The organism is Lentzea sp. NPDC004789, assembly GCF_053601075.1.
The window spans coordinates 1-112,895 of sequence record NZ_JBSGBE010000014.1; the positions used below are offsets into that span (position 1 = coordinate 1).

108 protein-coding genes, 1 pseudogene and 1 riboswitch (1 of these 110 running past the window's edge) are annotated in these 112,895 nt (G+C 70.0%); of the genes and pseudogenes, 64 read left to right on the forward strand and 45 right to left on the reverse strand.

Going from position 1 to position 112,895, the window contains the following annotated elements; genetic code table 11:
- The 5 genes and pseudogenes from ACWEIJ_RS28555 to ACWEIJ_RS28575 form a co-directional block, all read left to right on the forward strand.
- Positions 1-477 (forward strand): TCP-1/cpn60 chaperonin family protein (locus tag ACWEIJ_RS28555; protein WP_449840321.1); only part of this gene is annotated, 477 nt, incomplete at its 5' end.
- 409 nt (positions 478-886) lie between these two features.
- Positions 887-2,092: a DUF222 domain-containing protein gene (locus ACWEIJ_RS28560; protein ID WP_449840322.1), complete on the forward strand. Its 1,206-nt coding sequence runs from the start codon at positions 887-889 to the stop codon at positions 2,090-2,092.
- A 53-nt stretch (positions 2,093-2,145) separates the two neighbouring features.
- Positions 2,146-2,233: pseudogene (locus ACWEIJ_RS28565) on the forward strand (IS5/IS1182 family transposase); the annotation flags it as partial.
- Between the two features lie 75 nt (positions 2,234-2,308).
- Positions 2,309-3,289, forward strand: a complete 981-nt coding sequence (locus tag ACWEIJ_RS28570) for an AraC-like ligand-binding domain-containing protein (RefSeq protein WP_449840323.1) — start codon at positions 2,309-2,311, stop codon at positions 3,287-3,289.
- The gene (locus ACWEIJ_RS28575; protein ID WP_449840324.1) at positions 3,277-3,738 is read left to right on the forward strand and encodes a cupin domain-containing protein; all 462 of its coding nucleotides are present in this window, start codon (positions 3,277-3,279) and stop codon (positions 3,736-3,738) included. Before ACWEIJ_RS28570 ends, ACWEIJ_RS28575 begins: the two co-directional genes overlap by 13 nt.
- Positions 3,739-3,820: 82 nt before the next feature.
- Here ACWEIJ_RS28575 and ACWEIJ_RS28580 read toward each other — a convergent pair whose 3' ends face one another.
- From ACWEIJ_RS28580 to ACWEIJ_RS28605, 6 genes are all read right to left on the reverse strand, one after another.
- A complete protein-coding gene (locus ACWEIJ_RS28580; protein WP_449840325.1) occupies positions 3,821-4,378 on the reverse strand; it encodes a LysM peptidoglycan-binding domain-containing protein in 558 nt (185 codons plus the stop codon).
- Positions 4,379-4,548: 170 nt separating this feature from the next.
- Entirely contained in the window at positions 4,549-5,493 is a 945-nt protein-coding gene (locus tag ACWEIJ_RS28585; RefSeq protein ID WP_449840326.1) for an NlpC/P60 family protein, read from the reverse strand.
- A 265-nt stretch (positions 5,494-5,758) separates the two neighbouring features.
- Complete coding sequence (locus ACWEIJ_RS28590; protein WP_449840327.1) at positions 5,759-6,688, reverse strand: C40 family peptidase; 930 nt, start codon at positions 6,686-6,688, stop codon at positions 5,759-5,761.
- 117 nt (positions 6,689-6,805) lie between these two features.
- Positions 6,806-7,975: an MFS transporter gene (locus ACWEIJ_RS28595; protein WP_449840328.1), complete on the reverse strand. Its 1,170-nt coding sequence runs from the start codon at positions 7,973-7,975 to the stop codon at positions 6,806-6,808.
- A complete protein-coding gene (locus ACWEIJ_RS28600; protein ID WP_449840329.1) occupies positions 7,972-9,039 on the reverse strand; it encodes a PLP-dependent cysteine synthase family protein in 1,068 nt (355 codons plus the stop codon). The genes ACWEIJ_RS28595 and ACWEIJ_RS28600 overlap by 4 nt, the downstream gene beginning before the upstream one ends.
- Before the next feature lie 103 nt (positions 9,040-9,142).
- A complete protein-coding gene (locus tag ACWEIJ_RS28605; RefSeq protein WP_449840330.1) occupies positions 9,143-9,493 on the reverse strand; it encodes a hypothetical protein in 351 nt (116 codons plus the stop codon).
- A 79-nt stretch (positions 9,494-9,572) separates the two neighbouring features.
- Here ACWEIJ_RS28605 and ACWEIJ_RS28610 point away from each other — a divergent pair, with 79 nt between their 5' ends.
- The 5 genes from ACWEIJ_RS28610 to ACWEIJ_RS28630 all read left to right on the forward strand — a co-directional run bounded on the left by ACWEIJ_RS28610 (position 9,573) and on the right by ACWEIJ_RS28630 (position 14,113).
- Positions 9,573-10,562 (forward strand): ABC transporter substrate-binding protein, encoded by a 990-nt coding sequence (locus ACWEIJ_RS28610; protein ID WP_449840331.1) that lies wholly within the window; start codon positions 9,573-9,575, stop codon positions 10,560-10,562.
- Positions 10,563-10,566: 4 nt separating this feature from the next.
- On the forward strand, positions 10,567-11,766 hold the full coding sequence (locus tag ACWEIJ_RS28615; RefSeq protein ID WP_449840332.1) for an MFS transporter: 1,200 nt from the start codon (positions 10,567-10,569) through the stop codon (positions 11,764-11,766).
- Positions 11,767-11,886: 120 nt separating this feature from the next.
- On the forward strand, positions 11,887-12,783 hold the full coding sequence (locus ACWEIJ_RS28620; RefSeq protein ID WP_449840333.1) for a hypothetical protein: 897 nt from the start codon (positions 11,887-11,889) through the stop codon (positions 12,781-12,783).
- A gap of 14 nt (positions 12,784-12,797) precedes the next feature.
- Positions 12,798-13,709, forward strand: coding sequence for a prolyl aminopeptidase (gene pip, locus ACWEIJ_RS28625; protein ID WP_449840334.1), 912 nt, complete (start codon positions 12,798-12,800; stop codon positions 13,707-13,709).
- Complete coding sequence (locus ACWEIJ_RS28630) at positions 13,706-14,113, forward strand: DnaJ family domain-containing protein (protein ID WP_449840335.1); 408 nt, start codon at positions 13,706-13,708, stop codon at positions 14,111-14,113. The genes pip and ACWEIJ_RS28630 overlap by 4 nt, the downstream gene beginning before the upstream one ends.
- Position 14,114: 1 nt before the next feature.
- Here ACWEIJ_RS28630 and ACWEIJ_RS28635 read toward each other — a convergent pair whose 3' ends face one another.
- Positions 14,115-14,633 (reverse strand): lytic polysaccharide monooxygenase auxiliary activity family 9 protein, encoded by a 519-nt coding sequence (locus ACWEIJ_RS28635; protein ID WP_449840336.1) that lies wholly within the window; start codon positions 14,631-14,633, stop codon positions 14,115-14,117.
- A gap of 190 nt (positions 14,634-14,823) precedes the next feature.
- Between ACWEIJ_RS28635 and ACWEIJ_RS28640 the strand changes: the two genes are divergently transcribed.
- Positions 14,824-15,393 (forward strand): TetR/AcrR family transcriptional regulator, encoded by a 570-nt coding sequence (locus tag ACWEIJ_RS28640; protein ID WP_449840337.1) that lies wholly within the window; start codon positions 14,824-14,826, stop codon positions 15,391-15,393.
- Here the strand turns inward: ACWEIJ_RS28640 and ACWEIJ_RS28645 are convergent.
- A complete protein-coding gene (locus ACWEIJ_RS28645; protein ID WP_449840338.1) occupies positions 15,390-16,028 on the reverse strand; it encodes a DedA family protein in 639 nt (212 codons plus the stop codon). The two genes, ACWEIJ_RS28640 and ACWEIJ_RS28645, sit on opposite strands and share 4 nt — an antisense overlap.
- Before the next feature lie 23 nt (positions 16,029-16,051).
- On the opposite strand from ACWEIJ_RS28645, the gene ACWEIJ_RS28650 reads away from it, so the two are divergent.
- From ACWEIJ_RS28650 to ACWEIJ_RS28660, 3 genes are all read left to right on the forward strand, one after another.
- Complete coding sequence (locus tag ACWEIJ_RS28650) at positions 16,052-16,843, forward strand: cytochrome c biogenesis CcdA family protein (protein WP_449840339.1); 792 nt, start codon at positions 16,052-16,054, stop codon at positions 16,841-16,843.
- 8 nt (positions 16,844-16,851) lie between these two features.
- Positions 16,852-17,322 carry a redoxin domain-containing protein gene (locus ACWEIJ_RS28655; protein WP_449840340.1) on the forward strand — a complete coding sequence of 157 codons (471 nt, stop codon included), beginning with the start codon at positions 16,852-16,854 and terminating at the stop codon, positions 17,320-17,322.
- 144 nt (positions 17,323-17,466) lie between these two features.
- Positions 17,467-17,760, forward strand: a complete 294-nt coding sequence (locus ACWEIJ_RS28660) for an HPF/RaiA family ribosome-associated protein (protein WP_449840341.1) — start codon at positions 17,467-17,469, stop codon at positions 17,758-17,760.
- A 48-nt stretch (positions 17,761-17,808) separates the two neighbouring features.
- On the opposite strand, the gene ACWEIJ_RS28665 is transcribed toward ACWEIJ_RS28660, so the two are convergent.
- The gene (locus tag ACWEIJ_RS28665; protein ID WP_449840342.1) at positions 17,809-20,037 is read right to left on the reverse strand and encodes a PEP/pyruvate-binding domain-containing protein; all 2,229 of its coding nucleotides are present in this window, start codon (positions 20,035-20,037) and stop codon (positions 17,809-17,811) included.
- Between the two features lie 60 nt (positions 20,038-20,097).
- Here ACWEIJ_RS28665 and ACWEIJ_RS28670 point away from each other — a divergent pair, with 60 nt between their 5' ends.
- Entirely contained in the window at positions 20,098-20,448 is a 351-nt protein-coding gene (locus tag ACWEIJ_RS28670) for a YciI family protein (protein WP_449840343.1), read from the forward strand.
- The gene (locus tag ACWEIJ_RS28675) at positions 20,445-21,671 is read left to right on the forward strand and encodes an RNA polymerase sigma factor (RefSeq protein WP_449840344.1); all 1,227 of its coding nucleotides are present in this window, start codon (positions 20,445-20,447) and stop codon (positions 21,669-21,671) included. Before ACWEIJ_RS28670 ends, ACWEIJ_RS28675 begins: the two co-directional genes overlap by 4 nt.
- On the opposite strand, the gene ACWEIJ_RS28680 is transcribed toward ACWEIJ_RS28675, so the two are convergent.
- On the reverse strand, positions 21,579-22,130 hold the full coding sequence (locus ACWEIJ_RS28680; protein ID WP_449840345.1) for a copper resistance CopC family protein: 552 nt from the start codon (positions 22,128-22,130) through the stop codon (positions 21,579-21,581). The genes ACWEIJ_RS28675 and ACWEIJ_RS28680 overlap by 93 nt on opposite strands.
- 16 nt (positions 22,131-22,146) lie before the next feature.
- Complete coding sequence (locus ACWEIJ_RS28685; RefSeq protein ID WP_449840346.1) at positions 22,147-22,638, reverse strand: 2'-5' RNA ligase family protein; 492 nt, start codon at positions 22,636-22,638, stop codon at positions 22,147-22,149.
- 83 nt (positions 22,639-22,721) lie between these two features.
- Here ACWEIJ_RS28685 and ACWEIJ_RS28690 point away from each other — a divergent pair, with 83 nt between their 5' ends.
- Positions 22,722-23,117, forward strand: coding sequence for an ATP-binding protein (locus ACWEIJ_RS28690; protein WP_449840347.1), 396 nt, complete (start codon positions 22,722-22,724; stop codon positions 23,115-23,117).
- 82 nt (positions 23,118-23,199) lie between these two features.
- Positions 23,200-23,601, forward strand: coding sequence for an ATP-binding protein (locus ACWEIJ_RS28695; protein WP_449840348.1), 402 nt, complete (start codon positions 23,200-23,202; stop codon positions 23,599-23,601).
- A 67-nt stretch (positions 23,602-23,668) separates the two neighbouring features.
- Here ACWEIJ_RS28695 and ACWEIJ_RS28700 read toward each other — a convergent pair whose 3' ends face one another.
- Genes ACWEIJ_RS28700 through ACWEIJ_RS28710 form a run of 3 tightly spaced genes read right to left on the reverse strand, consistent with a single transcriptional unit; the run spans position 23,669 to position 29,054 of the window.
- The gene (locus ACWEIJ_RS28700) at positions 23,669-24,349 is read right to left on the reverse strand and encodes a GntR family transcriptional regulator (protein WP_449840349.1); all 681 of its coding nucleotides are present in this window, start codon (positions 24,347-24,349) and stop codon (positions 23,669-23,671) included.
- A gap of 34 nt (positions 24,350-24,383) precedes the next feature.
- Positions 24,384-27,893: a BTAD domain-containing putative transcriptional regulator gene (locus tag ACWEIJ_RS28705; protein ID WP_449840350.1), complete on the reverse strand. Its 3,510-nt coding sequence runs from the start codon at positions 27,891-27,893 to the stop codon at positions 24,384-24,386.
- 42 nt (positions 27,894-27,935) lie between these two features.
- Positions 27,936-29,054: an alpha/beta hydrolase family protein gene (locus ACWEIJ_RS28710; protein ID WP_449840351.1), complete on the reverse strand. Its 1,119-nt coding sequence runs from the start codon at positions 29,052-29,054 to the stop codon at positions 27,936-27,938.
- Positions 29,055-29,186: 132 nt separating this feature from the next.
- Here ACWEIJ_RS28710 and ACWEIJ_RS28715 point away from each other — a divergent pair, with 132 nt between their 5' ends.
- From ACWEIJ_RS28715 to ACWEIJ_RS28760, 10 genes are all read left to right on the forward strand, one after another.
- Positions 29,187-30,566 (forward strand): extracellular solute-binding protein, encoded by a 1,380-nt coding sequence (locus ACWEIJ_RS28715; protein WP_449840352.1) that lies wholly within the window; start codon positions 29,187-29,189, stop codon positions 30,564-30,566.
- Positions 30,547-31,425, forward strand: coding sequence for a carbohydrate ABC transporter permease (locus ACWEIJ_RS28720; RefSeq protein WP_449840353.1), 879 nt, complete (start codon positions 30,547-30,549; stop codon positions 31,423-31,425). Before ACWEIJ_RS28715 ends, ACWEIJ_RS28720 begins: the two co-directional genes overlap by 20 nt.
- Entirely contained in the window at positions 31,422-32,243 is an 822-nt protein-coding gene (locus ACWEIJ_RS28725; protein ID WP_449840354.1) for a carbohydrate ABC transporter permease, read from the forward strand. The genes ACWEIJ_RS28720 and ACWEIJ_RS28725 overlap by 4 nt, the downstream gene beginning before the upstream one ends.
- Positions 32,243-33,226 (forward strand): ABC transporter ATP-binding protein, encoded by a 984-nt coding sequence (locus ACWEIJ_RS28730; protein ID WP_449840355.1) that lies wholly within the window; start codon positions 32,243-32,245, stop codon positions 33,224-33,226. The genes ACWEIJ_RS28725 and ACWEIJ_RS28730 overlap by 1 nt, the downstream gene beginning before the upstream one ends.
- A gap of 4 nt (positions 33,227-33,230) precedes the next feature.
- On the forward strand, positions 33,231-33,932 hold the full coding sequence (locus ACWEIJ_RS28735; RefSeq protein ID WP_449840356.1) for a phytanoyl-CoA dioxygenase family protein: 702 nt from the start codon (positions 33,231-33,233) through the stop codon (positions 33,930-33,932).
- 74 nt (positions 33,933-34,006) lie between these two features.
- Entirely contained in the window at positions 34,007-34,828 is an 822-nt protein-coding gene (locus tag ACWEIJ_RS28740; protein WP_449840357.1) for an ABC transporter permease, read from the forward strand.
- Positions 34,825-35,823 carry an ABC transporter substrate-binding protein gene (locus ACWEIJ_RS28745; RefSeq protein WP_449840358.1) on the forward strand — a complete coding sequence of 333 codons (999 nt, stop codon included), beginning with the start codon at positions 34,825-34,827 and terminating at the stop codon, positions 35,821-35,823. Before ACWEIJ_RS28740 ends, ACWEIJ_RS28745 begins: the two co-directional genes overlap by 4 nt.
- Positions 35,820-36,599: an ABC transporter ATP-binding protein gene (locus ACWEIJ_RS28750; protein WP_449840359.1), complete on the forward strand. Its 780-nt coding sequence runs from the start codon at positions 35,820-35,822 to the stop codon at positions 36,597-36,599. The genes ACWEIJ_RS28745 and ACWEIJ_RS28750 overlap by 4 nt, the downstream gene beginning before the upstream one ends.
- A gap of 139 nt (positions 36,600-36,738) precedes the next feature.
- A complete protein-coding gene (locus ACWEIJ_RS28755; RefSeq protein WP_449840360.1) occupies positions 36,739-38,778 on the forward strand; it encodes a PQQ-dependent sugar dehydrogenase in 2,040 nt (679 codons plus the stop codon).
- Positions 38,778-39,707 (forward strand): LamG-like jellyroll fold domain-containing protein, encoded by a 930-nt coding sequence (locus tag ACWEIJ_RS28760; protein ID WP_449840361.1) that lies wholly within the window; start codon positions 38,778-38,780, stop codon positions 39,705-39,707. The genes ACWEIJ_RS28755 and ACWEIJ_RS28760 overlap by 1 nt, the downstream gene beginning before the upstream one ends.
- A 5-nt stretch (positions 39,708-39,712) precedes the next feature.
- Here ACWEIJ_RS28760 and ACWEIJ_RS28765 read toward each other — a convergent pair whose 3' ends face one another.
- Positions 39,713-40,888 (reverse strand): SGNH/GDSL hydrolase family protein, encoded by a 1,176-nt coding sequence (locus ACWEIJ_RS28765; RefSeq protein WP_449840362.1) that lies wholly within the window; start codon positions 40,886-40,888, stop codon positions 39,713-39,715.
- 89 nt (positions 40,889-40,977) lie between these two features.
- Between ACWEIJ_RS28765 and ACWEIJ_RS28770 the strand changes: the two genes are divergently transcribed.
- The gene (locus ACWEIJ_RS28770; protein WP_449840363.1) at positions 40,978-41,508 is read left to right on the forward strand and encodes a class I SAM-dependent methyltransferase; all 531 of its coding nucleotides are present in this window, start codon (positions 40,978-40,980) and stop codon (positions 41,506-41,508) included.
- A 7-nt stretch (positions 41,509-41,515) separates the two neighbouring features.
- Here the strand turns inward: ACWEIJ_RS28770 and ACWEIJ_RS28775 are convergent, their stop codons facing one another.
- Positions 41,516-42,880, reverse strand: coding sequence for an alpha-amylase (locus ACWEIJ_RS28775; protein WP_449840364.1), 1,365 nt, complete (start codon positions 42,878-42,880; stop codon positions 41,516-41,518).
- Positions 42,881-43,042: 162 nt separating this feature from the next.
- Between ACWEIJ_RS28775 and ACWEIJ_RS28780 the strand changes: the two genes are divergently transcribed.
- A complete protein-coding gene (locus tag ACWEIJ_RS28780) occupies positions 43,043-43,435 on the forward strand; it encodes a hypothetical protein (protein ID WP_449840365.1) in 393 nt (130 codons plus the stop codon).
- 15 nt (positions 43,436-43,450) lie between these two features.
- On the opposite strand, the gene ACWEIJ_RS28785 is transcribed toward ACWEIJ_RS28780, so the two are convergent.
- The 3 genes from ACWEIJ_RS28785 to ACWEIJ_RS28795 form a co-directional block, all read right to left on the reverse strand.
- Entirely contained in the window at positions 43,451-44,008 is a 558-nt protein-coding gene (locus ACWEIJ_RS28785) for a TetR family transcriptional regulator (RefSeq protein ID WP_449840366.1), read from the reverse strand.
- Entirely contained in the window at positions 44,005-45,402 is a 1,398-nt protein-coding gene (locus ACWEIJ_RS28790; RefSeq protein WP_449840367.1) for a fatty acid desaturase, read from the reverse strand. Before ACWEIJ_RS28790 ends, ACWEIJ_RS28785 begins: the two co-directional genes overlap by 4 nt.
- A gap of 64 nt (positions 45,403-45,466) precedes the next feature.
- Positions 45,467-46,291, reverse strand: a complete 825-nt coding sequence (locus ACWEIJ_RS28795) for a LysR family transcriptional regulator (RefSeq protein ID WP_449840368.1) — start codon at positions 46,289-46,291, stop codon at positions 45,467-45,469.
- Between the two features lie 82 nt (positions 46,292-46,373).
- Here ACWEIJ_RS28795 and ACWEIJ_RS28800 point away from each other — a divergent pair, with 82 nt between their 5' ends.
- Positions 46,374-47,240 carry an MBL fold metallo-hydrolase gene (locus ACWEIJ_RS28800; protein WP_449840369.1) on the forward strand — a complete coding sequence of 289 codons (867 nt, stop codon included), beginning with the start codon at positions 46,374-46,376 and terminating at the stop codon, positions 47,238-47,240.
- On the opposite strand, the gene ACWEIJ_RS28805 is transcribed toward ACWEIJ_RS28800, so the two are convergent.
- The gene (locus ACWEIJ_RS28805; RefSeq protein ID WP_449840370.1) at positions 47,237-47,587 is read right to left on the reverse strand and encodes an MmcQ/YjbR family DNA-binding protein; all 351 of its coding nucleotides are present in this window, start codon (positions 47,585-47,587) and stop codon (positions 47,237-47,239) included. The two genes, ACWEIJ_RS28800 and ACWEIJ_RS28805, sit on opposite strands and share 4 nt — an antisense overlap.
- Before the next feature lie 100 nt (positions 47,588-47,687).
- Positions 47,688-48,965, reverse strand: coding sequence for a serine hydrolase domain-containing protein (locus tag ACWEIJ_RS28810; RefSeq protein ID WP_449840371.1), 1,278 nt, complete (start codon positions 48,963-48,965; stop codon positions 47,688-47,690).
- A gap of 154 nt (positions 48,966-49,119) precedes the next feature.
- Here ACWEIJ_RS28810 and ACWEIJ_RS28815 point away from each other — a divergent pair, with 154 nt between their 5' ends.
- Together ACWEIJ_RS28815 and ACWEIJ_RS28820 are read left to right on the forward strand one after the other, a co-directional pair.
- A complete protein-coding gene (locus tag ACWEIJ_RS28815; protein ID WP_449840372.1) occupies positions 49,120-49,818 on the forward strand; it encodes a carbonic anhydrase family protein in 699 nt (232 codons plus the stop codon).
- Positions 49,819-49,962: 144 nt separating this feature from the next.
- Positions 49,963-51,189 carry an MFS transporter gene (locus ACWEIJ_RS28820; RefSeq protein WP_449840373.1) on the forward strand — a complete coding sequence of 409 codons (1,227 nt, stop codon included), beginning with the start codon at positions 49,963-49,965 and terminating at the stop codon, positions 51,187-51,189.
- Here the strand turns inward: ACWEIJ_RS28820 and ACWEIJ_RS28825 are convergent.
- The gene (locus ACWEIJ_RS28825) at positions 51,096-51,689 is read right to left on the reverse strand and encodes a DedA family protein (protein ID WP_449840374.1); all 594 of its coding nucleotides are present in this window, start codon (positions 51,687-51,689) and stop codon (positions 51,096-51,098) included. The two genes, ACWEIJ_RS28820 and ACWEIJ_RS28825, sit on opposite strands and share 94 nt — an antisense overlap.
- A gap of 116 nt (positions 51,690-51,805) precedes the next feature.
- Between ACWEIJ_RS28825 and ACWEIJ_RS28830 the strand changes: the two genes are divergently transcribed.
- The 8 genes from ACWEIJ_RS28830 to ACWEIJ_RS28865 all read left to right on the forward strand — a co-directional run bounded on the left by ACWEIJ_RS28830 (position 51,806) and on the right by ACWEIJ_RS28865 (position 59,452).
- Complete coding sequence (locus tag ACWEIJ_RS28830; protein ID WP_449840375.1) at positions 51,806-52,366, forward strand: DUF1453 domain-containing protein; 561 nt, start codon at positions 51,806-51,808, stop codon at positions 52,364-52,366.
- Positions 52,363-53,424, forward strand: coding sequence for a sensor histidine kinase (locus ACWEIJ_RS28835; protein ID WP_449840376.1), 1,062 nt, complete (start codon positions 52,363-52,365; stop codon positions 53,422-53,424). Before ACWEIJ_RS28830 ends, ACWEIJ_RS28835 begins: the two co-directional genes overlap by 4 nt.
- Positions 53,421-54,047 carry a response regulator gene (locus ACWEIJ_RS28840; RefSeq protein ID WP_449840377.1) on the forward strand — a complete coding sequence of 209 codons (627 nt, stop codon included), beginning with the start codon at positions 53,421-53,423 and terminating at the stop codon, positions 54,045-54,047. Before ACWEIJ_RS28835 ends, ACWEIJ_RS28840 begins: the two co-directional genes overlap by 4 nt.
- 186 nt (positions 54,048-54,233) lie before the next feature.
- Positions 54,234-55,016 (forward strand): hypothetical protein, encoded by a 783-nt coding sequence (locus tag ACWEIJ_RS28845; RefSeq protein WP_449840378.1) that lies wholly within the window; start codon positions 54,234-54,236, stop codon positions 55,014-55,016.
- Between the two features lie 72 nt (positions 55,017-55,088).
- A complete protein-coding gene (locus tag ACWEIJ_RS28850) occupies positions 55,089-56,441 on the forward strand; it encodes a gamma-glutamyltransferase (protein WP_449840379.1) in 1,353 nt (450 codons plus the stop codon).
- A 63-nt stretch (positions 56,442-56,504) separates the two neighbouring features.
- A complete protein-coding gene (locus ACWEIJ_RS28855; RefSeq protein WP_449840380.1) occupies positions 56,505-57,695 on the forward strand; it encodes a sugar efflux transporter in 1,191 nt (396 codons plus the stop codon).
- Between the two features lie 288 nt (positions 57,696-57,983).
- Entirely contained in the window at positions 57,984-58,910 is a 927-nt protein-coding gene (locus ACWEIJ_RS28860; RefSeq protein WP_449840381.1) for a hypothetical protein, read from the forward strand.
- Entirely contained in the window at positions 58,907-59,452 is a 546-nt protein-coding gene (locus ACWEIJ_RS28865; protein ID WP_449840382.1) for a histidine phosphatase family protein, read from the forward strand. Before ACWEIJ_RS28860 ends, ACWEIJ_RS28865 begins: the two co-directional genes overlap by 4 nt.
- Here ACWEIJ_RS28865 and ACWEIJ_RS28870 read toward each other — a convergent pair.
- On the reverse strand, positions 59,439-60,593 hold the full coding sequence (locus ACWEIJ_RS28870; protein WP_449840383.1) for a metallophosphoesterase: 1,155 nt from the start codon (positions 60,591-60,593) through the stop codon (positions 59,439-59,441). The genes ACWEIJ_RS28865 and ACWEIJ_RS28870 overlap by 14 nt on opposite strands.
- A gap of 30 nt (positions 60,594-60,623) precedes the next feature.
- A complete protein-coding gene (locus ACWEIJ_RS28875) occupies positions 60,624-63,467 on the reverse strand; it encodes a S8 family peptidase (RefSeq protein WP_449840384.1) in 2,844 nt (947 codons plus the stop codon).
- 217 nt (positions 63,468-63,684) lie between these two features.
- Between ACWEIJ_RS28875 and ACWEIJ_RS28880 the strand changes: the two genes are divergently transcribed.
- The 5 genes from ACWEIJ_RS28880 (at position 63,685) to ACWEIJ_RS28900 (ending at position 68,733) form a co-directional block, all read left to right on the forward strand.
- Positions 63,685-64,074, forward strand: a complete 390-nt coding sequence (locus tag ACWEIJ_RS28880; RefSeq protein WP_449840385.1) for a hypothetical protein — start codon at positions 63,685-63,687, stop codon at positions 64,072-64,074.
- A gap of 154 nt (positions 64,075-64,228) precedes the next feature.
- A complete protein-coding gene (locus tag ACWEIJ_RS28885; RefSeq protein WP_449840386.1) occupies positions 64,229-64,666 on the forward strand; it encodes an SRPBCC family protein in 438 nt (145 codons plus the stop codon).
- A 92-nt stretch (positions 64,667-64,758) separates the two neighbouring features.
- Complete coding sequence (locus tag ACWEIJ_RS28890) at positions 64,759-67,782, forward strand: amidohydrolase family protein (RefSeq protein ID WP_449840387.1); 3,024 nt, start codon at positions 64,759-64,761, stop codon at positions 67,780-67,782.
- Between the two features lie 101 nt (positions 67,783-67,883).
- On the forward strand, positions 67,884-68,225 hold the full coding sequence (locus ACWEIJ_RS28895; RefSeq protein WP_449840388.1) for a hypothetical protein: 342 nt from the start codon (positions 67,884-67,886) through the stop codon (positions 68,223-68,225).
- A 22-nt stretch (positions 68,226-68,247) separates the two neighbouring features.
- Complete coding sequence (locus ACWEIJ_RS28900; RefSeq protein ID WP_449840389.1) at positions 68,248-68,733, forward strand: hypothetical protein; 486 nt, start codon at positions 68,248-68,250, stop codon at positions 68,731-68,733.
- Here ACWEIJ_RS28900 and ACWEIJ_RS28905 read toward each other — a convergent pair.
- The 3 genes from ACWEIJ_RS28905 to ACWEIJ_RS28915 all read right to left on the reverse strand — a co-directional run bounded on the left by ACWEIJ_RS28905 (position 68,720) and on the right by ACWEIJ_RS28915 (position 73,305).
- The gene (locus ACWEIJ_RS28905; protein WP_449840390.1) at positions 68,720-71,170 is read right to left on the reverse strand and encodes a rhomboid family intramembrane serine protease; all 2,451 of its coding nucleotides are present in this window, start codon (positions 71,168-71,170) and stop codon (positions 68,720-68,722) included. The genes ACWEIJ_RS28900 and ACWEIJ_RS28905 overlap by 14 nt on opposite strands.
- Before the next feature lie 40 nt (positions 71,171-71,210).
- Positions 71,211-72,509 (reverse strand): alpha/beta hydrolase, encoded by a 1,299-nt coding sequence (locus tag ACWEIJ_RS28910; protein ID WP_449840391.1) that lies wholly within the window; start codon positions 72,507-72,509, stop codon positions 71,211-71,213.
- 208 nt (positions 72,510-72,717) lie between these two features.
- Complete coding sequence (locus ACWEIJ_RS28915) at positions 72,718-73,305, reverse strand: TetR/AcrR family transcriptional regulator (RefSeq protein ID WP_449840392.1); 588 nt, start codon at positions 73,303-73,305, stop codon at positions 72,718-72,720.
- 95 nt (positions 73,306-73,400) lie between these two features.
- Here ACWEIJ_RS28915 and ACWEIJ_RS28920 point away from each other — a divergent pair, with 95 nt between their 5' ends.
- Complete coding sequence (locus ACWEIJ_RS28920) at positions 73,401-74,159, forward strand: dienelactone hydrolase family protein (RefSeq protein WP_449840393.1); 759 nt, start codon at positions 73,401-73,403, stop codon at positions 74,157-74,159.
- On the opposite strand, the gene ACWEIJ_RS28925 is transcribed toward ACWEIJ_RS28920, so the two are convergent.
- Together ACWEIJ_RS28925 and mrf are read right to left on the reverse strand one after the other, a co-directional pair.
- A complete protein-coding gene (locus ACWEIJ_RS28925) occupies positions 74,117-75,286 on the reverse strand; it encodes a GTP-binding protein (protein ID WP_449840394.1) in 1,170 nt (389 codons plus the stop codon). The two genes, ACWEIJ_RS28920 and ACWEIJ_RS28925, sit on opposite strands and share 43 nt — an antisense overlap.
- On the reverse strand, positions 75,286-76,374 hold the full coding sequence (gene mrf, locus ACWEIJ_RS28930) for a ribosome hibernation factor-recruiting GTPase MRF (protein ID WP_449840395.1): 1,089 nt from the start codon (positions 76,372-76,374) through the stop codon (positions 75,286-75,288). The genes ACWEIJ_RS28925 and mrf overlap by 1 nt, the downstream gene beginning before the upstream one ends.
- Before the next feature lie 60 nt (positions 76,375-76,434).
- Here mrf and ACWEIJ_RS28935 point away from each other — a divergent pair, with 60 nt between their 5' ends.
- Genes ACWEIJ_RS28935 through ACWEIJ_RS28945 form a run of 3 tightly spaced genes read left to right on the forward strand, consistent with a single transcriptional unit; the run spans position 76,435 to position 78,304 of the window.
- On the forward strand, positions 76,435-77,049 hold the full coding sequence (locus ACWEIJ_RS28935; protein ID WP_449840396.1) for a DsbA family oxidoreductase: 615 nt from the start codon (positions 76,435-76,437) through the stop codon (positions 77,047-77,049).
- Position 77,050: 1 nt separating this feature from the next.
- Positions 77,051-77,395, forward strand: coding sequence for an STAS domain-containing protein (locus tag ACWEIJ_RS28940; protein ID WP_449840397.1), 345 nt, complete (start codon positions 77,051-77,053; stop codon positions 77,393-77,395).
- Positions 77,396-78,304, forward strand: a complete 909-nt coding sequence (locus ACWEIJ_RS28945; RefSeq protein WP_449840398.1) for an aminoglycoside phosphotransferase family protein — start codon at positions 77,396-77,398, stop codon at positions 78,302-78,304. It begins immediately after the preceding gene.
- On the opposite strand, the gene ACWEIJ_RS28950 is transcribed toward ACWEIJ_RS28945, so the two are convergent.
- The 3 genes from ACWEIJ_RS28950 to metH form a co-directional block, all read right to left on the reverse strand.
- Positions 78,295-80,217: a putative bifunctional diguanylate cyclase/phosphodiesterase gene (locus ACWEIJ_RS28950; RefSeq protein ID WP_449840399.1), complete on the reverse strand. Its 1,923-nt coding sequence runs from the start codon at positions 80,215-80,217 to the stop codon at positions 78,295-78,297. The genes ACWEIJ_RS28945 and ACWEIJ_RS28950 overlap by 10 nt on opposite strands.
- Complete coding sequence (locus tag ACWEIJ_RS28955; protein WP_449840400.1) at positions 80,214-81,248, reverse strand: sugar ABC transporter substrate-binding protein; 1,035 nt, start codon at positions 81,246-81,248, stop codon at positions 80,214-80,216. The genes ACWEIJ_RS28950 and ACWEIJ_RS28955 overlap by 4 nt, the downstream gene beginning before the upstream one ends.
- A gap of 126 nt (positions 81,249-81,374) precedes the next feature.
- Positions 81,375-84,938: a methionine synthase gene (metH, locus tag ACWEIJ_RS28960; protein ID WP_449840550.1), complete on the reverse strand. Its 3,564-nt coding sequence runs from the start codon at positions 84,936-84,938 to the stop codon at positions 81,375-81,377.
- 25 nt (positions 84,939-84,963) lie between these two features.
- Positions 84,964-85,047: riboswitch (S-adenosyl-L-homocysteine riboswitch) on the reverse strand.
- Positions 85,048-85,111: 64 nt separating this feature from the next.
- Between metH and ACWEIJ_RS28965 the strand changes: the two genes are divergently transcribed.
- Complete coding sequence (locus ACWEIJ_RS28965) at positions 85,112-85,942, forward strand: patatin-like phospholipase family protein (protein WP_449840401.1); 831 nt, start codon at positions 85,112-85,114, stop codon at positions 85,940-85,942.
- Between the two features lie 115 nt (positions 85,943-86,057).
- Positions 86,058-87,740: a glycosyl hydrolase family 8 gene (locus ACWEIJ_RS28970; RefSeq protein WP_449840402.1), complete on the forward strand. Its 1,683-nt coding sequence runs from the start codon at positions 86,058-86,060 to the stop codon at positions 87,738-87,740.
- A 73-nt stretch (positions 87,741-87,813) separates the two neighbouring features.
- Here ACWEIJ_RS28970 and ACWEIJ_RS28975 read toward each other — a convergent pair whose 3' ends face one another.
- On the reverse strand, positions 87,814-89,028 hold the full coding sequence (locus ACWEIJ_RS28975; RefSeq protein WP_449840403.1) for an FAD-dependent monooxygenase: 1,215 nt from the start codon (positions 89,026-89,028) through the stop codon (positions 87,814-87,816).
- A gap of 206 nt (positions 89,029-89,234) precedes the next feature.
- Here ACWEIJ_RS28975 and ACWEIJ_RS28980 point away from each other — a divergent pair, with 206 nt between their 5' ends.
- Genes ACWEIJ_RS28980 through ACWEIJ_RS28990 form a run of 3 tightly spaced genes read left to right on the forward strand, consistent with a single transcriptional unit; the run spans position 89,235 to position 93,621 of the window.
- Positions 89,235-90,119 carry a DUF5829 family protein gene (locus tag ACWEIJ_RS28980; RefSeq protein WP_449840404.1) on the forward strand — a complete coding sequence of 295 codons (885 nt, stop codon included), beginning with the start codon at positions 89,235-89,237 and terminating at the stop codon, positions 90,117-90,119.
- A gap of 12 nt (positions 90,120-90,131) precedes the next feature.
- Positions 90,132-92,612 (forward strand): LuxR C-terminal-related transcriptional regulator, encoded by a 2,481-nt coding sequence (locus ACWEIJ_RS28985; RefSeq protein ID WP_449840405.1) that lies wholly within the window; start codon positions 90,132-90,134, stop codon positions 92,610-92,612.
- Between the two features lie 40 nt (positions 92,613-92,652).
- Positions 92,653-93,621, forward strand: a complete 969-nt coding sequence (locus tag ACWEIJ_RS28990) for an alpha/beta fold hydrolase (RefSeq protein WP_449840406.1) — start codon at positions 92,653-92,655, stop codon at positions 93,619-93,621.
- Positions 93,622-93,624: 3 nt separating this feature from the next.
- Here the strand turns inward: ACWEIJ_RS28990 and ACWEIJ_RS28995 are convergent, their stop codons facing one another.
- The 3 genes from ACWEIJ_RS28995 to ACWEIJ_RS29005 form a co-directional block, all read right to left on the reverse strand.
- Positions 93,625-94,605 (reverse strand): hypothetical protein, encoded by a 981-nt coding sequence (locus ACWEIJ_RS28995; RefSeq protein WP_449840407.1) that lies wholly within the window; start codon positions 94,603-94,605, stop codon positions 93,625-93,627.
- 102 nt (positions 94,606-94,707) lie between these two features.
- Entirely contained in the window at positions 94,708-96,009 is a 1,302-nt protein-coding gene (locus ACWEIJ_RS29000; protein WP_449840408.1) for a PepSY-associated TM helix domain-containing protein, read from the reverse strand.
- 65 nt (positions 96,010-96,074) lie between these two features.
- Positions 96,075-96,587, reverse strand: coding sequence for a hypothetical protein (locus ACWEIJ_RS29005; protein WP_449840409.1), 513 nt, complete (start codon positions 96,585-96,587; stop codon positions 96,075-96,077).
- Positions 96,588-96,660: 73 nt separating this feature from the next.
- On the opposite strand from ACWEIJ_RS29005, the gene ACWEIJ_RS29010 reads away from it, so the two are divergent.
- Positions 96,661-97,095, forward strand: coding sequence for a GNAT family N-acetyltransferase (locus ACWEIJ_RS29010; protein ID WP_449840410.1), 435 nt, complete (start codon positions 96,661-96,663; stop codon positions 97,093-97,095).
- Here the strand turns inward: ACWEIJ_RS29010 and ACWEIJ_RS29015 are convergent.
- Both ACWEIJ_RS29015 and ACWEIJ_RS29020 read right to left on the reverse strand, forming a co-directional pair.
- Positions 97,049-97,357, reverse strand: coding sequence for a hypothetical protein (locus ACWEIJ_RS29015; RefSeq protein ID WP_045313487.1), 309 nt, complete (start codon positions 97,355-97,357; stop codon positions 97,049-97,051). The genes ACWEIJ_RS29010 and ACWEIJ_RS29015 overlap by 47 nt on opposite strands.
- A 15-nt stretch (positions 97,358-97,372) precedes the next feature.
- Positions 97,373-97,945 (reverse strand): PadR family transcriptional regulator, encoded by a 573-nt coding sequence (locus tag ACWEIJ_RS29020; protein WP_449840411.1) that lies wholly within the window; start codon positions 97,943-97,945, stop codon positions 97,373-97,375.
- Positions 97,946-98,003: 58 nt separating this feature from the next.
- Between ACWEIJ_RS29020 and ACWEIJ_RS29025 the strand changes: the two genes are divergently transcribed.
- Positions 98,004-98,390 carry a nuclear transport factor 2 family protein gene (locus ACWEIJ_RS29025; RefSeq protein WP_449840412.1) on the forward strand — a complete coding sequence of 129 codons (387 nt, stop codon included), beginning with the start codon at positions 98,004-98,006 and terminating at the stop codon, positions 98,388-98,390.
- On the opposite strand, the gene ACWEIJ_RS29030 is transcribed toward ACWEIJ_RS29025, so the two are convergent.
- The 5 genes from ACWEIJ_RS29030 to ACWEIJ_RS29050 form a co-directional block, all read right to left on the reverse strand.
- Positions 98,377-99,252 (reverse strand): class I SAM-dependent methyltransferase, encoded by an 876-nt coding sequence (locus ACWEIJ_RS29030; RefSeq protein WP_449840551.1) that lies wholly within the window; start codon positions 99,250-99,252, stop codon positions 98,377-98,379. The genes ACWEIJ_RS29025 and ACWEIJ_RS29030 overlap by 14 nt on opposite strands.
- Positions 99,253-99,273: 21 nt before the next feature.
- Positions 99,274-100,008 carry a class I SAM-dependent DNA methyltransferase gene (locus tag ACWEIJ_RS29035; RefSeq protein WP_449840413.1) on the reverse strand — a complete coding sequence of 245 codons (735 nt, stop codon included), beginning with the start codon at positions 100,006-100,008 and terminating at the stop codon, positions 99,274-99,276.
- A gap of 42 nt (positions 100,009-100,050) precedes the next feature.
- Positions 100,051-101,298 carry a cytochrome P450 gene (locus ACWEIJ_RS29040; protein WP_449840414.1) on the reverse strand — a complete coding sequence of 416 codons (1,248 nt, stop codon included), beginning with the start codon at positions 101,296-101,298 and terminating at the stop codon, positions 100,051-100,053.
- 317 nt (positions 101,299-101,615) lie between these two features.
- Complete coding sequence (locus ACWEIJ_RS29045) at positions 101,616-102,089, reverse strand: nucleotidyltransferase domain-containing protein (RefSeq protein WP_449840415.1); 474 nt, start codon at positions 102,087-102,089, stop codon at positions 101,616-101,618.
- 125 nt (positions 102,090-102,214) lie between these two features.
- Positions 102,215-104,545, reverse strand: coding sequence for a hypothetical protein (locus ACWEIJ_RS29050; protein WP_449840416.1), 2,331 nt, complete (start codon positions 104,543-104,545; stop codon positions 102,215-102,217).
- Positions 104,546-104,781: 236 nt separating this feature from the next.
- Here ACWEIJ_RS29050 and ACWEIJ_RS29055 point away from each other — a divergent pair, with 236 nt between their 5' ends.
- The 4 genes from ACWEIJ_RS29055 to ACWEIJ_RS29070 all read left to right on the forward strand — a co-directional run bounded on the left by ACWEIJ_RS29055 (position 104,782) and on the right by ACWEIJ_RS29070 (position 107,949).
- Positions 104,782-105,690 (forward strand): helix-turn-helix transcriptional regulator, encoded by a 909-nt coding sequence (locus ACWEIJ_RS29055; RefSeq protein WP_449840417.1) that lies wholly within the window; start codon positions 104,782-104,784, stop codon positions 105,688-105,690.
- 98 nt (positions 105,691-105,788) lie between these two features.
- Positions 105,789-106,163, forward strand: a complete 375-nt coding sequence (locus tag ACWEIJ_RS29060) for an STAS domain-containing protein (protein ID WP_449840418.1) — start codon at positions 105,789-105,791, stop codon at positions 106,161-106,163.
- Between the two features lie 6 nt (positions 106,164-106,169).
- The gene (locus tag ACWEIJ_RS29065; RefSeq protein ID WP_449840419.1) at positions 106,170-107,438 is read left to right on the forward strand and encodes a tannase/feruloyl esterase family alpha/beta hydrolase; all 1,269 of its coding nucleotides are present in this window, start codon (positions 106,170-106,172) and stop codon (positions 107,436-107,438) included.
- A gap of 13 nt (positions 107,439-107,451) precedes the next feature.
- Positions 107,452-107,949, forward strand: coding sequence for an O-acetyl-ADP-ribose deacetylase (locus tag ACWEIJ_RS29070; RefSeq protein ID WP_449840420.1), 498 nt, complete (start codon positions 107,452-107,454; stop codon positions 107,947-107,949).
- Here the strand turns inward: ACWEIJ_RS29070 and ACWEIJ_RS29075 are convergent.
- Both ACWEIJ_RS29075 and ACWEIJ_RS29080 read right to left on the reverse strand, forming a co-directional pair.
- On the reverse strand, positions 107,934-108,476 hold the full coding sequence (locus tag ACWEIJ_RS29075; protein ID WP_449840421.1) for a hypothetical protein: 543 nt from the start codon (positions 108,474-108,476) through the stop codon (positions 107,934-107,936). The two genes, ACWEIJ_RS29070 and ACWEIJ_RS29075, sit on opposite strands and share 16 nt — an antisense overlap.
- Positions 108,473-109,462, reverse strand: a complete 990-nt coding sequence (locus tag ACWEIJ_RS29080; RefSeq protein ID WP_449840422.1) for a LacI family DNA-binding transcriptional regulator — start codon at positions 109,460-109,462, stop codon at positions 108,473-108,475. The genes ACWEIJ_RS29075 and ACWEIJ_RS29080 overlap by 4 nt, the downstream gene beginning before the upstream one ends.
- 133 nt (positions 109,463-109,595) lie before the next feature.
- Here ACWEIJ_RS29080 and ACWEIJ_RS29085 point away from each other — a divergent pair, with 133 nt between their 5' ends.
- The 3 genes in view from ACWEIJ_RS29085 to ACWEIJ_RS29095 are tightly spaced (each overlapping or abutting the next) and all read left to right on the forward strand, a layout consistent with a single transcriptional unit that may run on beyond the window.
- Positions 109,596-110,633, forward strand: a complete 1,038-nt coding sequence (locus tag ACWEIJ_RS29085) for an ABC transporter substrate-binding protein (protein WP_449840423.1) — start codon at positions 109,596-109,598, stop codon at positions 110,631-110,633.
- Positions 110,623-112,113, forward strand: a complete 1,491-nt coding sequence (locus tag ACWEIJ_RS29090) for a sugar ABC transporter ATP-binding protein (protein ID WP_449840424.1) — start codon at positions 110,623-110,625, stop codon at positions 112,111-112,113. Before ACWEIJ_RS29085 ends, ACWEIJ_RS29090 begins: the two co-directional genes overlap by 11 nt.
- Positions 112,094-112,895, forward strand: partial view of an ABC transporter permease gene (locus ACWEIJ_RS29095; protein WP_449840425.1) — the 5' portion only. Its footprint extends 131 nt past the window's final position; 802 of the gene's 933 nt are visible here — the first part of the coding sequence; its start codon is at positions 112,094-112,096; its stop codon lies off the right edge, out of view. The genes ACWEIJ_RS29090 and ACWEIJ_RS29095 overlap by 20 nt, the downstream gene beginning before the upstream one ends.

The following is a 112,895-nucleotide window of genomic DNA, read 5'->3' on the forward strand; positions in this document are numbered from 1 at the left end:
GCCACCGAGGTCGAGCTCAAGGAGCGCAAGCACCGCATCGAGGACGCGGTCCGCAACGCCAAGGCCGCCGTCGAGGAGGGCATCGTCGCCGGTGGTGGCGTCGCGCTGCTCCAGGCCGCCGAGGCCGCCTTCGCGGGCCTGCGCCTGACCGGCGACGAGGCCACTGGCGCCAACATCGTCAAGGTCGCCGTCGAGGCTCCGCTGAAGCAGATCGCCGTCAACGCCGGCCTCGAAGGCGGCGTCGTGGTCGAGCGCGTCAAGTCCCTGCCCGCGGGCGAGGGCCTGGACGCCGCGACCGGCGAGTACAAGGACCTGGTCGCCGCGGGCATCATCGACCCGGCCAAGGTGACCCGTTCCGCGCTGCAGAACGCCGCCTCGATCGCCGCGCTGTTCCTGACGACCGAGGCCGTCGTCGCGGACAAGCCGGAGAAGAACGCCGCTCCGGCCGCGCCGGACGCCGGTGGCATGGACTTCTGAGTCCCGCCGCTTGATCGACTGAACGGCCCGGTTCGCTTCGGCGAGCCGGGCCTTTTGGTTTCTCGGATGGGTCGATGACGAGACGGGTCATTTCATCGCCGCTTCGCGACGATTGCGATTGGGGCTTGACTTCGGGGCCCTTGCGAGGTGCTGGTCGGCCTTCAAAAGCCGGGCTGAAAAGAGCCCGGCCGATCCGAGCACGGTAGCACCTCGCACCCAAAGTCAAGCCCCAATCGCAGTCGTGCGTGGTTGCGTTGGGCGGGTACGTCACGTCATACCGCTTACTGGGTCGGTATTAGGCCTTTTCGGGCTCGGCTTCGCCGTCGCTTCAGGGGTCGGCCGGTGGTTCACGCTTTTGTGTACGGATTTATCCGTTATTGTCTCGTGATCTTGCGGTAGAGTAGAGCACGTGAGCGAATCCGACCTTCCTCTTCTTTCCACTGGCGAGCTGCTGAGCAGTCTCGTCGGTGAGGTGGCGGAGATTCGGGTTCGTGAGCACGCGGTGATGCGCAAGATTGCCGAGTTGGGTCGGCGTGGTGCCGCGAGTGAACTCGGTTACAAGGATTTGCCGGGCGTGTTGCAGCATGCGGTGCGCTGGAGTCGGAATACCGCCAAGCAGTGGGTGGCCAATGCCGCGCTGCTGGGGTCGGGGATCACGCCGACCGGCAGTGAGATCGCGCCCGAGTTGCCGGTGACCGCGTCGGCGGCGGCCGAGGGTGCGTTGTCGGTCGAGCATGTCGCGGTGGTCGGCGAGGTGATGAAGGAGCTGCCCGCCGAGTACGAGGAGACCGTGGTCGGTCTCGCTCGCGAGCACGATCCGGTGGCGTTGCGGGGGTTGGGCCGGAAGCTGGTCTACGCGCTCTTGCAGAACGATCCGGAACCACGTGACGCCGAACCGTCGCGGCAGGTCAATCAGCATGTGATGCGCTGGAAGGGCGACCAGCTGGAGATCTGGGCCAAGCTGGACAAGGTCACCGGTGCCAAGTACGAGGCGCTGCTGGACCCGCTGGCCAAACCACGCCCCACCACGGCCGAGGAAGGCCCTGACCCGCGCTCGCGTGCCGAGCGCGAGGGCGATGCGCTGGCCGAGCTGGTCGATCTCATGCTGCGTGCGGATCAGTTGCCCGAGCACGGTGGTGAGCCGGTGACGCTGACGGTGACGGTGCGCTATGAGGACCTGGTGGGCAAGCTCGGTCAGGGCATGCTGGACAACGGTGAGCGCGTCCCGGCCGCGGAGGTGCGTCGGCTGGCGTGCAGTGCGGGGATCATTCCGCTGGTGCTGGGGGAGAAGTCGCAGCCGATGGACATCGGCCGCAAGACCCGCAGTTTCCCCGCCGGAATCCGCCGGGTCCTGGTCGCCCGCGACAAGGGCTGTGCTTTCCCCGGTTGTGGCAGACCGCCGAAACAGTGCGACGCGCACCATATCCAGCACTGGGCGAACGGCGGCGATACGTCGGTCAAGAATGCCGTGCTGCTGTGCCGCCACCATCACACGCTCATTCATCAGAGTGAGTGGGAAGTGAAAATGGTGCACGGCATCCCGACGTTCTACCCGCCCGCCTGGCTCGACCCGCAGCAAAGACCGAGACGCAACCTGATCAGCACGGTCGCGTGACCGCCCCTCGTAACCCGATGGCAGGCGCGACGCCGTGATCGCTGACAGGCGTGTTACTGGTCGCCGCGTGCTGGCGCACCAACCTCACGATGCGCCGGATCGGATCGCTGTTCGGCGTCTTGTACTCCGCCGCCCATCGCGTGCACGAGATCCTGGTGGAGCAGGTGCCCGCCGAACACCGCGTCCGAGCGGAAGTGCCGCCGTTATCGTTGATCGGTGATCGGCAACCTTGAGACGTTCCAGGACGAGCTGGCCGCCAGCGGGTTTCCGCCGCTGGTCAACAAGCTGGCCGGGGCCGGCTTCCGGGGCCGGATCGCCACCTGCGACCTCGGGCCGCTGCGGCTGGTCTCCCTCGGCACGCCGGAGAGCGCCTGCATCGGGCGCGAGCGCGACGCCTCCGACGGCGAGAACCTGGCGGTCAAGGTGATGATCTCGGGGCGGACGCGGATCGAGCAAGGGTGCGGTGACGCCGAACTCGGGCCGGCCGACCTGGTGCTGCTCGATCCCACGCGTGCGCTCCGGTTCGAGAGCACCGCCGCGGCGCACGTCACCATCCTGATTCCGCGTCGGGAGCTGCGGATCCGGCCCGCGCAGATCGACCGGCTCATCGGCGTGCGCATCGACGGCAGTCACGGCCCAGGTGCTCTCGTCTCCGTGCTGGCCCGGGAGTCGGCGCGGTCGGCGAGCGCGTTCCGGGAGGCGGAGGCGCTGCGGTCGGCGGCGGCCGTCGTCGAGCTGATCGCGGTCGCGCTGGAGGCCCGGCTCGGCGACGAACGACCGGCCGCGGACGAGTGGCTGCGGGACCGGATCACCGGCTACATCGAGGCACGGCTGGCCGATCCCGATCTGTCCCCGCCCGGCATCGCCGCCGCCCACCACATCTCGGTACGGCGGCTGCACAAGCTGTTCGAGGACCAGCCGCTCACCGTCGCGGCCCTGATCCGCCGTCGCCGCCTGGAGCGCTGCCGAGCCGAGCTGACCGGAAGCGGTCGCACCGTCACCGCCGTGGCCGCCCGGTGGGGATTCTCCGATCCCACTCATTTCAGCAAGCTCTTCAAGGCGACGTACGGCTACAACGCCCGCGCACTGGTGACCAGCAACCGTGCACAGACGACCAAGACGCGCACTGCCGGCCGGGGAAAGGATGGTGGTGACCAAGGCACGCAACAGCAACAGGAGAAGTCATGGCGAAGGTGAACATCGTCCGCCCCGGTGAGGGCGAGATCCTCGGCAGCGGGGCGCAGCAGATCCGCATCCTGGAGAACGGCGAGCACACCGACCACCGGCTGGGGTTCGCCGAGGTCACCATTCCGCCAGGCACCCCGAGCCCGTTGCAGCATCGCCACGCCCAGCACGACGAGGGCTTCTACGTGCTGGCGGGAACTTTCCGGTTCACCGTCGGCGAGGACCACTACGACGCCGGGCCGGGCACCTGGGTCATCGTGCCGACCGGGGCGCCGCACACGTTCGCCAACGTCGGCGACGAGAACGCGGTCATGCTGAACACCTTCACGCCGGACCTGTACGTGCAGTACTTCCGCGACTTCAAGGCCATGATCGATTCCGGGCAGCCGGTCAGCGCCGAGACCATGACACCGCTCTGGCAGAACTACGCGACCGAGATCTCGGACGAATACGCCTCGTGAAGCGCTGCCGCGCGCGAAACGGCCCGGGCTTCTCCGGGGAGAGGTCCGGGCCGTTTCCCAATCAGATGACCAGCGCCGCGGGTCAGGGGATCGTCAGCACCTGACCGGGGTGGATGAGGTCCGGGTTCGAGATGCCGCTCGCCGACGCGATCTCGCCGTACCGGTTGCCGTCGCCGTAGTAGCGCTCGGCGATGGCCCACAGCGTGTCGCCGCCCTGCACGGTGTAGGTCTGCACGGCCGGCGCGGGTGGCGCCTCCGGAGCCGGCTCGGGGGCGGGGGCTGCGGCTTCCGGGGTCGGCTGCGGGCTGTCGGTGTTGGTGCCGGTCGCCCACTTCGGGCTGCCGTCGCCGCCGATCACGACCAGGTTGCGGTCGTTCTGCAGGACCAGGCGCGAGCCCGAGTTGCCCGCGGTGTTGGTGGCCCAGACCGCGTTGTTGTCGCTCGAGTAGAGCACGAAGTTGCCGTCGTCCTGCAGCGCGGCCCGGACGGCGCCCTTGCCGTCGGTGCCGCTCGCCCAGACCGTGCCGGTGTTCTCCGAGAGAACGAGGTTGCCGTCGGACTGAAGGGTCAGCATGTAGCCGTTGGCGCTGGTGAGCTGCTGGCCGCGGGTGAGTTCCTGTCCGGCTTCCAAGGTGTCCAATGAACGCTCCACTTCGGACGTTGACCGCCTGAACCGGCGGTGCCGAACCGGAACCTAGTCAACGGTGGCGCACTTCGCCCGGCCACGACGGCACGTGCACCCACTGGAGTGAAAGCGAAAGCGCCCCCTCCCCGGCAACGGCGGGAAGGGGGCGCTGACGAAAAGCGATGTCAGCCCTCGATGCGGCGGATGGTGCTGATCGGACCGATCGAGTCGATGTCGGCGATCTTCACCGGCACGCCCTCGGTCGACGCGTGCACGGCACGGATGCCGTCCACCGCCATCGCCACGTGGGACTGGCTGGAGTAGTACACGATGATGTCGCCGGCCTTGACCTCGCTGCGGCTGACCGGGCGACCGGCGGCCGCCTGCGCGTAGCTGGTGCGGCCGATGGTCACGCCCGCGTAGCGGTACGAGGCCTGGATCAGCGACGAGCAGTCCCAGGTGTCCGGGCCGTTGGAGCCGTAGACGTACATCTTGCCGCGCTGCTGCAGGGCGTACTCGAGCGCCTTGCCCGCGGTGCCCGGCGGCACCGAGATGTTCGACATGTCGCCGGAGTTCGCGAGCTGGTTGCGCACGGACTGGCTGAGCGACCGGTACTGGTTCTGCGCCTCGGCGAGCTGCTTGTCGAGTTCGGCCTTCTTCTGCTCGATCTCGCCGAGCAGCTTCTTCGAGGTCTCGGTGGCCTCGTTGGCCGTCTTCGTGGCGTTGTCCGCCGCGTTGACCGCGTCCGTCAGCTTCTTCATCGCCTCCGCGTTGTCGGCCGCGAGGATGTTGATGGCCGACATGCGGTTGAGGAAGTCCTGCTGCGAGTCGCTCACCAGCAGCGCGGAGATCTGGTTGAAGCGCGCGCCTTCGAACGTCGACTCGGTGATGACGTCGACCTGGCCGCGGAGGGCTTCCTCGGCCTTCTGGGCGGTCGCGAGGTCGCCCTTGGCCTTCTCCAGTTCACGCTGCTTGGCCTCGAGGTCGCTCTGGGCCTGCAGGTGGTCCTGGTTGAGCTTGGAGGCCTGCTCGGAGAGCTCGTTGTACTTCTTGAGCGCGTCGGCGGCCGAAGGCTGTGCGGTGGCCGGAGCCGTGGGGAGAGCCGCGGCCACGACAGCTGCGGTCGCCACGAGCGCTCCACGCGCGGTACGGCGTGAGGGTTGCGACACCACGTCGCGGGTCCTCCTTTGTCCTGGCAGCCGCCCCCGCGAGAACTACTGCGCGTAAGGCGGCAACCTTGGCGTCTGCCCCGAGTGGGTTAACTGCTGGGCCGAAGGTCTCGGACAGGTTACGGAACGGCCTTCTGTTCGTCTACCACCGGGTCCCCAACAGTTCACCGGCCAGCACGCTCTCACAGTCGTCTACGTCGGTTTATCGCGGGGTGGGAGAGAAGCGTCACCCGACGACCCGGCGAATCACCGAAATGGGGCCGATCGAGTCGATGTTCGCAACTTTCACCGGGATGCCCTCGGTGGAGGCGTGCACCGCGCGGACGCCGTCCACGGCCATCGCCACGTGCGACTGACCCGAGTAGTAGATGATCAGGTCGCCTGGCGCGACCTCGGCGCGGCTCACCGCCCGGCCGATCTTCGCCTGGTCGTAGGTGACGCGGGGGATGCTCACGCCCGCGGACCGGTAGGCGGCCTGCACCAGCGACGAGCAGTCCCACGAGTCGGGTCCGTTCGAACCGAACACGTAAGGCTTGCCCTGCTGGTTGAGCGCGAAGGTCAGCGCGGCCCCCGCGGCGCCCGCGGGGGCGTTCACGGTGACCTTGGGGCCGGGGGCCGCCAGCGTCTGCTTCTGCGGCAGCGACAACGACTGGTACTTGGTGCGCGCGGCCGTCACCTGCTCATCCATCGCCGCCTTGCGGGCCGTCACGTCCTTGACCAGCTTCTCCGCCGCGTTGGCCGCGGCGGTGGCGTCGGCCCGCGCCTTCTTGGCGGCGTTCAACGTGGCGTTCATGCGCGTGACGGCGGCGTTCTGGTCGGCGGCGATGATGTTCATCGCCTGCATCCGCTCCAGGAAGTCCCGCTGGGACGTCGAGGTCAGGAACGCCGACAGGTTGTTGAGCCGAGCGCCCTCGAACGACGCCGTGGTCAGCACGTCGACCTGGCCGCGGTACTGCTCCGACTCGGCCAGCGCCTTCTTCTCCGCCTCCGTCGCGATGCCCACGATCGCGTTGGCCTTCGCGAGGTCACCGGTGGCCTTGAGGTGGTCCTGGGTGAGCTTCTCGGCCTGCTGCGTCAGGTCGTTGTACGTCTTGAGCGCGTCCTCGGCCGGTTGCGCGTGCGCCGACGGCAGCGACACCACTGTCGCGGCGATCACGGCGGCCAGAGCGGTGGTCCTTGCAGCACGTCGGCCGGGCACACGGCCTCCTCAGCAGTCGTAGTCGGACTTCTGAGGAGGCCTACGGCCGGACGGCCGACCGGGTTCAGTTCCCGGTCAAGTGGTCGCCGGCACGCCGGTCGCCAGCTTCTTCAACGCCCACGCGCACCCGAGCCCCACTGACGTGAGAGCGAGCCATGGCATCCATGGCACTCCCGCGCGCGCAGCGGCGTCGAACGCGATTCCGGTGAGCAGGTTGCCGAGCAGGATTCCGACGCCCACCACGGTGTTGTAGAGGCCGTAATGCGTGGCCACGAGCCGGTCACCGGACAACGAGACGATCTTGTCCATCTCGAACGGGAACACCACCATCGTCCCCAGCGCGAGCAACGCCGCGCACAGGATCAACCCGGTCCAGCCGCCGAGGACGGCGGGCAGGAACGCCAGGCCGAGCACCAGCACGCCGATCGTCAACGACCGGTCCGGGCCGAACCGCGCGCGGGCCCACGCCGTGACCCGCAGCTGGCCCACGACCGCCAGCACGCCCGACACGGCGAACAGCACGGCCGTCAGCACCGCCGAGCCGGAGGCCAGCGGCAGCGCCAGGTAGACCTGGAACGACAGCACGTACGACCCGGTCATGGCCGCCGCGAACAGCACGAACCGCCGGTTGGAGCACACCAGCCGCCAGTCCGCGAGCACCGAGTCACCCGACGGCGCGCCGGCCCGCGCGGGCAACGACCGCCACTGCAGCACGGTCAGCACCGCGAACACACCGGCCGCGACCAGGCACGTGAGCCGGAAGTCCACCGCGGTCAGTGCCAGCCCGATCAACGGCCCGACCAGAATCCCGGTCTGGTAGAAGATGTTGAACAACGCGAACGCCTCCACGCGCCGTGGACCCGCATCCGCGGCCACGTAGGCGCGCACGGCCGGGTTGAACAGCGCCCCGGCGAACCCGGTCGCCGCCGACGCGATCACCAACGCGGGCAACCCGTCCACGAGGCCGAGCAACGCGAACCCGCCGGTCCGCAACGCGCAGCCCGCCACGATCAACGGCTTGTACCCCAACCGATCCGCCAAGGTGCCGCCGATCAGGAACATGCCCTGCTGCGCGAAGTTCCGCACGCCCAGGACGAGTCCGACCGCCCACCCGGCCAGCGCCAGCGTCACCGACAGGTGCGCGGCCAGGTACGGCATCAGCATGTAGAAGCCGACGTTGATGCTGAACTGGTTGAGCAGCAACAACTGCACGCTTCGGTCGAACGAGCGGAACTGCGTGATCACGCGGTCACCGCCAGCGGGTCCACAACGGACCGGCACATGGTCCACGACAGCACTTCCCGCTCTCCCAGCGAGGAGATCTCCAGCGGGTCGGCGGCCGGGACGATGCCGAGCAAGCCGTGCGCGGCGCAGTACTCGTCGCTGAACACGGTCTCGAAGTACCGCTGCGGCCCGTCCGGGAAGACCGCGGCGATCCTCGTGCCTGCCGCGGAGGTCCGCGCCAGCCAGGACGCCACCAGTGCGACCGCGCCGACGCTCCAGCCACCGCTCGCGTAGTGCCGGGACGCCAGCGTGCGGCACGCCCAGACCGCCTCGCCGGGGTTCACCCAGTGCACCTGGTCGAACGCCGGGTAGTCGACGTTGCGCGGGAAGATGCTCGACCCGAGCCCGCGCATCAGCCGGGTCCGCGCGGGCTGGCCGAAGATCGTCGACCCGATCGTGTCGACGCCGACCAGCCGCAACGACGGGAAGTGCTTGCGCAGCGCCGACGCCACCCCGGCGGAGTGGCCACCGGTGCCGACCGCGCACACCAGCACGTCGACGTGCCCGAGCTGCGCCGCCAGCTCGTCGGCCAGCGGCGCGTACCCGGCCACGTTGTCCGGGTTGTTGTACTGGTCGGGGCAGTAGGCGCCCGGCAACGCGGACAGCAGCTCGGCCACCCGCGCGCGCCGCGCCTCCTGCCAGCCGCCCGTCGGGTGCGGGCTTTCCACCAGGTCCACGGTGGCCCCGTAGGCGCGGAGCATCCGCCGGATGATCGGCTCCAGGCCGGGATCGGTCACCAGCGTCACCCCGATGCCGTGCACGACGCCGGCGAGCGCCAGCCCGAGGCCGAGCGTGCCGCTGGTCGACTCGACGACGTGGCCGTCCGGGAGCAGGTCACCGCGCTCCAGCGCGCGGCCGATCATGTGCAGGGCGGCGCGGTCCTTCATGCCGCCGCCGGGGTTGGCGCACTCGAGCTTCGCCCAGAAACCGGACGTGGACGTGCGGGAGAGCTCGTCGATCCACAACACGGGCGTGTTGCCGACGATCCCTGCGGGCGTGTTGCGGTCCAGCACGGGAACAGACATGGAGATTCCCTGGAGAGGAGAGGGGACGGGCCGGTTCGGAAGGCGCGCGACAGCGACGGCAGGACCACGGGAAGTCCTGTCGCGGCGCGCTGAACGGGCCGGTCTACGTCCGGGAGATGCCGAGATCGAGCAGCAGTGCGCGCCCCGAGCGAGACGGCTCGGAGCGCTGGGGACACGACCACGCCGCGGCGGTGGGACGCGCGGCGGGCTCGCCGTGGACGTCCGGCGCGGTGAGGAAGGCGGCGCCGGCCTGAACGGCGGCCTCGGCGGGCGCTGCGGCGGACAGGTGGTGGGCGTCGCCGTGGTGGCAGAACTCCCCGGAGATGCCGGGCACGTACGCGCCGTGGTGGGCGGCGGCCTCGGCCTGGCACGCCGGATACAGCACGAACACCGCGACCAACGCCAGTGCGACGACGACAGCGATACGACGCACTGTCGTCAGTTGGCTCCGCACGGTCACCAACCTACCGGTGCGAGAGATCTTGTAAAGGGTCCTTGCTAGGTTAGGTAAGCCTAATCTCAGGAGGTGGACAGTGCGCAGGACAGTCGCCGCGGTTCTGGCGCTCGGCCTGGTGGCCGGGTGCGGTGGGACCGCCCCGGCACCGCAGGGCGGCCAGTGGTCGTTCACCGACGACCGCGGCAAGGAGGTCACCGCGCCGAAGCGGCCGGAACGCGTGGTCGCGCAGGTGTCCGCGGCGGGTGCGCTCAAGGACTACGGGATCAACGTCGTCGGCACGTTCGGCCCGCTCAAGCGCGCTGACGGCAGCACCGACCCCGAGGCGGGCAGCATCGACCCGAGCCAGGTCACCGACGTCACCGGCCCCGGCTACGGCGAGATCGACTTCGAGAAGTTCGCCGCGCTGAACGCGGACCTGGTCGTCGCCGGCCACTACCCCGAGGTCACCGGGCTCTGGCATCTCACCGGCGAGTTCGAGGAGAAGGTCCTCAAGATCGCCCCGACCGTCGGCATCGGACAGTCCAGGATCGGGCTGCCGGACGGCATCAGGCGCTACCGCGAGCTCGCCAGGGCACTCGGCGCGGACGTCGAGTCGGCGAAGGTGAAGGCCGACGAGGAGGCGTTCACCAAGGCCGCCGAACGGCTGAAGGCCATCGGCGCCAAGATGACGGCCGCGCACCAGCGGATCCAGGTCATCGGCGCCGACCCGAAGCTCTTCTACGTCGCCGTGCCCGCCCGCAACCCCGACCTCGACTGGTACGCGAAGGAGCTCGGGCTGCCGTTGCTCACGCCGGACCGGCCCGACACCGAGGGCGGCGGCTACTTCCAGTCGCTGTCGTGGGAGAACTCCGGCACCTACCGGGAACACGTGATCATGTGGGACACCCGGCAGCACGTGCTGAACCCGGATCAGATGAAGGAGGGCCACCCGGTCTTCCAGGCGCTGCCCGCCGTACGGGCCAACCGGTTGGTCGAGTGGAACGCGGTGGCGCCGTTGAGCTGCGCCTCCTACGCCGAGATCATGAACAAATTGGCTGACCAGCTCGAACAGGTGTTGGCACGATGACCGGGTGCTGACGCTGCTGAAGGAGAACGGCCCGTTGCGCGTGCTCAGCACCGCACGGGTCGTTTCTGTCGTCGGGGACGCGCTCAGCCTGGTCACGCTGATGCTGCACGTGCAGTCCGTGCTGGGAAAAGCCGTCGCGGTGGCCGCACTACTGCTCGTGGGCGACTTCGCGCCGTCTTTGCTGAGCCCGCTGACGGGCGTGATCAGCGACCGGTTCGACCGCCGCACGGTGATGATCGCCTGCGAGGTGGCGCAGGGCGTCCTGCTGGCGGTCATCGCGTTCACCCTGCCGCCGTTGCCGATCCTGCTCGCGCTGGTCGGGATCCGCGCGGTGCTCGGGCAGATCTTCATCCCCGCGTCACGCGCCGCCGTGCCGAGCCTCGTGGCCGAGAAGGACCTCGGGCAGGCGAACACCGCGCTGGGGCTCGGCACCAACAGCGCCGACGTGATCGGGCCGTTCCTCGCCGCCGCGTTGCTGACGTTCCTGGACACCCGCGGAGTTCTGCTCGTGGACGCCGTTTCGTTCGGAGTGTCCGCGTTGTTGTTGCTGCGGCTGCCGAGACTCGTGGTGCCGTCGCTGCCCGGCGAGTCCGTGTTCGCCGACGCCAGGGAAGGCCTGGGGGAGATCTGGCGCAACCGCGCGTTGCGGATCGTCTTCCTCGGCTTCTGCGGAGTCGTGGCGTGCACGGCGATCGACGACGTGGCGGTGCTGCAGCTGACCGTCGTGGTGTTCGGCGCGCCGGAGAGCGTGGCCGGTGTGGTCCTCGGCGCGGTGGGCATTGGTCTGCTGACCGGATATGCCTTGCTGGCCAAGGGATCTTCCCGGCTGAGCATGGTCGCGTTGCTCGTCACCGGCTTCGCGATCAGCAGTGCGGGCAACCTGTGCACCGGTCTCGCGTGGGGTGTCGCGTCGGCGTTCGCGCTGCAGACGGTGCGCGGGCTGGGCATCGCGGCGATGGACGTCGCGCACAGCACGCTGATCCAGCGGCTCGTGCCCGGTGACCGGACGGGCAGGGTGTTCGGCAACTTCTACGGCGGGATCGGTGTCGCCGCAGCGGTTTCGTACATCGGCGGTGGTCTGCTGCTGGACGCGGTCGGGCCGAAGCTGACGTTCGTCCTCGGCGGTGGCGCCGGCGTGCTGGTGGCGGTCTGGGTGGTTGCCGCTTCACGGGCAAGAGGTGTTGAGTGGGAATCAGCCTCTTGAGGGGAGAAGGCGATGTGGGGGAAACGCATTGCTGTCCTTGCCATTTCACTTTTGTTGACCGCAACGACGGCGTCGGTCGCGCACGCGAGCACTGGGGTGGTACCCGCGTCGACGTCATGGGTGTCGGCTGACCGCGGCTGGGTGCTGGGCGTCGACACGCTCTGCCCGACCGCGAAGTGCACGCAGCTCGTGCGCACGCTCGACGGCGGCGCGTCGTGGACTCGGGTGAAGACACCGCCGCTGTCGGTCCCGGAGACCGACCGGCTGCGGGTGGTCTTCGCGAACGACGCCGCGGGCATGGTGACCGACGGCGAGCAGCTGTTCGTCACCAGCAACGGCGGCACCCGCTGGGAACCGTCCGGCATCAAGGGCATCGTGGGGGCGCTGGGGTTCGACAGCTCCGGGTTCCTCGCGGTGATCTACGACGGCACGTCGTCGCGGCTGTTCCACCGCGAGCTGTGGTTCGGCTCGTGGCAGCCGGTGCCGGGCGTCGAGGTGAAGGGGCAGGCGTTCGGTGCCATCGCCGACGGCCAGGTCTCGCTGTCGACGTTCGGGCAGGAGAACCGGTACTGGACCCGGTCGCCGGCGGGCTGGCTGGAGGAGACCCCGCCGTGTGACATCTTCTCGGCCACCCGGCTCGGCACCCTCGGCGCCGACCGCTATGCGCTGTGCAGCTTCGATCCCGGCTTCGGGAACATGACGAAGGAGCTGCGCAAGGCGGTGGACGGTGTGTTCAGGACCGTCAGCGTGCCGCCGCGCGAAGGCATCACGACGGGCTTCGCGATCTCACCGGAGGCGGCGCTCGTGGCCGCGACCGGACGCGACTGGTCGTTCGTGCACCGCGGTCCCGGCGACAAGTGGGCCACGCCGCTCACGCTCGGTGGCCCGGCGTTCGAGGACCTGGCGTTCTCCGACGCCCGGCACGCCACGCTGGTGCGCGGCGGGCCCGGTCAGGAGTTCGCCGAGGTCTACCGGTCCGATGACGCCGGACTGAACTGGAAGCTCCTGACGGTGTAGCTACGCTGGGGATCATGGAGCCATTTGCCCAGGGGATGCTCGACGTCGGCGACGGCAACCAGATCTACTGGGAGATCGTCGGCAACCCCGAGGGCAAGCCCGCCGTGCACCTGCACGGCGGGCCCGGCGCTCCGGCGAGGAACGCGGGCAAGTCGTTCGACCTGCGGAAGTTCAAGGCCGTGGTCTTCCACCAACGCGGCTGCGGCCGGAGCACGCCGCACGCGAGCGACCCGGCCGCGGACATGAGCGTGAACACCACCGACCACCTGATCTCCGACATCGAGCAGCTCCGCGAGCACCTCGGCATCGAGAAGTGGCTGGTGTACGGCGGTTCCTGGGGCACCACGCTCGCGCTCGCCTACGCGCAACGGCACCCCGAACGCGTCACCGAGATGATCCTGATCGCCATCACCACGGCGTCCCGGCGCGAGCTGGACTGGCTGTACCGGGGCGTTTCCCGGTTCTTCCCGGAGGCGTGGGCCCGCTACAGCGCGCACGCCGGCAACGCGCCGGACGTGGTGCGCGCCTACGCGGACTTGATGGAGGACCCCACGGCCCGCGACCAGGCCGCGATCGAGTGGGCGCGGTGGGAGGACACGGTTCTCTCGTTCGAGGACTTCGGCACACCGGACATGTTCAGCGACAGGGCGTCCGACGACCTCATCGCGTTCGTGCGGATCTGCGCGCATTACTACGCGAACCTGGGGTTCGTCGGAGATCTGCTCGGTGACGCCGGCAAGCTCGCGGGCATCCCGGCGGCGTTGATCCACGGCCGGCGCGACATGAGCTGCCCCGCCGACACGGCGTGGCGGCTCGCGCAGGCGTGGCCGGACGCCGAACTGACCCTTGTGGACGACAGCGGCCACAAGGGCAGCCCCGCGTTCGCAGCGGCGGTGCAGGCCGCGATCAGGAGGTTCTCCCCGTGACACAACGGAAACCGCCCGGCATGGGCTTCGAGTCGTGGATCGACAGGCAGATCCGCGAAGCGCAGGAACGCGGTGAGTTCGACGACCTGCCCAGCGCCGGCAAACCGCTGCCCGGTGCGGGTGAGCCGCTGGAGGAGGACTGGTGGCTCAAGAGGAAGGTGCGGGAGGAAGAGGGCAGTGCAGGGCTGCCCCCTTCCCTGGTCCTGCGCAGGCAGGCCGAGACCGCCAGGGCCCGTGCCCTGGCGGCCGGGACCGACGAAGAGGCCCGCGCGATCATCGAGGAGATGAACGCGAAGATCCTCGACGCGTTGCGGAAACCGTTGTCCGGTCCGCCGTTGAACCTCATGCCGTTCGACGTCGAGAAGCTGGTGCGTGAGCGGAAGGGGACCTCACGCGCCGACTAGATCAGCTCGCGTTGATGTCGATGCACGAGTAGAACGCGTTCGCGGTGTCGCCGATGTTCCAGACGGCCAGCACCTTGTGCCTGCCCGCGGATCCCACGTTGACCGTGTGCGACACCGTGGCCGGCGGCTGCTGGTTGTTGCCGCTGAAGTTCGCGACCTTGCGGCCGTCGACGAAGTAGTCGTAGTCGCGGGTGCGGTGCCGGGCGGTGAACGTCCAGCGGAACGTGACGGAGCGCCCGGTGCTGGTGACCTTCCAGCCCTTGTTGTCGTTGTTGAGCACGGCGAACTGCGACAGGTTGGCGTTGCAGCTCTTCAGGCCCTTCGGGCCCTCGACCGACTGCGGCTCGTACTGGATGGCCCCGCAGTCCTTGAAGGTGCCGTTGGCGCACTGGGCCTGACGGCTGGGAGGCGACGACACGTACCCGTGCGCGAACGCCGTGCCGGTGGGGAGAGCCACGAGGACCAACGGAGCCGCCAGAACGCCTGCCGCAGCGGCGGCAAACCTGGGTCGATTCTTCATGTGACTTCCTTTGCCTTGATGTTGCGTAGGTGCAGTGACATCGCGGCGGCGGTTGAAGGTCTAGACCATACCGCGCGTAATCGGGAAGCCACAAGGTGTGCCTTCCCGGGAGCTCCGAATGCTTGTACCGCAAGAGCTTTCACCGGCCGAACGTGACGGACGCCCCGTCCGTTTCGGCTGAAGTGAGAGCGTGCGCGACCAAGTGCCTCACCTGTTGCGTTCCGATGCGAGGGACAACCGCGAACGCATCCTCGACGCGGCGCGCGCGGAGTTCGCCACCGAGGGCCTGGACGTGGCCGTGCGGGAGATCGCCCGGCGGGCCGCCGTCGGCCCCGCCACCCTGTACCGCCACTTCCCGACCAAGCAGGTGCTGGTCACCGAGGCGTTCGCGGACCAGATGCGGGCGTGCTACGCCGTGGTCGGCGAAGGGCTCGCCGAGCCGGATCCGTGGCGCGGCTTCTGCCTGGTGATCGAGAAGCTCTTCGAATTGCACGCCCGTGACCGCGGCTTCACGGCGGCGTTCACGTCGGCCTTCCCCGGCGCGATGGACTTCGCCGCGGGCCGCGAACAGGCGTTGAGGTCGCTCGCGGAACTGACCCGCCGCGCCAGGGACGCCGGTCGCCTGCGCCCCGACGTCCACGCGGACGACCTGGTCCTCGTGCTGATGGCGAACAGCGGCATCCAGACCGCCGCACCGGCCGCCCGGGTCGCCGCGTCACGCCGGTTCGCCGCGCTCACGATCAAGGCGTTCGCGGTCTAGGCGAGCGTGACCTCGTCCTCGTCGGCCTTCTCGCCGGCCTTCGCCAGCCGCCTCTTCACCACGAAGATGCCGATGACACCGGCCGCCACGGCGATCGCCAGGCCCGCGTAGGAGAAGCCCTTCAGCCACTTCTCGGCCACCACGCCGAGGTAGTAGACGGCCGCCGTGGTGCCGCCCGCCCACACGATGCCGCCCAGGGCGTTGGCGACCAGGAACTTGCCGTAGTTCATGTGCAGCGAACCCGCCAGCGGTCCGGCGAGGATCCGCAGCAGCGCCACGAAACGGCCGAAGAACACGGCCCACGCGCCGCGTTTCTGGAACACCCGCCGGGCGTGGCTCAGCTGTGTTTCGCCGAAGTGCTTGGGGAACTTGCGGCCCATCCACGCGAACAGCCGCGGTCCGCCGCGCCGGCCGATCAAATAGCCGAAGTTGTCGCCGATGATGGCGCCCGCGCTCGCCCACACGCCGATCCACAACGGACTGAGCTCCGCGTGCTGCGAGGCCAGCAGTGCGGACGTGACCAGCACGATCTCGCCTGGCAGCGGGATGCCGAGCGACTCGATGCCGATCACCAGGCCGACGACCACGTACACGAGCAGAGGCGGAATGGCTTCGAGCCACTGTTGGATCGGCACCTCTCAACACTACCGTCGCCGACGTGAACGACATCGCCTTGGCGGTTCTCGCCGGAATGCTCGCCACGGTCAACCCGTGCGGATTCGCGATGCTGCCCGCGTATCTGGCGCTCGTCGCGCGGGACAACGCCGGGCGTGCCGTGGTGTCCGGTTTGGTGATGACTGCCGGTTTTGTCACGTTCTTCGGACTGTTCGGGCTCGTCCTGACCCCGATCGCCACGACCCTCAAGCGCTACCTGCCGTTCGTGACGGTCGTGATCGGGCTCGCCATGCTCGTCATCGGCGTGTTCCTGCTGCTCGGTCGCGAGTTCTACCTCCGGTTGCCGAAGCTGCGGGCCGCGCCGAAGAGCCTCTGGTCGATGTACGGCTACGGCATCGCGTTCGCCATCGCGTCCCTCTCGTGCGCGATCGGCCCGTTCCTCGTGCTCGTCGGCGCATCGCTGGAGTCGGGTTTCATCGCGTTCGTCGCTTACGCGCTGGGCATGGGGCTCGTGGTCACCGCACTGGCCGTGGCCGGTTCTCTGCTCGCACCGCGCATCAGGAAGCTTCTGCCGCACGTCGGGCGCATCGGCGGTGTGGTGCTCGTCGTGATGGGTGCGTACGTGACCTACTACGGCGTCTACGAGCTGCGGTTGTTCCTGGCCGGCGGCAGTGCGGTCGACCCGGTCGTGGGCGCGGCCGGCTGGTTCCAGAACCGGCTGGCCGAGATCGTCGGGGCGCTCGGGCCCTGGCCGTTCGCGGTCGTGCTGGTGCTCGCGAGCGCGTGGTGGCTGAACCGGAGGAGGCGCAAGGCCGTACGCCCTGACAGGAGGTGAGGAGCCCGATGCGCATCCTCGGAGTACTGCTGGGAGTCGTGCTGCTGCTCGCGGGGTGCGCGCAGAAGGCGCCCACCCCGGAGAAGTTCCAGTTCACCGCGAAGACGCTGGAGGGGGCGGAGTTCCGCGGTGACAAGATCGTCGGTCAGCCGGCCGTGCTGTGGTTCTGGACGCCGTGGTGCCCGTCGTGCAACGCCGAGGCGGAGACCGTGGACGGCATCGCCAAGCGGCACGACAAGGTGGAGTTCGTCGGCGTCGCGGCCGAGGACAAGCTGGACGCGATGCAGAAGTTCGTGTCCGACCACAAGATGACCGCCTTCCCGCACCTGGCGGACCTCGACGGCGCGGTGTGGAAGCGGTTCGGCGTGACCGCTCAGCCGACGTTCGCGTTCATCCGCAAGGACGGCACCTTCGAGCTGCTCACCGGTTCACCGACCGAGGAACAGCTCGACCAGCGCTTGTCCGCATTGGTCCAGTGACATCACTAAAGCGCAGGACTGCACCATCTCAGTAGAAAGACCCTGCGCTGTCGGGACCAACGCCTGGTTCGGCGTTGCGATCGGATTCGTATCGTCGGACTGGCCACGCGGCGATGTCGCGCGGCCTTGAGGAGGCAGGTGTCGATGGACTACATCCAGGTCTCGCTCGCGGAGGCCATCCCCGAGCAGGCCAGGGACTACGCGTCTGCGCGGATCGGCTCGCTGGACCGGTACGCTCCCGACCGGGTCGACTTCGCCTGGGTCAACCTGACTTCGGACAAGTCCGTGATCCACGCCCACGCCCGGCTCGACCTGAAGTGGGTCGAGGTGCAGGCGTACGCGGAGGCGGACACGGTCACCGAGGTGATCGATCTGCTGCGGGAACGCATGCGACGTCAGCTCGTCTCGATGAACAGCTGCGTGCCCGTGCACAACTGAGCCTCGGCTGACCGCGACCCACCACCTGGCGGCGGACGGGTGGTGGGTTCACCGCGCCTTTTTCACGGTTCCTCGCGCCCCATCCACCTGGATGACGTCTCCTGTGGCGATTCGCGTCGTGGCGTTGCCGCAGCCCACCACCGCCGGGATTCCCAGTTCCCGAGCCACGATCGCCGCGTGCGAGAGAGGTGCACCGACGTCCGTCACGACAGCGGCGGCACGGGTGAACAACGGCGTCCAGCCGATGTTGGTCACCGTGGTCACGAGGATCTCGCCCTGCCGCAGCGACTCGCCGTCCTCGACGCGGGTCAGCACCCGTGCGACACCCTCGACCACACCGGCCGAGCCCGGGAAACCGGTGACGTCCGCCGGCATCGGCACGTCGGTGGTCGCGTCGTAGAGGTCGGCGCGCCGGTCCGCGGAAGCGGCCCACGACTCCGGGTCGAACCGGCCCCGGATCACCGCGGGATACGGCGGCAGCGCGCGATAACGCTCGTAGGCCTGCCGTTGCGCGTGCACCCGGTCCAGCAACGACGTCTCGCCGCCCAGCACGCGCAGCACGTCGTCGACGGGCAGGAAGAACAGGTCGTCGCCGGACGCCGTCAGCTCCCCGGCGCGCAGCACGAACGCCCGCATCACCCAGAACACCCGCACCATCTCCGACCGGGCCTGTTCCCGCGCCCGCGCACCGGCGCCGATCCGGTCGAGCCGCTTGCGGATTCCGGCGGCTTTCTCCGGATGCGTTGCCACCAAACGATCCCACGCGGCCGCACGCGCGGAAGCCTGACGGGACAACAACGTCTCGGGGTCGGCCAGCGTCGCCGGCTGGCGTGAGATCCAGTCCGGGTCCTCGGCCGGACGCGGCGCGAAGACCTCGAACTCGCCGGCACACCGATGACCCCACGTCCGCGCGTACGTGTCCCGGTCGATCTCGCCCGACCGCAACCGCGCGAGCCCGACCAGCGGTCCCAGGCTCGCGAGCCCGCCGCCGTCGTGGAAGCCGGTCAGCAACGTGGCCGCGTCCTCCTCGCCGACCAGCGCGACGAGCTCACGCCGGAACGCCGCCGGCCCGCCCGCGATCATGCGCGCACCGGCGTCGAGGACCGGGCAGACGAACCGCAGCAGGTGGTCGAGCTCGCGCCGCCAGAGCTTCAGCAGCTCCTCCGGCGAGGTGCAGTCCGCGATCCGCCGGTGCGCGACGGCGCAGCGGCCGGGGTTGTCGCGCAGCAGCCGCGGCAGCCGCGTCCGGTAGAGGAACTGCTGCTTGAGCGGCCCGCCCGCGCTCCTGAGCACCGCCCGCAGGATCGCGAGCCGGGACATCGGCAGCGGCGGCACCGTCACCCCGGCCGGGATGCGCCCGAACGTCTCCTCGCCGGACCGCAGCATCTCCTCGGCCTTGCCGATCGCCGTGCCGAGCGCGGTGTAGGTGCTGACGTTGAGGTAGAAGCGGCCGCCGATGTTGCCGGAGATCCGGTGCGGCCCGATCGTCATGCTCGACAACACCCTCACCAGCGACCAAGTCACGGGCGTCATCACCTCGGGGACGGCCTCGCCGACGTTGCCGTTGGACCACAGGTAGTCGCCGTCGAGGGTGTCGTTCCACTCGACCCGCAACGACGTGATCGGCCGGGCCTGCAGGATCTGGAACTCCTCGCCCGCCAGCGCCCACTCGACGTCCATCGGTGTCCCGTACAACGCCTCGATCCGCTCACCCAACGCGATCAGCGAGGCCTTCTGCGCGGCGGAGAGCAGGTCGGCCGAGTCCGCTTCACCGCTGACCAGCGCCTCACCGAGGCCGTGCACCGCGTTGATCACCGGCTCGGGACGGCCGGTCACCGGATCCGCCGTGAACAGCACCCCGGACACGTCCGCGGGCACCATCCGTTGCACGACCACGGCCATTTCGGCGGACTCGACGCCGTTGCGCTCGCGGTAGGCGACGGCCCGTGCGGACCGCAGCGAGTCCCAGCACCGCAGGACCGCGTCGAACAGCCCTTCCTCACCGACGTTCAGCACGGTGTCGTGCTGTCCGGCGAACGACAGTCCCGGCAGGTCCTCCGCGGTGGCCGACGACCGCACCGCCACCGGCCCGCCCAGCCGCCGGAACGCCTCCAGCACGCCCTCCATCGACCGCTCGCGGTAGGCACGGGTGGTGAGGCAGAAGCCGGCGGGCACCGGCAGCCCCGCCCGCGTCAGCCTGGCCAGCGAGGCCGCTTTGCCCCCGGCCGCCGCCAGGTCGGCTCGCGAGTCGTCGAGCGGGAGGATCAACGGGATCATGTCGCCATGGTCGTCGAATCGGACGCCTCGCGTTCGTACAAAGGGCGAAAGGAGACCACCATGACCCAGAAGTACCTGCTCAGCATCTACCAGCCCGATGGTGATGCCCCACCGCCCGAGGTGCTCGACCCGATCGTGGCGAACCTGGAGCAGCTCAACGAGGAGATGCGGGCCAAGGGCGTGTGGGTGTTCGCGGTCGGTCTGCACCCGGCGTCGACCGCGACCGTGCTCAGGGCCGAGGACGACGACGTGCTCATGACCGACGGCCCGTTCACCGAGGGCAAGGAGCACATCGGTGGGTTCACGATCATCCAGGCGGGGGACCTCGACGAGGCGCTGGAGTGGGGACGGCGGCTCGCGACCGTGCTGAGCCCGTTGTCGGTCGAGGTCAGGCCGATCGCGTTCGCATGATCGAGCAGATCTTCCGGGCGGAGTACGGCCGCGCGGTGTCCGTCCTGACCCGCGTCCTCGGCGACCTCGACCTCGCCGAGGAGGCGGTGCAGGACGCCTTCACCACGGCCGCCGAGCAGTGGCCGGTGAAGGGCGTCCCGCCGGCACCCGCGGGCTGGATCATCACCACCGCCCGCAACCGGGCCATCGACAGACTGCGCCGGGAGAGCAAGGGCCGGGAGAAGTACGCGCAGGCCGCGTTGCTCCGGCACGAACCGGAGGAGGAGGTGCAGGACGTGCCCGACGACCGGCTGCGGCTGATCTTCACCTGCTGCCACCCGTCGCTCGCGCTGCCGGCCCAGGTCGCCCTCACGCTCAAGCTGCTCGGCGGGCTCACCACGGCGGAGATCGCCAGGGCGTTCCTGGTGCCGGAACCGACGATGGCGCAACGGATCGTGCGGGCCAAGGGCAAGATCCGCGCGGCCCGCATCCCGTACCGGGTGCCGCGCGACGCCGATCTGCCCGGACGCCTGAAGGCGGTGCTCGCGGTCGTCTACCTCATCTTCAACGAGGGCTACCTCGGCGAACGGGAGCTGGAGACCGAGGCGATCCGGCTGGGCCGGGTGCTGGCGGGACTCATGCCCGACGAACCCGAGGTGTGGGGGCTGCTCGCGTTGATGCTGCTGGTCGCGTCACGGCGGGACGCCCGGCTGCGTGACGGCGAGCTGGTGCTGCTGCAGGACCAGGACCGGGAGCGGTGGGACGCGGACCTGATCGCCGAGGGCCAGGACGTCGTGCGCCGCTGCCTGCGCTGGAACCGGCCGGGCCCGTACCAGATTCAGGCCGCCATCAACGCCGTGCACAGCGATCCGCCCACCGACTGGCATCAGGTCGTGGCGCTCTACGACCAGCTGCTGGCGATCACGCCGAGTCCGGTCGTGGCACTGCATCGCGCCGTGGCGGTCGCCGAAACGCGAGGACCGGAAGAGGCACTGCGCGAAGTGGAGGCGCTCGACCTCGACCGCTACCACCTGTTCCACGCCGTCCGCGCCGACCTGCTCCACCGGCTGGGCAGGGACCCGCGCGCGGCGCTGGAGGCCGCGCTCGACCTGGCGGAGCACCCGGCCGAACGCGACCTCCTGCGCAGGCGGCTAGGCCTTGCGACGGCGGATCAGCAGGACCGCGCCCACGAGCACGAGCAGCACGACCACGATCCACACCCAGGCGGGCACGCCACCGGATGACGGCGCGGTCGCCGGGGGAGCGTTCGTCACCGGCGCGCTCATCGTCACCGACGACGTCGTCGTCGGGGCAGCGGACGAGGTCTGCGCCACCAGGCTCACCGTGAAGGTGAACGTGCCGGAGATGACGTCACCGTCGTCGGACTGCGCCCGCCACGCGAGTGTGTGCGCCCCGGCGTGCGCGACCGCGTCGGCACCGACCGTCGCCGTGATCGTCTTGTCGACGGCGCGGGCCTGGCTCATCGGCCACTTCACGCCGTCGGGCCCGGTGATGGTGACCGCGTCACCGTCGGGCAGGCTGACGGTGTCGCTGAACGTCAGCTCGACCGTCTTGGGCGGGGCGTCGAGGGTCGCGCCGGACGCCGGGGTGCTGCTCTTGAGCTCGGCGTGGGCCTGCGCGGGGACGGCCACGGCCGTCGCGGCGAGCAGTGCCAGCACGAGCGCGCTGAAGTAACGCCTCACGCGCGCAGCGTAATGGTCAGCACAGCTCGAAGCGGGCCAGGTCCTCGAACCGCGGCCGGCCAGGTGCGCTCCGGTCCGCCACCAACGCGACGTGATCGGCGGTCCACTCGCCACTGATCGCCGCGCCGGCCGAATCGGACGGCACGCGGCCGCGTGCGATGACCACGTACGCCTGGAAGGGCTGGGGATGGGTGACGGGCACGATCGGTGAGGTCGCGGCGAACACCGCAGCGGCCAGGTCGTCCAGCCCGGACACCGGCACGCCGAGCCACTGCCCGATCGGCCTCGTCCGCGGTCCCAGCACGCACCTGGTGGCCGGTGCGCCGTCGAGCTCCTCGGCCAGCGCGTCGGCCAGGCCGGGCACCAGGCGGTCGGGCACGGTGCCGAGCGGCCGCACCTTGACCAGCCACTGCTCGGGCACCGACCACTGGATTCCCGGCGGCCGGTGCAGGGCCTGAAGCACCTCGACGATCTCCGATGGCGGCCACACGGCCACGGACAACCTCACACCTGCATTGTGTGATGGTTTGGTGACCGATGCAGTCGGGTAACCCGCGCCCGATCTGATCAACTCTGAGACCGAGGAGCGGTTTGGCGCGCGACCAGGCAGCGAGGGCGGGTGAGCCGGCGCATCTGCCGCTGGGCAGGCAGCGGCCGTCACTGGCGACCGTCCGGCGCTGGGTCCGGCTGGAGCTCACCGGGGAGCGACCGGAGTGCGTGGCCGACGTGTTGCTGGTGGTGAACGAGCTGGTCAGCAACGCCTACCGGTACACGTCCGAGCCGTCGTTCCTGAGAGTCGTGGTGGAGAAGGGCAGGATCCGGGTCGAGATCGCGCACGACGCCCTCGCCCGGCCGCCGTTGCGGAAGGTGTCCCGTCCGCAGCGCGGCTACGGGCTGGTGCTGGTCGCGCGGCTGTCGGATCGCTGGGGTGTCGACAGGGCGCACGGCGGCACCGTGGTCTGGGCCGACCTTCCCAGAGAGATGTGAGTGAAGTTCGGTGGGTTTCGATTCGCGCACTCCTGGGTACGGAACCAGCTGCCTTGAACGAACAGGGCACGGGGAGACGCTGATGGGTATCGCAGGACGGTCCGGAGAACGACTGGACCTCGTCCTACCAGAGGGAATGCTGCCGCTCGCAGACGTGCGGGCGCAGGTGCGGCGCCTCCTGCAGGGGATGCACGAGAACCTCGTGGTCGACGTGATGGTCGTCGCCACGGAGCTCGTGAGCAACGCCTACCACCACGCCGCACCACCGCGGCGGGCGCGCATTCTGCACCTGCCGGAACGCGAGGTGGTGCGGGTCGAAGTCGACGACGGGACCCCCGGCCGGTTCCCGCAGCTGGGGCGGATGGGGTTTCTCGGGCGCCGGCAGCGGGGGCTGTTGCTGGTCAACGGTTTGGCGCAGGTCTGGGGGCACAACCGGTTCCCGGACCTGAAGACGGTGTGGGCGGACGTGTCCACGGTCAGATGAGACCCTGGTCTAGCCCAACGCGGGCCTTCGTCGCGTGCCGGTGGCACGCTGAGGACATGAAGGGCTCTTAAGCGGTCGACCGGCGCACGACGTGATCGGCCCGCGGCAGGTGCATCGTGAGGTGCGCGCGATCGCCCCGCAGGACGACCCACGACCGTTCGACCGGAACGCCGCGGAAGTCGTGGGCCATCCACGCGATCGACAGCACCGGTGTGGCGGGCCTGATGTCGAGCATCCCGGCGATGCGCGGCGTGGCCAGGGCGGTGGTGCACCACGGGTGCAGCTCGCCGAAGCGGACCTTGTACCTGTCCACGAGGAACCTCCGCAGCGGCGCACCGCGGTCGTAGACCTCGGCGAGGCCGGGGAACTGGGAGGCGCGCAGGTACGTCGATCTGACGCCGATCGGCTCGTCCCCTCGGACGAGCACGGCCTCGACGTTGATCACGTCCTGCGCGCCGATTGTCCGCACGACGACCGACTCGCGGGTGGCGAGGTCCTGGACGAGGGCGTCGAGGCTCAGCCGGTGGACCTGCTTGCGGGGCGCGACGGCCGTGCCCTGACGCCCGGCCTTGCGGATCAGCTTGCCTTCGAGGACCAGCTCGTCCAGCGCCTTGCGGATCGTCGTGCGGGACATGCCGAACAGCTCGGCGAGCTCGCGCTCCGGCGGGAACGGCGTGTTGTCGGGCAGCTCGCTCAGCAGGTCGAGCAGCTTGGTCTTGGCCTGGTAGTAGCGCGGGATGGCGGACACACCCGGACGCTATTTCCGGCCGATAACCAGCGACTCACTGAGCTTCCAGCGCGTCCGGGATCGAGCCGATCTCCTGGTAGGTCGCGACGGCCTCCGCCCTGTTCCCGCTGAGGTGGGCGAGGGCGGCGTCCTTCCAGCGCGACCACGACACCTCCGCGAGGCACTCCGGCCCGTGTCCCGCGGCTTCGAGCACGATCGGCAGGCCAGCGCCGATCGGGCCGGTGATCTGCCGGCCTGGCAGCAGGGTGAGCAGCTCCTCCACGTCGACCGGTTCGCCGTCGAGCAACGCGATCCGCGCCCGCAGCACCAGCGGGTGCTGCAGTTCGCCGGGATGCGCCTTCGTCCTCGCGGTCTCGAGTGCTTTCGCGGCGTCCGCGCGGGCACCGCCGACATCGCCGGTCAGCAACCGGATGCGGCCGCGGATGGAGTAGAGGTAGGGCTGGCTGGGCGCGTTGGCGATGGACTCGTCGAGGTTGCCCAGCGCCTCGTCGTAGCGGCCTTCCCAGAACAGCTCGACGTAGCGCGACGAGTCGAGGAACGACAGCGAGAACTCGTCGCCGTGCCGCAGGGCCGCCACGCGTGCCTCGGCTCGGGCGGCCTTGCGCGCGCGGGAGTCGCCGAGCGTCGCGTACGCGGTGCCCAGGTTGATCAGGCCCAGGCTGTAGGAGAGCCCCGCGGCACGCCGTTCCGCGATGGCCTGGCGGATGTCGTCGATCCCCGCCGGATCACCCTTCTTCACCCTGGCGAGCCCCAGCGTCTCCAGCGCGACCGCCCGGTCCGGCCCGGTCGCGCCGGCCAGTGCCGCCCGTGCCGCGACGATCGCCTCGTCGGCCCTGGCCGCCAGGGTCAGCGAGTGGGCGGCGTGCGCCATGACGCCGTACGTCCGTTCGCTGGGTTCGGCCTTCGCCAGGAACTCCAGCGTGCGGTCGAGCTGACGCTGGGCCTGCAGGTGATCGCCCCGGTGGAAGCAGGCCCGCCACGCGGCCGCGGAGGCCTCCGCCGCGCCCGCGAAGTCGTTCCTCGCCAGGTGGAGGTCCACGGCCTCGGCGAGCTCCTCGGTGCCCTGGCTGTCCCACGCGAGGCTCGACCCGAGCAACGTCAGCAGCCCGGCCCGGTCCTCGTGGCCGGGCGGGCACACCGCGAGCGCGGCCTGGTAGGAGCGGACCGCCGTGCCGCGCGCGGCCAGCCCGGTCGCCTTGCGGCCCACCTCGGTGAGGGCCTCGCGGGCCTTGCGCCCGAGCACGTCGCACGGGCGCCCGGCGGCCTCGGCCAGCCACACCGCCTGCTGGAAGTGGTGTGCCAGCAGTGGAACGTGCTCCAACGGCAGCGCCTTGAGCCACTCCGCCGCGTGGTAGTGCTTCATGGCCTTGGTGGCGCGCGGCACCCGGTCGTAGGCGACGTCGCGCACCAGCACGTGGCTGAACGTGTACTCGGTCTCGCCGACGACGTTGCTGGTGGCGCTGCGCTTGAGGAAGTCCAGCTGCCGCAGCACTTCCAGGCACCGGGTGACCTCGGCGACGTCGCGTTCGGCGACGGCGGCGACCGCGCCCGGCCACACCGTCGCGCCGAGCACGGCCGCGTCCTGCAGCACGACCTTCTCCAGCGGTGGCAACGAGTCGAGCCGTGCGCCGATCACCGTCTGCACGGTGTCGGGCAGGGTGTTCTCGCCGCCGTCGCGGAGCATGCGCACGTACTCGCCGGCGAACAGCGGGTTGCCCGCCGAGTGCCGCAGCAGCTCCGGCAGGTCGGCCGTCACCCCGTGCCGGGTCGTCAGCATCTTGAGCAGCAGCGTGGTGTCCTCTTCGGACAGTGCGTCGAGCGCGATCACCTCGCCCCAGGCCGGTCGGCGTTCCAGCAGCTCCGGCCGTGCCGTGACGACCAGCAGCAGCGGCACGTCGTCGGCGGTGCCGGCGAGGCCGTGCAGGTGGTCCAGCAGCAGGTCGTCCGCCCAGTGCAGGTCCTCGACGACGACCACCAGCGGTTCGGCGGCGAGCTGCTCGACCAGCCGGCGCCACGCCATCAGCACGTCACCGCCCTGCGGGCTCACGCCGACCAGCGCGCACAGCTGCGTGACCAGCCACGGGTCGTCGCTGATCGCCTTGACCTTGGTCGTGACCACGTCCGGCGGGTCGGAGTCGAAGATGCCCGCGTGAGCGCGCACGATCTCCGCGAGCGGCGCGAACACGTCGTCGCGGCCGAACGGGGGAGTGCGGCCGGTCAGCACCCGGCGGCCCGCCGCGAACTCCCTGACCAGCCGGGACTTGCCCGTACCCGGCTCACCGACCAGCGTGATCAGCCGCGGCCGGTTCGCCCGCCGCACCTGCTCGTAGGCCTCGCACAACCTGGCCAGCTCGCCCGACCGGCCGACGAACGGCGTGTCGTCGCCGGCGGGCGTGAGCGTGCGGTCCGTCGCCGGGCACGTCCTCACCTCGCCCTCGGCGGCCTGGGCGACCTTGCGCAGCCCCGCGTCGAGCAACGTGCCGCTGACCTCCAGCCGGTCGCCGGACGTGACCAGCGCCGGGCCCGTGCACACCGCCGCCGCGGCCGGATGACGGCCGGTGATCTCGAACGCCGCGCGCACCGCCCGTGCCGCGTCGTCCTCGCGGCCGGCCGGGGCGCCGAACGCCGCGCAGACCGTCGACCCGAGCGTCGTGACGATCACCCCGCCGAGGTCCTCGATCGTCTCGCGGACCGCGGCCACCGAGGTCTCCAGCAGCTCGTCCGCGGCTTCGCCGGCGCCGGGCAGGTGCAGCCGCGCGACCAGCACGCTGACCTTCTTGCGTTCCAGCACAACGGGATTGCGCGCGGAGGTGAGCGCGAGCGACGGGTCCTGCGTCAGGATCGCCTGCTCCAGCGCCACCAGGTCGCGGCCGGGGTCGATGCCGAGCTCGGCCGCGAACCGCTCCCGGGCCGCGCGGAAGACGGCCAGCGCGTCGGCCTGCCGGCCGGACCGGTAGAGGGCGAGCATCAGCTGGCCCTGCAAACGTTCCCGGAGCGGATGGTCCTGCACGAGCGCTTCGAGCTCCGCGACGATCTCGCGGTGCCGCCCGCACGCCAGTTCGGCGTCGAACCGGTCCTCGATCGCGATCTCGCGCAGGTACGAGATCTCCACGAGCGCCGGCCACGTGACGCCGTCGGCCACCAGGTCCGCGAGCACCGGCCCCCGCCACAACGCGAGTGACTCCCGCAGGACCGCGGCCTTCTGCTCCGGTCCCGCGGCGGTGGCCGCCCGCGCCACGGCGGCACGGAACCGTTGCAGGTCAACGCGATCCGGTTCCGCGCGCAGCAGGTACCCCGGCTTGCGGGTCACCAGGTCGAGCCCGGCCTTGCGCAGCGCCGACACGACGTTGAGCAGGATCCCGCGCGCCGTCGGGGGATGACCGTCCGGCCACAACGCCTCGGTCAGCTCGCTGATCGACACCACCCTGCCCGCGTTGAGCAGCAGGAAACCGAGCGTGGCCCGGCGGGTGAACCCGCCGAGCCGCAGCTCGTGGCCGTCGACGCGGACCTGCAGCGGTCCGAGCACGTTGAACTCGACAGACATCGGTCCGGACCATACCGCCGGTGTCTGTGAGTCGGCTGTGCGTCACTGCACCAGACGGACGCCCTCGTGCCGTGCCCGGTCGAACAGCGTCGTGCCCCGGTGCTTGAGGTGGAGGTCGAAGAACGCGGCCAGGTAGTCGTGCTGAGCCCTGAGCGCGTCCTGCGGGTCGATCGTCCCGATGAGACTCGCGCGGCGCTCCGGCGAGATCTGCGCGATCTGCGGCACGGACCACTGCAGGTCGCTGAAGCCGAGGTGCGCGCCGTCGTCCAGGTGCACGTCCCGCTTCCAGCCGCGCTGGTTGGGCCAGAAGTCGGCCCACGTCCTGGTGAGGCTCGTGTCGGCGTGCGAGAGTTCGCGTTCGCCCAGATCGCCGCCGAACAGCAGGAACGGCCGGTCAAGGCCCTTCGTGACGACGTCACCGGGCGCGTAGGTGCCACCGTCGCCGGTGTGCTCCATCGCGCCGTCGATGTTGACGCCCGCGTCGAACCGGCGGTCGTGGACCATCGTCTCGCCCGCCGTGTAACCGCCGTAGGAATGCCCGGCGATGCCCACGCGGCCGGTGTCCGCCCACCTGTGCAGGCGCGGAAGTTGTGTCAGCACGAATCGCATGTCGGCGACTCGCGCGTCGATGGCCTTCTTCATCGTTTCCGGTCCGGCGTCCTGCATCAGACCCCACTCGATGCGCTTGCCGGGGAACTCCACAGCCGCGGTCTCGTGCGTGTGGCTCACCGTCACGACGACGTAGCCACGGCTCGCCAGGTCGTCGGCGACGCCCGCGTAGAACTCGCGCGGCGACTGCAGGCCCGGCGAGAACAGCACTACCGGCCACCTGGTCTTGATCGGTGGAGCGTCTGCGCGGGCTTGCCGCTTCGTGCCGGACCAGTCGACGGTCCCGGCCGGGATGCCGAGGTAGGCCGGGCTGGAGATGATCGGGTCGATGGCCGTCGCGAGGCCTTCGGTGAGCCAGGGCGCCTGCTGCCCGCTGCGGTGGGCCGGGTAGCTGACGGTCACCATCAGTTCCCGGTTCTTCGTGGGCTGCCACGGGTCCGCGCGTGTGGAATCGGTCAGGTGGGCGTCGAACGTGCCGACCGGGAAAGGCCCGGTGAGCTGCGGTGACACCAGGGTCGAGGCGGTCAGGACGGCCGCCAGCAACGTTTGCATGATGATCTCCCCCTTCCCGCGCCAGCCTCGCAGGCGCCCGCTGAGAGGGGACTGAGAGCTTGTGGCCGTGGTGATCCGGTGCCAGGTTGGTTGTTGACGTACCGACTGGTCCTCTGGGTGGGGAGATCACGGATGCGGCGGACAACGGTGTTCGGCCTGCTGGCGGTGTGCGGACTCGTGGCGGGATGCCTGGGGCAGACGCAGGGCGGTGATCAGGCGCGCAACGCCGATGCCAAGGAGATCACGCTGACCATCGTCGCCAACGCGGCGGCGGGCGGGAAGAACGCCCGCGGCGCCAACTGGTTGCAGAACTGGGTGATCCCGAAGTTCACCGAACTGCAGAAGGCGAAGGGCGTCACGGCGACCATCAGGTTCGAGCAGAACGGCGCCGGGGACGAGGACTACAAGACCAAGGTGGCGCTGGACCTCAAGACCGGTGGCGGCGGCGACATCATCGAGATCGACGGCATCTGGCTCGGCGAGTTCGCGCAGGCCGGGCAGATCAAGCCGCTGAACGAGGTGGTCGGCGACACCACCTGGGACGGCTGGAACCAGATCCCCAAGGCCGTGCAGGGGCTCGGCGAGTTCGACGGCAAGCGGTACGGCGTGCCGATGGGCACGGACGGGCGCGTGCTGTTCTACAACAAGAAGCTGTTCGCGCAGGCCGGGTTGCCCGCGGACTGGCAGCCCAGGTCGTGGCAGGACGTGCTCGACGCCGGCGCTCGGTTGAAGGCGCTGCCCGATGTCACACCGTTGCAGCTCAACGCCGGTACCGCGATGGGCGAGGCGACGACGATGCAGGGCGTGCTGCCCGCGTTGGCCGGCACCGGCAGGCCGATCTACGAGAACGGCAAGTGGCAAGGGGATTCGGCTCAGCTCAAGGACGTCCTCGGGCTCTACCGGAAGATCTACGGCGGTGGGCTCGGCGATCCCGTGCTGCAGCAGGAGGCCAAGGGCCGCGACCGGTCGTTCCAGCTGTTCAGCCAGAACCGGATCGGCGTGCTGCTGGAGGGCGACTACTTCTGGCGCTCGGTGGTGGAACCCCGCAACGGCGTGGCGAAGATGGCCGACCGCGACACCGCCGTGGGCTGGGCTCTGGTGCCGGCGCAGCGGCCCGGCTCGGGGGTGGGCGGGCAGGACTTCGTGAGCATGTCCGGTGGTGGCGTGCGGGTGATCAACCCCAACACGAAGTACCCGAGGCAGGCGTGGGAGTTCCTGCGGTTCCTCAACTCCGCCGAGGCGGTGAAGGAGTCGCTCGCCGGGACCGCGCAGCTCACCCAGCGCCAGGACGTCAACGACCAGGTGCTCAAGGGCGACCCGATGCTGACGTTCGTCGCGGAGGAGGTCCTGCCGATCACCCGCTACCGGCCGGGGCTCGCCGACTACCCGAAGGTGTCGGCGGCGCTGCAACAGGCCACCGCCGATGTGGTGGCGGGCAAGAGTCCGGACGACGCGGCACGTGCGTACCGCGAGGCGCTGGTGAAGGCGGTCGGTGAGGGCAACGTTGGATAGCTCCGGGCTGGGGGTGCGGCGCGCGGTCGCGTTCGTGGCGCCCGCGCTGGTGCTGATCGGGGTCTTCCTGGTGTTCCCGGCGCTCTGGACGCTCTACATCGGCATCACGGACTACCAGCTGACCGGACCCGCGGCGGCCCACCCGCGCGTGGTGGGGCTGGACAACGTCGTCAACGCCGTGCGCGACCCGTTGTTCACGAACTCGGTGTGGCTGACGGCGTTGTTCGTGCTGGGGTCCGCGGTGGTCGGGCAGAACGCGCTCGGCTTCGGGCTGGCGTGGCTGCTGCGCACGGTCCGGCCGGGGCTGCGGCGGACCGTCGAGGGGCTCGTGCTGCTGTCGTGGATCCTGCCGGGCACGGTCGTGGCGTACCTGTGGTTCGCGGTGCTCAGCCGCGACACCGGCACGCTCGGCCTGCTGCTCGGGTCGCCGCGGACGGCCTGGCTGGTGCAGTACCCGATGACCAGCCTGATCGTCTTCAACGTGTGGCGCGGCACGGCGTTCTCGATGCTGCTCTACACCTCGGCGCTGGCCGCGGTGCCGCCGTCGCAGCTGGAGACCGCGCGGCTGATGGGGGCGTCGGCGTGGCAGACGGTGCGGGACGTGGTGTTCCCGCACATCCGCGGGCACGTGCTGACGAACACCCTGCTGATCAGCCTGTGGACGGCCAACGACTTCACGCCGTTCCTGCTGACCGCTGGCGGGCCGAACCACGAGTCCGAGGTGCTGCCGGTGCTGATCTACCGGCAGGCGCTGGAGAGCGGGCAGCTCGGGTACGCGTCCGCGATGTCGTTGCTGCTGCTGGTGGGCAACCTGGCGATCGCCCTGGTGTACCTGAGGTTGCTGCGGAGGCGCGCATGAGTCCTCTGTGGATCGTCCGCAGGATCGGACTCTACGTGCTGATCGCGGTCGTGCTGGCGTTCTTCGCGGTGCCGATGCTGTGGCTCGCCTCGGCGCCGTTCGACGCGAAACCCGGTCTGGGGCTGAGGTGGCCGGACTGGACGCCGGCCAACGTCACGGCGACGTTCGAACACCCGTACGCGCTGACGTCGTTGGTGAACTCGTTGGTGCTGTGCGTGATCGCGACCGTCGTGACGACGGTGCTGGCCGCGCTGGCGGCCTACGCGTTGTCGCGCGTGCGGATCCCCGGCCGGGACCTCCTGCTGTACCTGCTGTTGCTGCTGTCGAGCGTGGTGACCGGCACGGCCGCGATGGTGCCGATCTTCGTGATGATGCTGCAGCTCGGCCTGATCAACTCGCGGTTCGGCACGGCGCTGGTCATCGCGGGTGGCATGCTGCCCGCGGCGATCTTCATCCTCAAGGACTTCATGGACGCCGTGCCGCGCTCGTACGAGGAGTCGGCGCGGGTGTTCGGCGCCTCACCGCGCCAGGTGCTGGGCCACGTCGTGCTGCCGGTCGCGCGGCCAGGGGTGGCCACGATCTTCGTGTGGGCGTTCGTCAACGCCTGGGGCAACTTCCTGCTGCCGTTCCTGCTGCTGCGCGACGTCGGCCGGCAGCCGGCGGCGGTGCTGCTGCGCACCCTCTACGACGAGGGCGGCAGCGCCGACCTGACGGTGATCCCGGTGTTCTCGCTGCTGTACTCGATCCCGGTGGTCGTGCTGTACCTGTTCGTGAACAGGCGGTACGGGTTCCGGTTCCACGGAGGCATCAAGAGCTGATGGCGGGCATCACGATCGCCGGTCTGTCCACGGTCTACCCCAACGGGGTGCGGGCGGTCGACTCGCTCGACCTCGACGTTCCCGACGGTGAGCTGTTCGCGTTGCTCGGACCGTCCGGCTGCGGCAAGACGACCCTGCTGCGCACGATCGCGGGTCTCGAAGGCGCCTCGGAGGGGACGGTCGGCATCGGTGCGCGGGACGTCACGCGGTTGCCGCCCGGTGACCGCCGGGTCGCGATGGTGTTCCAGGACTACGCGCTGTTCCCGCACATGACCGTCGCGGAGAACATCGCCTACCCGTTGCGGGTGCGGGGCGCGGCGAAGTCCGTGCAGCGGGAGACCGCCGTGCGCACGGCCGACGGCCTGAGCCTCGGCGGGTTGCTGGATCGCCGCCCCGGCCAGCTCTCCGGCGGTCAGCAGCAACGGGCGGCGCTGGCCCGCGCGGTCGCCGCGTCCGCCGAGGTGCTGCTGCTGGACGAGCCGCTGTCCAATCTGGACGCTCGACTGCGGTTGGAGGCGCGGACGTTCCTGAAGAGGCTGCAGCGCGAACTGGCGCTGACGACCGTCTTCGTGACGCACGACCAGGCCGAGGCGCTGGCGCTGGCCGATCGGATCGCGGTCATGGACGCGGGACGGATCCGGCAGCTCGGCACGCCGCGCGAGGTCTTCCAACGGCCGGCGGACACGTTCGTCGCGAACTTCATCGGCTCGACGCCGATGAACCTGGTGCCGCGCGGTGCCGAGATCATCGGTGTGCGGCCCGAGTACCTGGCGCCCGCCGCGGAAGGGCTGTTCACCGGTTCGGTGTCCATTGTGGAGAACCTCGGCGTGACGTCGCTGGTGACGCTGGACTGCGGTGAGGACCAGATCGGCTACGTCGTGCCGGAGGACCGCGAACCCGAGGTCGGCACCACGGTGACCGTCACCGCCCCCGCTGCCCGCGTGCTGCGCTACGACCAGGAGACCGGCCTACTCGTGAGGTGAGGAGATGTTCCAGACCGACGGTTACGAGACGTACGGCGACCTGCTGGCCCCGGCCAGGTTCGAGGCCCTGGCCCGGCACTTCGACCGCAAGCTGGCGGCCCTGCCGGCGGGAGAGCGGCCGGAGCACATGGACGTGCCGCACCTGACCGATCCGGCGCTGTTCGAGTGGCTGCTCGACCCGGACGTGCTGGACCTCGTCGAGTCGCTGATCGGCCCGGACATCGCGCTGTTCTCGTCGCACTTCATCTGCAAGCCCGCGGGCGACGGCAAGCCCGTGCCGTGGCACCAGGACGCGCACTTCTGGCGCGACACCATCGACCCGCCGGGCGACGCGATCACCGTGTGGCTCGCGATCGACCCCTCGACGGTCGAGAACGGCTGCCTGCGGGTGATTCCCGGCAGCCATCTCGCGGCCGTGGAGCACACGGGTGGAGCCGACCCGTTCTTCAACCAGGAGACCTCGGTCGACGAGTCGCGCGCGGTCGACGTGGAGCTGGAGCGCGGCGCGTGCAGCGTGCACTCGGCCATGCTGGTGCACGGCAGCCCGCCGAACCGCAGCACGACCCGGCGCTGCGGCTACACCATGCGGTACATGCCGACGACGGTTCGCTTCCTGAAGTCCGGCGAACATCGGATCTATCTCGCTCGCGGCCGGGACCACGTCGGCAACACCTACGCGCCCGTGCCGTGGTCCGGTCCAGCTTGATCGATCCTCCACCTTGACCGGCCAGTGGACCGGCCATAGCGTACGGGAAAGCGCTTTCCGACCCAGGGGGCTTCGTGAAACCGGTTTCGGGGGACCGTTGGCGTGGTGTGGTCGAGCGGACGTGGCGTCCCGTCGCGCTGCTCGCCGCCTGCCTCGTGAGCTGGCACCTCATCACCGCCACGGGCCTGGTCGAGGCCTACCTGGTGCCGTCGCCAGGCCGCACGTTCGAGCTGCTCGTGGACAAGTGGTCCTACCTTTCGGCGCACACCTGGGTGACCACGTACGAGACGATCCTCGGCTTCGCCATCGCGGGCGTCCTCGGCGTCCTGGTCGCGGTCGCCATGGTCTGCTCCAGGACGGTCGAGAGCACGGCCTACCCGATCCTGCTGTTCGCGCAGGTCATCCCCAAGATCGCGATCGCGCCGCTGTTCGTCGTGTGGCTCGGCTTCGGCTTCGAGCCCAAGGTGGTCGTGGCGGTGCTGATGGCGTTCTTCCCGGTCGTGATCTCCACCGTCACCGGTCTGAAGTCGGTCGACGCCGAGATGCTCGAACTCGCCGCCACGATGGGCGGTGGCCCGGTCAGGACGTTCGTGAAGATCCGCTTCCCGGCCGCCCTGCCGCACCTGTTCGCGGGCCTGAAGGTCGCCGTCACGCTGGCCGTCACGGGTGCCGTGGTCGGCGAGTTCGTCGGCTCGAACGAAGGCCTCGGCTACGTGATCCTGCAGGCCAACGGCAACCTGGACACCCCGATGCTGTTCGCCGGCCTGATCGTGATCTCGGTCGTCGGCATCCTGCTCTTCCTCCTGCTCGACCTCGCCGAACAGCTGGTGCTGCCGTGGCACTCCAGCAGGCGTGGCGCCGCCGTCACAACCCTTCTCGCGAAAGGCGGATCATGAAGAGACTGTTCGCAGGTCTTCTCCCCGCGTTGCTGACGGTTGCGGCCTGCAGCGGCGGTTCGTCTGATGCCGATGGCGCGGCGAAGGAGGTCACCCTCACCCTCAACTGGTACCCGTACGGCGAGCACGCGCCGTTCTACTACGGCGTCAAGCAGGGGATCTTCGACAGGCACGGCATCAAGCTGAAGATCCAGGCGGGCCAGGGCTCCGGCAAGACCGTCCAGGCCACGGGCGCGGGCCAGACCGACTTCGGCTGGGCCGACACGTCCGCGCTCGCCACCGCCGTGGAGCAGGGCGTGCCGGTGAAGAGCGTCGGCGTGTTCCTGCAGACCACGCCCGCGTCCGTGCAGTTCTTCACCGAGAAGAACATCAGCAGGCCCGCGGACCTCAAGGGCAAGTCGGTCGCCACGACCGCCGGTGACGCGCTGACCAAGACCTTCCCCGCGTTCCTCAGGCAGAACGGCATGCAGGAGTCCGACGTCTCGATCCAGAACATCGACCCGGCGGGCAAGATGGCCGCGGTGATCTCCGGCCGCACCGACGTGCTGCTGGGCTTCGCGTCCGACCAGGGGCCGACGATCAAGGAGAAGTCCGGCAAGGAGGTCGGGTACCTGCGGTTCTCCGAGTTCGGCCTCAACTACTTCAGCAACGGGCTGCTGACCTCGAAGACGATGCTGCAGAAGGACCCCGAGCTGGTGAAGAAGATGGTCGCGGCCACGCAGGAGGCGTGGAGCGCGGCCGAGAAGGCGCCGGAGGCCGCGGCCGAGTCGATGAAGGGCGCCGCCGAGCAGCTGCCGTCGCCGGCGGTGGTGCTGGAGCAGTTCAGGACGACGCTGACGTTGCTGCACACCGATGCCACGAAGGACAAGGCGCCGGGCGTCAACACCGCGGACGACTGGAAGAAGACCATCGACACGTTCCAGAAGACCGGCATCATCAAGCAGGCCGCGGAACCTTCGGCCTACTGGGAAGAAAGCGCGGCCCCCAAAGGATGAGCACCACTTCGGCGGTCGCGGTCAACGACGTCTCCGTGCGCTTCCACTCGAAGCGCACGGAGGTCACCGCGATCGAGAGCGTGTCGCTCGACGTCGCGCCCGGCGAGTTCGTGTCGATCGTCGGGCCGTCCGGATGCGGCAAGTCGACGTTGCTGAAGCTGGTGTGCGGCCTGCTGAAACCGTCGTCGGGCACGGTGACGCTGCTGGGCGAGCAGGTGCGCGGGCCGCGGCACGACATCGGGTTCGTGTTCCAGCGGGCGGCGTTGCTGGAGTGGCGTTCGGCGCGCCGGAACATCCTGCTGCAGGCCGAGATGCGCGGCATGGACCGAGCCGAGGCGGGCAGGCGGGCCGGCGAGCTGATCGAGATGACCGGGCTCTCGGGGTTCGAGAACGCCCTGCCGCACGAGCTGTCCGGTGGCATGCAGCAGCGCGTGGCGTTGTGCCGCGCGCTGCTGCACCGGCCGCGCGTCCTGCTGATGGACGAACCGTTCGGCGCGCTGGACGCGTTGACGCGCGAGCAGATGAACGTCGAGCTGCACCGGGTGTGGCGGGAGACCGGCACGACGGTGCTGCTCGTGACGCACTCGATCGCGGAGTCGGTGTACCTGGCGAACCGCGTGATCGTGCTGACGCAGCGGCCCGCGCTGGTCAAGGAGGTCATCGACGTCGGCCTGCCCGCCGGGCGCGACTACTCCGCGACGATGGCCCGGCCGGAGTTCGCGTCGGCGACCGCGCACATCCGCGACCTGCTGGGGGCGGCGACCGGGCACGAATGACAGGACTTGACCGAACCCTTGTGACCGCTGTCACCCGTGGGTAAAGTCGGGCGGGCCGCCGCGTGGAAAGCGCTTTCCGCTGCCGTGCTGCCACGGCCTGGCCCACAGGGTGGTGGGGATGTACAGACGGTTGTCTCGTTTGACGGTCACAACCTTCGTGCTCTCGGCGTTGTTCGTGCCCGTCGCGCCGGCCCGGGCGGACGTGCCGATCGCCGACCCGTTGCCCACGCCCGGCACGTCCGGCATCGGCCTGGAGCTCACCGAGGTCGCGCAGCTGCCGCAGTCCACGCCCGTGCTGCCGCCGACCGACGCCCGCCTGCGCCGCTACAACAGGATCAACTACCTCGGCGAGGTGCCCGACGGTTCCGGACGGCTCTTCGTACCGGACATGAACGGCAAGCTCTACCTGCTCGACCACGGCGTGCAGCACGCGTACCTGGACCTGGGTGCCGCGGTGGGGCCCGACTTCCACGACCACAAGGGCCTGGGCAGCGGCTTCGGGTTCGCGGCGTTCCACCCGGACTTCCGGCGCAACGGCAGGTTCTACACCGTGCACACCGAGGCCGGCACCGCGCTGACGTCGAAGAAGCCGGACCTGTCGTCACCGCCGGACATGCAGGTGCACGGCGTGATCACCGAGTGGACCGCGTCCGACCCTGCCGCCGACGTGTTCGCCGGCACGCATCGCGAGATCCTGCGCGTGGGTTACGCGTCGTTCATCCACGGGTTCCAGGAGATCGGCTTCAACCCGAACGCGCACTGGTGGGACGAGGACTTCAACCTGCTCTACGTCGCGTCCGGTGACGGCGGCATCGGCGTTCAGTCGACCGTGCCGCAGGACTTGTCGGTACCGCAGGGCAAGATCCTGCGCATCGACCCGGCCGGCCACAACGGCGTGAACGGCCGGTACGGCATCCCGCGCTCGAACCCGTTCGTGCGCGAGGAAGGCGCGCTGGGCGAGATCTACGCGTACGGCATGCGCGACCCGTACCGGTTCAGCTGGGACTCCGGCGGTTCGCACAAGATGTTCCTCGGCCACATCGGGGAGAAGGCCGTCGACTCCGTCTACGAGGTGCGCAAGGGCGCCAACCTGGGCTGGAGCGAACGCGAGGGCTTCTGGGAGTTCCGCCGCGGCGACCCGTCCTGCGGTGTGTTCCCGCTGCCCGCGGACGACGCGAAGTACGGCTACACCTATCCCGTCACGGCGTTCGACCACAACCGCCTCGCCACCGCGCGACCGTGCGCCGACAGCGGCAACGCGCTGATGGGCGGCTTCGTCTACCGCGGCGCGAAGATCCCTTCGTTGCGCGGCAAGTACATCTACGGCGAGGGCGTGAAGGGGCTCATCTACTACGCCGAGGAACGCGAGATGCGTCTCGGCGAACCGATGGCCGCCACGCGCGAAATGATGGTCTACGCGGACGGTCAGCTGACCACGATGAAGGCGCTGGTCAACGACCCGAACCGGGTCGACCTGCGGTTCGGCCGGGACGCCGCCGGCGAGCTCTACGTGCTGGCCAAGGCGAACGGCAAGATCTGGAAGGTGACCGGGGCGCGCACGTTCGCCTCCTGCCGGTCCGGCCACGACTTCGTCGCCGGGGCCACGGGTGCGCGGTCGTGGGAGCCCGTGACGCCCGCGCTGTGGCAGTTCCCCGGCCGTGAGGTCGTGCTGGCCCAGCCGGGTGCGCCGCGTCCCGGCCCGCGCCGCCCGTTCGAGTACGCGGTGCTGAAGAAGGGACCGGAGTTCGGCTCGGTGCAGCTCGACGCGTCCGTGCGCCTGGACACCCCGGTGTCCGAGTCGAACCGGGACGTCATCATCGTGTTCGGCTACCGGTCCGACACCGAGTTCTACTACGCGCATCTCTCGTCCGACAACAAGATCTACCCGCACAACGGCATCTTCGTCGTCAACAACGCCGACCGCCTGCGGCTGGACCACCAGTGGGACGCCGCGCGGTCCGTCGGCGCACCACCCGCGGTCAGCGACACGGCGTGGCACCACGTGCGGGTCAAGCAGTGCGCCGACTCCGGCGAGATCGCCGTGTACCTGGACGGTTCCCCCTATCCGCTGATGACCGCCGTGGACAGGACGTTCCCGTCCGGCCGCGTCGGCTTCGGTTCGTTCGACAACATCGGCAGGCTGCGCGACCTGCGCGTGCACGGCAAGGGAGTGCGGTGATGAGACGACTGTTCGTCCTCGGTGTGGCAGCGGCGTTCTGCGTGGGCCTCGCCGCACCGGCACAGGCCACGTTCGGCACGGTCCTGCCGACCCTGACCCGCAACCTGGTGTCGTACTACGACTTCGAACACCCGGTGCGCGGCGACAAGACCCTCGAACAGGACGGCGGCCGCTCCGGCACCAGGTTGTCGCTGATCAACGGCGGCGCCGACATGCGCGTGCGCGACGGCGCTTTCCGGCGCAGCCGGAACTCGTTGCAGCTCAAGCAGGTCAACCCCACCGTCGCCGGCAACGACGACTGGAAGGCCGGGCTCTACAGCGAGTCCGGCGTGCCATCACTGCACGCCTTCAACGGCACCCGCGAGGCGTCGATCATGGGCTGGGTGAAGATGACGGGCCAGAACCCCGCCCCGAACTCGAACTCGGCCGACCCGAACGACTTCTACGGCGCGATCGGCCTCGCCGGCGTGCTGTCCGGCGACTCCAACGGCCACGCGGTGCGAGCCCTGCTGGAGCTCATCCAGGTCGACGGCGAACTGAAGCTCGTCGCGCTCGGGCGGCGGATCGACGGCGGCGACTCGCAGACGTTCGCGGCGACCGAGGACTGGCAGAAGCTGCTGCCGCAGGACGAATGGGTGTTCCTGTCGGCCACGTTCGACTTCGACACCGGCGCGATGCTCCTGTACCGCAACGGAAAACCGCTGGCCGGCAGGTACGTCGTCACCGGCGACCCGTGGCGGCTCGAAGGCGCGCCCGAGCCGGACCTGGCCTCGCCCACCGACCCGCGCGGGATCAAGATCGGCGGCAGCTACCCGCAGAACACCCGCGAGGGCAACGCGTGCAACTGCCGGATGGACAGCCTGATGTTCCTCGACCGCGTCGCGCAGCCGTGGGAGGTGAACCTGCAGTACCACTGGATGAGGGGCTGATCCCGTCAGAGCGTCGCGAGCCGGACCGCCTTCGCCATCGCCTCGAACCCCTTGTCACCGGGGTGCAGGTGGTCGCCCTGGTCGTAGTCGGGCCGGATCCGCTGCGGATCGGACGGATCGCGGATCACCGCGTCGAAGTCCACGACGGCGTCGAAGCCCGCGCCGGTGCGGATGAACACGTTCACGGCCTGCCGCACCGACTCCAGCTCGTCGGTGTAGCTGTTCCAGCCCTTGAACGGCGTGATGGTCGCGCCGATCACGCGCAGGCCGCGGTCGTGCGAGCGGGCGGCGATCTGCTTCAGCGCGGCGATGATCTTCGCCGGGTCGGTCTCGTGCGGGGTCTGCTGGATGTCGTTGATGCCCTCGAAGACGATGACCGTGCGGACGCCGGACTGGGTGAGCACGTCGCGGTTCAGCCGCGCCAGGGCGTTCGGGCCCGCCGATCCGCCGTCGAGCAGCAGGCGGTTGCCGCTGATGCCCGCGTTCAGCACGCCCAGGCGGGTGTTGACGCGGTCGGCGAGCTGGTCGGGCCAGCGGAGGTTCGCGCCCCAGGTCGAGTTGGCACCGTCGGTGATCGAGTCGCCGAGGGCCACGACGGCACCGCGCAACGTCGAGGAGCGGACGTCGACGCCGGAGAGGTAGTGCCAGGCCGTGGTGCGTTCGCGGAAGGCGGCGGACGACTCGTCGGCCGTGTGGTCGCCGTCGCGGGTGAAGTAGGAGTTCTGCATCGTGAGCTGGTGGTGGGTGACCGGGCCGCCCGGCGACGGGGTGAAGACGCTGACCAGGAGGTCGGAGTCGGCCGGGACGGTCAGGGCCACGCCGTCGCTCACCACGTCGGCGCCGGGTGGGGCGGTGATCGACGGGGAGCCGCCGAACGTCAGGGTGCGCATCGTGCCGGGCAACGCGGTGGGGGTGTCCGGGCCGGCCGCGCGGGCCACGGTCACGGCGCCGAACTGGATCGGCGTGCGGCCGTAGGCGTTGGAGAGGCGGACGCGGAGCTCACGGCCGCCCGCGCTGACGTGCACGATGTTGCGGATCGAGAAGTTCGGGTAGCCGTTGTCGGTGCCGGGGACGGCCGACGACGGTGCGGCGGCCCAGGTGCCGACCCAACTCGCGGGTGCGGCTTGGGCCGGTGCGGCTGCCGCCACGAACAACGCCACTGCCAGCAGGAAGCGTGTCATGCACTCGACCTTGGCAGCGCTCTCGCGGGCGCGCTAGCCGCCGATCTTCGGATCTGGGTTGCGTCCGGCAAGGGCTTAGGCTGCGGGCTGTGTGGAACGGGGCTGAGTACCAGCGCAGGTTCGACGAGCTCGCCGAGTCGGGCGTGGACGTGCACGGCGAGGCGGCGTTCGTGCGCGCCTACGCGCCGAAGACCGTGCTGGACGCGGGCTGCGGCACCGGGCGAGTGGCGATCGAGCTGGCCAGGCACGGCATCGAGGTCGTCGGCGCGGACGTCGACGAGTCGATGCTGGCGCACGCCCGCGAGCAGGCACCGGACCTCACCTGGGTGCGGTCCGACCTGGCCGAGCTCGACCTCCGGCGCACGTTCGACGTGGTCGTCATGGCGGGCAACGTGCCGTTGTTCACCGCGCCGGGTACGCAGGACCGGCTGGTGGCGGGGGTCGCCCGGCACGTGGGCAAGGTGCTCGTCGCCGGGTTCAGCCTCGACCGCGGGTACACGGCAGAGGAGTACGACGAGCACTGCGCACGGGCCGGGCTGCGGCTCGCCGAGCGGTTCGCCACCTGGGACCGGCAGGAGTTCCGCGGCGGCGACTACGCCGTGTCGGTCCACCTGGCCTGACCTGGGCTCACCCCCGCGCGTTGACGTGCAGCGCGAGTGCGGTGCCCGCTCCCAGCGTGGCGGTGAACCTGCCGGACGAGTCGACCGTGACGCGGACGCAGCCGTTCTCCTGCACGTTGCAGTAGGTGCCGGCGGGCAGCGAGGTCTGGAACGTCTGCGTCACCGCGAAGGTCTCCCGGTTGATCGCGACGAAGCCCTTGTTGCCGCGGCCGAACGCGATGGCCTGGTAGCCGTTGTCCCACCAGTTCGTCACGTCGGTGCCGGCGACGGTGTTGCGGAACGCGACCATGTTCGCGATCTGCGTCCACACGTGCTGGCACTTCCAGCCGCTGAAGCACACCGAGTTGCCGGGAGGGCCCGCGTCCTTGTCGGTGAACTCGTAGCCCGAGTACACCTGCGGCGAGCCGTAGTTCCAGGCGAGCATGAACACGTTGGCCAGCGTGTAGGTCGAGTTGTCCTTGTACGACAACGTGGAACCGTTGCGCTCGGTGTCCCAGTTGTCGACGAACGCCCTGGCCTGGCCGCTGGGCAGGTAGCCCCACGACTGGCCGAACGTGCGCAGGTAGGCGAGCCGTTCGCTGAGGAAGATCCGCTTCAGGTCGTAGGCGTAGCGGAACTCGTCCACGTCACCGGAACCGGTGTACTCGCCCGGCTGCACGGCTTCACCGGCACCGTAGATGACCTCGTGCACCCAGAAGACGTTCGGGTCGGTCAGCTTGGCCTTGATCGCGGCGAGGTCGGCGGCGGCGATGTGCTTGGCCGCGTCGATCCGGAACCCGTCCACGCCCATGCCGATCAGCCGGTTCAGGTAGCCGGCGATCGCGCCGCGCACGTAGTCGCTGCCGGTGTCGAGATCGGACAGCTGGACCAGTTCGCAGTTCTGGACGTTGGACCGGTCCTGGTAGTTCGTGATGGCCGTGCGGCACGAGTGGAAGTCCCAGTCGCTGTACAGGCCGGGGTAGTTGTACTTCGAGTAGCTCGAACCGCCGGTGCCGGTGCCAGATCCGGCGCTCATGTGGTTGACCACCGCGTCGGCGATGACCTTGACGCCCGCCTGGTGGCAGGTGGTGATCATGTTCCGGAACGCGGTCTCGTCACCGAGGCGGCCGGCGACGGAGTAGCTGACCGGCTGGTAGGAGGTCCACCACTGGGGGCCCTGGACGTGTTCGGTGGCAGGGGACACCTCCACGTAGCCGTAGCCCTTGGGGCCCAGCACGCCGGTGCACTCCGAGGCCACTCGGGTGAACGGCCACTGGAACAGGGTGACGGTGACGTCCTTGTTGCCCGGTGGTGCCGCAAAAGTTTGCACAGGTGCGCACAGGCCGGTGACCAGGACGGCCACCAGCAGGGCGCGAAGAGCCGAGGAAACCACGTTGTCTCCTTGCCGCAGGGATGCTTCACCCGGTCGTACCAGCCGGTGGCGTCCGCCGGGAGGGGTTGCAAGAACTTTCGGGCCGAATTCGTCCGGCCGGTCCACAGTGGAATGCCGGTGATTCGCACGTGTCCGCGCGCTCGCGGGCGCTACGGTAGCGGCGTGACGTCGTGGCTCGATGTGATCAACTACGTGCGGCTCCGGTACGAGGTGCTGGAGGAGACCGCTGACTGGTTGCGCTTCCGGCTGGACCTGGCCGGTGAGCGGACTCAGCAGGTGTCCGTGCACCACCTGCCCGACCTGGACGGCCAGGAGTGGGTGGAGATCTCCTCACCCGTCGGCCGGGCCGACGAGGTCGACCTCCGCCGGTTCCTGGAGCTGGCCGGCGCGCCGGAGCTCGGTGGTGCGGCGGTCGTGGACGGCCTCGCGCTGCTCAAGCACACGGCGCCGCTGGAGGACCTGAGCATCCGCGAGGAGTTCGAGCGGCCGCTCACCCTGCTGGTCGCCCGTGCCGACGCGATCGAGCACGAGCTGACGAGCGGCGACGACTTCTGACGGGGCCTGCCTGCTTCAGGCCAGCAGCTTCGCGGCCGCCCACGTCACCGCGTCGGCCGTCGCGGTCGGGGAGCCCGACGGCTGCATCACGTGGCTGAGCACGTGCCGGACGATCAGGTCGATCGCGATGTCCAGCTCGTGGCCGCCGAGTGACAGCGCGTAGGTCCGCAGGCATCGCGACACCACGGCCTTCGCCGCGTCCAGCAGGCCCTCGGTGTGGGTGGTGAGCAACGGCAGGAGTTCGGTGTTCGCGCCGTGCGTCGCGGAGACCACGGCGTGCAGCAAGGCGTTGCCCTGCGCGAGTTCCAGCACGTTCCGCACGGCCGCGCGGATGGCTTCGAGCACGTCGCCGGGGTGTTCGTCGAACGCGGCGGTGACCACGGTGAGGAAGCGGTCGAGCTCGGCGAGCACGACCGCTTCGGCCAGCTGGGGCTTGGCACCCACCTCGTTGTAGACGGTCTGCCGGCTCACGCCCAGCTCGGCGGCCAGGCGCGCCATGGTGACGGCCTGCCAGCCCTGGTCGGTGATGAGCTTGGCGGTGACCGACAGGATCGCGTCGCGCAGTGGTGTCATGGGGCTCCGATGGGTGCGAAGTCGACCTTTTCCCGCACTCCGCAGTCGGGGCAGCACCAGGAGTCGGGGACGGCCGACCACGGCGTTCCCGCCGGGAACCCCTCGCGGGGCGCACCGACCGCGGCGTCGTAAACGTAGCCGCAACCCGGGCAGCGGCCACCTGCGGCACGCCCGTCGAGCATCTCCGCGATGTCCTCAGTGGACTGAGAGCGGGTGGGGGCGGCCGGCCGCGGGTAGCGGGCGAGGACCTTCTCGCGTTGTGGCGGGTGGATGTTCGCGCGGCTGATGTCGCCGTCGAAGTGGGCGAGCACCCGCGGGTCCATGACGCGGCGCCACAACGGCGGCACCAGCGCGAGCAGGATCATGCCCGCGTACCCGGTGGGCAGCACCGGCGACTCCGCGAAGTCCCGCAGCGTCTGGTAGCGGCGCACGGGGTTCGCGTGGTGGTCGCTGTGCCGCTGCAGGTGGTACAGCAGGACGTTCGTGGCGATGTTGTTGGAGTTCCAGCTGTGGCTGGGGTTCACCCGCTCGTACCGGACCCGGCCGGGGACGCCGACCTTCTGCCGCAGCATGCCGTAGTGCTCCATGTAGTTCACGACTTCCAGCAACGAGAAGCCGACCACGGCCTGCAACACCAGGTACGGCAGGATGCCCGGGCCGAGCCACCAGATCATCGCGCCCCACAGCACCGCCGACATCAGCCACGCGTTGAGCACGTCGTTGCCGATGCGCCACGGGTGGCGGTCGCGGCGGCCGTAGCGCTTCTTCTCCAGCCGCCACGCGCTTTTCACCGACCCGGCGACGGTGCGCGGCCAGAACCGGTAGAAGCTCTCGCCGACCCGCGCGCTCGCGGGGTCCTCCGGCGTCGCGACGCGCACGTGGTGGCCGCGGTTGTGCTCGATGTAGAAGTGGCCGTAGAAGCTCTGCGCCAGCGCGATCTTGGACAGCCAGCGCTCGTGGCTCTCCTTCTTGTGCCCCAGCTCGTGCGCGGTGTTGATGCCGATGCCGCCGATGGCGCCGATCGACACCGCGAGTCCGATCTTGTCCACAACGGATAGACCGCCGGTCGCGATCGTGTGGAACGCCACCGCGAAGCCCGCGTACTGGATCGGCAGGAAGAGGAACGTGATCCAGCGGTAGTAGCGGTCCTGCTCCAGGGCCTCGATCAGCTCGTCCGGCGGGTTGGAGCGGTCCAGCCCGGCCAGCAGGTCGATGACGGGAACGATCACCAGCACCACGATCGGCCCGGTCCACAGCCACACGCCCCAGCCGGTGAGCGCGTGCAGCCCCAGTGCCGCGAAGGCGAGCGACGGGACCACCAGGCCGATCAGCCACAGGTAGCGCTTGCGGTCCTTCCACTGCTCGGTCGAGCTCGCTGTGACAGTGCCCGTCATCACCGCTCCTCCCGTTGCCTTGACAAAACGGTAGGAGATGTAAAGCCGGTTTGACAAGTGGGCGTCAGATGTAAAGTGACACCTGCTTCGCGGCCTTCACGAACGCCCTGGTGAGCGGGTCGTCCCGGACCCAGGCGACGACGACGGGACTGGGCGGCAGGTCGGTGAGCGGCACGACCTTCAGCTCGCCGAGGTCGTGGCCGAGCGGCGCCAGGCCGACGGTTCCGTTCCACAGCACCGACTGCACGCACTCCTGCACCGCGCGGACGACCGGTCCAGTGCGCGGCCGGCCGCCGTTCCAGTAGCTCTGCCAGATCTCGTCGGTGCCTTCCGGGAACTGGAACCACGTGCGGTCGGCCAGGTCGGCGCTGGTGAGGTGGTCGCGCCGGGCGAGCGGGTCGTCCGCGCGCAGTACCGCGCCGACCGGATCTTCGCGCAGCACCAGGGTTTTCAGGCCTCGCGTGTCGAACGGGCCGCGCGTCAGGGCGACGTCGACCTGGTTGGTGCGCAGGCCGCAGGTGGGGTCGGTCAGGTCCGCCTCGCGGACGCGGATCTCGACGTGGGGGTGGTCGCGCCGGAACGCGGCGGCGATCCGGGCGGCGCCGCGGTCGGAGAGGAGGCCGACGGTGAGCGTCCCGCGCGCGAGTGTCGTGCGGATGCGGTCTGCGTGGTCGAGCAGGATCTTGGCTTCGTGCAACAGGGTCCGGCCGGGTTCGGTGAGCGTGACGCCGGCGGGGGACCGGTGCAGCAGCGTGACGCCGAGGTCGGCTTCGAGGTGTTTGATCGCCCGGCTCAGCGGCGGCTGGCTCAGGTGCAGTCGCCGGGCGGCGCGGCCGAAGTGCAGCTCCTCGGCGACCGCGACGAAATAACGCAGGGTCCGCAGCTCCATGACCAGGCACGATACGCGTCCGGTATCGGCTGTGCCGACATGGTCTTGGACGGCGGGTGGGGTCCGGCGGTGGAGTTGGGGCATGAACCTTCCTGACCCGGTCGTCCAGGTTTCCGGTGCCGTCGAGGTGGCCCCTGATGTCGTGGTGATCCCGAACGAGCACGTCGGCCTCGTGCCCAACATCGGTGTCATCGGTGGCACCGACGCCGTCCTGGTGGTGGACACCGGCCTCGGCGTCGCCAACGCCTCGGAGGTGCTCGCGTTCGCGACCGAGATCGCACGCGGCCGGCGGATCCACCTGACGACGACGCACTTCCACCCGGAGCACGCGTTCGGGGCTTCGGCGTTCGCCGGCTCCTACGTGGTGAACCGGGCGCAGGCGCTGGATCTCGACCGCAAGGGCGCGGCCTACCTGGAGATGTTCCGCGGGTTCGGCGGCGCGGTGGCCGACCGGCTGGCGGACGTGTCCGTACCGGTGCCGGACGAGGTGTTCGACGGCGTGCGCACGCTCGACCTCGGTGGCCGCTCGGTGGTGCTCAGGCCCACCGGGCGCGGGCACACGCTGGGGGACCAGGTGGTCGAGGTGCCGGACGCGGGCGTGCTGTTCACCGGCGACCTGGCCGAGACCGGTCAGTTCGCGATCTTCCCGTGGTTCCCTCCGCACGACACCGACGTCTCCGGGGTGGGCTGGATCGAGGTGATGGACCGGTTGGTCGCGTCCGCGCCGCGGATCGTCGTTCCCGGTCACGGGACGGTCGGTGGTCCCGAGGTGCTGGCGGAGGTGCGGGACTACCTGCGCGAACTGCGGGACGAGACGTGGCGCCGTCGCGACTCGGCCGATGTCGCCGCGGAGGTGCGGGCGGTGCTGGTCGAGCGGTATCCGGAGTGGACCGGGCAGGAGTGGATCGAGCGCGGGGTCGGTTGCTTCTGTAATTTCAGTGTTGACTAAAGATGATCCTCGCCCAGGTGCTCGCGGATGACCTTCTTGGGCACACACATCGTCCAGGCCCCGACGACGAGCTCGGTCATCTCCTCGACGTCCAGCTCGGCCATCGAGGCGTGCACCCACTGGAACCGCATGTCGGACCGGCTCGGGAACGCGAACTTGACCGGGTCGCTCGCGACCAGCGCCTCGCGTTCCTCGCGCGGGTAGCCGAAGCCGAGCACGGTCTCGTCGCGTGACAGCGCCGCGTAGACGATCCGGCCCACGCGGAACTTCACGCGGTCGCGGATCAGGTGTTCGGTGGTGCGCGGCAACGACAGTGCCACGGCACGGATGTCGGCGACGGTGACCATCAGGCAATCCTGTACGCCGCGGCGCCGTTGTGCAGGTGGTTCGCGCGGCCGTGCGCGTCGGAACCGATCAGGGGCTTCGCGATCGGCTCGGTCAGGTCCATCACTCGATCCTGGGCAACGCGTTGATGTTGTGGAGGAACTTCGCGCGGCCTTCGTCGTCGCGGCCGACGAACGTGGCGACGTAGTGCGTGCCGAACTCCGGTTCTCGCGTGATGATCGAGTGGTCGTCGAAGCGGACGACCTCCATGCGGTCGTGCGCTTCCTCGCCGTCGCGGAAGAGGTAGTCGAGGAACGCGCGGTCGCCTTCGCGGCTCAGCACGTAGTCGACCTTCGTGCCGCGGTACGTGCCGCACATCCAGTCCTCGGCCGGTGCGGGGTCCGCCGGCGGGGTGGGGCGCGGTGGCGTGTCGACGCCCGCCAGGTCGCGCAGGGTGTGGGTGATGACCTCGTGGGCGAGCGGGGCGCCGCCGAGGCCGTTGGTCAGCACCGCGACGGCGACGCCCTTCGACGGGACCACGCGCAGGAAGGCCTTCTGGCCGATGGTGGTGCCGGTGTGGCCGACGACGCCGTCACCGTGGAGCATCCAGCCGAGTCCCCAGCGCGGCGCGCCGAGGTTCGGGGGCACGGTGACCTGGGGTTCGCGCAGTTCGGCGAAGTCGGTCAGGTGCAGGCGGACGAACGTCAGCAGGTCGTGGGCGCTCATGGCCAGTTGGGCGCCGCACGGGGCGTTGGAGTAGGCGAGTGCCCACGTCTTGACCGGCGCGAGCGTGCCGTTGACGAGTTCGTGGCCGACGGCCGCGCGGTGCAGGATCGCGTCGTAGGCGTTGGTGGAGACGGTTTTCAGGCCGAGCGGGGTGACGAGCTCCTCGCGCAGCACGTCGTGGAAGGGCTTGCCGCGCAGCACCTCGACGACGCGGCCGAGGACGGTGAACCCGGTGTTGCTGTAGGAGAACATCGTGCCGGGTGGGAAGAGCTGGTCGGCGGTGCGCAGGGTGGCGACGAACTTCGCGACGGCGTCGTCGGAGACGCCGGTGTCGGTGAAGAGGTTGCCGTCGACGCCGTTCGTGTGGGTGAGCAGGTGCCTGGCGGTGACGGACTCCGCGGCGTGAGGATCGCTCAGTTGAAAATCTGGCAAATACCTACGAATCGGACAATCGAGGTCCAGCGCGCCTTCGTTCACCAACCGCTGTGCCAAAGTCGAGGTCCAGATCTTCGTGATCGAACCGATCTGGAACACCGAGTCCGGCGTCGTCTCGACTCCTGTCCGGAGGTTCAGCACGCCCGCTGAGTGTTCCTCGATTTCGCCGTTGGCCAGCACTGCGACCTGCGCGCCCGGCACCTGGTGCCGCGCAACGAGTTCGGTCAGGTTCCACCCCATGGAAAAGGACCCTACCGAGGCGGAAGGCCAATTGAGACCGGTGTGAATTCCGGAATGGTGAGAGCGAGACCACACTCGCGTCCCCTTTTCACTCGATCGGGTGAAAAGTGGGCCAATGAACTTAAGACGCTCCCTTCCGGCTCTGTTATCCGCAGTGCTCGCCGCGTCCTTCTTGGCGGCCGGCCCGGCCGAGTCGGTCACGCCGAAGCAGAGTCCCGTCAACGTCACGCCCGGCGCCATCCGGTTCGACCCGCACGCGCCCGCGCTCGACGTCTCGTACGGGCACTCCGCGCTGGAGCTGAAGTACATCCGCAAGGACGCGGCGAAGCCGGACGGCTGCACGACCCGTGACCACGAGGAGACCGAGGAGGCGGACGTCGCGCCCGGTTCCGGGCACGTCACCGTCGCCGGCACCCGGTACGACCTGGTGCAGTTCCACTTCCACACCCCGTCCGAGCACCAGTTCGGCGGGCACGGCACGCCGCTGGAGATGCACCTCGTCCACCGCAGTGCGGAGGGCAAGCTGCTGGTGATCGGCGTTCCGCTGGTCGTCGGCGCGCACTCGGTCGTGGACGACGTGCTGGCCACGCTCGCACCTGAGTGCGGGACGCCGGTCGAGATCGCGCCGATCGACCTCAACCGGCTGCTGCCGGCGTACGGTCACGAGACGCTGCACTACACCGGTTCGCTCACCACGGCGCCGTTCACCGAGGGCGTCGAGTGGTACCTCACGGGCGAGCAGCACGTGACGGCGGCGACCATCGCGCGCTTCAAGGGGTTGTTCACGGCGGGCAACGCCCGTGCGACGCAGCCGCTCAACGGGCGGACCCTCGTCGAGGTGCCGTTCATCTGATCCGGTTCTCGATGAAGGGTCCCGGGCAGGAAGGGGCCCTTCATCGTGCTGTGAGCAGCGGCACCGCCGGGAAGTCTTCTGAAGCGCGTCAGAAAGGACGTAAAATCGTTTCGGAAGCTAACTAGTCGTCAGTCTGGGGAAGCCTTGAACACGACCCGCGCCATGACCGCGCTCGCGCTCGGCGGGTTCGGCATCGGTACGACCGAGTTCGCGACGATGGGGCTGCTGCCCCAGATCGCGGCGACCTTCCAGATCCCGGACTACGAGGCCGGCCACGCCATCAGCCTCTACGCCGCCGGAGTCGTCGTCGGCGCGCCGTTGATCGCGGTGCTCGGGGCGAAGCTGCCGCGCAAAGGCATGCTCATCGGGCTGATGCTCGCCGTGGCGCTGGGCAACGGGCTGTCCGCCGCGGCTCAGGACAAGACGCTTCTGCTCGTGTCGCGGTTCGTCGCCGGACTGCCGCACGGCGCGTTCTTCGGCATCGCGGCGGTGGTGGCGGCGACGCTGGTTGCCCCCGAACGGCGCGGCACGGCCGTTGCGCGCGTGATGGTCGGTCTGACCGTGGCGAACCTCGTGGGCGTACCGCTCGCGACGGCCGCGGGGCAGCAGATCGGCTGGCGCACGGCGTACCTGGCGGTCGCGGTGATCGCGCTGGTGACGGCGGCGGCCATCGCGGCGTGGGTGCCGCGGGTGCCCGCGGTCGAGGGTGCGTCGATGAAGGGCGAGGTCCGCGCGTTCGGCCGGCCCACGGTGTGGTTCGCGATCTTCACCGGCATGATCGGCTTCGGCGGCATGTTCGCCGTGTACTCCTACGTCGCCCCGCTGACCACCGAGGTCGCCGGGCTGCCGGCCGGTGCGGTGCCGTGGATGCTGGCCGTGTTCGGGCTGGGCATGACGCTCGGCGCGACGTTCGGCGGCCGGTTCGTGGACCGGTCGGCGATGGGCTCGGTGTTCGGCGGCCTGGTCGCGGTCTGCCTGATCCTGGTCCTCTTCGGACTCACCGCGACCGTGCCGGTGTTCATGTTCCTCTTCCTGTTCCTGCTCGGGTTCGTCGTCCAGATCCTGGCCGCGGCCCTGCAGATCCGGCTGATGGACGCCTCGCCGGACGCGCCCTCGCTCGCGTCGTCGTCGAACCACTCGTCGCTCAACGTCGCCAACGGCGCGGGCGCGTGGCTCGGCGGCCTGGCGATCGCGGCGGGCTGGGGCTACACCTCCACCGCGTGGGTCGGCGTCGCGCTTTCGCTGGCAGGACTGGCGATCGCGGCCGCGTCGATGGTCTACGAGCGGCGCGCCTTCACGCGGGAGACCACGAACCGGACGATGGCGATGGCCAGCGCGGCGAGCACGGCCGTGGAGACCCAGCCCAGGTAGCGGTCCACCAGCTCCCAGTTCTCGCCGAGCGCGTAGCCGGTGAGGATCAGCGCGGTGTTCCACACCAGGCTGCCCGCCGCGGTGTAGAGGGTGAACTTCACGATCGGCATCCCGGACACCCCGGCGGGGACGGAGATCAGGCTCCGCACCACCGGCACCATCCGCCCGGCGAACACGGCGGCGTTGCCGTGCCGGTCGAACCACGCGTCGGCTTTGTCCACATCGGACACGGAGACGAACGGCAGCCGGTCCGCGATCCGCCGCACCCGGTCGAGCCCGAGCCAGGCACCCGCGCCGTACAGCACCAGCGCGCCGGCGACCGATCCCGCGGTGGTCCACAGGATCGCGGCGAGCAGCGAGATCCTGCCCTGACCCGCGGTGAACCCCGCCAGCGGCAGGATCACCTCGCTCGGCACCGGCGGGAACAGGTTCTCCAGCGCCACCGCCAGTCCCGCGCCGGGCGAGCCCAGCGCCTCCATCAGCGCAGTGATCCACTCCATGCACGTGATCTACCCGTTTTGCCCCACCCCTCAACCCGTGGGTGGAGACGGATCTCCACCTGGGCTCCAACCCGTGACCCACGCGCTGAGCTGCGTGGATTCCTAATGTTGCAGCCATGACAGCGACTCTGCAGATTGTGTTGATCGCCGCCGTGATCATCTACGTGATGGCGCGCCGGCTGATGGGGGAGCCCGCCGTGGGCAAGCGGCTGCTGGTGCTGCCGGCGGTGCTCGGCGTGATCGGGCTGGCGCAGACGTCGGTGCACTCGGTGACCGCACTCGGGTTCCTGGCGGCCAGCGCGGTGCTCAGCGTCGTCTTCGGTGCGCTGCGCGGCCTGACCATCCGCACGTACGAGCAGAACGGCATCGTGATGCTGCGCTACACGGTCATGACGATCGTGCTGTGGGCGGCCAGCATCGCCGCGCGGTTCGCCGTCACGTTCGTGATGAACCTGATCGACCCGAACGCGGTGCCGGCGGGCAACGGGCTGATGCTCGTGGTCGGCGCGGGACTGCTCGCCGAGGGACTGGTCGTGCTGACCAAGGCCGTGCGGGTGCCCGGTCAGGTCGTGTGGTCGAAGGGACGCCGGGGTGCGCCGCACCGCACCTCGCCGTTGCTCGACTCGTGGCAGCAGAAGGTGCACGGCGTCCGCAACGGGCATGATTCCTCCCGATGACGCTCGCAGACGAGTTGTTCCGCCCGGTGGCCACGCTGGTGATCTCCACGATCACGGTGATCCAGCTGGTCGACCGGCCGCCGGACCTGCCCGCGCTGACCTGGACCGTGACCGCCGTGGCCATCGCCGCGGCGGTCACGTCCGTGTTCGTGGTCGAGCGGTTGCCCGAACGGTGGCGGATCACGTTGATGGCGGTGTTCGTGCTGGCCTCGGCACCGCTGTTCGCGCTGGCACCGGCCACCGCGGCGGTCGCGCTGATCTTCCTCGCCACCGGCAGGGCGGGGCGCGTGCTGCAGTCGCGGCAGGTCGCGGTCGCGCTGTCCGGCGCGGGCGCGGTGCTCGGGATGCTGTCGACGTGGGTGGCACAGTCGCTGGGAGCGCAGGACGTGCCGCAGTGGTGGCTGTGCCTCACCTCGGGACTGCCGGTGCTGCTCGGCCTGCTCCGCCGGGAACGTGCTGCGGCCCAGGTGGCCGCCGAGTACGCGGCGGCGCTGGAGGAACGCGGCCGGATCGCCCGCGAGATCCACGACGTGGTCGGGCACTCGCTGTCCGGCATCGCGGTGCAGCTCGACATGGCCGACGCCCTGCACGCCGCGGGCAAGACCGACGAGGCCAACGAAGCCGTGCTGCGCGCACGCGCGTTGGCGGTCTCTGGGCTCAAGGAGACACGGCGCGCGGTGCACGCGTTGCGGGAGAACGCCCTGCCGTTGCCGAAGGCGATCTCGCAGCTCGCGGAGAGCCACGGCGCGTCGTTCCGCGTCAGGGGCACGGTGGGGCCGGTGAGCGTCGAGATTTCGCAGGCCGTCATCCGTGCCGCGCAGGAAGCGTTGACCAACGCCCACAAGCACGCACCCGGCGCGGAGGTGACCCTGCTGCTGGAGTACGAACCCAAGATCGTCCGACTGACCGCGACCGACACCGGTACGGCGGGGGAGCGGCCCACCGGCAGCGGAATGGGACTGGCCGGGATGCGGGAGAGGGCCGCACTGCTGGGTGGAAAACTGGTGGCTGGACCGGAAGGTGCGGGGTGGACGGTCAGGATGGAGCTGCCGCGGTGATCAGGCTGTTGATCGTGGACGACCAGGCGGCGGTGCGCGACGGGCTCGCCGTCATGCTCGACCTCGACCCGGACATCACCGTGGTCGGCACCGCCGCCAACGGCCGGGAAGCCCTTGCCGCCGTTGCGGAAACGACGCCGGAGGTCGTGCTGATGGACCTCAACATGCCGGTGATGGGAGGCGCCGAGGCCACCGCCGCGCTGCGCGCGTCGCACCCTGAGCTGCCGGTCGTCGTGCTCACCACGTTCGACGACGACGAGTCGATCCTGGCGGCGTTGCGCGCGGGCGCCCGCGGCTACCTGACCAAGGACGCCGACCGGGGCACGATCATCCAGGCCGTGCGCGGTGCGCACGCGGGCAACGCGATCCTCGACCCCGCGGTGCAGCTGCGGTTGCTGGACCTCGCCGGCCGCAAGCCCGTCGAGCAGCCGGGCGTGGACCTCACCGCCCGCGAACGCGAGGTGCTCGACCTGATCGGCGAGGGTCTGCGCAACGGCGAGATCGCCCAGCGGCTGTTCATCAGCGAGGCCACCGTGAAGACGCACATCAACAACCTGTTCGCCAAGGCCGGCCTGCACTCCCGCGCCGACGCGGTCCGGCTCGCCCTCGCGCTGCGCTCCTGACTTATGAGGAATGATCGCGTTTCCACCGGTACTAATCCGATGAATCTTGTCAAGGGCTGGCAACTTGAGTCAGTTTCGTTGACATAACAGGTCGAGACCTCCTACCTTCGTTCACGTAAAGGGCATCGATCCGCCGCCCGATGTGCTCCCCCCTGTCGTACGCCGCCAGGAAGGACGCACCGAACGATGGAATCTCGCATCACCCGCAGGGCCGCGTTGACCGCTGTCGCCCTGATGCTCGTCACCGTCAGCCCGGCGCACGCGGCGCCCGCGTGGAGCCCGAACCCCGGTACCGACGGGCTCAAGGCGTTCGAGGGCATCGAGGTCGACCGGGCGAACAAGTTCCCGGAGCGCAAGGGCAAGTACATCGTCGTCGAGGGTGACCACTACCGGTTCAACATCTGGAAGAACGACCGCGACTCGACCGGTGGCGGTGACCGCCAGCGCACCGAGTCCAAAGGCATGGTGACCAACGGCAACGCGCTGAAGATGAAGAACGGCGAGACTTGGGTCATCTCGTACGAGATGTACATGCCGTCATCCCTGCACGGCACCAGCAAGTTCACGCACATCTTCCAGACCAAGACGCCCAGCACCAACGGCGGCCCGTGGACGACCCTGTCGTTGAGCCGCAGCGGTAGCACCGAAACCATCCGGGCGCGCGCGTTCAGCACGTCCGGCGCACCGGACATCGCCTCCACCAACCTGGCCCCGCTGCGCGACAAGTGGGTCACCGTCGAATGGACGATCACGCCGGGCGCGAGCGGTACGGTCGGCTTCGTGCTGCGCAACGGCACGGGCTCGGGCGCGCCGATCGCGGTGCAGGGCAAGCGTTCCGGCGTCAAGATCCCGGACGAGGGCGACTACGTGCGCCCGAAGTGGGGCATCTACCGGTCCGTCGAGAGCGCCTCGTCGGACATCCTGGACACGTACATCAACTTCCGGAACTACACGGCCACGAAGAAGTAGGTGTGGGCCGGGTGGCTCGCTGATCGCGGACAGGTCTACCGTTGATTGCCTTCTCTTTTGTGGAGGTCAACGGTGCGAGGCGCGATCGCGGCGGGCCACCCGCTCACCGCACAGGCGGGCGCGGCGATGCTGCGCGCCGGGGGGAACGCGGTCGACGCGGCCGTCGCCGCGATGCTCACGTCGTGCGTGACGGAGCCGCTGCTGACCGGTCTCGGCGCCGCCGGGTACATGCTCATCGCGCCGGCCGGTGAACCCCCGGTGCTGCTGGACTTCTCCGCCGAGGCACCGGGCAGGACCGCAAGCGGCGCAAGGGCTCCGCTCGCCCCCATCACCCTCCACTTCGGTGACGCCGAGCAGGAGTTCCACGTCGGGCCGTCGTCCGTCGCGGCCTACGGCATGCCCGCCGGTGCCGCCGAAGCCGCCGCCTACGGCCGCGCGCCGTTGAGCGAACTCGTGGCCACGGCGGCGAAACACGCTCGCGAAGGTCACCGGGTCAACCGCTACCAGGCCTATGTCACCTCACTGCTGGTGCCGCTCGCCCGCAGTGCCGGCCTGACCGCGTTCGAGGAGGGCGAGCTCCTCGTCCAGCCCGAGCTCGCCGAAGCGCTCGACCGGCTCGGCCAGGACGGCGCGGCCCCCTTCTACACCGGCGACATCGCGGCCGAGATCGCCGACACGATCACCGCGGCCGGCGGCGACCTCTCCCGCGCGGACCTCGCGGCCTACGAGGTGGTGTCCAGGGAACCGCTGCACGTGCGCCATCGCGGCCGTGACGTGCACACGAACCCGCCACCCGCGGCGGGCGGTGCGCTGCTCACGCAGATGCTGGAAGCGTTGCCGGACAACCCGTCGCAGCGAGATCTCATCTCCGCGATGGCCGCGCCGAAGACGCACCTGAACCGCCTCGGCTCCACCACGCACATCTCCGTGCTCGACGCCGACGGCACCGCCTGCTCGGTCACCACCACGAACGGCGCGGGCTCCGGCATCTCCATCGCGGGCGTGCACCTGAACAACATGATGGGCGAGGAGGACCTGTCACCGGACGGGTTCTTCAGCCACGCGCCCGGCGACCGGCTGCCGTCGATGATGGCGCCGACCGTCGTCACCCGGCACGGCCAGGCCGAGCTCGTGCTGGGCAGCGCCGGGTCGAGCCGGATCTGCGGCGCGATCCTGCAGGTGCTCGTGAACGTCCTCGATCGCGGCATGCCCGCCCAGGACGCCGTCGACGCGCCCCGGCTGCACCTCGGCGGAGATCATCTCCACGTCGAACCGGGAATTCGACCGGAAAGTGAACTCCCGGTTACGCGGTTCCGCGCGCCGAACATGTTCTTCGGCGGTTGCCAGGTCGTCGAGATGACCGGGTCCGGCCTGCTCAGGGGTGGTGGAGATCACCGTCGCGACGGTGCTGTGGTCATTGTGTGAGACTTTGCCCGCAGAATGGGAAATTCAGTTCCTGATTGACAGATCAACATCCACGATGGAGCGGTGACGGTACTTCGCGAGAGAACATCCTCGCCGCTCCTTTCCCGAACGTTCCTGCAACTCTCCGTCATCAGTGTCGTGTGCGGCGTCTCGATGGCGTTCGCGCTGCCGTTCAACTCGCTGTTCCTGACCACCGAGGTCAAGGTCACGCCGATCCAGCTCAGCGTGTTCCTGATCGCGAGCCCGCTCGCGTCCGTGGTGGCCAGCACGATCCTGGGCAAGCTGTCGGACGGCCGGGTCCAGCGCCGGTACACGCTCGCCGCGGGCGGTGTCGCCGGCGTGATCGGCTACGGTCTGTTCGCCGTCCTGCGCGACTACTGGCTCCTGCTCGGCACCGCGGTGATCTTCGTGGCGATCACGTCGTCGTTGCTGCCCCAGCTCTTCGCGTACGGCCGTCAGGTCTCACAGGGGCCGTCGATGGTCGTCAGCGTCCTGCGCACGCTGCTCTCCGTCGCGTGGGTGGCAGGTCCGCCGCTGGCCGCGCTGGTCGTCGCGAAGGTCGGCTGGATGGGCCTGTACGGCGCCACGGCCGTGCTGCAACTCGGTGTCGCGGTGCTCGCCCTGCTGTTGCCGGTACCGGCCGCGGAGCCCGAAGAAGCGCCAGTGGTCGAGGAAACGGGCCACACGCGCGCCGGTTTCCCGTTCGTGGCAGCGGCTTTCGTGTTCCTGCAGGGCTCGGTCGGGCTCGCCGTGGGCGGCCTGCCGTTGTTCGTCACGACCGAGCTGAAGGGCACCGCGGGAGACGCCGGGCTCGCGATGGGGCTGTGCGCGGCGCTGGAGATCCCGATGATGCTGTGGTTCGGGGCACTGGCGAACCGCATGTCGCAGCACAAGCTCGTGGTGATCGGCGCGGCGATCTCGTTGAGCTACCACGGTCTGATGCTGTTCACCCACGCCGTCTGGCAGGTGCTGGCGTTGCAGGTGCTGCACGCCACCGTCATCTCGCTGGTGATGGGTGTGGGCATCACGTACTTCCAGAGCCTCGACCCCGAGCGGCCCGGCCACGCCACCACGATCTTCAGCAACACCCAGATCGTCGGCGGCATGATCGCGGGTGCGCTGGCCGGCGTCGCCCAGCAGCTCGGGTTCCGCTGGATCTACGGGTTCACGCTCACGATGTGTGTGTTCGGACTGACGTTGCTTCTCGTTGCGGGCAGGTTCACCCGCCGTTCCGAACCGGTTCTGCCGCGCTGAACCGCCCGTGAGATCAAGGCGTGCTGCAGGTGTTTCCCGACCGTGACCGGACGAGCGGGACAAGATCCGTTCGTGTGTCACAGGCGGGTCGAGTGTGCGCTGGTGCGGGGCGGTAGTCAGCCTGACTTACGAGTCAAGAACGGGCAGGTGACCTGACCGTCATTGTGACGGAACGTAGACGAAACAGCCTGTCGGTCAACACAGCGTGCGGTTAATTGGTGCCAAACGACCCTTTGGTGAAATCACCACACGTTCGGGTGACCCTGTGGTGCTGGCACACTGCGCTCCGTGCCGACCCAGTACCCCGACGAACCGACCGAGCGCCACCTGGCGCCCGACCCAGCGTTGATGGAGGCCGCCCGCGCCAGGGGCCGCGAACGCTGGGCCACGGCCGGTGACCTGCCGACGCCGGAGGAGAAGCCGCCGGGCCGCCAGTTCACGCCGCGCGTCGCCGTCATCGTCGCGGTGGTCGCGCTCCTCGTCCTCGCCGGAGTGGCGATCGTGACGTTCAGCGGCGGGTCGGGCGAAGGGGACACCAACGTCGCGCAGCCCACGCACAGCTACGTGCCCGGCCTGATCACGCCGCCGGAGGAGCTGCCGGACGAGTCGTCGGCGGCGCCTTCCAACAGCATGGACCCGACGCTCGCGTCGTCCGCGCTCGGCCTGATCACACCGACGACGACGCCCGTCGCCGCACCGCCGCCCGCCGGCACCGACGGCAACCGGACTCCCGGCGGCCCCAGGTCGGTCACGACGGGGCCCGGCTGCGGCGGCTACAGCAGCGTCGGCGCGTACCGCGACGGCCGCAAGGGCTGGGTCGACCACGGTGACGGCAAGTGCAGTTCGACGTTCGTGTCGATCCCGATGTCCGGCGACGCGCGCCGCGACGACGCCTCGGCGTACGGGCTGTGGACGTTCCCCGCGGCCGGCACCTGCGACGTCTCGGTGTACATCCCGAACGGCAGCCTGGAGGAGGTCGGCGGTAACCCGACCGTGTACTACGTCTTCGACCGCGACGGCATCAGCGGCACCCCGATGGCGTCGTTCGCGATCAAGCAGGTCGAGAAGCGCGGTCAGTGGGTCGGCGTGGGGAAGTTCAAGGCCAGCGGAAACCTGACGGTGCAGCTGCTCACCCGAGGTCAGGACTGGAACAACTCCGGACCGACCTACGCCCATCACGCCGCGAGTGCCGTCAAGGCAGACTGCACGGCGTGACTAGAGATCTTCATCTGGTTCGGCACGGTGAGGCGACGAAGGACGAGTCGAGGCTGACCGCACGCGGCCGCAGGCAGTCCGAGCTGCTCGCGGAACGGTTGCGGGGCACGGGTTTCGCGGCCGTGCACCACGGTCCGGCACCGCGGGCGGCCGAAACCGCGTCGATCATCGCCGAGGTGCTGAAGGTGCCCTGCCGGGCCGAGGCCGCGGCGGACGACTTCGTGCCGCACTTCGTGCCCGACCACGACGAGTTCTTCGACCAGTTCCCCGAGTCCGAACGCACCCGCGGTCCCGCCTTGGCGCACGAGGCCGAGACGCGGTTCGCCCGGCCCGGCGACGGACCGGTGCTGGTGGTGACGCACTCGTTCCTGATCGGCTGGCTGGTGCGCGACGCGCTGGACGCCCCGCCCGAGCGGTGGCTGTCGCTGAACCACGACAACGCCGCGCTGACCGTCATCCGCTACACGGCCGGGAAACCGCCGTCGTTGCTCAGGTTCAACGACAGTGGACATCTATCTGGGGAGCACCTCACCGCGCTTTGAGCGTAAGCAGCGTGATCTCGCTGGGGGCGAAGACGCGCATCGGCGGGCCCCAGAAGCCGGCGCCGCGGCTGGTGTAGAGCTGGGTTCGGTCGCTGTGCCTGCTCAGGCCGGCGACCACCGGCTGCTGCAACCGCACCAGGTAGTGGAACGGCCAGATCTGCCCGCCGTGCGTGTGCCCGGACAGCTGCAGGTCCACGCCCGCCTCGACGGCCTTGCGGATCTCCGACGGCTGGTGGGCGAGCAGCACGACCGGGTCGCTGCCGTGGGTGCCGCGCAACGCGAGGGCGAGGTCGGCGGAGTGGCCGGGTTCGCCGGAGTGGTCGGCGGTGATGTCGTCGATGCCCGCGAACACCAGGCGGGCGTCGCCGCGTTCGAGCGCCACGTGCTCGTTGTGCAGCGCCTTCCAGCCCAGGCGGGTCATCAGGTCGATCCAGCCCTGCGCGTTGGAGTAGTACTCGTGGTTGCCGGTGATGTAGAAGCGGTGCTCGGTGTTGACGTCGCCGAGCGGGGTGGCCTGCTCCAGGCGCTGCTCGGCGGTGCCGTCGGCGATGTCACCGACGTGCACGGCCACGTCGGCGTTCAGCCCGTTGACAGCCTCGACCATGCCCTTGGACCACTTGGCGCGGTTGATGGCGCCGTAGTGGGTGTCGGTGATGACCGCGACGGTCAGGCCGTCGAACGCCGGGTCGAGGCGCGGGATCGTGACGTCCTGGCGCTTGATCCGTGGCACCCTCATGGCCTCGTACACGCCGTACGCCGTGATCGTGACGATCAGAACGGCGAGCAGCACCGCGGTCAGCCGGGAGCGGAACGGGTTCTCCACGCCGCCGAGCGCCAGGGCGAGCCGCAGGACGTCGGTGATCAGCGTCCACACGAACGCGATCCACACGAAGCCGAGCAGGAACTGGGAGATCCGCGCGGCCCGGTCGCTCGTGCGCTGGGTGAACAGCACGATCATGCTGATGGCGCCGGCGGCGAAGACGACCGCGGCGATCGGGCGGACCGGGTCGGGCCACTCGGCGCTCGCGGCGAACAGGCCCTCGAACGGGACCCAGAACAGCAGTGTGGTGACGCTCAGCAGGACGAGCGTGAAGACCACCCGCCGTACCGTGATGCGGGGCCGGGCCGCGGTGGTCGTCATCGCTCATCCTCCTGAGTCGTTATTTCCAATTTAGGTCAACGCGCGGATGAGGGTTTGTTCGCCTGAGTTGCCGTTGACGTCGGTCACACGTGTTCTCAGCGAAACCGGACCGGATTTCACTTTGAGCAGAACGCCGTGGTCGCCGAACAGCGCGTACGACGCCGGCTGCCACGTTGTGCCGTCGTCGTAGGACACGTCCACGGTCAGCTTCCCGGTTCGACCGGCCGTGATCGTCCGGTCGAGGCGGAACGGGACGGTGCCAGCGTCGCGGTCGCCGAACCGGACCGCGGTGAGGGGGAGCGGGCCGGTGCCTTCCTTCGACTCGAACTCCCACGCCGCCTGAACGGTCTTCGTGACGGCTTCGAGGCGGTACCTGGCCTTGCCGGGCGGGACCTGGAACGTGCCGCCGTCGGGGCTGCTGATTCCGTCGACCAGCTCGCCGTCGCGTTTCAGCTCCACGCGGCCTTCCATCTCCTGCTCGCCCGCGAAGCCGTAGTGGCCGGCCGTGGAGTCGGACAGCAGCGCGGTGTTCGCGGTGATGATGTCGCCGTTGCGGCTCATCGTGGTCGACGTGACAGACGGGCCGTACGCGCCGTGGCTCCACTTCTCCTCGTACGTCTTGCCGTTGGCGTACGGGCGCCAGGTTCGTGCTTGCAGGACGAGCTGGTCCCGCGTCTGGGCCGACCACCACTCGACGTCGCCGGTCGAGTGGTAGTAGGTCGTGTGCGTGCCGGGGAACGTGACGTTCTCGGCCGCGTCACCGGGCGGGGGCGTGGAGAGCGGGTGTTCGGCGAACGTGATCCACTCGCCGGTTCCTGCCGGCTTGCCGATCTCGGCGGTCGCCTTGGCCAGGTCGGTGTCCTCGACGTCCGGGAACGTCGCGGTGAGGGAGTTCTCCCTGCTGACGGCGATCGCGCAGGTGCTGGTGGTACCGCCGCAGGAGGTGCTCGCGGGCACGTTCCTGAGGAACTGCACGGCGGTGTAGATCATGCCGTTCGCAGTGCCGGGGACCACGTACACGTCGTCGCCCTGGCTCGCGAACGCCGATCCGTTCGGCGTGCCCAGGCTGGTGCCGAGGTGGCCGGTGCCGGTGGCGCCGTTGACCGTCGCCTGGAGTCGCCTGCCTTCGCGTGCGTCGAGGGTGACTTCGGCGCCGTTCGGGCCGACCGTGACGTCCTGCGCGACCAGGGTTTGCGACGGTTCCCACGGCGGGCGGCCCTCGATCGGGCTCGGGACCCACGCGAAGACGGTGTAGCGGCCCTGCGGGACGTCGCCCTGGAGGCCGCGACCGTTGCCGATGCCACCCGCGTAGAGCTTGTTGTCGGTGTGGTTGGCCATCGCGACGAGGAAGCCGTAGCCGCCGGTGCCGTTCGGCGCGCCGTCCCTGGCGATCGACTCCACCTTGATCTGGCCGGTGACCTCGGTTCTGCTCTGGGTCGAGATCGCCGTGCGGAGGACGTTGTCGTCGCCTTTGGCGATGATCACGTCACCGGCGCCCGGCCTGGTGGCCTTGAACGTCACGGCCGCGGTGCCCTTGGCGGGGACCTCGACGGTCGTCCGGTCGGCTTCGACGCCGGCGGGCTCGGTGATCGTGAGCTTGATCTTCCGGGCGCTGTCGTTGCGGTAGGTGATGGTGCCGGTGCCGAGCTTCAGGGTGGCGGGCTCGGCGGTGAGCCGGGTTCTCGTGGCCCGGTCGAGGTTCACGACGCCGGTGCCCTCCTCGAACACCCGCGCGCCGGCCGAGTCGGCGGTGTTCGTGAGGGCGGCCTTGAGGCGGGCGGCGGACCAGTCGGGGTGCTGCCCGGCCAGGATCGCCGCCGCACCCGTGACGTGCGGGGTGGCCATCGACGTGCCGCTGGCCAGCGTGTAGCGGTCGTCGAGCGGATAGCCCATGGACGTGTTGCGCGCCCGTGCCGCCGCGATCGCGTAACCGGGCGCGCTGATCTCCGGCTTCACCGCACCGTCGAGGCGCGGGCCGCGGCTGGAGAAGTAGCTCAGCCGGTTCTGCTTGGTGACGCTCGCGACCGCCAGCGCCGCATCCGCAGCCGCCGGTGAGCCGACCGACTCCGCACGCCCGACGTTCCCCGCCGCGACCACGAAGAGCATGTCGTACTCGGCGCTCAACGTGTTCAGCACCTGGCTGAGCTCGTCGGTGCCGTCCGTCGCGTCGCCGCCGAGGCTCAGGTTCACCACCTTGGCACCCTGCTCGGCCGCCCACCGCATGCCCGCGATGATCGCGGACTCCTCGCAGTAGCCCGGCTGGCACACCTTGCCGATCAGCAGGTCCGCGTCCGGTGCCGTGCCCGGCTCCGGTCCCGAGCCCGCGATGATGCCCGCGACGTGCGTGCCGTGCCCTTGCTCGTCGGTGACATCGTTGTCGTCGCCGGTGAAGTTCCTGGTGGCTTTGATGCGGCCCTTGAGGTCCGGGTGGTCCTGGTCGACGCCGGTGTCGAGGACGGCGACCTTCACGCCCTTCGCGGTGTAGCCGCGTTGCCACGCCTTGGGGGCTTTGATCTGCGGGACGCTCTCGTGGTCGAGCGGCCGGAAGATCCGGTCGGGGCTGATCTTCACGATGCCGGGCAGGGTGCCGGTCTGGTTCGGCGCCTTCGGGTTGATCCGGTGCCACAGGTTCTCGGTGATGGTCATCGACGTGAAGCGGTCGCCGGTGTAGTGGATCATCGCTTTGACCGGGGGCCTGCTGACGTCGAACAGCTTCGCGTCCAGCACACCGTTGACGACGAGCTGCTGAGCGTCGAACGGGATGACCGACACCCGGCCCTCGTCGACGGTCTGCAGGAACGGCATCCGCTCGCGTCCCGGGCCCGGTTCGATGGTGATACCGGGTGGTTTTCCCTGCTGTGTGACGACGTTCACGCGGTCGCCGGTGATGAGTACGGTCCCAGTTCGCGTTGGAGAGGCAACCGCCGGTGCGGCCACGAGTCCTGATATCAAGACCGCGGCTGCGGCCAGAGCAGATCTGCGAAACGTTTTCATGCAGGTCACGCTTCCGGCGCCGACCGTTGCGGAACAAGAGCCGGAACGGCCACAACCGTTGACCGACGTCCAGACGAGCCGACATAGAGTAGGGCCCATGATCTTCTACACCGACGAGGAGAGCCGCACGCTGCGCACCGCCGTGTACGGCGCGATGCTGCTGGTCTCCCACGCCGACCCCGGCCCCGTGCTGGAGGAGCGGTTCGCCGGCCTGCGCGCCCTGAGCAACCTGGGGCCTGACCTGCGCACCGTGATGGGCGCGGCCCGCCCGTCCGTCCCGGCCGGCACGGACGAGGAGATCGAGCCGATCATCCTGGAGGCGCTGCGCCGCTCGATGAAGATCCTCTCGGCCCGTTCGCCGGAGGACGCCGTGTCGTTCCCGCGCGCCGTGCTGGCCATCTGCCGCGAGGTCGCCGAGGCCGACGGCGTGGTCGTGGACGCCGAGGACGCGATGGTGGCCCGCATCGAGGGCGCGCTCGCCCTCTAGTGCCGATCGCCCGCGCACGACGGTCCGTGGGACAGTGGCGGCGCGGTCAGGAAAAGGACGACGTCACCGCGCCGTTCGCCCTCGTCTCCAACCTGCGGCGACCCCGCGTTCTGATGGCGCTGCGAGAGCCCCTTGGCGGGGCTAGCCTCCGGCCATGAGCGTGGACGTGCGGCCTTCGGTCGTCGTGCGCAGGCCGCGGACCGAGGTCGCGGCCTACATGTTCGACCCCGCCAACGACCTCGCGTGGACGGGCGGGATCACCGCGTCCCGGCCTGACCGGCCAGGGCCGCTGGTCGAGGGCGCGACGGTCGTCCGCACCGCCAGGTTCCTGGGGCGCACGTTCGACTACGGCTACGTGGTGACCGCGCACGAGCCCGATCGGCTCGTCGAGATGAAGGTCGAGAAGCCGTTCCCGATGACGGTCCGGTACGAGCTCTCCGATGCCGGGGAGGGGACGAACGTAGCGATTCGGGCCTCCGGTTCGCCTGGCGGGTTCTTCGCGGTGGCCGAGCCGCTGATGCGGTGGCAGGTGCGGCGCAGTATCGCCGCGGACCTGGGCCGTCTCAAGAGGAATCTCGAGACCGTCCAGTGAACGGACGCTGAGCCGAATGGCCGATGTGCTCCGGACCTGCGGTGGCAGGGTGGAACTCACTGGGGATCAACTCTCGGGGGAGTGCCGCGCACATGGATCTGTCACGTCGTGAACTGCTGACCCGCACCGGCCAGGCCGCTGCCGTCGCCACCGCCGCGTCCACGCTCACCATCGGCTCCGCGCAGGCCGCCGACGCGCAGGCCGCGGGGTCCGGTGTCCGGTTGACGCAGGGCACCAACATCTCGGTCTCCCGTTCCGCGGACGGCAAATGGCTCGCCATCGACCTGGTGACGGCGATCTGGGTGTTGCCGGCCGCGGGTGGTGCCGCGCGGAAGCTGACCGACGAGCTGCAGGACGCCACGCTGCCGTCGTTCGGGCCGGGCAACCGGATCGCGTTCCAGTCCTATCGGGACGGCAACTACCACCTCTACGTGATCGAGCTCGACGGCAGCGGCCTCAGGCAGCTCACGCACGGCCGGTACGACCACCGCGAGCCCGCGTTCTCGCCGGACGGCAAGCAGATCGCGTTCGTCAGCGACCGGGCGGGCAGCTACGGCGTGCACGTGCTGGACGTCGCTTCCGGAGCGATCACGCAGCTCACCGGGGTTCCGGACGAGGCGGCCGCGCCGCAGTGGTCGCGGGACGGCAAGCGGATCATCTTCACCGTCGGCAACGCGGCCGTCGACACGGTCACGTTGGACGGCAAGCGGGAACGGCTCGTCACGGCACCTGCGGGCTTCCAGCTGTTCGGTGCCGCGTTCGGGCCCGGTGACCAGCCCAGCTACACGCGGATGCGGCCCGGCCAGGCCGAGCTGGTGCTGGGGACCACCGCCGTCGTCACCGGTCAGGACGTGTTCGGGTTCGCGCCGCAGTGGGACGGCGACCGCGCCCTCTACACCGCGGACGGCAAGATTCGCTGGTACGCCAACGGTTCCGTCACCGACGTGCCGTTCGAGGTCACTGTTCCCGTGCGCACGGCACGGCCGCAGCGGCGGGCGAAGAACCTCGTCGCCGGGCCGGTCAAGGGCATCGCGGGACCGGTCGTGTCGAGGGACGGCTCGAAGATCGCGTTCCGCGCGTTGAACTCGCTCTACCTGCTCAGCAACGGCAGGACCACCAAGCTGACCGACGGCGCCTACTTCGACTCCGACCCGGACTTCTCACCGGACGGCACGAAGCTGATCTACGCCAGCGACCGCACCGGCGTCGCCCAGCTCTGGCTCCGGGACCTGAACACAGGTGAGGACAAGCTCTACGCGCCCGCGCCCGGCGCGCAGACCACGCCGCGCTTCTCCCCGGACGGCACCAAGGTCGCCTACGTGGACCAGGACGGCCAGGCGTGGGTCGTGGACGCCACCGGGCGCCGTCAGATCACGCCCACGCTCTTCCAGCCCGGCCGCCCGACCTGGTCCGCGGACGGCACGGTCGTCGCGCTGGCCGCGGTGAAGCCCTTCTCGCGCCGGTTCCGCGAGGGCACGAGCCAGATCCTCAGCGTCGACCTGGTGAGCGGCGAGCTGAAGTACACCGAGCCCATGCCGTTCCGGTCCATCGCGACCCGCGGCGACGACGGCCCGGTCTGGTCGCCGAACGGCGGGCACCTCGCGTTCGTCGTGGAGAGCGTCGCCTGGGTCGTTCCCGTCGACGCCAAGGGGAACTTCACCGGCGAACCGCGTCAGGTCACCCGTGAGGTCACCGACTCGCTCGCCTGGCACGGCAACGACGCGTTGGTGTACCTGAACAACGGCAGGCTCCGGAAGTCCACTCTGGACGGAAAGACCACCACGATCCGCGTGCACCTCAACTGGGCCAAGCCCAAGGCGCCTGAGCGCGAGATCGTCCATGTCGGCGCGTACTGGGACGGCGAGGCGCAGGACCTGCGGTCCGATGTGGACATCGTCGTGGCGAACGGCGTGGTCCGGGAGATCCGCCCGCACCAGGGCCGTGCCGACGTCGACGCGTCGGCGCTGACCGCCATCCCCGGCCTGATCGACGCCCACAACCACTGGCACCTGCGCGGCCGCCAGTGGGGTGCGCGCCAGGGCAACCTGTGGCTGTCCTACGGCATTACCACCGTCCGCTCGCCCGGCGACCCGGTCTACCAGATGGTCGAGACCCGCGAGGCGCTGGCCGCGGGAACGCTGACCGGGCCGCGGTTCTACGCCACCGGAGAGGCGGTCGACGGTTCCCGCGTCTACTACAACTTCATGCGCCCGACGCTGTCACGGGCCCAGCTCGACCTGGAGCTGCGCCGGGCCCACGAGCTCGCGTACGACATGATCAAAACCTACGTCCGCCTGCCCGTGGAACTGCAGCGCGCGGCCGTCCAGCGCTCGAAGGTCCCGCTGTCCTCGCACTACCACTACCCGGCCGCCAACCTCGGCATGGACGGCATGGAACACGTCGGCGCCACCAACCGCCTCGGCTACTCCCACACCGTGACCCGGCAGGGCAACGCCTACCAGGACGTCGTGCAGATCTTCACGAGTTCCGGCATGTCGATGACGCCGACCCTGTTCCACAGCCGCGCCCTGTTCACCGAGGACAAGTCGCTGGTGACCGACGAGCGAACCCGCGTGCTGTTCCCGCCGTGGGAGTACGACCGCTACGTCACCGACGCCAGCAACGCGGGCACCCCGGCCTCCTCCTGGTCGCCGGACGTCCTGCGCGGCTGGGTCACGTTCGCCCTCGCCGTGCACCGCGGCGGCGGCCTGGTCATCTGCGGCACCGACGCGCCGCTGGACTCCCCGGCCACCGCGACCCACATGAACCTGCGCGCCATGGTCAAGTACGGCTTCACCCCGCGCGAGGCCCTGATCACCGCCACCCGCAACCCGGCCCGCTGGCTGGGCGTCCCGCTCGGCGCGATCAAGCCCGGCGCCCCGGCGGACATCTCGTTCGTCGAGGGCAACCCGCTCGCGGACATCAAGGCCGCGGCGAACGTCCGGCAGGTCATGGTCGGCGGACGGCTGCACTCGGTCGCGGATCTGCTGAAGCCGTACCAGAAGCAGGCGCAGGCGCTGTCCACGACGGACGCGCTCGCCCCGTTGCCGTCGGCGGAGAACAAGCACTGGTGGCACGAGCCGGAGTGGGCCGAGCACGTCTGCTGCGAGCACTGACGCGGTGAGCTGGGCGGCGTTTGGATCGTGACGCGGCGTAACGATGCTGTGGGCCAGGGCGACTCACCAATGCCTCATTTTTGGACGCAAAGGTGGTCGCAATGCCCACGACAACCGGTCCCGCGACAGCATCCGGCGCCGCCTACGGCAGGCCCGTGTTCCTCAACAACGTGGTCAACACCTTCGTGCAGAATTTTGACGTCGAGGTGCCGGACCAGATCATGCAGTTCATCCTGCGGGAGGTGCTGGAGCCGGACGAAAAATGGGATGAAAGCCTGAGGTTGGAACAGTTCGATCCGGAGAAGACGGCACACATCCTCCACGAGGCTCTCGCGGAGGCGTTGGTGAATCGCTCCGAACCGCGCCTTGACGAGGTCTCGGACGCGTTTTACCGGGTCATTCATGACCGGTGGAAGTGTCCTTTCCCGTTCATCTTCTGCTGACGCGCACGTCACGGTGATGGTGATGTCAGATGATCAGGCGCAGAAGAAATCCGGTGCGCCGGAGGGCTACAACTCCGGCGATACGGCCGACCTCAGGAAGGCCCTGGACTCCACGTACGATTACAACAAAACCCTGATAACGCTTGCCACGGCCACGACGGCACTGAGCGCCACGTTTCTCGGCAAGGATCTGTATCTCGGCAGCCACCTGGGCACGCTCATCTTCTCATGGGTGTTCCTCGGCTGCTCCATGCTCGCGGGCGTGGTCGGAATGGGCAGCTACATCAGTCAGTACGCCGAGTCCAACATCAAGCCACGGCGGTCCGCCGTGGAGTACAGCGGTCTCGTCCAGGTGCTGTCGCTGATGGTGGGGCTCACGCTGCTCGCGGTGTTCGCGGTCCAGAACACGTCCGGCAGAACGCCGGTGGCGCCGCAGACCTCGACGACGAACCAGATCGTCTCACCCACGCCAGGGCCGACCACGGGATCACCGGTCACGAGCGGTTGATCATCTTGGTGGCGAGGCGGACGCCCTGACGCATGCTGACGTGCGGCAGATAAGCGCGGCCAACGGCGTTGGCGATGCGCGGCAGGGCGGCGGAGTCCGGGTAGGCCATGAACATCGGCCGGTACGTCGGCTGGAACTTGGCCTTGAACGCGAACAGCGAGCGGAACCCGTACACCGGCTCCAGCACCTGCCCGGTGAGGTCCAGCACCCGTTGCAGGGCGCGGGGACGCTCGCCGCGGTCCAGCCGGGCCAGCGGGGCGCCGGACAGGCTCAGGAACTTCGCTCCCTCGCTCTTGAGCTCCAGCGCCGCCGAGGCGATCAGGAACTCCATCGAGCCGCGGAAACCGTTGGCACGGCGGCGCATGAAGTCGAGCGTGTAGCCGACGACCTCGCCGTCGGCGTAGACCGGCAGCCAGCTCGTGATGCCGTGCACGGTGCGGTCGGCGTCGATCGCGAGCAGGCACCGCACGCCCTCGCCCGCCAGTTCCTCGACGCCGCCGAGGGTGAAGCCCATCTCCGGCAGGCCCTTGTCCGCCACCCACTCCGCGGAGATCGACCGGATCTGGTCGGTGATCGCGTACGGTGCGTCGGCGTAGGTGCACCACTCCGCGGTGATGCCCTCCTTGGCGGCCTTGTTCAGCGCGGTCCGCACGTCCTGCCACTTCTTGCCGGTGAACGCCAGGGTGTCCAGCTCGATCACGGTGTCCTCGGCGACCTGCACCGCGGACCAGCCGAGACCGGCGACGGCCTCCCTCGTCTCCGTGCCCACGCTGTAGAGGCACGGCGTCCAGCCGTTCTCCTGGCAGAACTCGGCGAATCCGCGCACGGCCTCGACCCGCGCCGGGCCGATCGGGTCGCCGACGGTCAGCGCGATGGTGGCCACCACGCGGTACGCGATCATCGTCTCGCCGTCCGGGGTGAACCAGTGCTGGTTGCCGCGCCACGTCGTCATGTACGACAGCGAAGAACCGCCGTGCCGCCGCATCAGCTCACGCGCCTGCTCGGCCTCCTTCGAACCCGACGAGGGCCATGCGCGCCACGACGCCATCAGCAGACCCGCGAGCACGATCAGCCAGAACACCACGCCGGTGTACTCGAACAGCAACGTGCCGATGAACCCGTCCGCCTGGAACCGCAACGGCACCGCGCCGAGGTAGCCCGGCGGCAGGAACCGCGTCGGCAGGTCCGCGAGCAGGCCCGCGAACCCCGGTTCCGGGGTGAACTGGTCGCGGACCAGGTACCCGCCGAGGACGTACAACGCCGACAGGGCACCGATGCTGGCCAGCGTGAACCGCCAGAACTTCCGCACCGCGTGGCCGGGCAGCCGCACGGTGAAGTGCCGCCGGGTCGCCAGCAGCACGCTGGCGATCGCGAGTGGTGCCAGCACGGGGAAGCTCGCCGCGAAGCCCACCTCCAGCTGGCCGGTGTCCGGGATGCGCGCGGCGTTGTCCGAGACGAACCACGCGATGAACCCCGCGTACACCACGTTGAACGCCAGCGCCGACCCCCACGCGAACCGCCGGCCGCGACGCAGCCCTTCCGCCAGCACGAGCAGCAGCAACACCGGCAGCAGCGACATCACCATGGCCGGGAACCGCCCGTACGACAACTGGATCGTCATCGTCCGGCACAGCTCGACCGCGTCGGAGCCGCACGCCGCCGCCACGTCGTCCGCCGCGGGCTGCCAGACGGCCACCACCTCGGAGTACCACGACAGCGGGCCGTTCGGGGACGGCGACATCAGCGACACCACCGGCCCGAGCGCCGACGCCGCCACCAGCAGTCCCACGAGGACCCGCGTCTCGGTCAGCGTCCGCGGTTCGCGGGCGGTGCGGGCGCGCAGGAACACCGCGCCGATCACCAGCCCGGCCACACCGGCGGTCAGCCGCAGCAGGTCCTCCAGCCAGCCCGAGTACAACGTGAGCACCAGCACCGACAGCGCCGTCATGAGCCGGACGCGGCGGCGCCACGACACCGGCATGCGGAACGTCAGCGCCAGCGCGAGTCCCACCCCGCCGATCGACGGCCCGGCCGCGACCCCGCCGCGCAGCGAGTCGAGCCAGGACCACTGCAGCTCACTGCCGAGCACCACCACACCGATTCCGAGGAACGCCCCGGCCACGTGGGAGGCGAGGAAGATCGCCGCGGCGCGCAGGGTGCCGAGCTCGCGTTCGGCCAGCGTGCCGAAGACGAGCAGCAGCGCGGTGGTGGCCAGGTAGCCCAGCAGGTCCATGGCCCACAGCGCGGAGGAGAACACGGTCCACAGCGGACTGTCGGTGCCGAAGCCGATCCGGGCCAGCAGCGCGTCGTTCTCCTCGCCGATCGCGCCGGTCAGCGCGCCGACGGTCCAGAAGACGACGAGGAAGACGCACGTCAGGGGCGCGGTCCTCAACAGCAGGCCGAGCTGCCGGGTGATGCGGTCCAACAGGGCTTTCATGGCTGTCGTGGTCTCCGCCGGAGGTCGAACGGGCAAGGGGTCAGCTGGTCAGGCCGGTGCGCGCGGCGAGCCACGGCAGGGAGTCGTAGAGGCCGGGCCGCCACACGTTCCAGTCGTGCGCTCCCGGGAGCTCCTTCAACTGCACGTCCATCCCGGCCTTGCGGCAGGCCTCGAACACGTCCACGCCGGCCTGGCGGTAGAGCGCGTCGCCGTGGGCCGTGACGACCACGCCCGCGGTCTGCGCGAACCGTTCGCGGGCGAGCACGTCCATCGGGTTGACGCGGGTGAACGCCGCCTCGTCACCACCGAACGCGGCCTGCACCGTCTCGGCACGCGTGCCGAGCGTCGGCTCGCGCTGCCCGGTGAGGTCGATGAAGTTGCCGTAGACGTCCGGCGCGCGCACGGCGAGCTGGAGAGCACACGTGCCGCCTTGGGAGAACCCCGCGATGGTCCACGCCTCGCGGCGTTCGTCCACCGTCAGCCGTTGCTTGATCCACGCCGGGACCTCGCGGGCCAGGTACGTCTCCGACTGGCCGAGCTTCGAGTCCAGGCACAGCGGGTTCGCCGAGCGCGAGCCGAGCTGGTCGGCCACCACCACGATCGGCGCCAGGCCGTCGTGCTGCCGGGCGAACGCGTCCAGGCGCTCGGTGATCCGGCCCGCGTCGAACCAGTCGCGCGGCGCGCCCGGCTGCCCGGGAAGCAGCACCAGGACCGGCAACCGCGGCCGCGGCGTCGCGGCGTACGCGGGCGGCAGGTAGATCCAGGCCTTGCGCGCCTTGAACGCGCCGGGCACGTCCGCCTCCGACACCGTGCCGTTCTCCGGCAGGCCGGCGGGCTTGCGCCAGACGTCCGCGAGCTTGCCGCCCGGTGGCACGTCGAGCACGCTCGACGTGGGCTTCGCGGCCTCGTCGAGGTCGACCCGGCTGTTCGTGAACACCTCCAGCACCGCACGTGACGTGGGGTAGAAGCCGAAGAACGCGTTCGCCGTCGTGACCGCACTCGCCGTCACGACCAGCGCGAGCACCACGCTCAGCGTGCGCCAGTACCACCGCCCGGCCCGCAGCCGCGCGGCCGCGAGGCCCAGCGCCACCAGCACCGCGCCCGCCCACACCACCAGGACCGGGGGCAACGGCTCCGGCCACGGCTTCCACACGTGGTCGACGACGAACACCAGCCCGGCGACGACGGCCGCGCACACGAGCAGCACCACCGGAACGACTCGGGTCCACCACGTCCGGTTCTTCCGGATCGTCAGGGAGATCAACGCGATCGCGCCCGCGACGGTGGCGGCGGTGGGGATCGGGCCGCTCGTCAGCGACAGGTCCAGTGGGCTGAGCATGCGGTCCGTTCGTCAGCAGGTCCCGGGCGACTCCCGGCGAGGACCAGCAAACTACTGCGGCGGGCAGGTTCCCAGCTGCCGGACGTCCGGAACAACCCGTCACCTGGCTGGAAGTGCGCCCGCCGGGTGGCGGGAATCGCTCACGGTCGGCCTGGGCGAGCCGGTGCTGTCCGTCCTGCTCCGCGTTCGGCTCGGATGAACGAAGCCGTCAGGGTGCGAGCGCGGCGAAGGCCTCGTCGAGCAGGGCGACGAGGTCGAGCCGCCCGTCGGAGTCCGACCAGTGGTCGATGGCGACGGTGAAGCAGTCCAGGGCGGCCGAGACGCGGACCCAGTGCGCGATCGCGGGCTGTTCGGGGGAGCCCGCGCGTTCGGCGAGCGCGCACACCAGGGCCGGGCGCCAGCCGTGCTGCTTCTCCAGCTTGCGCGCGGCCAGCGCCGGAGTGGACCTGATCAGCCTCGTCATGGCCAGGGTGGCGGCCGGATCCTCGTGGTAGGACGCGATGGCCAGGTCCAGGGCGTGCCGCAGCGCGGTCCAGTCGTCCTCGTCGGCCGGACGGGCGCGCAGGGCGTCGGCCACCAGCTCGCCCTTGGCCTCGAAACCGCCGAGGACGGCGTCCTCCTTGGTGCCGAAGTAGCGCAGGAACGTGCTGCGCGAGACGCCGGCCGCGGCGGCCAGGTCGTCGATCGTCACGTTCTCGAAACCGTTGCGGAGGAACAACTTGAAGGCGACCCGGCCGAGCTCGGCCCGCACGGCCGCCCGTGCGATGTCCCTCGTGTTGGTCCGTCCCGCTGGCACCGGCGGATCATACCTGTTGTCCGCACCTCACTTGCAGAAGCGACACCCCATGGCTAACTTGACACTGAGTTTCACACTTCGAGCCGAGGACTGTCATGACCACTGCTGTGCACGGGTCGTCCGTCGACATCACCACGCCCGACGGGACCGCCGACGCCTACCTGGTCCACCCGGCCGACGGTGGCCCGCACCCGGCCGTCCTGCTGTACATGGACGCCTTCGGGCTGCGGCCGCACCTGAAGTCCATGGCGGACCGCCTCGCGGCGGCCGGGTACGTCGTCCTGGTGCCCAACGTGTTCTACCGCGCCGGCCGGGCTCCGGTGCTGGAGCTGCCCGAGTTCATCGACCCCACCGCGCGCCCCGAGCTCTTCGGCAAGATCATGCCGCTCATCCAGGGACTGACCCCGGAGGTGGTGATGCGCGACGCCGCCGCCTACCTGGACTGGCTGGACGGCTCGCCGCTGACCACCGGCGGCCCCGTCGGCATCACCGGCTACTGCATGGGCGCGGGCCTCGCGCTGCGCACCGCGGGCACCTTCCCGGACCGGGTCGCCGCGGCGGCCGGGTTCCACGGCGCCCGCCTGGCCACCGACGCGCCGGACAGCCCGCACCTGCTCGCCGACCACATCACCGCCGAGCTGTACTTCGGGCACGCCGACCAGGACTCGTCCAACCCGGCCGAGCAGATCGAGGCGCTCGGCAAGGCGCTCGCCGCGGCCGGGGTCACCCACCGCAACGAGGTCTACGCCGGTGCCCACCACGGCTTCACCCAGGCCGACACGTCGATGTACAGCGAGGAGGCCGCCGAACGTCACTGGGAGGCGCTGCTGGAGCTGTTCGCCCGCAAGCTGTGACCGGAGTGGTCGTGCAGCTCGCTGACGTCCCACTCGGGCAACGGGTCCTCGAACGCCCGCCACGCGGACGGGCCCGCGGCGAGCTCTGAGTCGGTGAGCAGTGCGGGGTCCAGGCGGCGGGCCGGTTCCGTCACGTCGAGGCCGACCCCGATGAACACCAGCTCCTGCCGTGCCGAGGGGGACGGCAGGAGCTGACCGGGTTCGAGGGTCAGGTTGGGGCCGGCCTGCGACCACACCGCCAGCACGTCCGGGCGGGAGGCGATGTGGCAGAAACCCTTGCTGCGCAACACACCTTCCCAGTCCGTCAGTGCCTGGACCAGGCGGGCGGGGTGGAACGGCCGGTCCGCGCGGTAGGTGACCGACCTGATCCCGTACTCCTCGGTCTCCGGGGTGTGCCCGCCCGCCAGCTCCTGCGCCCAGCCGGGCGCCCGCGCGGCGGTGATCGGGTCGTACCGGCCGGTGTCGAGCACCTCGGCCAGCTCGACCACGCCGTGGCGCGTGTGCAGCAGCCGGGCGGAGGGGTTGAGGCGCCGCAGCACGGCGTCGAGCGTGGCGAGCTGCTCGGCCGTCACGAGGTCGGTCTTGTTCACCACCAGCACGTCGGCGAACTCCACCTGGTCCACGAGCAGGTCCGAGATCGTGCGCTCGTCGGCCTCGGCGGCGGCCAGGTCGCGCTCGTCCAGCCGGTCGCCGGTGGTCAGCTCGCGCAGGAAGCCCGCCGCGTCCACGAGGGTCACCATGGTGTCGAGCCGCGCGTGGTCGGAGAGGCTCGTGCCGTCGTCGAACGTCCAGTCGAACGTGGCGGCCACCGGCATGGGCTCGGAGATGCCGGTGGACTCGATCAGGATCGTGTCGAACCGCCCGGAGCGCGCCAGCTCGCCGACGCTGTCGAGCAGGTCCTCCCGCAACGTGCAGCAGATGCAGCCGTTGGTGAGCTCGACGAGCCGCTCGGTGGTGCGGTCGAGGCTGCCCTGACCGGCGACCAGGGCCGCGTCGATGTTGACCTCGCTCATGTCGTTCACGATCACCGCGACCCGCCTGCCCTCGCGGTTGGCGAGCACGTGGTTGAGCAGGGTGGTCTTGCCGGAGCCGAGAAAACCGGACAGCACGGTCACGGGGGTGCGCATCAGAGTTCCATCTCCTCGTGCCAGTCGGCGAACGGGTCGGCGAAGTCGAGCTCGCTGATCAGCGCGAGCTCCTCGTCGGTGACGAGCGCCGCGCGCAGGGCCGCGGTGATCCGCTCGGGTGCGGCCGAGCTGGTGATCACGACGAGCTCCTGGTCCCGGTCGCCGTAGTACGGGTCCCACCGCAGCGAGGCGGCCGCGCGCCGGTCCTCGTCGGCCTCGGTCCAGTCGTCGGTCGCGGCGAGCCAGGGCCCGAGGTTGCCCACGCGCAGGCCACCGCCCGCGGACTCCAGCCACAGGGCCGCGTCGGGCTGGCTCGCCACCCACACGCGGCCGCGCACCCGCACCACGCCGTCGAGCAGCACGTCGATCGAGTCGTACAGCCGCTTGGGGTGGAACGGCCGCCGCTCGGTGAAGTGGACGACGGACACCCCGTGCGCGGGTTCGAGCGGCGGCTGCCCGTGCAGCAACGGCGCGAAGCCGTCGTCGATCTCGCCGCGCCGCGCGATGGCGGGGATCGCGGCGAGCAGCTCGGTGGCGTCCAGGTCCTCCAGCCGGCGCCGGGGCGCGTGCGGGCTGAGGCGGTCGAGCACGGCCTCCAGCACCGGGTCGCCGGCACCGGTGAGCACCAGCGCGTCCGCGAACTCCGCCTGCCCGACGACGACCTGCGCCACGGTCCGCTCGTCGCCGTCGGCCGCGCGCATCCCCCGGTCGGCGAGCGAGTCGCTGCCGGTGGCGTCCCGCAGCCACGTCGCGGTGTCGACCACCGTCACCACGGCCTCGACCTCGACGTCGGTCTCGCTCAGCGCGAAGCACACGGCCTCCGGTTCGAGCACCGGGTCGAGGTGCACGATCACCCGCCCGTCCAGCCCTTCGAGCAACGGGACGAGGTCCAGGCGCAGCGTGCACGACACGCAGCCGTGTGCGAGTTCGAGCACGGTGAGCCGGCCGTCCACCCAGCGGCGCACCACGCCGTCGGCCAGACCGGTCAGATCGTGCCTGACCAGCACCGACTCCGGTGACGCCCGCCAGAGCTCGTCGGCTGCGTCGTGGTGAGTGAACCCGGCTACCAGTACGACCCGTGCTGCCATGCCCGGAGCCTACATGACAACGATTATCGTTTCGCAAATCGGGCATGACATGATCGAGCCATGCAGGTCGAGTTCTGGGCTGACGTCATCTGTCCGTGGTGCTACATCGGCAAGGCGCGCTTCGAGAAAGCGCTGGCCAGATTCGAGCACCGCGCCGAGGTCACGGTGGTGCACCGCGCGTTCGAGCTGGATCCGGACAAGACCTCGGTCGAACCGGTGCCGCAGATGCTCGCCGCCAAGTTCGGCCCGCGTGCCGCCGAGATGGAGGACTCCGTGGCCCAGCTCGCCCGCGACGAGGGCCTCGGGTACCGGCAGGACCGCGAGGTCGGCAACACCTTCGACGTGCACCGGCTGCTGCACCTGGCCGGGGAGCGCGGTCTGCAGCAGCAGGTGCTCGACGCCGTGCTGCACGCCAACTTCGCCGAGGCGCGCACGCTGTTCACCGCGGAGTCCCTGACCGAGATCACCGCGGAGGCCGGGCTCGACCGCGCCGACATCCGTGCCGTTCTCGACTCGGCCGCATACGCCGACGAGGTGCGCGCCGACGAGAAGCGCGCTCGCGAGATCGGCATCAGCGGCGTTCCGTTCGTGGTCGTCGACGGACGGCTCGCCGTCGCCGGTGCCCAGCCGGCCGAACTGTTCGAGCGCGCGCTGACGCAGGCGTGGGAGGGCTGACATGACCGAGGGTCTGCTGAAGGTCGACTCGGAGCGGCTCGACGCCGCCGTCGTGGTGCGCGCCGAGGGCGAGGTCGACTCCTACAGCGCGGAGTTGTTGCGCGACAAGCTGTCCGAGGCGTTCACCGCGCGGCTTCCGGTCGTGCTCGACCTCAGCCGCGTGGCGTTCTTCGCGTCGGCCGGTCTGTCCGTGCTCGTGGAGTACCACCAGCTCGGCGAGGACCGCGGTACCCCGTTGCGGCTGGTGTCGCCCGCCGGCAGCGTGCTGCGGGCGTTGCGGGCCACCACGCTGAACGAGACGCTGGAGCTGTACCTGAGCCTGCCGGAGGCGCTGGAGGGCCGGTAGATGGACCGCACCTCCGCGGCCGGGGACGCCGCCGTGGCAGCGGGTCGCGACCTCGGGCTGGAGATCACCGGTGGCAAGGTGCTCCACGAGCTGTTCTCCGTCGTGGTGCATCTGGTACCGACGCCGGTCGTGGCGCGCGTGCCGGTCGTCCTGCCGCGCAGCACGACACCGCAACGCCTGGCGCGGCGCCAGCAGCAGGAGCTGGACGTCGCGCAGTGGCTGCACGAGCAGGGCACGCCGGTGATCCCGCCGAGCCCGCTCGTGCCGCGCGAACCCGTGCGGCGCAACGGTTTCTCCATCACTTTCTGGACGTTCACCGAAGAGGACGGATCGGCAGGACGGGACCACGTCAGGTATTCCGAGCTCACCGCGGACCTCCACCGGGCACTGCGGGACTACCCGGGCGAACTGGACTTCCTGTCCACAGCGCAACCGTGGTTCGTCGAGGAGGCCTTCGACCGGCTGGAGCACCGGCCGGACGTGGTCGCACCGGCCGACCTCGCCCGCGCCCGGCGCGAGTGGCAGGTGCTGGCACCGCTCGTCAGCGACGAAGCCGAGTTCCGCAAGGCGTTCCCCGGCGTCGAGCTGCAGCCGGTCCACGGCGACTCGCCGCCCGCCAACGTCTTCGCGAGCACCGGCGGACCGTTGTTCGCCGACTTCGAGCTCGTCACCAGGGGACCGGTCGAGTGGGACCTGGGCGGCCTCGGCCCCGAACTGACCGCCGCCTACGACCGCGGCGCGGCCAGGAACGGGCTGAGGCCGCTCGATCAGGACGTGCTCAGGTTCGTCGACGCGGTCGCCGGGATCCGGATCATCGGGTTCCTGTCGTGCGCGGACCAGCTGCCCGCCATGGTCGAGCTCATGCGACCGTTCGTCGACCGATGGCGGGACACCGACCCCTACGCGTGAGCCGCCGCGCGATCTCCCAGCCAGGCCACGATCTCCTCGGCGGGCAGCGGCTCGCTGAGGAAGTAGCCCTGCACGACGTCGCACCCGGCCTCGGCCAGCGCGGTCCACGTGTCCTGGTCCTCGACGCCCTCCGCCACGGCCTGCAGCCCGAAGTTGCGGGCCAGCGCGACCAGAGCGTGCACGATCGCGCTGTCGCCCGCGTCGGTGCACATGTGCGTGACGAACGAGCGGTCGAGCTTCATCTCGTGCACGCGCATGCTGCGCAGGTAGGAGATCGACGAGTAGCCGGTGCCGAAGTCGTCGATGGACAGTCGCACGCCCAGCTCGGTCAGGCCGCGCAGCACGTCCACCGCCCGGTCGGGGTCGGAGATGATCGCCGACTCGGTGATCTCCAGCGTCAGCAGCCTGGCCGGCAGCCCGTGCCGCTTGATCAGGTCCGCGACGTCACCGGGGAACTCGGCGTGCAGCAGGCAGGCCGCGCCCACGTTGACCGAGACCGGCACCTCCCAGCCCGCGTCCCGCCACGCCCGGCACTGCCGCAGCGCCGCGTCGATGACGTACCGGGTGAGCGGCTCGATGAGACCGTTCTCCTCGGCGATCGGGATGAACTCGTCCGGGCGCACCAGACCGCGCGTCGGGTGCTGCCAGCGGGCCAGCGCCTCGACCCCGCACACCGCGCCCGTGTCGGCCAGGGCCTTGGGCTGGTAGTGCAGGAACAGCTCGCCGCGGTCGATCGCGTGCCGCAGCTCGGTGACGGCGGTGAGCTGCGAGGCGCCGCGCTCGTGCAGACGTGCGTCGTAGACGGCCACACCGGACTTGTCGCGCTTGGCCGCGTACATCGCGCTGTCCGCGTGCCGCAACAACTCGTGGCCGTCCATTGAGTCCAACGGGCACAATGCCACGCCGACGCTGCCCGCTATCTCCAGTTCCAGACCCTCCAGCGTGACCGGCATGGCCAGCGCGCCGAGGATCTTCTCCGCCACCATGCGGGCGTTGTCCGCCGAGCCGACACCGGGCAGCAGCACGGCGAACTCGTCGCCGCCCAGCCGTGCCACCAGGTCCGTGTCGCGCACCGCCCACGACAGGCGGTTGGCCACCTGACGCAGCAGCAGGTCGCCGGAGTGGTGCCCGAGCGAGTCGTTGACCTCCTTGAACCGGTCGAGGTCCACGATCAGCAACGCGAGTTCTTCATTCTTGCGGTGCGCCTTGGTGACGGCGACTTCCATCCGGCGCGCGAGCAGCGACCGGTTGGCCAGACCCGTCAACGCGTCGTGGTGGGCTTCGTGCTCGTTCTTGGCGGCCTGGCGCAGGATCTTGCGGCGGGCGCCGAGCAGCACCATGCCGAACAGTCCCACCAGGAACGCGTCCAGCACGAACGCGATGATCTGGGCGAGCCGCAACTGCGAGTTCTTCTCGTCCGCGGCCCGCAGGTACTCGGTGGTGTCGAGGCTCTTGGCCGCGATCGTCGAGGAGATCTGGCGGCGCAACGACGAGTGCGCGAGGCTCGCCTGGTCGGCCTGCACCTGGTCCGCGCCGGCGACCACCTTCCGCAGGATGTCCGTGGTCTGGTCGTACAGCGGCAGCAGCCGGGTCGCGACCGCGACGTCGTCGGACTGACCGCGGGTCCGCAGCCACTCCAGCTCACCGCGGGCGGCGCCGACCGAGTTCTGCAGCGGCTCGATCGTCTGCGTGGTCCTGGCCACCTGCAGGTCGCGCAACGCGTTGTCGGCGATGTTGATGTGCTCCAGCACGCGGCTCCAGCGCTCGCTGGAGTCGTTGAGCTCCCGCACGTGTGCCGTCGTGGTCTGCGCGGACACGCTGCTCCACAGCGCCAGCCCCGCCAGGGCCAGCAGCCCGAGCGTCAGCCCCGCCGTCGCCACCCGTGCGGTGGCGCGGCCCTCCCAAAGCCTCACCGTGCCTGCTCCAACGGTCGCACCCAACTCGCCGGATCTTCGACGAAGCTGTCGATCTGCGGCTGGAAGAACTCCCTGCGCGCCTTCTCGGACTCCTGCCGGTGCAGGATCTGTTCGAGGTTCTCGGTGGTCACCGTGAGGCTCGGCGTCTCGATCCAGCCTTGGGGTAACGGTGCCCCGCCCCTCGCGTGCCGCGCGAGCAGCCAGCCCGCGACGGCGCCCTTGAGGTAGTGCTCCGGCGAGATCGTCGCCACCATCGCACCGTCCCGCACCGCCTGCAACGTTCTCGGGTCGACCCCGAAACCGCCCACCAGCCACCTCGCCGACTTCTCGGTTCTTATCGCGGCGAGGTTCACCCCGTCGCAGTCACCGGTCCCAACGAACGCCAGCGCGTCGGGATTCGCGGCCACCAGCCGTCGCCACGCGTCGAGGTTCGCCTCGTCGTCGCGTTGCGTGTCGAACGGCCCCAGCACGAGCACCCCCGGTGACTTCTCGGCGAATCGCCCTCGAATGCCGTCGGCCCGGTCGTCGAAGCCGGCGAGTCCCGGCGCGGTGTTTCCCAGCACCACCGTTCCGGTCGCGTTCGGGGGCAATCGGCGCATCAACTCGTCAGCCAGCTTTTCGCCGAGTTCGTAGTTGTCGTTACCGATGTGCAGTTTCACCCCGGAACTCGTGGTGAGTCGCATGTCCACGCCGACGACGGCGACGTGCTGGGCCAGCGCCTCACCGATGGACGGCGCCATCAGGGCGGGCTCGGACGTGGCGACGGCGATTCCGCCTTTGGCGGCGAGCGTCAAATCGGCGAACAACTCGACTTCCTTGTGCCCGTCCTGCCCGGGCGGTCCCGTCACCGTGGCGCTGACGCCGCCGATGCGCTTGACGCCTTCGTGGAACCCGCTGGTCATCTCCTGTGCGAAGGAGCCGCCGGTGCGCTTGACCACGAAACCCACGTGCGGCAGCGCGTCGGACCTCGCGGCGCCACCGCAGCCCGATAACACCAACAGACCCAGCACCAGCGCCGCAGCTCGCATGGATGACCTCGGGCTCGCTCGACCTACGGTGATTGATCTGTCCGGAGCGGCCGATGGTACATCGCTTGGTGCCAAATCGGGATGACGCACCCCGTGAACGGGAAGCGCTTTCACGTTGCGGAAGTGTCAGCTGGCGTCGTATCCCAGGTTCGGGCGCAGCCATTGCTCGACCTCGGCCAGCGGCTTGCCATAGCGGCGTGCGTAGTCCTCGACCTGGTCGCGGCCGAGCCGTCCCACGGTGAAGTACTTCGCGTCCGGGTGCTGGAAGATCAGGCCGCTGACGCTGGCCGCAGGGCTCATGGCGAACGACTCGGTCAGGCTGACCCCGATCTCCTCGGCGCCCAGCAGGTCGAAGAGCAGGCGCTTCACGGTGTGGTCCGGGCAGGCCGGGTAGCCCAGCGCGGGCCGGATGCCGCGGAACCGTTCCGCGTGCAGGTCCTCCAGCACCGGGTCGGCGTCCGGCTCGAACCAGTCGCGGCGCGCCCGCAGGTGGATCCACTCGGCGAACGCCTCGGCGAGCCGGTCCGCCAGCGCCTTCACCATGATGGCGCGGTAGTCGTCGTGCTTGGCCTCGTACTTCGCGGCCAGCTCGTCGGCGCCCAGGATCGTCACGGCGAAGCCGCCGAGGTGGTCGCCCTCCGGTGCCACGTAGTCGGCCAGGCTGCGGTTCGGGCGCGACACCTGCTTCTGCGTCTGCTGGCGCAGCATCGGGATGAGCACGCCGTTGCCGAGCTGGATGTCGTCACCGGTGGAATGCGCGGGCCAGAAGCCGTGGACGCCCTTTGCCGTGAACGAACCATTGGCGATGATTTCGTCGAGCAACGCGTTCGCGTCGTCGAAGAGTTCGCGCGCGACCGGCTGTTCGAGGATCGCCGGGAACTTGCCCTTGAGCTCCCAGGCGAGGAACAGGAACGTCCAGTCGACGAACTCGCGCAGTTCGCTGATCGAGGGCGTCAGCACGCGCGTGCCGGTGAATGCCGGCGTCGGCAAGTCGGTGAAATCGACCTTTTCCGCATTCGCGCGCGCGGCTTCCAGGCTGAGCAACGGCAGCTGCCGGCGGTTCTCGTGCTGGTGCCGCAACCTCGCCTGCTCGGCGCGGTTGGTGAGGTTCAGCTCGTGGCTGCGCCGGTCGTCCAGCAGGTCGGAGACGACGCCGACGACCCGGGACGCGTCGAGCACGTGGATGACCGGCTCGTCGTAGACCGGGGCGATCTTGACGGCGGTGTGCTGGCGGGACGTGGTGGCGCCGCCGATCAGCAGCGGCAGCTTCAGGCCGCGCCGCTGCATCTCCTCGGCGACCGAGACCATCTCGTCCAGCGACGGCGTGATCAGCCCGGACAGGCCGATGACGTCGGCGTGCTCCTTGATCGCGGTGTCGAGGATCTGCGCGGCGGGGACCATCACGCCGAGGTCGATCACCTCGTAGTTGTTGCAGCCCAGCACGACGCCGACGATGTTCTTGCCGATGTCGTGCACGTCGCCCTTGACCGTGGCGAGCACGACCTTGCCGTTGCCGCCCGCCGTCGCCTTGGGCTCGGCGTCCATGAACGGTTCCAGGTAGGCGACCGCGCGCTTCATCACGCGGGCGCTCTTCACCACCTGCGGCAGGAACATCTTGCCCGCGCCGAAGAGGTCGCCGACGACCTTCATGCCGTCCATCAGCGGGCCCTCGATCACGTCGAGCGGCCGGGGGAGGGCCTGGCGGGCCTCTTCGGTGTCCTCTTCGATGAAGTCGACGACGCCGTGCAGGATCGCGTGCTCCAGGCGCTTCGCGACCGGGGCCTCGCGCCACGACAGGTCGACGACGCGCTTCTGGCCGGGGCCCTTGACCGTCTCGGCGTGCGCGACGAGCCGGTCGGTGGCGTCCTCGCGGCGGTTGAAGAGGACGTCCTCGACCAGTTCCAGCAGCTCGGGCTGGATGTCCTGGTAGACGACGAGCTGGCCGGCGTTGACGATGCCCATGTCCAGGCCGGCCCTGACGGCGTGGAACAGGAACGCGCTGTGCATCGCCTCGCGGACGACGTCGTTGCCGCGGAAGGAGAACGACAGGTTCGAGATGCCACCGCTGGTGCGCGCGCCCGGACATCGCTGCTTGATCAGCGGCAGCGCGTCGATGAACGCCTTGGCGTAGCCGTTGTGCTCCTCGATGCCGGTCGCGACGGCGAGCACGTTCGGGTCGAAGATGATGTCCTCGGCCGGGAAGCCGACCCGCTGCGTGAGCAGGTCGTAGGCGCGGCCGCAGATCTCGACCTTGCGTTCGGTCGTGTCGGCCTGGCCCCGCTCGTCGAACGCCATCACGACGACACCGGCGCCGTAGTCGCGGATCGTGCGGGCCTGGGCGAGGAACGGCTCCTCACCCTCCTTGAGGCTGATCGAGTTGACGACGCCCTTGCCCTGCACGCACTTCAGGCCCGCCTCCAGCACGCCCCAGCGGGAGCTGTCGATCATCACCGGGATGCGGGCGATCTCCGGCTCGGTCGCGATCAGGTTCAGGAACGTCGTCATGGCCTGCTCGCCGTCGAGCAGGTCGGCGTCCATGTTGACGTCGAGCAGGTTCGCGCCGCCGCGCACCTGGTCCAGCGCGACCGCGAGCGCGGCCTGGTGGTCGTCGGCCTCGATCAGGCGGCGGAACTTCGCCGAGCCCGTGACGTTGGTGCGCTCACCGATCATCACGAACCCGGTGTCGGGGCCGATCTCGAACGTCTCCAGGCCGCTGAACCTGGTGGTGTTGCGGGGCTGCGCGACCTCGCGCGGGGCGGTCGTCCTGACCGCCTCGGCGATGGCGCTGATGTGCGCGGGCGTCGTGCCGCAGCAGCCGCCGACGAGGTTGACGATGCCGTGGCCGGCGAAGTCCCGCAGCAGCGCGGCCGTCTCGTCCGGGGTCTGGTCGTAGCCGCCGAACGCGTTGGGCAGGCCGGCGTTGGGGTGGCACGCGACGTAGGTGTCCGCGAGCCGGGCGAGCTCGGTGACGTGCGGGCGCATCTCCTCGGCGCCCAGCGAGCAGTTCACGCCCACGACCAGCGGTTGCGCGTGCTCGACCGAGTTCCAGAACGCCTCGACGGTCTGGCCGGAGAGCGTGCGGCCGGACAGGTCGACGATCGTGACCGAGATCCACAGCGGCAGGTCGGGCGCGACCTCGCGGGCGGCGGTGATGGCGGCCTTGGCGTTGAGCGTGTCGAAGATCGTCTCGATCAGCAGCAGGTCGACGCCGCCCTCGTGCAACGCGGCGATCTGCTCGGCGTAGGAGGCCTTGACCTGCTCGAACGTGACCGCGCGGAACGCCGGGTCCTCGACCTTGGGCGACAGCGACAGCGTGACGTTGAGCGGTCCGACGCTGCCGGCCACGAACCTGCCGCCGAACTCCCGCGCGGCCTGGCGGGCGAGGCGCGCGCCCGCGATGTTCATGTCGCGGACGCGGTCCTGCAGCCCGTAGTCGGCCTGGCCGATGGACGTGGCGGTGAACGTGTTGGTGGTCGTGATGTCCGCGCCCGCCGCGAGGTACTGCCGGTGCACGTCGAGCACCAGGTCCGGGCGCGTGAGGTTGAGCAGGTCGGGGTCGCCGACGACGTCCATGTGGTGGTCTGCGAACTCGGCGCCGTGGTAGTCCGACGGCGAGAGTCTGGCCTGCTGGAACATCGTGCCCCAGGCGCCGTCGAGCACGGCGATCCGCTGGTTCAGCAGGGACTTCAGACCATCCACGCGCGCTCCCGAAACGTCGTCGGAAGCGCCCTTGTGCCGTGGTCGTGCAAGACCGAGCGTGGCGGGCGGTTCAGGGCCCGTTGCAGCGCTTCTCGGACTCGCGGTCAAGGCTACCAAGGCTGTCCACGGCGCAGGAAGCCGTCCCACTTCCTAGGATGGACGGCGTGACTGAGAAGCGCGCGTTGGTCCTCGGCGGTGGTGGAGTGACCGGAATCGCTTGGGAGACGGGGATTCTGCACGGGCTCGCCCGTGCCGGCGTCGACCTGACGGAGGCGGACCTGTTCGTGGGCACGTCCGCCGGATCGGTGGTGGCCGCGCAGCTGGCGGGCGGTGCCTCCCCGGCCGAGCTCTACGAGGGGCAGCTGTTACCGCCCAACGGGGAGATTCCGGCCCGGCTGACCCCGTGGATGCTCGTGCGGTACCTGCTCTCCTACGCGATGCCGGGCACCGCGGCCCAGAAGCGGGCGCGGCTGGGACAGGCCGCGCTGAAGGCCCGCACGCCGTCCGAGGAGTCCAGGCTGGACGTCTTCGCCCATCGTCTGTCCATTCAGGACTGGCCGGAGCGGCCGCTGATGGTGACGGCGGTGGACACGGCGGACGGGAGGTTCGTGGCGTTCGACCGGGACAGCGGGGTGCCGCTGGTGCGGGCCGTGGCGTCGAGCTGCGCGGTGCCGCTGGTGTGGCCGCCGGTGACGATCGACGGCCGCCGGTACATGGACGGCGGGATGCGGTCGGCGGCCAACGTGGACCTCGCGGCCGGGTACTCGCGCGTCGTGGTCGTGGCGCCGCTGACGCGCTCGGCGAGCGCGGCGGCGACTCCGCAGGCGCAGGCCGCCCGGCTGGGGGTGCCGTCGATCGTGGTGAGTCCCGACCAGGCCGCGCTGGCCGCGATCGGCCGCAACGTGCTGGACCCGGCCCGTCGCCGTCCTGCCGCGGAGGCCGGGCTGGCGCAGGCGGCGTCGGTCGCGCAGGCCGTGCGCGAGGTCTGGAACTGATCACTGTCCGATCGCGCAACAACTGGTCGGTACCTCTTGTTCGTGCTGGTCGACGTGCTTACGGTCGCTCACCACTCGCATTGGCAGGTTTATTAACCAATTGCTGGAGGCGGTCGTGGGCGGCAGAACAGCAGCGGCGTTGGGGGTGGGCGGGCTCGTGCTCGGCCTCCTCGTGGCAGGGGTGACCAGTGCATCGGCGGCGGATCCACTGGTCTCCGGGGGCAAGGCGGTGACGGCGTCCTCGGTCGAGGGCGCCGGGTTCGAGGCGGGTAAGGCGGTCGACGGCAGCACGTCGACCCGCTGGGCCTCGGCGGAGGGGCACGACCCGGAGTGGCTGAGGGTCGACCTCGGCTCGACGTACACGATCAGTCGCGTCCGGCTGAACTGGGAGGCCGCCTACGCGAAGTCGTACCGCGTGCAGACCTCCCCGGACGGCTCGGCGTGGACCGACGTCTACTCGACCAGCACCGGTGACGGCGGCATCGACGACCTGACCCTGTCCGGTTCGGGTCGTTACGTGCGGGTCTACGGCACCGCCCGCGGCACGGCGTACGGCTACTCGCTGTGGGAGCTGGAGGTCTACGGCGTCAGCGGCGGCCCGACCACTCCACCCACCACGACCACCACGACCACCACTCCGCCGTCCGGTCTCGGTTACCCGTTCGGCAGCAGGCAACAGCCCTACGCGGCGGGAATCCTCCGCCCGTCCGGCAGCACGTCCACTCTGGACACCGCCGTGGTGGACTACTACCAGCGCTGGAAGTCCGCGTTCGTGCGGCACAACTGCGACAGCGCCTGGTCCCAGGTGCTCGCCGCGGACGCCGACCACACCTACGTGGCCGAGGCGCAGGGCTACGGCATGGTCGTCGTCGCCACGATGGCAGGCGCCGACCCGGACGCGAAGAAGATCTTCGACGGCTTCGTGAAGTGGAAGATCGACCACCCGTCGTCCATCGACCCGGACCTGCTGGCCGCCGAGCAGGGCGACGACTGCCGCAGCACGAGCGGCGGCGACGCGGCCACCGACGGCGACATGGACGTGGCCTACGGCCTGCTGCTCGCCGACCGCCAGTGGGGCAGCGCCGGCACCTACAACTACAAGCAGCTCGCGATCAAGCACATCAACGCGATCAAGCGCAGCGAGATCAACCCGTCCACCCAGCTGCTGCGCCCCGGCGACTGGGCGACCTCCGGCGACCCGCGCTACTACGTGACCCGCTCGTCGGACTGGATGGCCGACCACTTCCGCGCGTTCCGCAAGGCCACCGGCGACTCGGCCTGGGACACGATCCGCACCGCCCACCAGAACCTGATCAAGACCATGCAGCAGAACTACGCCCCCGGCACCGGCCTGCTGCCCGACTTCGTGGAGCAGACGAACTCCACGCCGCGCCCGCCGTCCGGCAAGGTGCTGGAGGACGTGAACGACGGCAAGTACTGGTGGAACGCCTGCCGCACGCCGTGGCGAATCGGCGCCGACGCCGTCACCAGCGGCGACGCGACCTCCCTGGCGGCCGCCCGCAAGGTCAACGCGTGGGCGAAGGCCAAGTTCGGCGGCAACCCGGACAACATCCGCGTGGGCTACCAGCTCAACGGCACGCAGATCTCCAGCGACGTCTCGGAGGCCTACACCGCGCCGTTCGCGGTGGCCGCGACGACCGATGCCGGCAGCCAGGCGTGGCTGGACGCGTTGTGGACCAAGATGGTGCAGACCCCGTTCGGCGGCAAGGACTACTTCGCGTCGAGCATCCAGCTGCAGGTGATGATCACGGTGAGCGGCAACCACTGGGTGCCGTGACCTGAGCCACTCCGCCCTGCCCCGGGGTTGACCTCGACCCCGGGGCAGCGAGTACGACGAGACCTTCGGCGTCCTACGACGACGAGGCCCCGGAGTCCGGCAGCCCGGCGTAGTCGGGCAGTTCGACGCCGTTGAGCGCGCGGTCCACCAGCGCCATGAGCGCTTCCATGTCGGGCTCCGGGCCAGGCTCGGCATCCGGCCCCGCATCCGGTTGGGGGACCGCGCGGGTCTGCGCGTGCAACCGCCCGATCTCCTGGTTGGCCTCGACGAACGGACGCATCCGCGCCTCGTAGGCGGCGAACCCGGCCTCGGCGTCCCACCCGGCGGCGGCCAGTTCGCCGGCCAGCAGGTAGGCGCCGACCAGGGCGAGCCCGGTGCCCTGCCCGGACATCGGCGAGGAGCTGAACGCCGCGTCGCCGATCAGGCCCACCCGGCCGTCCGACCAGCGGTCCATCACCACCTGGGCGACCTGGTCGAGGTAGAAGTCCGGGGCGTCGTCGACGTGCTCGAGGATGCGCTGGGTCCACCAGCCGAGGCCGTCCATCTGCTCGCGCAGCAGGCGTTTCTGGCCCTCGATGTCGCGGTGGTCGACCTCGAAGTCGGCCGCCGGGAAGGCGAACATCGCCATGGCCTGGGTGGCGTCCCCGATGGGCCGCAGGCCGGCGGAGCGCGCGGTCGTCTTGTCCTGGTACTCGATCATCCAGCGGTCCAGGCCGAACTCGTTGGGCACGCTGTAGAACGCGAGCACGAGCCCGAGGTGGCGGATGAAGCGCTCGCGCGGCCCGAAGACCATGCCGCGCAACGCCGAGTGCAGCCCGTCGGCGCCGATCACCAGGTCGAACCGCCGTTGCCCGCCGCTCGCGAAGGTCACGTCGACGCCGTCCGCGTCCTGTCCGAGCTCGGTGATCCGGTCGCCGAAGACGTACTCGACGCCGTCGCGGGTGTCGTCGTAGAGCACCTGGGACAGGTCCCCGCGCAGGATCTCGATGTCCGCGATGAACCCGTCACCGCCGTCGTCCTCGGCGCTGAACGTCTCCAGCACGTTCCCGTCGACGTCCACGGTGTGCGCGCCCGCGGTCTGGGTGCAGGCCGCGCGCACCGCCGCGTCCAGGCCCATCCGCCGGATGACCTCCTTGGTCACGCCGCGCGCGTCCACCGCCTGGCCTCCGGGACGCAACTCCGGTGCCCGCTCGACCACGGTCACCTCGGCTCCTCGCCGCCGCAACCAGTGGGCCAGCGCCGGCCCCGCGATGCTCGCCCCTGTCACCAGAACTCTGCCACCGCTCATCGCGGCCCCCAAATTCCCCAGTCGGATGATGGGCCGGAGTGTACGACGTTCCCTGGTACAACGCGTCCTTTCTCGACGAATGCGATGCCGTCTTCTGTCCACAAAGGATTTCAAGGCGGGCGGGAACAGCGCATCGGACGGCGTCGGCACGAAGAACCCGCAAGTGACTTGAGTCCGGCTTGAGTCGTCCGTCCTACGATCGTTCCATGGGGATTCGACGCTTGTTCTGCATGATCGCGGCGGCCCTGCTGGTGCCGGCGGGCACGGGGTCCGCACAAGCCGGGGAGCGGCAGTTGCTGTACTACAACCACGCCTGGGGAACGCTCGACCGCGCCACGGCCGACGCCGTCGAGCACTCCGCGTACCTCAGGGACTTCGCGGACTTCGAGGTCCGCACGACGACCGGTGCCGGCGGTGAGGTGTGGACCGGTCGTTATCTGCGGGGTCAGCAGACCTACCTGGAGATCTTCGGTGTCGGTGACGTCGGCGGCCAGGACGGTGAGCTCGGTTCGGCGGGCATGGGGTTGTCGACCGAACGCGACGGTGACATCGACGCGGTCAAGGCCCGGCTGACCGCCGCCGGTCACCCGCCGACGGAGTTCCTGCAGACCCGCGACTTCGGCGACCACAAGCCGGTGCCGTGGTTCGACGCGCTGTTCGTCACCGAGCAGTACGACCGGTTCGGCGCGTGGGCGATGGAGTACCGCGACGAGTACTTCGCCGACCCGCGCAGCAAGACCGGGCCCGCGCAGTTCCCCGGTGACGTCAGCCGCGAGCGCTACCTGCCGGACGTCTACAAGGACAAGCTGATGCGCAACATCACCCTGGTGCGGATCGCGGTGACCGCGCGGGACCTGGCCTCCACCACGCCGTTGCTGCAGGCGGGCGGCTTCGCGCTGCGGACCGATCCCGGTGGCGTCACGGCGTTGAAGGGTGGCACGACGATCCGCTTCGACGAGGTGCCGATGGGGCGGACCGGGCTCAAGCGGGTGGAGTTCGACCTGAACTGCGCGGTGCCGCAGCACGTCGAGCAGCTCGGCGGGTCGACGCTGGTCGTGGGTCCGGGCAAGCACGCGGTCTGGACCTTCTGACACAGTTGGATCATGTCGCTGGTCGGACGGGAGCGGGAACGGGAACGGCTGGCAGCCCTGGCCGCGTCCGGCGGGTCACTGCTGGTCGTGGGTGAACCGGGCGTCGGCAAGTCCGCGCTGCTCAACACGCTGACCGGGCACCTGGTCGTCGGGGTCGAGGCCGAGCAGGACCTGCCCTACGCCGGACTGCACCAGGTCCTGCACCCGTTTCTCGACCTGTCCGCGTTGCCCGGTCTGCGGCGCGCTGCCCTGGAGGTCGTGTTCGGGCTGTCCGACGGTGCCGCGCCGCCGGTCCACCTGGTCGGCCTGGCCGCGCTCGACCTCCTCGGCGCGGCCGGGTCCGTCGTCCTGGTGGACGACGCGCACTGGCTGGACCGGGAGAGCCAGGACGTGCTCGGGTTCGTGGCCCGCCGGTTGACCGGTGCCGCGCTGGTGGTGGCGTCCAGGACCGCGCTGTTCGCCGGTGTGCCCACGCTCTCCCTGGAACCGTTGGCACCGCACGAGTCCGCTGCTCTGCTGGCCGCGGTCGCGCCCGGACTGGACGCCGAACGGCGCGAGCAGGTGCTCGCCCGGGCCGCCGGAAATCCGTTGGCGCTCACCGAGTTGCCGTTCGGAGGCAGCTCGCTGGAGGAGGCGTTCGCCGCGCGCGTGGCAGCGCTGCCCGCCGAGGCGCGCTGGTCGCTGCTGCTCGCGGCTCTCGGCGGTGCGCCCGCGTCGCACGAGGGGCTGGTCGATCACCGCGGGGAGTTCCGGCACCCGTTGATCAGGTCGGCGGTCGTGCGTTCGGCGACCGCCGCCGAACACCGGGAGGCCCACCGGGTGCTGGCCGCGACGGACGAGCCGGACCGGCGGGCGTGGCACCTGGCGCACGCGGTGGCCGGCACCGACGAGACCGTGGCGGGCCTGCTGGAACAGACCGCGGACCGGGCCCTTCGACGTGGTGGCGCGGCGGCCGCGGTCCGCGCGTTGGAGAAGGCCGCGCGGCTCGGTGACGGTGGTGCACGGGCGCGGCGCCTGATGCGGGCCGCCGAGCTGTCGGCGGAGGCGGGGCGCCGGGAGGACGTCGAGCGGATTCTGCTCCAGGTGCGGGGACTCGACCTGTCACCGCGGGAGCGCGCGCTCGCGATGTGGCTGCCCACGGCGTTCGACGACGGGGTGGGGGAGGGGGCCGCGGGACCGGGTGAGCTGGTCGGGCTGGCAGAGGAGGTGGCCGGGACCGACGTCGAGCTCGGCCTGCGGATCTTCTGGAGCGTCGCGATGCGGTGCTTCTGGGTCGAGCCGGGCGCGGCGGTGCGGGAACGGATCTCCGCGGTGGCCCGCCGGCTGCCGATCGAGGCGGGTGATCCCCGCATGGTCGCGATGGCGGCCTACGTGAGGCCGGACGAGGAAACCGACTCGGTGATCGCGGCGTTCCGCACCGCGACGCCCGACGACCCGGCCACCTGCCGTCTGCTCGGCAGTGCCGCCCTCCAGGTCGGGGCCTTCGCCGAGTCCGTCCGGTTCTCCGTTGCCGCACAACGAGGTCTGCGTGCGCAGGGCCGGTTCGGGTTGCTCGCCAGAGCGCTCGCGGTCGAGGCCTGGAGCCGGACCCGGCTGGGCGACATCGCCGCCGCCGAACCCGCGGCGGCCGAGGCCGCGGCCCTCGCGGAAGAGACTCGGCAGCCGTACATGCGCGGCCTGGCCGCCGCCGTGCAGGCCGAGATCGCCGCGCTGCGAGGCGACTACGATCTGGCCGCCGCGAAGGCCGCCGAAGCCGAACGGATCGGCCTGGCCGCGGGCGCACGTCCGGTCCTCGCCACGGTCCAGCTCGCCAGAGGCCTCGCCGCGCTGGGCGAAGGCCGCTACGCCGACGCGTTCGCCGCGGTCCGGCGGGTCCACGACCCGGCGGACCCCGCCCACCACCTCGCGCTCAGGAGGTACGTGCTGCCGGAACTGGTCGAGGCCGCCGTCCGCAGCGGTCACCACGACGAGGCCGGCAAGATCGTCGAGGAGCTCGGCACCGCGACCAGCTCGCCCGCGCTCGCCGCCGGGCTGCGGTACGCGAGGGCCCTGCTGGCGCGCGACGGCGAGGCCGAGGCCCGCTTCACCTCGGCGCTGCAGGCCGACAACTCGCCCTGGGACCGCGCGCGGATCCAGCTCGCGTTCGGTGCCTGGCTCAGAAGGCAGCGCCGGGCGACCCACGCCCGCCCGCACCTGAAAGCGGCGGCCGAGGCGTTCGAGGCGTTCGGTACCAGGGGATGGGCGCAACGGGCCCGCGAGGAGCTGCGGGCGTCCGGCGAGTCGCGCAACGGCAACGGTGAGCTCACCGAGCACGAGCTGACCATCGCGCGGATGGCCGCGAACGGGCTGACGAACAAGGAGATCGGTGAACGGTTGCACCTGTCGCATCGGACGGTCAGCACGCACCTGCACCGGATCTTCCCCAAACTCGGCGTGACCGCACGGGCCGAGCTGAAGGAAGCGTTGATGACGTACGGCGACACCGTCACCTGACGCTCGCGAATCTCCGAGACCGATCCCTACGGTCGTGTGCATGATCAGCAGGAGGCAGTTCTCGCAGGCATTGGCCGTCGCAGGAGTGATGGCACCCCTCGTCACCGCGACGGCGCGGGCCACGCCGTCGTGGGGGCCGGTCAAGCAGGTCAGGGCCGGGCTGCTGAACGTCGGGTACGCCGAGCTGGGCCCCGCCGACGGGCCGGTCACGATCCTGCTGCACGGCTGGCCGTACGACATCCACAGCTACGTCGACGTCGCGCCCGCCCTCGCGGCGAAAGGCCATCGGGTGCTCATCCCGTACCTGCGCGGCTACGGCTCCACGCGGTTCCTGCACGCGCACACGACGCGCAACGGGCAGCAGTCCGCGCTCGGCGCGGACGTGATCGCGTTCATGGACGCCCTGAAGATCCGCAAGGCCACGCTCGGCGGGTTCGACTGGGGTGCGCGGACGGCGTGCGTCACGGCGGCGCTGTGGCCGGAGCGGGTCACCGCGCTGGTGTCGGTCAGCGGCTACCTGATCGTCAACCTCGTCACCAACCAGGAACCGCTGAGCCCGCAGGCCGAACTGGGCTGGTGGTACCAGTACTACTTCGCCACCGAACGCGGCGTGAAGGGGTACGCGCAGAACACCTACGAGTTCAACAAGCTCATCTGGAAGCTCGCCTCGCCGCGGTGGAACTTCGACGAGGCCACGTACGGGCGGAGCGCCACCGCGTGGCAGAACCCCGACCACGTCGCGATCGTCATCCACAACTACCGCTGGCGCCTGCGGCTCGCGGAGGGCGAGCACCGGTACGACGCGCTGGAGCAGAAGCTCGCCCAGCGGCCCGTGATCAGCGTGCCGACGATCACGATCGCCAGCGACTTCGACGGGCCGAACGCCGGCGGCGCCGCCTACCGCGACCGGTTCACCGGGCCCTACGAGCACCGGATCCTCGACGGCATCGGGCACAACGTGCCGCAGGAGGCGCCGGAGGCGTTCACCCGCGCGGTGCTGGACGTGTGAGCCTCACTTTCGCCCGGCGTGCTCCAGCACCAGGTCCTCCACCTGCCTGCGCGCGTCGGAGCGGGCCCGGTCGGCGCACATCATCAACCGCGCGGCGAGCACGTCGGGGTCCAGGCCGCGCACCGCCTGGCTCAGCGCGATTCCCGTGGTCACACCGTTCGAGTCGACGTTCACCGTCACGCCGTCACGGGTCGCCTCACCGCTGACGGCCGCCAGCGACCGGACGAGGTCGAGGTAGCGGCGGTGCTCCTGTTCGGCAGCGGCGGCCTGGCGCTCCTGCCACCGCGCGAGACGGCGGTGCAGCAACGCTTTCGCGGTCGCCGGGTCGGACACCGGAACCGTCCACGAGCCGGACGAGGTGTGCAGGACCAGCGCACTCGCCTCGGCGGTCACGTGCTCGATCCTCGTGAAGGACACCCCGACGTCGACCCGAGCGCCGTGCCGGGTCGTCCAGTCGACGCGGTCCGTGCCGATCTCCACCCGCGCCTGGGGACCGGTCAGCACCAACGGGAACGCGGTCGACCCGAGTTCGAGCACAGGCGCCGCGAGGAGGTGCCGGCACGCCAGCCGGGCGAGCACCCCGGCCGACCCGGCACCGAGCACTCCGGCCGCGCACAACGCCTTCACGGCCAGTGCGGCGTGCGGGCTGAGCCGCAGCGCGATGCCGGTGCTCGGCAGCACGCCGAGCACCAGCTGCGCACCGGTCATCAGCACGGTGGCCGGCAGCCACGAGTACGGGTCGCTCAACCCGTTGCGGCGCAACCAGGACAGCAACGCCCACGCGCAGGACGCCGCCGCCACCACCGGAATCGCCGACCACCAGGCCGTGGTCGTCCCGGCGAGCACGACGCAGACGAGGCTGATCGCCGCGGGCAGCACGCCCGCGGCGAACAGCAGCAACGTCCTGGTGCGGTGCCATCGGGTGGCCAGCGCGTGCGCGACCTGAGGATCGTCGGTCAGCGGAACGGTGTGCGGAAGCAACATTCGCGCGCCCCTCGTCAGCTCTCCGCCGTCACGAGCTGTGACGTGCGGGCCGACCAGGCTTCCCGGCGCACCTATGCGCAAATATGACGTAAAAGTCCCTGGTCACGCAACAGATGTGCGCGATTTGTCACGACGGCCGAGCAGCAGGTCGATCACCAGGAACGCGACGAGGCTGATGCCGAGCAACGGCACGAACCAGCCCACCACCAGTGCGCCGAAGCCGAGACCTGCGAGAGCGACCGGCGGGGCCTTGCGCCACTGCCCGCGCGGCGTCGGGCGGCCGAACCCGCGCGTCGGCCTGCGCTTCCACCACATCCGGTAGCCGAGCACGACCAGCGTCACCAGCCCGCCGCCGAGCAGCAGCAACACCAGCTGGTTCGGCCACCCGAACAGCACACCCATGTGCGCGTCGATGCCCCACCTGGTGAGCTTCGCGGCGAGCGGGTAGTCGGCGAACTTCACCGAGCTGACCACGGCACCGTCCTGGACCGCCACCGCGTCGACCTGCGTGGGCCAGCCGCGGCCGATCTCGGTCACCTTCCAGGCACCGCCGGGTGAGGCGGGCAGGCTGATCTCGATCTTGCCGGCGTCGATGCCCGCCGCACGAGCGGTGCCGAGCACGGCGTCGATCTCGTCGTGGCCGGTGCCGGAGTCGGAGTGCCCGCTGTGTTCGCCGTGATCACCGCTGTTGCCGGGGATCTTCAGCGACGGCGTGGTCCAGCCGAGCGACTCGCGCAGCGTGGCGACGTTCTCACCGGCGTAGGCGGACCACGTGAGGCCCGTGGCGGACAAGAACAACGCGCCGGCCAACACCCACACGCCGATCAGACCGTGCGTGCGGATGCGCTTGCTGTTGCGCGCCCTGGTGATCCACAGCACGAGGCCGCCCAATGCGACGACCCACAGCCACGACGCGGCGAGCTCGCTGTAGAGACGGCCGGGTTCGCCGAGCATCAGGTTGCGGTGCAGCTGATCCAGCGCCGTCCGCAACGGCAGCACGCCGCTCGTGCCGTAGACGACGAGGTCGCCGGTGACGCGTCCGGTGCCCGGATCGACGAAGACCGCACGGCGCTCGGACTCGCCGAGACCCTTCTCCGAGAACAGGACTCGGGTCGTGTCACCGGGTTCCGGCGCCGGCCGGACGGCGACCAGGGTCCCGTTCGGGGACGTCGCGAGCGCGGCGTCGACCTGCTGGGCGAGCGGAAGTTGCTGGGAGGGAACAGGAACGCGGAGCTGGTCGGCGTAGACCCACGACTCCAGCTGTGGGGTGAGGGCGTACAGCACGCCGGTCAGCGCGGCGACCAGGACGAACGGGCCGACGAGCACGCCGGCGTAGAAGTGCAGGCGCAGGAAGAGTCCTCGCCACGCGAACGACGTGCGTGACGAAGTGGTTGTGATGGACATGGCAGGGCTCCCGTTGGGCGTGAACAGGTGCAGGACCGCCGGACGACGGCCCTGTGAAAGGGGTTTCAGACCTGTTCAGCCGGAGGACCGCGCCAGGACAGCACGTCCAGGAAGACGACCACCGACGGCAGCGGCCGCGGCGTGACCGCGACCAGGGGTGCCGTGGCGGGCAGGGGAGCGGGCCTGCGCGGCAGCACCGACGCGACGGCGCGGGCCAGCGCGAGCACCGTGCGTTCGGCGGCCGCCAGCACGACGACGGTCAGCACGGTGGCGGCGACGTGCGCGGCGACCATGCGGGACGGTTCGGCGTGGTGGTCGTGCCGGGACGCGGCCAGCGACATCACGAAGTGCATCGCGAGCTGCCCGCCGCCGATCAGCGCGAGCATCCGGCCCGGTGTCAGCTCACGACGTGCGAAACCCGTGCAGGCCCACGTCAGCATCGCGACGAGGGAGACCACGAGTCCGGTGTCCGGCAACTCGCCGTCCGCGGTCGTGTGCGCGAGAACGGCAAGCGCTCCGGTGACCACACCAACAACCGCACAGCGCGCACGGCGCAGCGGGGCTGGTGGCAGGGTCATGAGCGGAGCCTAACTTCCGCATGTTACGAACAACAGCCACGGAAGTATCCGTCGAATGGTTCACACTGCGTCGGTGATCACGTACTCCACCGACATCGGCGACCTGGTCGAGGACGACCTGGCGGGCTTCTTCGCCGGATGGCCCACGCCACCCTCCGCCGCGCAACACCTCGCCGTCCTGCGCGGCAGCCACCGCGTGGTGATCGCCCGGTCCGGCGGTCAGGTCGCCGGGTTCGTCAACCTGATCAGCGACGGCGTGCTGACCGGGTTCATCCCGTGGCTCGAAGTGCTGCCGGAGTTCCAGGGCCGGGGCATCGGGACCGAGCTGATGCGCCGGATCCTCGCCGAGGCCGGGCACCTCTACTCGGTCGACCTCACCTGTGACGACGCGTTGCGGCCGTACTACGAACGTCTCGGCATGACCGCGTTGACCGGCATGGGCGTGCGCAACCGCGCCGCCATCAGATCCCTTCCAGATCCAGGGTCTGCTGATGAGGGCCGCCGGTGAAGGAGCTGGTGAGCAGCCCGGCGCTGCGGCACCGTCCGCACGTGACCGGTGACGTCGTCGCCTTGAACCGGGTGAAGTCCCAGCTGCCCGTGCCGACGTGACAGCCGGGGCCGGGCACCTCCAGCCCGAGCCAGCCCTGCAGCCGCACGGCGTGCACGACGTCGGATCCCTCGAGGTAGCCGTTGAGCCGCCCCGCGAACCGGTTCCGCGCCTCTTCCGCGGGCGCGCTGAGAGCCTCCTGCAACACCGAAATGCCGTTCATGGACCCGATTCAACCTCACCCCTGCGCGGCGAGCCGGGCACCACGCCGCTCCAGGACCGTGAGGCAGCGCGCACACCACCGCACGTTGTCCCGCTCGAACGACAAGCCGCGCAACAACGTCAGGTACGGGCCGACGCGTTCGGCCGTGGTCAGGAACTCCTCCTCGGTCCGTCCGCCGAGGAGTTTGGTCCTGAGGCGTTCGTACCGCGCGATCTTCGCCTCGGCCCACTGCTTCCGTTCCTTCAGCGATGCCTTGACCTTCGTCACGTCCCCGGCGTCCACGGCCATCACCGCGACCAGCAGCTCGTCCCGGATCGCGGTGGGCTTGTGCGGCTCGCCGGTGAACTCCGCCAGCGCCTCCAGTCCCTTGACCGTGAGCGAGAACAGCCGCTTGGTCGGCCGCCGCTCCTGCTCGACCGTGCGGGCCGCGATCAGCCCGTCGGACTCCATCCGGTCCAGTTCGCGGTAGAGCTGCTGCGGCGTGCACATCCAGAAGTTGGCCACTGACGCGTCGAACGCCTTGGCCAGGTCGTAGCCGGACGCCTCCCCGTCGAGCAGGGCGGCCATCACGGCGTTGCGCAGCGACATACCCGCAGGTTACGGTCTTCAGACCTAGTCAACAAGTTGAATATGTGAGGGCCTGGTCGTGGACGCATTCCGCAAGGCGGTCGAAGCACGGGACACCGACGCGATGGCGGCCTGCCTCGCCGAGAACGTGGTGTTCACCAGCCCCGTCGCGTTCACCCCGTACCCCGGCAAGCCCATCACCGCCGCGATCCTGCGCGGCGTGCTGCGGGTGTTCGAGAACTTCCGCTACGAGCGCGAGATCCACGACGGCCGCAACCACGCGCTCGTCTTCCGCGCCGAGGTGGGCGGCAAGGAGATCCAGGGCTGCGACTTCCTGCACCTCGACGAGGACGGGCTGATCGACGAGTTCACCGTGATGGTGCGGCCGCTGTCCGCCGCACAGGCGTTGTCGCAGGCGATGGCCGCGCAGTTCGAGCAGATCAAGGCCGAGGTCACGGCCGGCTGAAGTGCCAGATGACGAGCGCCGGCGCACCCGCGCCGGCAGCTCGTGCCGCTTCGGGCACCATGGCGGCCAGCGACCACGGCCACAGCTCCCACGGCCCCACCGCGGCCGCGGCCGCCGGCCGTTCCCCGACCGGCAGGAGAGGTTCCTCGCAGCGGCGCACCTGCAGACCCACCGGCAGCGCGGCACGCAGGTAGTCGCCGATCAGGTGGCGGTGGGCGCTCAACCGTCCCGGCCGCCCGTCGGCGTCGCGGACCGCGGGAACCGAGCCCAGCGCCACGCGTTCGGGGTGCATGTCGGCGATCACCAGGTGTCCGCCGGGACGCAGCACCCTGGCGAACTCCGCCATCACCGGCCCGAGCGCCGGGACGTGGGTCAGTGCCAGTGCGCACACGACCAGGTCGACCTCGGCGTCGTCCACCGGCAGCCGGTGCAGATCGCCGAGCACGAACTCGGCCTCCGGCACTCGAGCGCGCGCCCGCGCGAGCATTTCGGGCGAGCTGTCCACCCCGATGACCCGGTGGCCGCGCCCGGCCAGGAACTCGGCGTAGCGGCCGGTCCCGCACGCCGCGTCCAGGGCGACACCCGCGGGCAGCGAGTCCACGATCTCCCCGACCACGGGCTCGTCGAGGTCGAACGCCGAGTTGGGCCGGTCGTACGTCGCCGACCACAGCCGGTAGCCCGCGATCGTCTCCACCCGGTCGACCTCCACGGCCGCGTTCGCCAGCGTCTCGTCGGCGAGCACTGCGCGGATCTCCGCGATCCTGGCCTCGACGAAGTCACGGTCGTGCTCCCCGGTGAAGGCTCGCAGCAGTGCGATGCCCTCCAGGCCGAGCAGATACGCCCTGGGATCCTCGTAGATCACCTGACCGAGGCTCACGACGCGCTACCCCGGTGAGCCAACGGCTTTTTCGTACACGCTGACGTGCCGCCTGCTGTCGGCGGTGAACGGCTCGCCGTTCCAGCCGCCCCAGCGGTCGCGCAGCCGCAGCCCGGCGATGCGCGCCATGAGGTCGAACTCGGCCGGGTAGGTGAGCCGCTGCCGGATCGGGCCGAACCGGATGCCGTCCGCGCTGATCTCCACGTGGTTCTCGTCGAGCATCTGCGTGACCGGGTCGTACCGGTTGACGTCGAACCCGACGCGGTCGATCTCCAGCGTCTCCACGTCGATGAACTGGTGCCGCGGCCGCGCCGCCCAGCCCGGCAGGCCGCTCTCGATCACGAACACGCCGCCGGGCGCGAGGTGGCGTGCCGCGTTCTCGAAGCAGCGGACCTGGTCGTCCTGGGTGAGCAGGTTGCAGATCGTGTTGTACACCAGGTAAACCAGCTCGTACGTGCGTCCGGTGCCGACGCGGGACATGTCGCCCATCGTCACGTCGACGTCGGCGCCGCCGGGTTTCTCCCGCATCCGCGCGACCATGTCCGGCGACAGCTCGACGCCGTCGACGTGGACACCGGTTTCCCTGAGCGGCAACGCGATGCGGCCGGTGCCGATCGCGAACTCCAGCGCTGTGGTGCCGAACCCGGCGAGGAACCGGACCGTCTCGGTCTCGTCGCCGCGGGGCGAGTTGTCGTAGGTGCGGGCGGTTTCGGGGCCGAAGCTCGGGTTGAATCCGTGCACGACCCCCACGCTAGTTCCCGTGGCCACCGAATTTTCTCGTCGCTAGAGATCCCAGGTGATCGGCAGGTGCTTCACGCCGAAGATCGTCGAGGTCGTGCGCACGTGCACCTCCTCGGCGGGCACGGCGAGCCGGAGTCCAGGCAGCCGGCGCAGGAGCTCCCGGAAGCTGACGGACATCTCGATGCGCGCGAGCTCGTTGCCCAGGCACTGGTGCACGCCGTGGCCGAACGACAGGTGCCTGCTGCGCGGCCGGTCGATGCGGAACTCCTCCGGCCGCGGGCACTCGGCGGGATCGCGGTTGGCGGCGATCACCGAGCACATCACCGTGTCGCCCTCGTTGATCGTCACGTCACCGATCTCCACGTCCGCCAGCGCGTAACGCACGATCCCGGTGTCCACAATGGACAAGTACCGCAGCATCTCCTCGACCGCGGTGTCCATCAGCCCGGCGGGGTCGTCGCGCAACGCGGCGAGCTGCGCCGGGTGGTCCAGCAACGCGAGCACGCCCAGCCCCAGCATGTTCGTCGTCGTCTCGTGGCCGGCGATCAGCAGGAGGTTCGCCAGCCCGACCATCTCGTCGTCGGACATGTCGCTGGTGTGTGCCAGTTCGGACAGCAGATCGTCCTCGCGCCGGGCGCGCTTCTGCTGGACCAGGCCCCACATGTAGCGGTGCATGCGGGTGCCGACCTCGATCAGCCCCTCCAGGTCGGTGGCCAGGTCGAGCAGCTCGATGGTGTCGTCCTGGAAGTGCCCTCGATCGGCCACCGGCACGCCGAGCAACTCGCAGATCACCAGCGACGGCACGGGAAGCGCGAAGTCGCGGATGAGGTCCGACGGCGGCCCCGCGGCGAGCATCGCGTCGATGCGGCCCTTGACGATCTCCTCGATCTGCGCGGTGAGCGCCCGCATCCGCCGCATCGTGAACTGCCGGGCCAGCAGCCGGCGGTAGCGCGTGTGCTCGGGCGGGTCGGTGGTGATGAACGACCCGGCCCGGCTCTCCGCGTCGGCGAACTTGTCGCGCATCTCGGGGGACAGCTTGTCCCGCAACCGCTTGACCTTGAACCGGTCCGCGCTCATCCGCGGGTCGGACAGCAGTGCGCGGGCCGCGTCCTGTCCCGTGACCAGCCAGAGCGGTTCGTCGTTGTGCTCGATCTGGTGAATCGGCCCGGCCGAGGTGAGCCGTGCGAGACGCGGTGCCGGGTGGAACGTGCCCGCGCGGTCCATCAGGTCGGCCGGCAACACGGGTCTCATCGCGTCGAGTGCGGCGTCCGGCTTCGAGGCTGTCGTCATGGCGTCCTCTTCGGTCGAATGTTCGGTCGGTCGGGCAATGCGAGGGATGCACGAGTTTTAGGTCGCGAGAAACTGGGGAAAGAACTGAAACTCGGCCAGTTCCGGAACGGCCAAAACTAGTTCGCGCCCAACCGATTTTCTTCGTCACCGCCTCTGAACTGTGCAGATACACCCGGTTGGATAATTTCTTCTCCGGTTGCCAGGAATGGTCACGGTTGAACACTGCCCTTTTGGGCTGACTTCTCCATCGGCATTTCAAATCGGCCTCGGGGGCGGATGGAGGAGCGGCGTGCGTGCGGTCGGCCTACGACCGGAGTTCACCCCCGCGGGAGCGCTCGCAGCAACGCCAGGTCGTGGAGGTCGCGCGCACGCGGTGCGTAGCCCTGGTGGAAGTGAAGCTGTTGCGCGGCGGACAGGCACGGCACGGTGACGCCGAGGATCGTGCCGGTGACGAAGCAGTCCGCCGGGTAGCGGAACGGCTCGCCGGGCGTGAGCGACGACTGCTCGGCGCTGCCGTCCGGCGCGAACCGCAGCGGGTGCAGGTCGATCTCGCGGCCGCCGGCGCCGGTGAGCACGAACCGCACCGGCCGCCACGACAACGTCTCGGTGAACCCGAGCGCGCCCAGTGCCGCGAGAACCCGGGGCTCCTGCTGCTCGCGGTGCATCACGTCGAGGTCGCCGTGCGGCCGGGTCTGCTCGCCGACCAGCGCGTCGACGCCCCAGCCGCCGCCGATCCAGACGTCGGTGCCGTCGAGCGCGGCCAAGATCTCCAGCACGTGTTCGGCGATCACCGGCTCAGCAGATCAGCGCGACCGCAACGGGTCCAGCGGATTTCGCCGCGCTGACACCAGACGCGCGGTGGCGGCCGCGATCTGAGCCGACGGCCCGCCGGGGTGTGCCCGGCGGGCCGCGCAACTCACTGCGGTGGCACGAAGTACGTGCGGGTGACGCTGCCGGACTCCAGGCCGTCCGGCGTCCTGCTCGACACGGTCAGCTCGAACGAGTAGCTGCCCGGCACCGTGTAGGTGAAGCGCGCCTTGCCGTCCTCACCGACGGGCACGACGTTCGGCGGGTTGCCGTGCGCGATGCTCCACAGGACCTCGTGGGAGCCGGCCAGTGCCGGTGTCACCACGAACTCGATCGGCACGTTCGGCCGTGCCGTCACCGGACCGCCGTCGGGGAACTGCGGGCTGGTCACGACCGGCGGCAACGGTTTCACCTGGAACATGTACAGCTGTTCGTCGGTCTCGATGCCGTTGTCCGTCACGCCACGCACGTACAGGTAGTAGTAGCCCGGTTTCGTGGGCGTCCACTGGAACTGCGTGCCCGTGGTGGTCTGCTCAGGCCCCTGGTCGAACCGGTACCGGTAGGACACGACCGGCAGCCGCGGCGACGAGAACGTGAACGTGCCGGTCACGCCGGGTGCGCCGCCCTGCTGGTACTCGGGGTACTCGGCGCTGGTGACGGCCGGTGCGGGCGCCTCGGCGTTGATCGTGCTCTCGCCTCGGCCGGAACGGACCCCGGCGGCGTTGACGCTGGCGACCAGGACGTCGTGGTAGCCCTTGGTCGTCGGCGTGTACTCGAACGTCAGCGTCCCGTCCTCGGCGGCGGGCAGCTGCTTCTCCGGATCGTCGCCGATCTTGTACACGTACGACACCACACCCCGGCGGTTCGGCGTCACCGTGATCGTGCGCTTCTGGTTGACCACGCCGTCCCACGGGTCGGTCTCGACGTCCGGGCGGAGCTGGTCGACCCAGAACGACGTGCTGTGGACGCCCGACTTCCCGCCGGAACCGTTGACGGTCCACGCCGTGATGCTGTGCGACTCGCGGCCGGGCTCGTTGAACGTCAACGTGACGCGTGCCTTGCCGTCCTCGCCGACGGGCAGCGTCTTCTCCTCGCCGCCGTCGAGCTGGTAGCCGAACTGCGTGGCCCCGTCCTGGTTGGCGGTGAACACGACGTCACGCGGCACGCCGAGCTCGAACTGCGGCGCCACGACGTAAGGCGCGGTCGTGCGCACCCAGTGCCGGTAGGTCGTGTACGGCCCCCGATGGCCGGCCTTGTCCAGGCCGCGCACCGAGATGCTGACCGGCCCGTCGGTCGCCGGCGTGACGGTGATCTTGGCCTTGCCACCGGGCGCGTCGGCGTCGACCTTGCCGGAACCGATACCGGCGCCGTCCCACTCGAACGCGGTGATGTCCTGGTCGCCCTTGGCGTCGAAGGTGAAGTCGCCGGGCAGACCCTCGCCACCGTCACCGGGCGGGCCGCCGTTCTCCTGGTAGACCGTCGACGAGACCGCCGGTGCCGTCGCGGGCGGCGTCAGGTCGGCGGTGAACTGACACGGCGCGGACCACCCGGAGTTGCCGAAGCCGTCCTCCGTGCGCGCGGCGAACGCGTACGTGCCGCCGTCCTTCACCATGTCGGCGGGGAAGTAGCTGCGGATGTCGCCCAGGCCCGCCCAGATCGGCGCGGACTCGACCCGCTGCTCCGGCGCGTCGACCGGCCAGAAGGCGAACCGTCCCTCCAGCCCGTAGGTGCCGTCCGCGTCGTGCACGATCGCGGAGACCGACGGTTGCCGGTCGTAGTAGAAGTACGGCTTGCCGTCGCAGTTGCTGCTGCCGACGGCGAGACCCGTGGGCACGCCGGGCGGCGTGTTGTAGGTGGCGCTGAGCACCGCGGCCGGGTCGTAGGTGCGGCCGTAGTCGACCTTGCCCTGGAACTCCTCGGCGATCCGCAGTGCGAACGTGATCTCCGTGCGGCCCTGCTCCAGCGCCTTCTTGACCGGTTCCGCGATGTTCCAGGTGAGCCACTGCGACACGCAGTCCTCGTTCGCGTTCGGCTCGACCTTCGTGATCTCCCACGGCTGGTGCGCCCAGGTGATCTTGGTTTGCGGCTTCACGACCCACAGCTGCGTCGAGCGCGGCTTCGCGCAGTCGGCGGCGGCCTTCTCCGGCGTGCGCAGGTTCGCCGTGAACAGCTGCGTACCCTTGAACCGCGTGATGTCGAACGTGAAGTACGTCTTGCCGACGTGGTGCTTGTCGTCCCGCCAGGCGCCGACGTGCGCGTCGCCCGTGGTGATCTCCGTGAACGGCTGCTTGGAGTCGGTGGTGACCCACTTGGCCGGGCTCAGCGTGGCCCACGTGGGCTGCTGGGCGGCGTGCGCGGTGCCAGGTGCCACCGCGAGGCCCGCGACGAGCGCAGCGACGAGTGCCCCGGCGCCACGCCAGGGTCTTCCGGATGTTCTCAACGATCCCCCTAGAGAAACTGTCCGGCGGATCGTGTCACCCGCAGGACGTTTTGTCATCGGGGTTGGGATGAAGATCCTCCCTGCTCGGCGGCCCCCAGCGGAGGCACCGCCAGATGTCCACTTCGGACACCGCAGGTTTCCGTCAACATGTAGTTGGCATCCTGCACGGAACCGACGAGAGTTTGGGACCGTACTGGTGCTGGACACCGCCGCGCCGGACGAGGATCGTCCATCACGTGGAGCGTGTCGTCGAAGTGACGGACTTGGACGCGGCGCACGAGGTTCTGAGCGCCGCGTACGCCCGGTTGCGGTTCAGCAGCGACGACATGTGCTCGTCACTGCGGATGGCCTCGCGCACCCTCGGACCGGTCAGGTTCGACCGGCTCGACGGCCGGATCGGGTTCGAGGTGGCCGCTGAGCCGGTCGACGACTACATCTTCGGGAGCCTCAGCTCCGGGCGCGTCCGGTACAGCTCGGACGGCGAGGACCGGTTCCTGGGGGCCGGGGACTCCTTTCTGACCGTCGTTCCTGGTAGTCCGTTCACCGCGAGGGCGGAGGACCCGCGGGCGTCGATGGTCGTGCTGGGCCAGGCCGTCGTGGACGAGGTCGCGGACGACGTGCAGTTCACCGGGTGCCTTCCGGTCTCGCCGCACGCGGCTGCGGCGTGGCGGTCGACGTGCGACTTCCTGCAGGACGAAGTGCTGCCGACGTTCGAGGGCAACTCGCTGGTCGTGGGAAACGCGGCACGGCTGCTGGTGTCCGTGACGCTCGCTACCTTTCCGAACAGCACCTTCATCGGGGCGAAGGCTTCGGATCGGCGTGATGCGCACCCTCTGACCGTGCGGCGGGCCGTGGCGTTCATCGAGAACAACGCCGCGAAGGACATCACCGCCGCTGACATCGCACGTGCCGCACGGGTGTCCATCCGGGCGATTCAGCTGGCGTTCCGGCGTCATCTCGACATGACGCCGATGGCCTACCTGCGGCAGGTGCGGTTGTCGTTCGCCCATGACGACCTGCAGGCGGCGAACGGTTCGGTCACGGCGATCGCCGCCCGTTGGGGCTACGCCCGTCCGAGCGTCTTCGCCGCCCACTACCGGGCCGCCTACGGAGTGTCGCCTTCGCAGACGCTGCGGTCACGCTGAGGTGATTTCGCTTTCCCGGTAGCGGGTTCGCTTCCGCTGCTATCGCGCGGTGTCGCGGGTGCGGTGAAGTGAAGGCCCGTTCTTCGAGGTGAGGTCCGATGACCGCCGATGAGACCAGTCTGTTCGCCGTTCGGACGCAGTGCACGGGAACCCGGTTCGTGGCCGCCTGCCGCGGCGAGATGGACGTGACGACCTGCGAGCTGTTCTTCGCGGCCGTGCTGCCCGGCATCGCCGACACCGCGGTCGACCAGGTGGTCATCGACCTGGCCGGCGTGAAGTTCCTGTCCGCGAGCGGCTTGCGCAGCCTGCTGCTGGCGTTGTGCGCGGCGCACTACAACGGCAAGTCGTTCCACCTGCAGCGCGTTCAGCCCTCGGTGCGCCGCGTGTTGGACCTGTTCGGCTTCACCACCTTCAAGGCAGGGCTTGTGTGGGAGGCGACCATGTCGCCGAGAGGTGGTCGGTCACTAGCTTGACCAGCTATGTTGCTTCCGCTGGTACTCGTACTCGCGTTGACTCCGCCCACGGCCGCGGTGCACGTGCCGGGCGCCGAACATCAGCAACTGGCCCGCCTGGCCGACCTCACCACGACCGGCCTCGTCGCCACCGGCCACACCGACCCGGCCGACTGGGCGGGCCTCACGAGCGCCGCGCTGCCCGTGCCCGCCGCGGTGCCCGGCATCCAGATCGACGGCTACTTCCCGGACACGTCCCGCACCAACACCGACCACGGCTGGCAGCACGACTCCCAGTTCGTGGTCAGGTTGCCCGACCGCTGGAACGGCGGTCTGGTCGTCACCGGCGCTCCCGGCGTGCGCGAGCAGTACGCCAACGACCGCGCCATCTCCGACTGGGTCCTGTCCCGCGGCTACGCCTTCGCGTCCACGGACAAGGGCAACACCGGCGTGCGGTTCTACCGCGACGGCCACGCGATCGAGGAGTGGAACCGCCGCTTCACCGAGCTCACGATCGCCGCCCGATCCGTTGTCGCCCAACGGTACGGGCACGCGCCGCGCCGGACCATCGCCACCGGCCTGTCCAACGGCGGCTACCTCGTGCGCTGGCAACTGGAGAACCGCCCGTTCCTCTACGACGGCGGCGTCGACTGGGAAGGGACGCTGTGGACGGCCGACGGGCCGAACCTGTTGACGTTCCTGCCTGCGGTGCTGCGCGCCTATCCCGGCTACCTGGCCGGTAGCGAGGAAGCACACCAGGCCGTCGTCGCGGCGGGCATGCCCGCCGGCACGGAATTCCTGTGGGACTACCACTACCGCTACTACTGGGACCTCACGCAGCGGATCTACCGCGAGGAGCTCGATCCCGGCTTCGACGGGGACCTGGAGGCCGGGGTGCCGTTCTGCGCCCCGGGAACGCCTTCCTGCGACGCGGACTACTCCTACGCCGCGCGGCGGCGCATCGCCGGGCCCGCGGTCTCGCGCATCGCGTTGACCGGCAGGATCAAGCGGCCGTTGATCACCGTGCACGGGACGTACGACGTGTTGCTGCCGATCAGCCGGGACTCCGACGTGTACGCGGCCATGACCCCTGATCGGCTGCATCGGTACTACCGGGTCGAGCAGGGCACGCACGTGGACGGGCTGGTGGACGCGCATCCGGATCGGTTGCGACCGTTGGCCCCTTGTCATCGGGCGGCGTTCGTCGCGCTGGAACGGTGGCTGGACGGTGTGACGCCGCCGAAGTCCGCGACGTTGCCGCGCCCGGCCGACGTGGCGACCTGCCCGTTGTCGTGATCCAATCGGGCACGTGGCCACCATCGAGCACGTCCTGGGCGACCTCACCGAGCAGCACGTCGACGTGATCGTCAACGCCGCCAACTCCTCGTTGCTCGGAGGCGGCGGCGTGGACGGCGCGATCCACCGCAAGGGAGGACCGGAGATCCTCGCCGAGTGCCGCAGGCTGCGGGCGGGCCACTACGGCGGTGGCCTCAAGACGGGCCAGGCCGTCGCCACGACCGCCGGACGGCTGCCCGCGCGGTGGGTCGTGCACACCGTCGGGCCGGTGTGGTCGGCCACCGAGGACCGCTCGGAGCTCCTGGCCGACTGCCACCGGAACTCCCTGCGCGTGGCGGCCGAGCTCGGCGCCCGGTCCGTGGCGTTCCCGGCGATCTCGACGGGCATCTACCGCTGGCCGGTCTCCTCGGCGGCCGAGATCGCGCGGGCGGCGGTGGCGGACGCGCCGGTCGACCTGGTCAGGTTCGTGCTGTTCGACCAGGTCGCGTACGACGCCTACGCGCGCCCGTAGTCCGCGATCTCCATGGCCCACCGGTAAACCGCGCCCAGGTCACCGAGCGCGGGCAGCAGGGCGCGGTCGACCAAGTTGCCGCACAACGCGTTGAGCAGGTCGAAAAGACCGAGATCGCACCACTCCCACAGGCCGCTGTCGAAGTTGTACGACCGCATCAACGGCGTGAGCCGCGCTCGGATGGCATCGATCTCGGTCTGTGACAGTCCGGCGGCCCGCAGCCGGGCGTCCGTGGCGGCGCCGTGCTCGGGGCCGAACTCCGTGTCCAGGAACGGTTCCAGCAGGTTGCCCCACACGTCGAGCCGTCGCACCAGTGGAATCGAGTGCCGTTGGCAGAACTGGGCGAGGCCGGCCTTGTCGTCCCGCGACGCGAACAGGGTCTCGCCGGACCGCGTGCGGATCTCGGGCGGGCCGCCCTCCAGCCAGGCGTCGCGGATGTCGCAGGCGCGGAGGACGCCGTGCGGGTGCACCCCGGCCCACGGGAACGGGTAGGTCGTGAAGACGATGTGGTCCGGGCCGAACTTCACCGGGCCACCGTGCTTTCCCTGACCTGCAACGAGAAGGGCGTCTGCACGTCGTCCAACCGCAGGTCGGGCGAGCCGGCGCGGTGGCTCAGCAGGTCGACGGCGGCGCGCGCGATGGCGGACTTGTCCGGGGCGACGGTGGTCAGGGAAGGGGAGGTGTAGGCGCTTTCGTCGTTGTTGTCGAAGCCGACGACGGCCAGGTCTTCAGGCACACGCACGAGACGTTCGGCCGCGGTGCGCATGGCGCCCACGGCCAGCAGGTCGTTGAAGCAGAACACCGCGTCGGGCGGGTTCCGCAGGTCCAGCAAGGCCCTCATCGCAGCGGCGCCGTCCGCGCGGTGGTAGTTCAACGCGGGTACGACCAGCGCGCTGTCGAAGGGCAGGGCGGCCTCGGCCAGGGCCGCGCGGTACCCCTCCAGGCGCAACGCCGCGGTGCCGCGGTGCGGGTGGGCGCCGATCGCGGCGATTCTGGTGCGGCCCAACGAGATCAGGTGGCGGACGGCGGTCATGGCGGCGGCCACGTTGTCGATGCCGACGCGGGAGATCGGGACGTCCACGGCGTGCTCGCCCAGCATGACCGCGGGGACGGACAGCTGGAAGTCCTCCACCTGCAACGCTTCCGGGCTCAGCACGGCCGCGTCGACCAGGTGCGGGCCCAGCGACGCCACGGCCGAGCGCTCGCCGGACAGCGTGCCGAACGTCTGCTCGATCAGCACGTTCCACTCGTGCTCCTGGGCGGCGGCGATCACCAGGCCGGTCAGCTCGGCGAAGTACGGGATCGACAGCTCGGGCAGCACGAGGGCGATGAAGCCGGTGCGGCCGCGGCGCAGGTTGCGAGCACCCAGGTTCGGGCGGTAGCCGGTGGCCTCCAGGGCCGCCTCGACGCGCGCGCGGTTGTCCGGTTTGACGAACGAGTAGCCGTTGACCACGTTCGAGACGGTCTTCACCGAGACGCCCGCCAGCCGGGCGACGTCCTTGAGCGTGGCCAACGCAGCCTCCTGGTCGCGAACGGACTCGTACCGGGAAAAGTACCGGGAAGTCTCGGTCTTTACATCGTTGGAACAACGATGCAAATCTAGCTGTGAGAGCGCGACCACGCACAGCCCTCGTCAGGAGCCAACGATGTCTCGCATCCTTCTCGTCGCCGTTGCCGCCCTGCTCGTCACCGCCTGCACCAGCAGGGAGAGCCAACAGACCGCGAGCAGTGGCGGGCCGGCCGCGAGCGCCGCGCAGCAGCAGTCGGCGGGACCCGGCTGTGCGCGCGGCAGAACCGGATACCCGCAGGTCGACGTGAAGGGCGCGACGGTCGGGTTCAGCCAGTCGGAGAAGGAAGCGAACCCGTTCCGCATCGCCGAGACGCAGTCCATCAAGGACGAGGCCGCCAGGAAGGGCGCCGACCTGCTCGTCACGAACGCGCAGAGCGACCTCAACAAGCAGATCAGCGACATCAAGTCGTTGCTGGACCGCGGGGCGAAGCTGCTGATCGTGGCACCGCTCAACTCCGACGGCCTGCAGCCCGCGTTCGACGCGGCGAGGGCCAAGCAGGTCCCGGTCGTCACGATCGACCGCAAGGTGACCTCGCAGCCCTGCGCGGACTACCTGACGTTCATCGGGTCGAACTTCGTCGAGCAGGGCAGGCGCGCCGCGCAGCAGATGATCAAGGCGACCGGTGGCAGCGGCGAGGTCGCGATCCTGCTCGGCGCGTCGGGCAACAACGTCACGGTCGACCGGACCAAGGGCTTCAAGGACGGCATCGCGAACAGCGGGTTGCGGGTGGTGGCCGAGCAGACCGGCGAGTTCGACAGGTCGAAGGGCCAGGCCGTGATGGAGCAGCTGATCCAGAGCAACCCCGGCATCACCGCCGTCTACGCCGAGAACGACGAGATGGGCCTCGGCGCCGTCACCGCGCTCAAGGCCGCGGGCAGGACGCCCGGCAAGGACGTCAGGATCGTGTCGGTCGACGGCACGCGCAACGCGGTGCAGCTCGTCGCCGACGGCGGCTACACCGCGGTGGTCGAGTCCAACCCGCGGTTCGGGCCGCTCGCGTTCGAGACGCTGGAGAAGTTCGCCAAGGGCGACGAGATTCCGCAGAACATCGTGATCTCCGACGACGAGTACGACAGCACCAACGCCGCGCAGAAGCTCAGCAATGCCTACTGACCCGGTGATCGAGGTCGCCGGCGTCACGAAGACCTTCGCCGGCGTGCGGGCCCTGGACGACGTGGACTTCAGGCTCAGGCGAGGCGAGATCCACGCGCTGGTCGGCGAGAACGGTGCCGGCAAGTCGACGCTGATCAAGGTGCTGACCGGCGTCCACCCCACCGACAGCGGCCGGATCAGCCGCAACGGCCGGATCTCCACGATCTACCAGGAGGTCAACCTCGTTCCGCTGATGAGCGTGGCGGCGAACCTGTTCCTGGGCCGCGAGCCGCGCACCCGGCTCGGCCTCGTCGACCGCGCCCGTCGCGACGCCGCGGCCGCGGAACTGCTCGGCGGCTACGGCATCACGGCGGACGTGCGCCGTCCACTCGGGACACTCGCGGTCGGCGAGCAGCAGATGGTGGCGCTGGCCAGGGCGGTCGAGGCCGACGCGGACGTCGTGATCATGGACGAGCCCACGTCGTCGCTCGAACCGCGCGAGGTCGAGACGCTGCTGGGCGTGGTCCGCGAGCTGCACGAGGCGGGCATCGCGATCATCTACGTCAGCCACCGGATGGACGAGCTCTACCGGATCTGCGACACGGTCACCGTTCTCCGCGACGGCAGGAACGTGCACAGCGGTCCGCTCGAGGAACTTCCGCGCATCGAGCTCGTCTCGTTGATGCTCGGCCGGTCCGTCAACGAGATCCGCAGGCACGGCACCACCGCGTTCGGCGAGGATCACCACGCCGACACCGAGCCCGTGCTCGAAGCACTCGACCTGACCAGCAAGCCGCGCCTCAACGGGGTGAACGTCGCGATCCGGCCGGGTGAGGTCGTCGGCCTGGCCGGACTGCTCGGATCCGGGCGCACCGAGACCGCCAAAGCGATCATCGGCGCGCTGCCGCTCGACCACGGCACGGTGCTCGTCGCGGGCAGACCCGTACCGCACAACGTCAAAGCGGCCACCAGGGCGGGCATCAGCATGCTCGCCGAGGACCGCAAGACCGAGGGGATCATCCCGAACCTCTCGGTGCGGGAGAACATCGTGCTGGCCGCGCTGCCGAGGCTGAGCCGGTTCGGCTTCACCAGCCGCGCCAGGCAGGACCGGATCGTCGACACTTTCGTCAAACGTTTGCGCATCAAGGTGTCCAGCCCGGAGCAGAAGGTCGCGGAGCTGTCCGGGGGCAACCAGCAGAAGGTGCTGCTGGCTCGCTGGCTGTGCACCGAGCCCAAGATCCTCCTGCTGGACGAACCGACGCGCGGCATCGACGTCGGCGCCAAGGCGGAGGTGCAGGCGTTGATCGACGAGCTCGCGCAGGAAGGTCTGGCCGTGCTGCTGATCAGCTCCGAGCTGGACGAGTTGCTCGACGGCGCGGACCGGCTCGTCGTGCTGCGGGACGGGGAGGTCGCGGGTGAGCTGGAGGGAGCCCGGCTCACCCGCGAGCACGTGCTCAGGGCCATCGCGGCGGAGGTGATGGATGACGCTGACCGCCACTAGAACGCGGTGGTTGCAGGACAACGGTGTGCATGTCGCCGTTGTAGCCCTGCTGCTGTTCAACGCCGTGTTCACGGCCAACTTCCTGACGGTGGGCAACTTCCGCACGCAGCTCGTCCAGTCCGCACCGGTGCTGATCGTCGCCCTGGGCATGGCACTGGTGATCGGCACCGAGGGCGTTGACCTGTCCGTCGGCGCGGTCATGGCACTGGCGGCCGCGATCATCCCTCTCTACCTCGGCGCCGGCCCGGTCGTGGCGATCCTGATGGCGCTCACGGCCGGTCTGGCGGCCGGAGCCCTGAACGGGTTCCTCGTCGCCGAGGTGGGCATCCAGCCGATCGTCGCCACCCTCGCCCTGCTGGTCGGCGGACGCGGCCTCGCGCTGGTGATCGCCGACGGGCGGCTGGTGCAGCTGCACGACCCGGCGTTCCTCGCGCTCGGCACCGGCGACGTGCTCGGCATCCCGATCAGCGTGCTCATCGCGGGCGCGCTGGCGCTCCTGGTCGCGGCGCTGACCAACCGCACGACGTTCGGCCGCCAGCTCGTCGCGGTCGGCGGCAACCGCAGGGCGGCCGCGCTCGCCGGGCTGCCGGTCAACCGGGTCCTGATCGGCGTCTACACCATCTGCGGCGTGCTCGCGGCGGTCGCCGGCGTGCTGGCCACGTCCCGGCTCGGCGCCGGCGACCCCGCCGACATGGGCCTGCTCGTGGAACTGGCCGCGATCACCGCCGTCGTGGTCGGCGGCACCCCGCTCACCGGCGGCAGGGTGCGCGTCCTCGGCACGG

Excerpts from the sequence above, each read along its gene's own strand:
- ACWEIJ_RS28940 (WP_449840397.1), top strand. The coding sequence starts at position 77,051 with ATGACCGAGGGTCTGCTGAAGGTCGACTCGGAGCGGCTCGACGCCGCC.
- ACWEIJ_RS28635 (WP_449840336.1), bottom strand. The coding sequence starts at position 14,633 with ATGAAGAATCGACCCAGGTTTGCCGCCGCTGCGGCAGGCGTTCTGGCG.
- ACWEIJ_RS28750 (WP_449840359.1), top strand. The coding sequence starts at position 35,820 with ATGAGCACCACTTCGGCGGTCGCGGTCAACGACGTCTCCGTGCGCTTC.
- ACWEIJ_RS28800 (WP_449840369.1), top strand. The coding sequence starts at position 46,374 with ATGAACCTTCCTGACCCGGTCGTCCAGGTTTCCGGTGCCGTCGAGGTG.
- ACWEIJ_RS28745 (WP_449840358.1), top strand. The coding sequence starts at position 34,825 with ATGAAGAGACTGTTCGCAGGTCTTCTCCCCGCGTTGCTGACGGTTGCG.
- ACWEIJ_RS29090 (WP_449840424.1), top strand. The coding sequence starts at position 110,623 with ATGCCTACTGACCCGGTGATCGAGGTCGCCGGCGTCACGAAGACCTTC.
- ACWEIJ_RS28805 (WP_449840370.1), bottom strand. The coding sequence starts at position 47,587 with ATGGTCACCGTCGCCGACATCCGTGCCGTGGCACTGTCGTTGCCGCGC.
- ACWEIJ_RS28575 (WP_449840324.1), top strand. The coding sequence starts at position 3,277 with ATGGCGAAGGTGAACATCGTCCGCCCCGGTGAGGGCGAGATCCTCGGC.
- ACWEIJ_RS28885 (WP_449840386.1), top strand. The coding sequence starts at position 64,229 with ATGAGCGTGGACGTGCGGCCTTCGGTCGTCGTGCGCAGGCCGCGGACC.
- ACWEIJ_RS28715 (WP_449840352.1), top strand. The coding sequence starts at position 29,187 with ATGCGGCGGACAACGGTGTTCGGCCTGCTGGCGGTGTGCGGACTCGTG.
- mrf (WP_449840395.1), bottom strand. The coding sequence starts at position 76,374 with ATGGCAGCACGGGTCGTACTGGTAGCCGGGTTCACTCACCACGACGCA.
- ACWEIJ_RS28825 (WP_449840374.1), bottom strand. The coding sequence starts at position 51,689 with ATGGAGTGGATCACTGCGCTGATGGAGGCGCTGGGCTCGCCCGGCGCG.
- ACWEIJ_RS28600 (WP_449840329.1), bottom strand. The coding sequence starts at position 9,039 with ATGTCTGTTCCCGTGCTGGACCGCAACACGCCCGCAGGGATCGTCGGC.
- ACWEIJ_RS28935 (WP_449840396.1), top strand. The coding sequence starts at position 76,435 with ATGCAGGTCGAGTTCTGGGCTGACGTCATCTGTCCGTGGTGCTACATC.
- ACWEIJ_RS28900 (WP_449840389.1), top strand. The coding sequence starts at position 68,248 with ATGTCAGATGATCAGGCGCAGAAGAAATCCGGTGCGCCGGAGGGCTAC.
- ACWEIJ_RS28905 (WP_449840390.1), bottom strand. The coding sequence starts at position 71,170 with ATGAAAGCCCTGTTGGACCGCATCACCCGGCAGCTCGGCCTGCTGTTG.
- ACWEIJ_RS28730 (WP_449840355.1), top strand. The coding sequence starts at position 32,243 with ATGGCGGGCATCACGATCGCCGGTCTGTCCACGGTCTACCCCAACGGG.
- ACWEIJ_RS28795 (WP_449840368.1), bottom strand. The coding sequence starts at position 46,291 with ATGGAGCTGCGGACCCTGCGTTATTTCGTCGCGGTCGCCGAGGAGCTG.
- ACWEIJ_RS28925 (WP_449840394.1), bottom strand. The coding sequence starts at position 75,286 with ATGCGCACCCCCGTGACCGTGCTGTCCGGTTTTCTCGGCTCCGGCAAG.
- ACWEIJ_RS28670 (WP_449840343.1), top strand. The coding sequence starts at position 20,098 with ATGACCCAGAAGTACCTGCTCAGCATCTACCAGCCCGATGGTGATGCC.
- ACWEIJ_RS28955 (WP_449840400.1), bottom strand. The coding sequence starts at position 81,248 with ATGCGAGCTGCGGCGCTGGTGCTGGGTCTGTTGGTGTTATCGGGCTGC.
- ACWEIJ_RS28765 (WP_449840362.1), bottom strand. The coding sequence starts at position 40,888 with ATGACACGCTTCCTGCTGGCAGTGGCGTTGTTCGTGGCGGCAGCCGCA.
- ACWEIJ_RS28945 (WP_449840398.1), top strand. The coding sequence starts at position 77,396 with ATGGACCGCACCTCCGCGGCCGGGGACGCCGCCGTGGCAGCGGGTCGC.
- ACWEIJ_RS28830 (WP_449840375.1), top strand. The coding sequence starts at position 51,806 with ATGACAGCGACTCTGCAGATTGTGTTGATCGCCGCCGTGATCATCTAC.
- ACWEIJ_RS28975 (WP_449840403.1), bottom strand. The coding sequence starts at position 89,028 with ATGAGCGGTGGCAGAGTTCTGGTGACAGGGGCGAGCATCGCGGGGCCG.
- ACWEIJ_RS29005 (WP_449840409.1), bottom strand. The coding sequence starts at position 96,587 with ATGACCCTGCCACCAGCCCCGCTGCGCCGTGCGCGCTGTGCGGTTGTT.
- ACWEIJ_RS28810 (WP_449840371.1), bottom strand. The coding sequence starts at position 48,965 with ATGGGGTGGAACCTGACCGAACTCGTTGCGCGGCACCAGGTGCCGGGC.
- ACWEIJ_RS28790 (WP_449840367.1), bottom strand. The coding sequence starts at position 45,402 with ATGACGGGCACTGTCACAGCGAGCTCGACCGAGCAGTGGAAGGACCGC.
- ACWEIJ_RS29065 (WP_449840419.1), top strand. The coding sequence starts at position 106,170 with ATGTTGCTTCCGCTGGTACTCGTACTCGCGTTGACTCCGCCCACGGCC.
- ACWEIJ_RS28785 (WP_449840366.1), bottom strand. The coding sequence starts at position 44,008 with ATGACACCACTGCGCGACGCGATCCTGTCGGTCACCGCCAAGCTCATC.
- ACWEIJ_RS28675 (WP_449840344.1), top strand. The coding sequence starts at position 20,445 with ATGATCGAGCAGATCTTCCGGGCGGAGTACGGCCGCGCGGTGTCCGTC.
- pip (WP_449840334.1), top strand. The coding sequence starts at position 12,798 with ATGGAGCCATTTGCCCAGGGGATGCTCGACGTCGGCGACGGCAACCAG.
- ACWEIJ_RS28660 (WP_449840341.1), top strand. The coding sequence starts at position 17,467 with ATGGACTACATCCAGGTCTCGCTCGCGGAGGCCATCCCCGAGCAGGCC.
- ACWEIJ_RS28880 (WP_449840385.1), top strand. The coding sequence starts at position 63,685 with ATGATCTTCTACACCGACGAGGAGAGCCGCACGCTGCGCACCGCCGTG.
- ACWEIJ_RS29020 (WP_449840411.1), bottom strand. The coding sequence starts at position 97,945 with ATGTCGCTGCGCAACGCCGTGATGGCCGCCCTGCTCGACGGGGAGGCG.
- ACWEIJ_RS28990 (WP_449840406.1), top strand. The coding sequence starts at position 92,653 with ATGATCAGCAGGAGGCAGTTCTCGCAGGCATTGGCCGTCGCAGGAGTG.
- ACWEIJ_RS28695 (WP_449840348.1), top strand. The coding sequence starts at position 23,200 with ATGGGTATCGCAGGACGGTCCGGAGAACGACTGGACCTCGTCCTACCA.
- ACWEIJ_RS28980 (WP_449840404.1), top strand. The coding sequence starts at position 89,235 with ATGGGGATTCGACGCTTGTTCTGCATGATCGCGGCGGCCCTGCTGGTG.
- ACWEIJ_RS28835 (WP_449840376.1), top strand. The coding sequence starts at position 52,363 with ATGACGCTCGCAGACGAGTTGTTCCGCCCGGTGGCCACGCTGGTGATC.
- ACWEIJ_RS28985 (WP_449840405.1), top strand. The coding sequence starts at position 90,132 with ATGTCGCTGGTCGGACGGGAGCGGGAACGGGAACGGCTGGCAGCCCTG.
- ACWEIJ_RS28845 (WP_449840378.1), top strand. The coding sequence starts at position 54,234 with ATGGAATCTCGCATCACCCGCAGGGCCGCGTTGACCGCTGTCGCCCTG.
- ACWEIJ_RS28895 (WP_449840388.1), top strand. The coding sequence starts at position 67,884 with ATGCCCACGACAACCGGTCCCGCGACAGCATCCGGCGCCGCCTACGGC.
- ACWEIJ_RS28710 (WP_449840351.1), bottom strand. The coding sequence starts at position 29,054 with ATGCAAACGTTGCTGGCGGCCGTCCTGACCGCCTCGACCCTGGTGTCA.
- ACWEIJ_RS29015 (WP_045313487.1), bottom strand. The coding sequence starts at position 97,357 with ATGAACGGCATTTCGGTGTTGCAGGAGGCTCTCAGCGCGCCCGCGGAA.
- ACWEIJ_RS29000 (WP_449840408.1), bottom strand. The coding sequence starts at position 96,009 with ATGTCCATCACAACCACTTCGTCACGCACGTCGTTCGCGTGGCGAGGA.
- ACWEIJ_RS28870 (WP_449840383.1), bottom strand. The coding sequence starts at position 60,593 with ATGACGACCACCGCGGCCCGGCCCCGCATCACGGTACGGCGGGTGGTC.
- ACWEIJ_RS28920 (WP_449840393.1), top strand. The coding sequence starts at position 73,401 with ATGACCACTGCTGTGCACGGGTCGTCCGTCGACATCACCACGCCCGAC.
- ACWEIJ_RS28890 (WP_449840387.1), top strand. The coding sequence starts at position 64,759 with ATGGATCTGTCACGTCGTGAACTGCTGACCCGCACCGGCCAGGCCGCT.
- ACWEIJ_RS28655 (WP_449840340.1), top strand. The coding sequence starts at position 16,852 with ATGCGCATCCTCGGAGTACTGCTGGGAGTCGTGCTGCTGCTCGCGGGG.
- ACWEIJ_RS29040 (WP_449840414.1), bottom strand. The coding sequence starts at position 101,298 with ATGACGACAGCCTCGAAGCCGGACGCCGCACTCGACGCGATGAGACCC.
- ACWEIJ_RS29085 (WP_449840423.1), top strand. The coding sequence starts at position 109,596 with ATGTCTCGCATCCTTCTCGTCGCCGTTGCCGCCCTGCTCGTCACCGCC.
- ACWEIJ_RS29060 (WP_449840418.1), top strand. The coding sequence starts at position 105,789 with ATGACCGCCGATGAGACCAGTCTGTTCGCCGTTCGGACGCAGTGCACG.
- ACWEIJ_RS28995 (WP_449840407.1), bottom strand. The coding sequence starts at position 94,605 with ATGTTGCTTCCGCACACCGTTCCGCTGACCGACGATCCTCAGGTCGCG.
- ACWEIJ_RS28735 (WP_449840356.1), top strand. The coding sequence starts at position 33,231 with ATGTTCCAGACCGACGGTTACGAGACGTACGGCGACCTGCTGGCCCCG.
- ACWEIJ_RS28725 (WP_449840354.1), top strand. The coding sequence starts at position 31,422 with ATGAGTCCTCTGTGGATCGTCCGCAGGATCGGACTCTACGTGCTGATC.
- ACWEIJ_RS28760 (WP_449840361.1), top strand. The coding sequence starts at position 38,778 with ATGAGACGACTGTTCGTCCTCGGTGTGGCAGCGGCGTTCTGCGTGGGC.
- ACWEIJ_RS28665 (WP_449840342.1), bottom strand. The coding sequence starts at position 20,037 with ATGATCCCGTTGATCCTCCCGCTCGACGACTCGCGAGCCGACCTGGCG.
- ACWEIJ_RS28705 (WP_449840350.1), bottom strand. The coding sequence starts at position 27,893 with ATGTCTGTCGAGTTCAACGTGCTCGGACCGCTGCAGGTCCGCGTCGAC.
- ACWEIJ_RS28910 (WP_449840391.1), bottom strand. The coding sequence starts at position 72,509 with ATGCTCAGCCCACTGGACCTGTCGCTGACGAGCGGCCCGATCCCCACC.